The sequence below is a fragment of the Burkholderia territorii genome (assembly GCF_902833055.1).
Taxonomy (GTDB): domain Bacteria; phylum Pseudomonadota; class Gammaproteobacteria; order Burkholderiales; family Burkholderiaceae; genus Burkholderia; species Burkholderia territorii.
Genome location: NZ_CADFEJ010000023.1, coordinates 1 through 82,176, shown reverse-complemented (window position 1 = coordinate 82,176; position 82,176 = coordinate 1). Strand labels below are relative to the sequence as shown.

General features: G+C 64.9%; 67 protein-coding genes, 1 tRNA gene and 4 pseudogenes. 22 read left to right on the top strand and 50 right to left on the bottom strand.

Annotated elements, in window-relative coordinates; all coding sequences use genetic code 11:
• A partial coding sequence (locus tag HW466_RS27140) for a YadA-like family protein (RefSeq protein ID WP_176316116.1) occupies positions 1-834 on the top strand: 834 nt, incomplete at its 5' end.
• A gap of 174 nt (positions 835-1,008) precedes the next feature.
• Here HW466_RS27140 and HW466_RS27135 read toward each other — a convergent pair.
• Positions 1,009-1,512, bottom strand: coding sequence for a hypothetical protein (locus tag HW466_RS27135; RefSeq protein ID WP_151004630.1), 504 nt, complete (start codon positions 1,510-1,512; stop codon positions 1,009-1,011).
• A gap of 111 nt (positions 1,513-1,623) precedes the next feature.
• Between HW466_RS27135 and HW466_RS31995 the strand changes: the two are divergent.
• Positions 1,624-1,834: pseudogene (locus HW466_RS31995) on the top strand (IS5/IS1182 family transposase); the annotation flags it as partial.
• Positions 1,835-1,910: 76 nt separating this feature from the next.
• Here the strand turns inward: HW466_RS31995 and HW466_RS27130 are convergent.
• Positions 1,911-3,605: a YadA family autotransporter adhesin gene (locus HW466_RS27130; RefSeq protein ID WP_208456259.1), complete on the bottom strand. Its 1,695-nt coding sequence runs from the start codon at positions 3,603-3,605 to the stop codon at positions 1,911-1,913.
• A 353-nt stretch (positions 3,606-3,958) separates the two neighbouring features.
• A pseudogene (locus tag HW466_RS27125) lies at positions 3,959-4,107 on the bottom strand (IS3 family transposase); the annotation flags it as partial.
• Positions 4,108-4,489: 382 nt separating this feature from the next.
• Here HW466_RS27125 and HW466_RS27120 point away from each other — a divergent pair.
• A pseudogene (locus HW466_RS27120) lies at positions 4,490-5,295 on the top strand (IS5 family transposase).
• A gap of 331 nt (positions 5,296-5,626) precedes the next feature.
• Here the strand turns inward: HW466_RS27120 and HW466_RS32345 are convergent.
• On the bottom strand, positions 5,627-5,800 hold the full coding sequence (locus HW466_RS32345) for an H-NS family nucleoid-associated regulatory protein (RefSeq protein ID WP_425129834.1): 174 nt from the start codon (positions 5,798-5,800) through the stop codon (positions 5,627-5,629).
• Positions 5,801-6,414: 614 nt separating this feature from the next.
• Between HW466_RS32345 and HW466_RS27110 the strand changes: the two are divergent.
• Positions 6,415-6,898, top strand: a pseudogene (locus HW466_RS27110) (transposase); the annotation flags it as partial.
• A 528-nt stretch (positions 6,899-7,426) separates the two neighbouring features.
• Here HW466_RS27110 and HW466_RS32340 read toward each other — a convergent pair.
• Complete coding sequence (locus HW466_RS32340) at positions 7,427-9,307, bottom strand: S10 family peptidase (protein WP_151004624.1); 1,881 nt, start codon at positions 9,305-9,307, stop codon at positions 7,427-7,429.
• Positions 9,308-10,068: 761 nt separating this feature from the next.
• Here HW466_RS32340 and HW466_RS27100 point away from each other — a divergent pair.
• Together HW466_RS27100 and HW466_RS27095 are read left to right on the top strand one after the other, a co-directional pair.
• A complete protein-coding gene (locus HW466_RS27100; protein WP_151004622.1) occupies positions 10,069-11,910 on the top strand; it encodes a S10 family serine carboxypeptidase-like protein in 1,842 nt (613 codons plus the stop codon).
• Positions 11,907-12,332 carry a hypothetical protein gene (locus HW466_RS27095; RefSeq protein WP_060347988.1) on the top strand — a complete coding sequence of 142 codons (426 nt, stop codon included), beginning with the start codon at positions 11,907-11,909 and terminating at the stop codon, positions 12,330-12,332. Before HW466_RS27100 ends, HW466_RS27095 begins: the two co-directional genes overlap by 4 nt.
• Positions 12,333-12,908: 576 nt before the next feature.
• On the opposite strand, the gene HW466_RS27090 is transcribed toward HW466_RS27095, so the two are convergent.
• From HW466_RS27090 to fdnG, 7 genes are all read right to left on the bottom strand, one after another.
• Positions 12,909-13,004: transfer RNA gene (locus HW466_RS27090), tRNA-Sec, on the bottom strand.
• Positions 13,005-13,034: 30 nt separating this feature from the next.
• A complete protein-coding gene (gene selB / locus HW466_RS27085; RefSeq protein ID WP_174905767.1) occupies positions 13,035-14,960 on the bottom strand; it encodes a selenocysteine-specific translation elongation factor in 1,926 nt (641 codons plus the stop codon).
• A complete protein-coding gene (gene selA, locus HW466_RS27080) occupies positions 14,957-16,396 on the bottom strand; it encodes an L-seryl-tRNA(Sec) selenium transferase (protein WP_151005349.1) in 1,440 nt (479 codons plus the stop codon). The genes selB and selA overlap by 4 nt, the downstream gene beginning before the upstream one ends.
• A 76-nt stretch (positions 16,397-16,472) precedes the next feature.
• Entirely contained in the window at positions 16,473-17,408 is a 936-nt protein-coding gene (gene fdhE, locus HW466_RS27075; RefSeq protein WP_174905768.1) for a formate dehydrogenase accessory protein FdhE, read from the bottom strand.
• Between the two features lie 108 nt (positions 17,409-17,516).
• On the bottom strand, positions 17,517-18,143 hold the full coding sequence (locus HW466_RS27070; protein ID WP_059450831.1) for a formate dehydrogenase subunit gamma: 627 nt from the start codon (positions 18,141-18,143) through the stop codon (positions 17,517-17,519).
• On the bottom strand, positions 18,140-19,054 hold the full coding sequence (gene fdxH, locus HW466_RS27065; RefSeq protein ID WP_059450830.1) for a formate dehydrogenase subunit beta: 915 nt from the start codon (positions 19,052-19,054) through the stop codon (positions 18,140-18,142). The genes HW466_RS27070 and fdxH overlap by 4 nt, the downstream gene beginning before the upstream one ends.
• 10 nt (positions 19,055-19,064) lie before the next feature.
• On the bottom strand, positions 19,065-22,136 hold the full coding sequence (gene fdnG / locus HW466_RS27060) for a formate dehydrogenase-N subunit alpha (RefSeq protein ID WP_081053262.1): 3,072 nt from the start codon (positions 22,134-22,136) through the stop codon (positions 19,065-19,067).
• 140 nt (positions 22,137-22,276) lie between these two features.
• Between fdnG and HW466_RS27055 the strand changes: the two genes are divergently transcribed.
• From HW466_RS27055 to HW466_RS27045, 3 genes are all read left to right on the top strand, one after another.
• Positions 22,277-23,191, top strand: a complete 915-nt coding sequence (locus HW466_RS27055; RefSeq protein WP_151005351.1) for a YihY/virulence factor BrkB family protein — start codon at positions 22,277-22,279, stop codon at positions 23,189-23,191.
• Between the two features lie 428 nt (positions 23,192-23,619).
• On the top strand, positions 23,620-24,780 hold the full coding sequence (locus HW466_RS27050; RefSeq protein ID WP_060128319.1) for a porin: 1,161 nt from the start codon (positions 23,620-23,622) through the stop codon (positions 24,778-24,780).
• 483 nt (positions 24,781-25,263) lie between these two features.
• On the top strand, positions 25,264-25,737 hold the full coding sequence (locus HW466_RS27045; RefSeq protein ID WP_151005505.1) for a VOC family protein: 474 nt from the start codon (positions 25,264-25,266) through the stop codon (positions 25,735-25,737).
• 138 nt (positions 25,738-25,875) lie between these two features.
• Here HW466_RS27045 and HW466_RS27040 read toward each other — a convergent pair whose 3' ends face one another.
• Positions 25,876-26,676: an aminoglycoside adenylyltransferase family protein gene (locus HW466_RS27040; RefSeq protein WP_151005507.1), complete on the bottom strand. Its 801-nt coding sequence runs from the start codon at positions 26,674-26,676 to the stop codon at positions 25,876-25,878.
• Positions 26,677-26,935: 259 nt separating this feature from the next.
• The gene (locus HW466_RS27035; RefSeq protein WP_006492882.1) at positions 26,936-27,385 is read right to left on the bottom strand and encodes an HU family DNA-binding protein; all 450 of its coding nucleotides are present in this window, start codon (positions 27,383-27,385) and stop codon (positions 26,936-26,938) included.
• Between the two features lie 268 nt (positions 27,386-27,653).
• On the opposite strand from HW466_RS27035, the gene HW466_RS27030 reads away from it, so the two are divergent.
• Positions 27,654-28,772: an acyltransferase family protein gene (locus HW466_RS27030; RefSeq protein ID WP_059450823.1), complete on the top strand. Its 1,119-nt coding sequence runs from the start codon at positions 27,654-27,656 to the stop codon at positions 28,770-28,772.
• A 337-nt stretch (positions 28,773-29,109) separates the two neighbouring features.
• Here HW466_RS27030 and galU read toward each other — a convergent pair whose 3' ends face one another.
• Both galU and HW466_RS27020 read right to left on the bottom strand, forming a co-directional pair.
• Positions 29,110-29,997: a UTP--glucose-1-phosphate uridylyltransferase GalU gene (galU, locus tag HW466_RS27025; RefSeq protein ID WP_059450871.1), complete on the bottom strand. Its 888-nt coding sequence runs from the start codon at positions 29,995-29,997 to the stop codon at positions 29,110-29,112.
• A gap of 228 nt (positions 29,998-30,225) precedes the next feature.
• Positions 30,226-30,492 (bottom strand): hypothetical protein, encoded by a 267-nt coding sequence (locus tag HW466_RS27020; RefSeq protein WP_059506310.1) that lies wholly within the window; start codon positions 30,490-30,492, stop codon positions 30,226-30,228.
• A gap of 90 nt (positions 30,493-30,582) precedes the next feature.
• Between HW466_RS27020 and HW466_RS27015 the strand changes: the two genes are divergently transcribed.
• Positions 30,583-31,758 (top strand): acyltransferase family protein, encoded by a 1,176-nt coding sequence (locus HW466_RS27015; RefSeq protein ID WP_059792462.1) that lies wholly within the window; start codon positions 30,583-30,585, stop codon positions 31,756-31,758.
• A 425-nt stretch (positions 31,759-32,183) separates the two neighbouring features.
• On the opposite strand, the gene HW466_RS27010 is transcribed toward HW466_RS27015, so the two are convergent.
• The 3 genes from HW466_RS27010 to HW466_RS27000 all read right to left on the bottom strand — a co-directional run bounded on the left by HW466_RS27010 (position 32,184) and on the right by HW466_RS27000 (position 38,512).
• Entirely contained in the window at positions 32,184-34,649 is a 2,466-nt protein-coding gene (locus HW466_RS27010; protein WP_174905769.1) for a glycosyltransferase family 4 protein, read from the bottom strand.
• Complete coding sequence (locus HW466_RS27005; protein ID WP_060022976.1) at positions 34,646-36,112, bottom strand: flippase; 1,467 nt, start codon at positions 36,110-36,112, stop codon at positions 34,646-34,648. The genes HW466_RS27010 and HW466_RS27005 overlap by 4 nt, the downstream gene beginning before the upstream one ends.
• A gap of 207 nt (positions 36,113-36,319) precedes the next feature.
• Positions 36,320-38,512, bottom strand: coding sequence for an NHL repeat-containing protein (locus HW466_RS27000; protein WP_059543112.1), 2,193 nt, complete (start codon positions 38,510-38,512; stop codon positions 36,320-36,322).
• 493 nt (positions 38,513-39,005) lie between these two features.
• Between HW466_RS27000 and HW466_RS26995 the strand changes: the two genes are divergently transcribed.
• Genes HW466_RS26995 through HW466_RS26985 form a run of 3 tightly spaced genes read left to right on the top strand, consistent with a single transcriptional unit; the run spans position 39,006 to position 42,104 of the window.
• Complete coding sequence (locus HW466_RS26995) at positions 39,006-40,070, top strand: acyltransferase family protein (RefSeq protein ID WP_059506319.1); 1,065 nt, start codon at positions 39,006-39,008, stop codon at positions 40,068-40,070.
• A gap of 35 nt (positions 40,071-40,105) precedes the next feature.
• Complete coding sequence (gene gmd / locus HW466_RS26990; RefSeq protein ID WP_059450817.1) at positions 40,106-41,152, top strand: GDP-mannose 4,6-dehydratase; 1,047 nt, start codon at positions 40,106-40,108, stop codon at positions 41,150-41,152.
• Positions 41,139-42,104, top strand: coding sequence for an NAD-dependent epimerase/dehydratase family protein (locus tag HW466_RS26985; protein ID WP_059798726.1), 966 nt, complete (start codon positions 41,139-41,141; stop codon positions 42,102-42,104). Before gmd ends, HW466_RS26985 begins: the two co-directional genes overlap by 14 nt.
• A 99-nt stretch (positions 42,105-42,203) precedes the next feature.
• On the opposite strand, the gene HW466_RS26980 is transcribed toward HW466_RS26985, so the two are convergent.
• The 18 genes from HW466_RS26980 to leuC form a co-directional block, all read right to left on the bottom strand.
• A complete protein-coding gene (locus HW466_RS26980; RefSeq protein ID WP_059846644.1) occupies positions 42,204-43,394 on the bottom strand; it encodes an O-succinylhomoserine sulfhydrylase in 1,191 nt (396 codons plus the stop codon).
• Between the two features lie 257 nt (positions 43,395-43,651).
• Complete coding sequence (gene purF, locus HW466_RS26975) at positions 43,652-45,184, bottom strand: amidophosphoribosyltransferase (protein WP_059450814.1); 1,533 nt, start codon at positions 45,182-45,184, stop codon at positions 43,652-43,654.
• A 52-nt stretch (positions 45,185-45,236) separates the two neighbouring features.
• Entirely contained in the window at positions 45,237-45,731 is a 495-nt protein-coding gene (locus HW466_RS26970) for a CvpA family protein (protein ID WP_059450813.1), read from the bottom strand.
• Between the two features lie 6 nt (positions 45,732-45,737).
• Complete coding sequence (locus HW466_RS26965) at positions 45,738-46,583, bottom strand: SPOR domain-containing protein (RefSeq protein ID WP_059543108.1); 846 nt, start codon at positions 46,581-46,583, stop codon at positions 45,738-45,740.
• 29 nt (positions 46,584-46,612) lie between these two features.
• Positions 46,613-47,923 (bottom strand): bifunctional tetrahydrofolate synthase/dihydrofolate synthase, encoded by a 1,311-nt coding sequence (gene folC / locus HW466_RS26960; protein WP_151005527.1) that lies wholly within the window; start codon positions 47,921-47,923, stop codon positions 46,613-46,615.
• A gap of 100 nt (positions 47,924-48,023) precedes the next feature.
• A complete protein-coding gene (gene accD, locus HW466_RS26955) occupies positions 48,024-48,896 on the bottom strand; it encodes an acetyl-CoA carboxylase, carboxyltransferase subunit beta (RefSeq protein WP_059450810.1) in 873 nt (290 codons plus the stop codon).
• Positions 48,897-48,960: 64 nt separating this feature from the next.
• On the bottom strand, positions 48,961-49,779 hold the full coding sequence (gene trpA, locus HW466_RS26950; RefSeq protein ID WP_059506325.1) for a tryptophan synthase subunit alpha: 819 nt from the start codon (positions 49,777-49,779) through the stop codon (positions 48,961-48,963).
• Positions 49,780-49,820: 41 nt separating this feature from the next.
• Positions 49,821-50,672: a DNA-methyltransferase gene (locus tag HW466_RS26945; protein ID WP_059803990.1), complete on the bottom strand. Its 852-nt coding sequence runs from the start codon at positions 50,670-50,672 to the stop codon at positions 49,821-49,823.
• Positions 50,673-50,681: 9 nt separating this feature from the next.
• Positions 50,682-51,875, bottom strand: coding sequence for a tryptophan synthase subunit beta (trpB, locus tag HW466_RS26940; RefSeq protein ID WP_059450807.1), 1,194 nt, complete (start codon positions 51,873-51,875; stop codon positions 50,682-50,684).
• A 55-nt stretch (positions 51,876-51,930) separates the two neighbouring features.
• A complete protein-coding gene (locus HW466_RS26935) occupies positions 51,931-52,632 on the bottom strand; it encodes a phosphoribosylanthranilate isomerase (protein ID WP_151005529.1) in 702 nt (233 codons plus the stop codon).
• A complete protein-coding gene (truA, locus tag HW466_RS26930; RefSeq protein ID WP_170296697.1) occupies positions 52,629-53,441 on the bottom strand; it encodes a tRNA pseudouridine(38-40) synthase TruA in 813 nt (270 codons plus the stop codon). The genes HW466_RS26935 and truA overlap by 4 nt, the downstream gene beginning before the upstream one ends.
• Positions 53,441-55,483, bottom strand: a complete 2,043-nt coding sequence (locus tag HW466_RS26925; RefSeq protein ID WP_174905770.1) for a FimV/HubP family polar landmark protein — start codon at positions 55,481-55,483, stop codon at positions 53,441-53,443. Before HW466_RS26925 ends, truA begins: the two co-directional genes overlap by 1 nt.
• 508 nt (positions 55,484-55,991) lie before the next feature.
• Entirely contained in the window at positions 55,992-57,113 is a 1,122-nt protein-coding gene (gene asd / locus HW466_RS26920) for an aspartate-semialdehyde dehydrogenase (protein WP_059506333.1), read from the bottom strand.
• 82 nt (positions 57,114-57,195) lie between these two features.
• Positions 57,196-57,315, bottom strand: a complete 120-nt coding sequence (locus HW466_RS31985) for a hypothetical protein (RefSeq protein ID WP_006754086.1) — start codon at positions 57,313-57,315, stop codon at positions 57,196-57,198.
• Between the two features lie 120 nt (positions 57,316-57,435).
• On the bottom strand, positions 57,436-58,503 hold the full coding sequence (leuB, locus tag HW466_RS26910) for a 3-isopropylmalate dehydrogenase (protein WP_059450802.1): 1,068 nt from the start codon (positions 58,501-58,503) through the stop codon (positions 57,436-57,438).
• A 75-nt stretch (positions 58,504-58,578) separates the two neighbouring features.
• Positions 58,579-59,229, bottom strand: coding sequence for a 3-isopropylmalate dehydratase small subunit (leuD, locus tag HW466_RS26905; RefSeq protein ID WP_059506334.1), 651 nt, complete (start codon positions 59,227-59,229; stop codon positions 58,579-58,581).
• 65 nt (positions 59,230-59,294) lie between these two features.
• The gene (locus HW466_RS26900) at positions 59,295-59,441 is read right to left on the bottom strand and encodes an entericidin A/B family lipoprotein (RefSeq protein ID WP_059450800.1); all 147 of its coding nucleotides are present in this window, start codon (positions 59,439-59,441) and stop codon (positions 59,295-59,297) included.
• Between the two features lie 3 nt (positions 59,442-59,444).
• The gene (gene leuC / locus HW466_RS26895; RefSeq protein WP_059450799.1) at positions 59,445-60,854 is read right to left on the bottom strand and encodes a 3-isopropylmalate dehydratase large subunit; all 1,410 of its coding nucleotides are present in this window, start codon (positions 60,852-60,854) and stop codon (positions 59,445-59,447) included.
• Between the two features lie 273 nt (positions 60,855-61,127).
• Between leuC and HW466_RS26890 the strand changes: the two genes are divergently transcribed.
• Both HW466_RS26890 and HW466_RS26885 read left to right on the top strand, forming a co-directional pair.
• Positions 61,128-61,460: a cupin domain-containing protein gene (locus HW466_RS26890; RefSeq protein ID WP_059450798.1), complete on the top strand. Its 333-nt coding sequence runs from the start codon at positions 61,128-61,130 to the stop codon at positions 61,458-61,460.
• A gap of 127 nt (positions 61,461-61,587) precedes the next feature.
• On the top strand, positions 61,588-62,313 hold the full coding sequence (locus tag HW466_RS26885; RefSeq protein WP_059543143.1) for a glutathione S-transferase: 726 nt from the start codon (positions 61,588-61,590) through the stop codon (positions 62,311-62,313).
• Between the two features lie 182 nt (positions 62,314-62,495).
• Here the strand turns inward: HW466_RS26885 and HW466_RS26880 are convergent, their stop codons facing one another.
• From HW466_RS26880 to HW466_RS26860, 5 genes are all read right to left on the bottom strand, one after another.
• The gene (locus HW466_RS26880) at positions 62,496-64,013 is read right to left on the bottom strand and encodes an amino acid permease (protein WP_151004038.1); all 1,518 of its coding nucleotides are present in this window, start codon (positions 64,011-64,013) and stop codon (positions 62,496-62,498) included.
• Positions 64,014-64,151: 138 nt separating this feature from the next.
• The gene (locus HW466_RS26875) at positions 64,152-64,616 is read right to left on the bottom strand and encodes an Lrp/AsnC family transcriptional regulator (protein ID WP_059506336.1); all 465 of its coding nucleotides are present in this window, start codon (positions 64,614-64,616) and stop codon (positions 64,152-64,154) included.
• Positions 64,617-64,716: 100 nt separating this feature from the next.
• Positions 64,717-65,475 carry a dimethylarginine dimethylaminohydrolase family protein gene (locus HW466_RS26870; protein ID WP_151004036.1) on the bottom strand — a complete coding sequence of 253 codons (759 nt, stop codon included), beginning with the start codon at positions 65,473-65,475 and terminating at the stop codon, positions 64,717-64,719.
• 226 nt (positions 65,476-65,701) lie between these two features.
• Positions 65,702-66,955 carry a DUF1479 domain-containing protein gene (locus tag HW466_RS26865; protein ID WP_151004034.1) on the bottom strand — a complete coding sequence of 418 codons (1,254 nt, stop codon included), beginning with the start codon at positions 66,953-66,955 and terminating at the stop codon, positions 65,702-65,704.
• A gap of 112 nt (positions 66,956-67,067) precedes the next feature.
• Positions 67,068-67,457 (bottom strand): VOC family protein, encoded by a 390-nt coding sequence (locus tag HW466_RS26860; RefSeq protein WP_059450793.1) that lies wholly within the window; start codon positions 67,455-67,457, stop codon positions 67,068-67,070.
• A 71-nt stretch (positions 67,458-67,528) separates the two neighbouring features.
• Between HW466_RS26860 and HW466_RS26855 the strand changes: the two genes are divergently transcribed.
• Positions 67,529-68,497 carry a helix-turn-helix domain-containing protein gene (locus tag HW466_RS26855; RefSeq protein WP_151004032.1) on the top strand — a complete coding sequence of 323 codons (969 nt, stop codon included), beginning with the start codon at positions 67,529-67,531 and terminating at the stop codon, positions 68,495-68,497.
• A 90-nt stretch (positions 68,498-68,587) separates the two neighbouring features.
• On the opposite strand, the gene gltA is transcribed toward HW466_RS26855, so the two are convergent.
• From gltA to HW466_RS26820, 7 genes are all read right to left on the bottom strand, one after another.
• A complete protein-coding gene (gene gltA, locus HW466_RS26850) occupies positions 68,588-69,889 on the bottom strand; it encodes a citrate synthase (protein ID WP_059450791.1) in 1,302 nt (433 codons plus the stop codon).
• Between the two features lie 66 nt (positions 69,890-69,955).
• The gene (locus HW466_RS26845) at positions 69,956-70,228 is read right to left on the bottom strand and encodes an FAD assembly factor SdhE (RefSeq protein ID WP_059450790.1); all 273 of its coding nucleotides are present in this window, start codon (positions 70,226-70,228) and stop codon (positions 69,956-69,958) included.
• 8 nt (positions 70,229-70,236) lie between these two features.
• Positions 70,237-70,938 (bottom strand): succinate dehydrogenase iron-sulfur subunit, encoded by a 702-nt coding sequence (locus HW466_RS26840; protein WP_011658352.1) that lies wholly within the window; start codon positions 70,936-70,938, stop codon positions 70,237-70,239.
• Between the two features lie 21 nt (positions 70,939-70,959).
• Positions 70,960-72,735 carry a succinate dehydrogenase flavoprotein subunit gene (gene sdhA / locus HW466_RS26835; RefSeq protein WP_059450789.1) on the bottom strand — a complete coding sequence of 592 codons (1,776 nt, stop codon included), beginning with the start codon at positions 72,733-72,735 and terminating at the stop codon, positions 70,960-70,962.
• 3 nt (positions 72,736-72,738) lie between these two features.
• Positions 72,739-73,107: a succinate dehydrogenase, hydrophobic membrane anchor protein gene (sdhD, locus tag HW466_RS26830; protein ID WP_006399546.1), complete on the bottom strand. Its 369-nt coding sequence runs from the start codon at positions 73,105-73,107 to the stop codon at positions 72,739-72,741.
• Positions 73,108-73,111: 4 nt separating this feature from the next.
• Positions 73,112-73,528 (bottom strand): succinate dehydrogenase, cytochrome b556 subunit, encoded by a 417-nt coding sequence (gene sdhC / locus HW466_RS26825; protein ID WP_059450788.1) that lies wholly within the window; start codon positions 73,526-73,528, stop codon positions 73,112-73,114.
• A gap of 171 nt (positions 73,529-73,699) precedes the next feature.
• A complete protein-coding gene (locus HW466_RS26820; protein ID WP_059450787.1) occupies positions 73,700-74,524 on the bottom strand; it encodes a GntR family transcriptional regulator in 825 nt (274 codons plus the stop codon).
• A 288-nt stretch (positions 74,525-74,812) separates the two neighbouring features.
• Between HW466_RS26820 and HW466_RS26815 the strand changes: the two genes are divergently transcribed.
• From HW466_RS26815 to acnA, 5 genes are all read left to right on the top strand, one after another.
• A complete protein-coding gene (locus HW466_RS26815; RefSeq protein ID WP_006487742.1) occupies positions 74,813-75,799 on the top strand; it encodes a malate dehydrogenase in 987 nt (328 codons plus the stop codon).
• A 184-nt stretch (positions 75,800-75,983) separates the two neighbouring features.
• Positions 75,984-76,988, top strand: coding sequence for an HpcH/HpaI aldolase/citrate lyase family protein (locus HW466_RS26810; RefSeq protein ID WP_151004030.1), 1,005 nt, complete (start codon positions 75,984-75,986; stop codon positions 76,986-76,988).
• A gap of 223 nt (positions 76,989-77,211) precedes the next feature.
• A complete protein-coding gene (locus tag HW466_RS26805) occupies positions 77,212-77,721 on the top strand; it encodes a hypothetical protein (protein ID WP_059506345.1) in 510 nt (169 codons plus the stop codon).
• Positions 77,722-77,749: 28 nt separating this feature from the next.
• The gene (locus HW466_RS26800) at positions 77,750-79,201 is read left to right on the top strand and encodes a bifunctional 2-methylcitrate dehydratase/aconitate hydratase (protein ID WP_060260225.1); all 1,452 of its coding nucleotides are present in this window, start codon (positions 77,750-77,752) and stop codon (positions 79,199-79,201) included.
• Positions 79,202-79,248: 47 nt separating this feature from the next.
• The gene (gene acnA, locus HW466_RS26795; RefSeq protein ID WP_059450783.1) at positions 79,249-81,966 is read left to right on the top strand and encodes an aconitate hydratase AcnA; all 2,718 of its coding nucleotides are present in this window, start codon (positions 79,249-79,251) and stop codon (positions 81,964-81,966) included.
• Between the two features lie 88 nt (positions 81,967-82,054).
• Here the strand turns inward: acnA and HW466_RS26790 are convergent.
• Positions 82,055-82,176: transposase (locus HW466_RS26790; protein ID WP_166966332.1), on the bottom strand; the 122-nt coding region annotated here is incomplete at its 5' end.

Below are 82,176 nucleotides of genomic sequence, written 5' to 3'. Positions count from 1 at the left end.
TCGTCGCTGTCGACCGGCATCGGTTCGCTGTCCACCGGCCTGAGCTCGACCAACAGCTCGCTGACGTCGCTGTCCACGTCGACCTCGACGGCGATCAACTCGCTGTCGACGGGCCTCAGCTCGACGAACAGCAACCTCACGTCGCTGTCCACGTCGACGTCGACCGGCATCGGCTCGCTGTCGACCGGCCTGAGCTCGACGAACAGCACGGTGGCATCGCTGTCGACCGGCGTGACGAACATCAACAACTCGCTGAATTCGCTGTCAACGACGATCAACAACAACCAGATCCATTCCGCCAATACCAACGGTATCGCCGCCGACATGAATGGCACCGGCAGCGATGCGCCAAAGGTCACCGCCGGGTCGAACTCGGTCGCGATCGGCGCGAATTCGACGGACGGCGGACGCTCAAATGTCGTGAGCGTCGGCTCGCCCGGGGCTGAGCGCCAGATCACGAACGTTGCACCAGGAACGCAACCGACGGATGCCGTCAACCTTCAGCAGTTGAACTCCGGAATGAACAACACGCTGAATCAGGCAAACAACTATACAAACAGCCAGGTCCAAAGCCTTCAAAATAGTATCGATTCGGTGCGAAAGGATGCCGATGGTGGAGCAGCGGCCGCAATGGCGGTCGCGGGCCTACCTCAACCGACGCACCCGGGGATGAATATGGTGGCGCTGGCAGGGAGCGTCTATCGCGGTCAATCTGGCCAAGCACTGGGGCTTTCCCGGCTCTCGGAGGATGGCCACTGGGTATACAAGGGCGCAGTTACAACGAACACACGGGGCTCATACGGTGTCGTGGTAGGAGGGGGATATCAATGGTAGAAGACGCAAAGCATGGAAACTCTGTAACGACCACTTTCGTCGGATCGCCCCATTCCGATTTGAGCCTGCATCTCTGCCTCACGACATGGTGGTGGCGTCAAGTGCAATGCGTCCAGCTTGATCTTGTCCTTCGGGCCTGCCGGCAGATTTGCCGGCGCGCGCGAGCCGATGTCTTCAACGTCGCTTGATGCACTGCGGCGAGCGCGACGATTTTGCGCTCGATGTCGCACAGCAGTCGGCCGAGAATCGTGCGGGGCGCTTGAGCGCTGGGCCCAACCGCTTGTACTGCTTCGCGTGCGCGTAGCCTCCAGCGTGGCGGCGCAGTCGTTTGCCCTCGCGCTCGTACGTCTGCTTGAGCACATTTCCCGCGCGCTGGGCAAGTACCACGAGCTTCGCTCGCGCCACCTCCAGCAACCGGCTGTCGGAGGGGAACGCTACCGCCTTTTCTTGTACCGTCGTGTCGACAATGATCCGCTTGAACTCGTCGGGCGCGCCCGCATTCATATTCGCGGCCACCGCGATCGTCGCCGTCAGCAGTTCCTCAACCCCGGCTTCGCCAATCGCCAAACAAAATCGGCACGGGTTCGTCGGATCGCACGGCAGCCGCGGCTGAAAGTACTCCTCGCCGCAGGGGTACTGCCAGCAGTTGTTCTCGGCCCAGTGCTCGCACACGCCCATTTATGATCGCGCAAATGCTCGCCCCACGTGCGCTGAACTCGGGGCGCTTCACCACCAATCGCACTGTCGAGCTGACCGAACTGGTTGTACGTCGTGGCCACCCCTCGGGGTGGCCACCCACTGCATAGACGACGCTTGCTCTATGCCGATCGCGGCTACGCTTCCGAGTGGCATCGACATGCTTTGCGCAATCGCGATAGCGGGGTGGCGATTGCCAAGCGCCGTGCAAAGCACGGCAGCGGCCTTGGCAAATACCGCTGGTTCGTCACTGCATGACTTCAGTCGTTTCCGGATTCGTTTCGAGTGCCGGGCTGAGAATCATTGAGTGCTCCTCAAACTCGGCTGGCTGCTGATGCAGAAACACCTTGCAAACTCAGGAGTCTCTATGAAGCCGTCACCTAGAAGCCGTAGGTAGCGCCGACCGACGCACCGAGACGTCCACCCGATCCGGTAGAGTGAGCCATGTGCGCATTGATCAGCAGACGATCCGACAGCCACGCATTCGCACCGACGGCGAGTGCCGTCGCGCCGCCATACGTACCGGCAGCCACGGCCAATTGAATGTTGCCATTCGCGCGGGCATTGGGAATCAGCGACGACGCCGCCATCGCTTCGGCGCCGACCGCATCCAGACGTCGACTCAGACCGGAAACCTGCTGGTTCGTATAGGCATTGGCCTGATTGACCGCGCTCGACGAACCTTGCTGGATCGCCTCATTCATCTGGCCGACATTCACTGCATCGTTGGCGGCGACACCGGACGCCAGGCCGGAGATCCGCCGATCGCCTTCGGTACCCGTCACGTTAATTTGCGTGCCGCCCGTTTGTGCCCCGACAGTAATCGGCGCGCTCGTACCGCCGCCCTGTTGGACGATGCCGATCGTACCATTGGTGATCTGATTCGTCAGATTCGTCACGCTGCCCTGCACGCTCGCGATGTTCTGATTCGTCGCATAAAGCTGGCTGCCATTGACCGCGTCGTTGCTCATCGGACCCACTGCCCCGGCAGCAAGGTTGCGAACCCCGGCCAACGCGCCGCCGGGATTAAGCGTGACGCTGGTACTGCCGCCACCGTTCGTGCCACCACTACCCGATCCGTCCTGCGACGCATCATATTGCACGCTATTTTGCGCAATCGACAGGGCCTTGCTCGCCGTGCTTCGTACCGATGTCAACACAGCATCAAGACCGTTCAACGCCGCACCGACGTTGGTGTACGTGGCGCCCTGCACAACGTACGAGGGCATCGTGAAAACCCCGCTGGACGGGTTGAACGCAGCACCGCCACCGAGCGCGGCAGCGGTATTGGCGAACGCGCCATTGATGCCCCGAATCGTCAAATATAGTTGGCTACCGTTGATCGCATCCGTGGAGGTTGCGCTAATGCCCCCCGGCGCGACGTTCTGGATCTGGCGCTCGTTGCCGGCCGTCCCCACCGACAGAACCGACGTCGCGTTACCTGCCGCATTACCGCCGTAAGGGCCGACGGCGCCGGCGTGCGCCGTATCCGTGCTCGAACCCGCGCCGAGGGCGATATCGCCTGCGTTGTTGGCAGTAGCACCCGCTCCGATTGCCGTCGCGCCCGCAGCAACTGCCTGCGCATGCGCGCCAATCGCCGCTCCGTTGGTGCCCGAAGCTGTGGCGAAACCACCCAAGGCCGTGCTGCTGTCACCACCTGCGGTGCTATACGAGCCGACCGCAGTTGCGGCGGTTTGCTTCGTGCCGGAATTCAGCGCCGAAGCCTGATGCCCAATCGCGATCGAACTAGCGCCGGTGGCCGTCGCACCCGACTCGATCGCCAGCGTATCGTCACCGTTTGCCACGGCAGGATTGACTGTATTGTCGCCGATCGCAATCGCGCCGCCGACCGGATTCGACGCGCTTGCCCCCGCGCAGTTCTGTGCGACAGACGCATTCGTGCCCGATTGCACGCTACCACACGTGCCAATCGCAATGGCAGCGAAGCTCGATTGCGAACACGCGACGCCCACAGCCAGTGCAAGGATATTGAGCGCCAGCAGCTGAGCTTTCTTGGGCGCGACTGTGCTATTCCGAATGACAGCACCGGGGGAGGAGGAGAGATAGTTTTTCATGCCAGTATATCCAATCCATTGGATAATCATCCAAATCAAAAAATATTAAATTATCCAAAATGTTCTAGACGAAAAGCAAGGCTCGGGAAGTCAATTCATCCCGATGATCAGACTTTACAACAATCGTCGATCGATTTGGACAACCAAACATTAAATGACAATTACCAACAAATCAGAAAATCATTCCGAGACAGCTTCACAAAACTGATCGGCTTGCCGACCGATATCCCAGCCGGCCGAGGCGCAGCCGAATTTGGCGAACGCGTCGCGAATGCCGACACGGCGCTATAAACGAATACGAATTCACCGAAAGTGATGCAGCACCTGAGGCTGGCCCAATTTCCGTCCCGGGCTTAGCTGGAAAATTCCGGCTCTTCCGGGCGAGCCGGATCGGCCCGATCGGTGCACTGGCGGGCAGATTCCGCCGGCGTCGTCCACTGCAGCACAGAGCGAGGACGCGCCTCGTTTAGCACTCGCGCGAGACTTCGATTTTGCGGCTGGCGCAGGATGTATCGACGCCCACTCGATGTGTATCCCAAATGAGGCATTCTCCTCGGCCTAGGAAACGCATTTTCCCCTGCCTCGATTTGGCCATTTCGTGTTTGGAGTAGCCTCATCAATAAGCGGTGGAGACACGAACTGACGAGTTGGCAATGTTTCATCCGTATGAAACGCGTTCGGAAATTCCACACGCAAATCCCTGATCACGGAATCTAGCAAGCGAATGTCATTCCTAACAACCTCTTCCAATCGTTTGCGAGCAGACACCGGCAGATAAATTTGAACATAAATATTATTCGTCACCATATATTTAATCCATTATTTAATCGGCAAAAGAATGACTGCATTTTCTACGAGATCGGAACGATCGAGGCCGAGGAGATATGGGTAAGCCGATCATCGACGACGAATTGTGTACATTGATCGAGCCGTTACTGCCGCCACTCGAGCCGCGGTGCAAGAAGAACCCCGGCCGCTTGCCTGTTTCGAATCTCGCCGCGCTAACCGGCATCCTGCTCACTCTCAAGACGACACTGCGCTGACGCGACCTGCCCGCCGAAATCGGCCGCGGTTCGGGTGTGCCCCTTTGACGACGGCTCCGCGATTGGCCGGCTGCAGGCGTACGGGATCGCATTCACGAGTTGCTGCTCGCGAAGCTGCGAGCAGCAACTCGATCGATTTCTCGCGCGCCTCGGTCGACCCATCGGCGATTCGCGCAGTTGGCGCGGACCAAAAAACTGAGCCATACCCTACAGATCGAGAGCGACCCGGTACCAAGCAGCACATCATGACCGACGCCAACGGCAAGCCGCTGCCAAGCCTGGCTGGCGCGAGTGCTTCCGACGTCGCGCAATTGCTGCGTCTGATCGACGCGATTCCACCGATTCACGGATTACGCGTGATCGCAGCGACCGCGCATTGTCTACGCCGAGACTCCGAGCGACATCGACGAGCGTTGCGCGATCGCGCCGGTGATCGACTAGCGCAGTACCGAACAGGCAGTGGCCTTGGCAAATATCGCTGGGGCCTCGAACGCACGCGTGGCTGGCTGCATCACTTCCGTCGACTCCGCATTCGTTTCTAGCACCGTGCCGACACTCATGAAGCGTTCCTCGAACTCGACTGCTTATTGATCTGCTGGAATACCCTTCGGCGGGCCAACCAGTCTTTTTTTGCACCCGTCTCTTAGTCATTGAACACGGATGATGGAATTTTTCTGGTTCTCCTCCCATCCTTAAAATTCTTCTGCCCGCGACATCGTTGCTCTAACCATGTCCCTTTTTCCGATTCAGTTTTTGCGACTTTGCTCATTCATCACCTACGCCTACAGCGCATTTCTCGAGCCCATTGCCAACCACCTCACCACAAACTCTTTGGCAGCACAAATCAAACTACGCAAAAACAATCCAAAAATCCAGCCCTCGAAATTCCATCAAATTCCAAAAATACCATCACCCATTCAAGGCTGATCACACCCACAAAAATGAGACGGATTTACAATAACTCACAACATCGGAGGCTTATTTTTCACCCAGATCAACCTTCGAACCATCCGTCAGCTCAAATTGCCGCCGATCTTTACCGCGAATCCAATGAGGCTCACGGCCGCGACCACTCCATATTGCACCACTCACAGGATCAAAATATCGCGGTATGGCTTTCCGCTTCGTCCTGAACCGGAATAATTCTTCCATCGAGAACTCGAACTCTTGAATTGCCAGTACAACCTCCGCCAGCACTCTACCCCTTGAGCTTAACCTGTCCTCTGCAATTTGGGCTTCGAGCGACGCCTTTCTCTCGAGATACTCTGACAAATCATTCATAACGATTTATTAAAACTCTCGACTTCATTGAAAGTTTGACCAGGCATCAATAATTTCATCTCGCCATGCAATTATAAATTAAAGCGCAACAAAACAATTAAAACGGAGCCAGAGACAGACAACCAAAACCCTTAAAGGACATCCAGTCACTCTACCGACGAATAGGCAGCATACATCTGCAAATGGTTCGCAAGATCATTCGCCTAACATTCGTTAACAATAAAATCGCAAATTATTCGATTAAATATTGTATGAGAATCGCCCTAATCCCATAGGTGAAAATGAATTCAGCCAGCCCAGCGCAAACGGTTTCCCTGGCAGGCTGGTGGACTACAACTCGCCGGTGCGTGGTAGGTCCTTCCAAAAAGCTGCCACGTCGCCTTGGTCCGTGTCGACTTGATGCCGAACGTATTTGATGCAGGTGAAGCCAATGTCGTCTTCTCGCCGCTTTGGCCACGAGCGTACACATGCGCCTGACGTTGTCGGGGGGCTGGCCAAAAACTGGGCCACACCTTTCCGATCGAGCGCGACCCGGTACCACCAAAGCACCACATCATGCCCGACACCAACGGCAAGCCGCTCGCCGAGATCCTGAGCGGCGCGAATGCTTCCGACGTCATGCAATTGCGGCCTCTGCTCGACGCGATTCCGCCAATTCGCGGCTTGCGCGGCCATCCGCTGCAGCGGCCTCGCATCGTTTACGCCGATCGCGGATACGACTCCAAGCGTCATCCAAGATCGTTGCGTGATCGCGCTATCGAGCCGCTGATCGTCACGCGCCGTGCCGGCCGTGGCAGTGACTTTGGCAAATACCGTTGCGTCGTCGAGCGCGCGAATGCCTGGCTGGATCACGTGCGTCGCCTCCGCGTTCGTTTCGCGCACCGTGCCGACATTCACGGCGCGTCCGTCAAACCCAGCTGCCGCTTGATCTGCTGGAATACGCTGCGGCGCGCCAACGAGTCTCTTTGAAGCCGTCCCTGAGCCAGAGATGCAGAACAGGCTGGATCATTCGCCCACAAGGCGGCCGGACGGCAGGGAAATTCCTATGGCGCGGCAATCATGATGGTTTGCATACCGCGGGCCTCCCCTAAATGAAGCCAACTTGTCGGCGGAGAGGTATAGGGGAGTGGCGTGAAATCGACATCGCTCGGTCGCGGCCCTGTTCGCTGCGGCCGACGCCAGCCCGAGCGCGCGTCGGCAATGGCGCTTCCGGCTCTGTATGCTCGACATCGCAGAATTGCGGTTCAAGCACGTTGTCGTGATGAATATGAAACGGGCTTCGATCGTTCCGTCAAGGCTGTCCGGCGCCATCAAGGCAATCAGGCACCTTGACGAGCACTGCGTCGAACTCGAGATCTTGCAGTAGAAGCGGCAGGCAAGCCCACCGCCGCTCGCCTCCTTCGACGGGTGCTACGCGCTTGCCGCCCGGCGAGGCCCGAACCGGTCGTCAGTTCGAGTGGGCGGAGCCGGTCAAACCCCGCCCGATTCACACGCGTATCAGGACGCGCGACCCGGCTTCTGCAACCGCAGGATCCGCTGCATGGCGGCCCGATCCGAGCCGACCATCTGGAAGAAGTTCAGCAGATCGTTGCGCAGCGCGGTGCGCGAATCCGGGTCGAGATAGATCATGTGCCCGGACGGATATTCGTTGATCTGCAGATTCTGGCGCAGCGCGGGGTCGATCTGCATGTTCTGCAGGTCGAGTCGCGTCTGGTACCACGGCGTCACGTTGTCGTAATAACCGCTTGCCTGGAACACTTTCAGATCCGGGTTGATACCCATGATCGCGGCCAGATCGGTGACCGTGTTCAGATTGCCTCGGCCCTGCGACGTATTGCCGGTCGGATCCTGGTGCGTCCAGTCCCACGCCGCCGATACGTCGGTGATGCCGGTAAAGGCGGAATTCGACGTGTACTTCAGTTCCTGGTTCAGATAGATGTTCCAGGCGGCGATGTACACGCCGTTCGTCGCGCGATCGAACGCATCGTTGTTGATCAGGCTGATGTCGGCCGCGACGCCCAGGTCCGTCGTCGTAACACGACCGTCGTACGCGCCAATGCTGCGCCCCGGCACGAGGTTACGCTGAAAAGTGTCGGTGTCGACGAGCAGCTTCGCTTTTTGCACTAGCGTCTTGTCGATACCGATGTACTGCGCAACGCGTTGCACGGCAGCATCGCTCGGCGCCGGGAGACTGGACATCGCGTCGACAGCATCGAAATACGCCTGCGTTTTCTGTAGCAGCACGCTTGCGTTGGGCTGCGTCTCGAAGTACGTGATGATGTCCGTCCATTTCATCGACGAAGGGCCGCCCGCCGCCGCGAAAGCCGCATCGATACCGGCTGACAGGATCGGGTCGTAGCGTGTTGCCGTCACCGCCGCATTTGCGGCGATCGCGTCCTTCGTCAGCGCCGCGAAATCGCCGGACGCGAACTGCGCGGCTTCCGACATCACGCCCGCAAGCGTCGTCGACTGCGTCGGTGCGGTGAATTTCTTGTGGTACCACGCATCGGCAACGTAGGTGGGCAGCAATCCGATCGGATTCTCGCTCTGCCGGAAATCGAGAATCGACGATTGCAGCACGATCCCGTTCAGGTCGACGCCGTCCTTGTGCAGCGCATTCGCGAGCACGGCGGTACGCGGCGTGCCGTACGACTCGCCGTAGAGGAACTTCGGCGAATTCCAGCGCTGGTTCGCGGTCAAGTAGCGCTTGATGAACTGCTTCAGCGACGACGCGTCCTTGTCGACACCCCAGAAGTCCTTGTTCTTCGCAGGCGCGATCGCCGTCGAATAACCGGTACCGACCGGATTGATGAATACGAGATCGGTCTTGTCGAGCAGGCTGTCCGGGTTCGTCTCGATCGTATAGGGTGCCGGCGGCGTGAAATCGGGCATCGACGTCTTGATCCGCTTGGGCGCATACGAACCAAGTAGCAACCAGATCGCAGCCGATCCCGGGCCGCCGTTGTAGAAGAACGTGACCGGACGCGTGCTTGCGTCCTTGCCGTCCGCCGTGTACGCGACGTAGAAGATCTTCGCGTTCGGCTGCGAGCTGCTGGGATCGGTTGTCACGAGATGGCCGGCCGTTGCGGTGTACTGAATCGATTTCCCGTTGATGGTCACGACGTGATGCGTGATCGCGCCGTCCTCGTTGGTATCCGTGATCGAGTCGTCGGCCCGGTTACCGTAGGCGACGGGATCGAAATACGGTTTGTCCGCCGCGAGGGCGGGCTGGGACGCTTCGGCAGACGGACCGTCGTCGCCGCCGCCGCATGCGCTCAACAGCACGATGCTCAACCCGAGCACAACGGGCAAACGCCGGAGATGGCGGCCCGAGAGGAAAGACCCCGACTGCGCTTTATTTTCCGTGAATGCTTTCATAGTCATCCTGATTTTTTTGTTTACCGAAAAAAATAAACATGCAGCGTAACCCCAGTGAGTCAATGTCACGCCATATCGGAACGGACTCTAGAGAAGGAGTCCCGATTTCTCACAACGAATTGCGTAGGTTTTTGGCGTGAATTCGTGGCAGAGGTCAGATGTTTCTGTTCCGCATTTGTGTAATCCCCGCCCTCTTGCCACGTGCATAGCGTGTTACAGAAACAAAACAATTGCAACAGAAAGTTTGTCGAGCATCAATTTTATATATTTAGCTATAACTAAATCGCGATTATCGGAGATTAACTTAACCCGGATTACGTGACGAAAATTAACAGAATGGCGCTGAGCAGCGACGAACGACGCTCCAAAACGATGGAATCGCGCAGGGAAAATATTTTTATCTGCCAGCGATTATGATCGTGCCGGTGCATGAGCGAGCGCATCGAACCGAACGGCAGGCGGGAATCCGTCTCGGGTGCTCACCGGCAATTTTCGGCGTGGCCGAATGTGACGTCGGACGGAATTCGTGGAGGCCGCCTCTTGAAACTCGTGGCTAGATCGCAAAGACGTGCCTAAGCAAGCGGCTCGCCACATGTCCGCCGAATTGTTCGAGAGCGCATGTCAATCAGAGACGCATAAACCGATTGCGCCATTCATTCGTCAGGAATGTCTTTTGATGCTCTATACTCGCCTCCGGACAAGAAAATCCAAGTCCGCCCCGCATCAATTCTCGATACAACACGCAGTTAATTGGAGGATTTATGTATCACATAAAAAATACATTAACTATATTATTGATTAATGCGACAAGCCAATGGCGGTTGATCTTGAGCGGTCTGTACGTGAGCGTTGCACTCGCCGCGTGTGGGGGAGACGATTCCACTTCTACGGTTGCGAAAGACGATACTCATCCGACACCGGCACCGTTCCAGTGGCCCGCCGATCATGCAGTGGTCGATCCCAACCAGTACGCGGCTTGGCAGGATCCGAAGGCGATGAAAAGCGCCGCCTACCAAAATGGACCGAACGGCGGCCCGGGTATCGTCAATAGCGATGATATCGCCAACGCCGGCCTCGATTTGAAGGCGATCGACGAGACACCGGCCGTCAAGCATCACAGCATGATCGGTGCTGACGGGCAAACGATCGAATACTCGGCAACAGCCGGTCACCTTATCGCCTGGACGCCGAAGAGCGAAAGCAAGACGGCTGGCCCGGACGCTCAGGCGTCGATTTTTTACATGGCCTATACCCGCGACGATGTACCGCACAACCAGCGCCCGGTGATGTTTATCTTCAACGGCGGCCCGGGTGAACCGTCAATTTGGCTGCATTTAGGCTCATGGGCCCCGCATCGTCTGCTGGTCAACGCCCCCAGTCTACCAACCGGAACGGAAATGCCCGACCCGGATCGATTCCCCTTGATCGACAACCCGCAGACGCTCCTCGATCAGACCGATCTGGTCTTTATCGACCTGCCTGGCTCGGGGTATTCGGAGGCAATCGCGCCACATAAAAATAGCGATTTCTGGAATACCGATGCCGACGCTAAAGTGTTCCGGGATTTCATCACCGCGTATATCAATCGGAATAACCGTCAGAGTTCCCCAAAATATTTGATGGGTGAGTCATATAGCGGCATTCGCACCCCGATCGTGGCTGACTTGCTGGTGCAGGCTGGCACCAGCAACTACCTGCCGGACCCATCGAAGGCAACACCGCAGGTTCTGACCGGCGTTATCCTGCAATCACCGATTATGGATTATGGGTATCGATCGACATCGTCAGACCAAGCGGAAGGCTTCCTTCCAACACTCGGCATGGTGGTAGATTATTACGGGAAGGCAACTGCACGAAACGGGCAATCGAAGACCGATTACGCGACCTATCTACGAAATTTCGCTTCTGGCGATTACGCTCAAGGACTTCAGCAACAGATATTTTCTACAAATGTGGCGACAACACTCAGTGGTATTACAGGCCTACCGGAAAATTCATTAAGTCCAGATGGGCGAATCACGGACTTTTTATCGATTGGCAAAGTTATATATCCGAATAACGGACAGAATCCCCACTTCAATGCCTACGATGGCCGCATGAGCACGACCGATCCCATTAATTACGACATTAGCTTTTACGAAGATGCTGGATTTTATGGAAACATCAAACAGCTACTCCTAAGCGAATTCGGTTATCAAAACAAAGACCCCAAGCAGGTTTATGGTAGCGATATAGCGGCAGATTATTGGTGGAACGATTCCCCCATTCAGCATCGAGGCTCGCCCGCTCCTACCAGCGTGCCGGATTTGGTAGAGGCATTGACGTTGCAGCCTACCCTAAAAGCACTGGTCTTCCATGGCTATCATGACGGCGTCACGCCATTCTTTCAAACCGAATTGGACCTCGGGGCCGTGGGACTCTGGTCGCCAACCTCGCCCGTCCCGCGAGTAACCGTCAAAGAGTACGACGGTGGACATATGGCATATCTGACGGAGGCATCGCGCAGCGGCATGCGGTCGGATCTCCGATCGTTTTTGACGGCGAGTACCACATCGTCGTCAATGGCTGCGACGAGCATCACTTCGCAAGGAGTAGCACGATGAAACCACTTTTTGTTTGTCTGCTTGCAACAGCGAGCGGACTGGCCTTGGTTGGCACGCAATCAAGCCTCGCGAGCGATCGGTTTGTGATCGACGCTCCGGTCACCCTGTCAGGACACGCTCAGGGCTTCGTTCGCGTCGGAGAGAAATTTAGCCGGCCACCGATCGCGCCCGGCAGCGCACCGCCGGCGACGACGAAGAGCAACGTGGCCGACGCCATTACCACCGATCTCAAAGCGAAGTTCAAGGCTGCGGCTGACCCCGCCACTCACTTGCTCACCAAGGAGGGGGCGAACAAGAGCGGATGGGGGTGGGCCGTGGATCATTTCGACGAGATCGACACGGAAAGGAAAGGGGCGGTTCGCTATGAAGACGTGATCCGCTATCTGAATCGACGCCCTGTCGTCCCGCTATCGACGTCGTAAAACGCGCAGGCCGTATCGGGCGCTGATGAAGAAGATGCCCCATTCGTTACCGACAAGCGGGACGGTGGGGCAAAAAGCGAAGTGCATCCAAACTCGTCTGCATGTTCAATGTGCAGCTTCACAATGTTGCGTTGGCTTCCATTTTCTTCGGCCGGCCTCCGACAAGACAAAGACCAAACACCGCGACATTTCAATTTAGCGGGAAACCCGACGATTGAACTTGGCGGGGACACACTGCCGTGCACTCCGCCTTGCCTGTCACCCCATCGTCGCGGCTCTTCAAGGCGCGTCACCGTATCTTTGAACGCTTTGCCGGCACTGAACCTCACTGTCTTCGCTGCTGCGGTCGCAATCTCTGCCAAGGCCGGTATCGGCTGCTACGGCGTGAACGAGTGCTGCCTGTTCATGAGTCGAACTCGTTCGGAAAATCGGACGTCCACCCTCCCCGTACTTCGGAAGGAAATTGTGCGGAACATCAACGGTAGCCGCAAGCACGTCGTTACCCATAAATCGCTATGAAATCATCGGCCCCGTAGACGTTTACGGAAGAGTTCGGAATAGCCGGGAAGGCCAATGTGGCGGAAGGCAGCCAGAGTCGAACTGACCCGGGAGCGTCTGACGCCCCCAACCGGGTTTGAAGCCCGGCCGTACCACCGGATACGAATGCCTTCCGTGGGAGAAAACCAAAAGAACAACGAGCGCCTACGCCTGTACACCCACCCAACCGCTGTCAGGCCGCAGGAAGTGAAGATCGCGGTGGAAGCGAGTATACCCAACCCGATCGAAGAATTCGAGAATCTGGATCGCCCGCTTGCGGCCAAGCCCGGTCGCGTCCCGGAACGTCGCCGCATCGAGCCCGCCGCCGCGCGTCGGCGCGAGACGCGCGACCAGCCCGGCCAGCTCGCCAATGACATCCGCGTGATAGAACAGGTCGCGCACGACCTGATGCAGGTCGCCGCGTCGCGCGAGCTTGCGCAGCAGCGTGCGCACGACATCCTCCGCCGCGCCCGTATCGCGCGCCAGATCGCGGACCCACGGCGGATCGAAGCGCCCCGCGTGAATCAGCGGCAGCAGTTGCTGCGCCAGCGCTTCCTCGCGCGCATCGAAACTCACCGCATGCGACGGCAGATGCAGCCACGGCCCGCTTCGTGCAACGTCCCCGCCATCCACCAGCGCATCGACCAACGCGCGCCACAGCGCATCGCCGACGAGCGGCGCCGCCATGCGTCGCAGGCGTGCCGCATCGAGCCCCTGCTCGTCCGGCATGCGCTCATGATACGCGCGCAGCGTATCGATCGCCCGCGCCTGCAGCGCACGCCAGTGCGCTCGCGCGATCACCGTGCCTTCGTTCGATGCACGCTCGCGCTGGCCGATCGCCAGCGCGTCGTCCGGCAACGCGAGCGCGTCGGGCGCGAAACCCGTCAGGTGCGTGAGCATCGTGCGCGCGATACCGAGCGGTGCCTGCGCGAGCAGCGCATCGAGCCGCCCTTCGTCGAGCCACGCTGCCAATGCGTCAAGCCATGCGCGGCGCGCGGGCGTGCGGCGCTTGCGCGCGGGACCGAACGGATCGAGTACGCGCCCGCCGCCGACGGTACGTGTCGCCTGCGGATTGCGGACGATGAAGCGGTCGCCCGGCAGCGCGAACACGGGTTCGTCGAATACCAGTTGTACGCGCATCTTTTGGCCGGCCGCCAGCGTATCGCCGTCGAGCAGCGCGACGTGCGCGACGCGATGCAGCGTGCCGAGATGCACGTGCAGCGGTGCCCAGTGCGTCAGCGTGAGCCCCGCATCGGCCAGCAGCGTCAAATCGACGTCGAGACGCGGCGATGTCGCGACCAGCCGTGCATCCGCGACAGTATCGCCACGCTCGATGTCCGCCTTGTCGACGCCGGCAAGATTCAGCGCGCAGCGCTCGCCCGCGCGGCCCTCGCCGACCGGCCGGTTCTGCGCATGGATGCCGCGCACGCGCGCGGCGGCGCCCGTGCGCACGACCGCGAGCGTATCGCCGGTCGCCACGCGGCCCGCGAACGCAGTACCGGTCACGACGGTGCCCTGCCCGGCGAGCGTGAACACGCGATCGACCGCCAGCCGGAACAGCCCGTCGTCTCGGCGCGTACGCCACGCGAGCGCCGCATCGGCGAGATGACGCTTCAATGCGGCGACACCCGGATCGTCATCGCGCGTCGCGCAGGTTTCGAAGATCGGCGCGCCATCGAGCGTCGTGCCGTGCAGCCACGTGGCGATTTCGTCGCGCACGGCCGACAGGCGTGCGGTGTCGACGCGATCGCACTTCGTCAGCGCCACCGCGCCATGCGTGACGCCAAGCAGTTGCAGGATCGCGAGATGTTCGCGGGTCTGCGGCATCACGCCGTCGTCGGCGGCGATCACGAGCAGCGCGAAGTCGATGCCGCACGCGCCGGCCGCCATCGTGTGAATCAGCTTCTCGTGGCCCGGCACGTCGATCAGGCCAAGCACGTCGCCGTTCTCGAGCGGCGTATACGCATAGCCGAGCTCGATCGAGATGCCGCGCGCCTTCTCTTCCTTCAACCGGTCGGTGTCGACGCCCGTGAGCGCCCGCACGAGCGTCGTCTTGCCGTGATCGATGTGCCCCGCGGTACCGACGATCATGCAGCGGGCCCCGCGACCTGCACGCACTGCGCGACGAATGCCGCTTCATCCGCCGCCTCGAGGCAGCGCAGGTCGAGCCGAAGCGCATTGTCGGCGATGCGGCCGATCACCGGACGCGGCCATTCGCGCAGCTTCTTCTCGAGTTGCGCGAGCGCGCGCCCGCCGCGCTTGCCGTCCGGCGTGCGCACGACGAGCCCGGCGCTCGGCAATTGATCGACCGGCAGCGCGCCGCTGCCGATCTGGCTGAACATCGGCTCGACCTGCACGTCGAAACCGCCGCCGAGCGCGGCCTGCAACGCCGGACGCACACGCTCTGCCGCGTCGGCGATGTCGCGCTGGGGCCGCGTGAGCAGCCGCAACGTGGTGAGCCGCTCGCGCAGGAATTCCGGCGCCCGATAGAGCCGCAGCACGGGTTCGAGCGCGGCGAGCGTCAGCTTGCCGACGCGCAACGCGCGCTTGAGCGGGTGTTTCTTGATCTTCGCGACGAGCGCGCGATCGCCGACGATCAGGCCGGCCTGCGGGCCGCCGAGCAGCTTGTCGCCGCTGAACGTGACGAGGTTCGCACCGGCCGCGACGGTTTCCTGCACGGTCGTCTCGTGCGGCAGGCCCCATTGCGACAGGTCGGCAAGCGTGCCACTGCCGAGGTCGGCCACGACCGGCAGCCCATGCTCGCGCGCGAGCGGCGCGAGTTCGGCGAGCGTCACTTCCTTCGTGAAGCCGCTGATCGCGTAATTGCTGCAATGGACCTTCATCAGAATCGCAGTGCGCGGGCCGATCGCCTCCGCGTAATCGCGCAGATGGGTACGGTTGGTCGTGCCGACCTCGCGCAGCTTCGCGCCTGCACGACTCATGATGTCGGGAATGCGAAATGCCCCGCCGATCTCGACCAGCTCGCCGCGCGACACGATCACTTCGCGTTTCGGCGCGAGCGCGGACAACGTCAGCAACACGGCCGCCGCGTTGTTGTTGACGACGGTCGCGGCTTCCGCGCCGGTCAGTTCGCACAACAGATCGTCGATCAGGTCGTCGCGATCGCCGCGGCGGCCGGTGGCGAGATCGAATTCGAGGTTGACGGGCCGGGTGAGCGCGTCGACCACCGCGCTCACCGCGTCGTCGGGCAACAACGCGCGCCCGAGATTGGTGTGCAGCACGGTGCCCGTCAGGTTGAACACCGCGCGCACGGTGCCCGCGTTCTGGGCCGCCAGTGTGCGGGCAACCGCGGCAGCGATGCGCGGCTCGTCGAGCGGCTCGGCCGCCTGCGGATCCTGCTGGGCGGCGGTGCGCCAGCGTTCGAGTTCGGCACGCACCGCGTTCAGCACGCGGGTGCGGCCATAGTCGGCGAGCAGCGGCTGCAGCGGCGCCGACGTGAGCACGCGCTCCACCGACGGCGCGCGCGCGAGGACGGCATTCAGTTCATTCAAACCCGGGTCGGTCACGTAATGGTGGCTCCATTTCCTTGCGTGGCAGCGCAACCGGCACCGGCGCTCGCGCGCCCGCCCCGGCTGCCCGCCGTCATTCCGCTTCGCGCGACATGTCGGGCCACAGCAGCGGGTTCGGCGAACTGCGCTGGTAGCCGGCTTCGTTCATCAGCAGGTCGAGCGTGAGGCTCGCGAGATCGTCCGCCAGCGGTTCGAACTCGTAGTCCTTCTCCTGGTAGCCGATCTTGCGATAGGTCTTGCATTCGTCGCACGACTCGGCCTTGACGGCTTCGCTGCCGCCCTCGATCCCGTGGTAGGCGATGCCCTTGGTCGAGTCGCAGTGCGAACATTTCGTGCGCACCATGTGCCACTCGGTCGTGCACAGCCCGCACTGCAGGAAACGGTAGCCCTGGTACTGCCCGCCGACACGCACGACGCTCGCGACCGGATGCGTGCCGCACACGGGGCACAGCCCCGGCTGGTCGAGATACGGGACGTCGGACGGTGTGACGCGGCTCGCGAGATCGGTCCAGGCGACCTGCAGCGCGGCCATCAGGAACGGCGCGGTGGCCGGATCGACTTCGGCGAAGCGCAGCGCGAGGATCGCGTCGGCCTGCGCGTCGAGTTCGGCAGGTGCCATCAGGCGCAGCCGGTCGAGCAGCTTCGCGAGCGACGGATTGACGAGCCCGGCGCTTTCGACGCGGTCGAGCAGTTCATAGAGCACGGCGCGCCACTGCGGGTTGCGCTCGCCGTCGAGCGCCGGCACGAGCGGCATCGAATGCTGCTGCGCACGCGCGATCGCTTCGGGCGACGGCATCGGCAGGTTCAGCGCCTGCAGCGTCGCGTGCTGCGCATCGGCGACGGTAGCCATCAGCCGCAGATAGCCGCTGATCGGATTGAGATCGGCGAGCTTGCGCAACCGTGCGGCACGCGCGGCAAACACGGTGCCGCGCTCCGGCAGGCGAAAGCGCGGAATGGCCGAATGATCGAGCGTCGAGATCTCGGTCGGTTCGAGAATGCGTTGTGTCACGAAAATATCATCCAAAAAAACAAGCGCCGACGGATCGGCGCTTTCCAGGCGATTCCGGCGGTGGCGCGACGGTACGCGGCAATCTGCGTACCGCCACGCTCCAGTGCGTTACTTCACGCTTTCACGGAACCACTTCGGGTGATGCTTGCGGGCCCAGCCCAGCGTGACGGTGCCGCGCACCATCGCCCCGATCGAGCCTTTCACCCACAACGCCGCGTAAATGTGCACGATGATGCTCGCGATCAGCACGAAGGCCGCCACGGCATGCACGACAGCGGCCGCGCGAATCGCCCCGATCGGGAAGTAGAACGAGAAATAGCGTCGCCAGATCACGATCCCCGACAGCAGGAGCAACACCAGGCACGCCACCAACGTGAAGAATAGCAGCTTCTGTCCGGCGTTATAGCGACCGACAGGCGGCAGCTTGTCTTCCCGGTTGGCCAGCACGTCGTCGATCTGCTTCAGCCATTGCCGATCGTCCGCGTCAAGCGCGTTGTGGTGCCAGAAGCGCACCACGAGAATCGCGAACGACACGAACATCACGAGACCGACGAACGGATGCAGGATCCGCGTCCACTGGCCGCCGCCGAACAGCGCGGTGAGCCAGAACATCGACGGATGGAACAGCGCGAGCCCGGACAGCGCGAGCAACACGAACGTAATCGCCGTGATCCAGTGGTTCGTGCGCTCGTTCGGCGTGTAGCGGACGATCAGGTTGGGGTCGTCGTGCTTCATTTTGCGTCCTCCTTGATGCGTCGCGCCTCGTCGCGGGCGGCGGCTTCCTCGTCCTCGCTGACCTCGTTCGGACCGACCCGCGTGTAGTGGAAGAATCCGGCCAGCGCGGTCAGCGCGAGGCCGGCCACCGCGAGCGGTTTCGCGATGCCCTTCCAGAGCTTCACCATCGGGCTGATCGACGGATTGTCGGGCAGCCCGTGGTACAGCGACGGTTTGTCCGCGTGGTGCAGCACGTACATCACGTGCGTGCCGCCGACGCCCTGCGGGTCGTACAGCCCCGCATGCTCGAAGCCGCGCTCCTTCAGGTCCTCGATCCGCTCGGCCGCGTGCTGCTTCATGTCCTCCTTGGTGCCGAACACGATCGCGCCCGTCGGGCAGGTCTTCACGCAGGCCGGTTCCTGGCCGACCGCGACGCGGTCGGAACAGAGCGTGCACTTGTACGCGCGATGATCCTTCTTCGAGATCCGCGGAACGTTGAACGGGCAGCCGGTCACGCAATAGCCGCAACCGATGCAGTTCTCCTCGTGGAAGTCGACGATCCCGTTGTTGTACTGCACGATCGCGCCCGGCGACGGACACGCCTTCAGGCAGCCCGGATCCTCGCAGTGCATGCAGCCGTCCTTGCGGATCAGCCACTCGAGGTCGCCTGCCGGGTTCTCGTATTCGGAGAACCGCATGACCGTCCACGAGTGCTCGGTGAGGTCGGCCGGGTTGTCGTACACGCCGACGTTGGTGCCGACTTCGTCGCGCAGGTCGTTCCACTCCATGCATGCCGTCTGGCATGCCTTGCAGCCGATGCACTTCGATACGTCGATCAGCTTCGCGACGCTCCCGGTCACCGGTTCGCGCACCGTGGGCGGTGGCGTCGTGGTGGCCGAGACGCGCTTGATATCCAGCGATTGCAATGCCATCTCTTCCCCCTTACGCCTTTTCGACCTTCACCAGGAACGACTTGAATTCCGGTGTGTACGAGTTGCCGTCGCCTACGGACGGAGTCAGGGTATTGGCGAGATAGCCGGGCTTCGTCAGACCCTTGAAGCCCCAGTGCAACGGGACGCCGACCGTCTGGACCTTCTTGCCCTCGATCGTCAGCGGCTTGATCCGCTTCGTGACGAGCGCGACCGCGACGATGTAGCCGCGCTTGGACGACACCTTCACGCGATCGCCGTGCGCGACGCCGACTTCCTTCGCGAGATCTTCGCCGATCTCGACGAATTGCTCGGGCTGGATGATCGAATTCAGCCGCGCATGCTTGGTCCAGTAGTGGAAATGCTCGGTCAACCGGTACGTCGTCGCGACGTGCGGGAACTCCGACACCTTGCCGAACGACGCGCGGTCGTCCGGGAACACGCGGGCGGCCGGGTTGTTCAGTGCCTGCGGGTTGTCCGGATGCAGCGGGTTCGCCGCAAGCGGCGTCTCGAACGGCTCGTAGTGCTCGGGGAACGGACCTTCGTTCATTCCCGCACGCGCGAAGAAGCGCGCGACGCCTTCCGGGTTCATGATGAACGGCCCCATCCCGTTTTCGGGCGGCTCGTCGGCCTTGAAGTCGGGCACGTCGGCGCCCTTCCACGCGCTGCCGTTCCAGCCGATCAGCTTGCGGGTCGGGTCGAACGGCTTGCCGCTCACGTCGCACGATGCGCGGTTGTACAGGATCCGCCGGTTGGCCGGCCACGCCCACGCCCAGTTCAGCGTCTGGCCGATGCCGGTCGGGTCCGAGTTGTCGCGCCGGCCCATCTGGTTGCCGGCCTGCGTCCATGCGCCGCAGAAGATCCAGCAGCCGCTCGCGGTCGTGCCGTCGTCCTTCAGTTGCGCGAACGCGGCGAGCTGCTCGCCCTTCTTCACGAGCACCTTGGTCGGATCCTTCGGGTCGGGCAGATCGGCGAGCGCACGGCCGTTGAACTCCATCGCGAGCTCTTCGGGCGTCGGGCTTTCCGGGTTCGCGTACGGCCACGTGAGGTTCACGATCGGATCCGGATACTTGCCGCCGTCCTTCTGATACATCTTGCGCATGCGCAGGAACAGCCCCGACATGATCTCGAGGTCGCTCCTGGCCTCGCCCGGCGGCTCCGCGCCCTTCCAGTGCCATTGCAGCACGCGGCTCGAACTGACGAGCGAACCGTTTTCTTCCGCGAAGCACGTGGTCGGCAGACGGAACACCTCGGTCTGGATCTTCGACGCATCGACGTCGTTGTAGTCGCCGTGATGCTTCCAGAACTCGGACGTCTCGGTGGCGAGCGGATCCATGATCACGAGCCATTTCAGCTTCGCGAGGCCCGCCGCCGTCTTCACCTTCGACGGCGCCGCCGCGAGCGGATTGAAGCCCTGGCAGATGTAGCCGTTCATCTTGCCGGCATTCATCAGCTCGATCGCCTGCAGCAGGTCGTACTGCTTGTCGAGCTTCGGCAGGTAGTCGTAGGCCCAGTTGTTCTCGGCGGTCGCCGCATCGCCCCACCACGCCTTCATGAAGCTGACGTGGAACGCCTTGTAGTTCTTCCAGTAGCTCAGCTGGTTCGGCCGCAGCGGCTGCTGCGCGCGCTTCTTGATGTAGCCGTCGAAATCCTGCTCGGCCTGCATCGGCAGCGTCATGTAGCCCGGCAGCAGGTTCGACATCAGCCCCAGATCGGTCAGGCCCTGGATGTTCGAGTGGCCGCGCAGCGCGTTCATCCCGCCGCCCGCGATGCCGATGTTGCCGAGCAGCAGCTGCACCATCGCGCCGGTGCGGATGATCTGCGCGCCGATCGAGTGGTGGGTCCAGCCGAGCGCGTACAGCACCGTGCCGGCGCGGCCGGGAACGGCCGTCGTCGCGAGCATTTCGCACACCTTCAGGAATTTCTCCTTCGGCGTGCCGCACGTTTGCTGGACCATGTCCGGCGTATAGCGTGCGTAGTGCTGCTTCAGCAGGTTGTACACGCAGCGCGGATGCTGCAGCGTCGGGTCGACCTTCACGAAGCCGTCGTCGCCGCGTTCGTAGTCCCAGCTCGATTTGTCCGGGTACGCGTGCTTCTCCGCGTCGTAGCCGGAATAGATGCCGTCGTTGAACGCGAAATCCTCGCGCACGATGAAAGTGAAGTCCGTGTAGTTCTTCACGTACTCATGCTGGATCTTGTCGTTCGTCAGCAGATAGTTGATCACACCGCCCAGGAAGACGATGTCGGTGCCGGTGCGGATCGGCGCGTAGTAGTCGGCCACCGAGGCCGTGCGCGTGAAGCGCGGGTCGACGACGATCAGCCGCGCCTTGCGGTGCGCCTTCGCCTCCGTTACCCACTTGAAACCGCACGGATGGGCTTCGGCTGCATTGCCGCCCATCACGAGAATCACGTCCGCGTTCTTGATGTCGACCCAATGGTTCGTCATCGCTCCACGGCCAAACGTCGGGGCAAGACCTGCCACCGTCGGGCCATGTCAGACACGCGCCTGATTGTCGAATGCGAGCATCCCCAGACTGCGGATGGTCTTGTGGGTCAGGTAGCCGACCTCGTTGCTGCCCGCCGACGCGGCCAGCATGCCGGTGGTCAGCCAGCGGTTGACCTTCGCGCCGTCTTCGGCCGTCTCGACGAAGTTCGCGTCGCGGTCGGCCTTCATCAGCTTCGCGATCCGGTCGAGCGCGTCGTTCCACGAGATCGGTTCCCACTTGTCCGAGCCGGGCGCCCGGTATTCGGGACGCGTCAGGCGGTTCGGGCTGTGGATGAAGTCGATCAGGCTCGCGCCCTTCGGGCACAGCGTGCCGCGATTGACGGGATGGTCTGGATCGCCTTCGATATGGATGATGCTCGACTGCGCGTTCTTCGCGCCATCCCCGAGGCTATACATGAGGATGCCGCAACCCACCGAGCAATAGGGGCAGGTGTTGCGCGTTTCGACTGTGCGCGCCAGCTTGTACTGTCGGACCTCGGCGAGCGCTTCCGTCGGAGAAAAGCCCATCAGGGCAAGACTCGATCCGGCAAGCGACGTGGCCGTCACCTTCAGGAACTGGCGCCGGGACATTTGTAGCATGATGGTCTCGGCGTTTTTGTGGGGTGAGGTGAAACTGAAAGGATTATAGACAGTTCACGCAACTATGATCGAATCCTCGGATCAATACTGATTTGTCTGATCCTCCGATGTCAGTGCGTTCAACGCCCAACCGAACCGTCATGAAACGACAGATCACCTCCGAAGCCACTCGTCTCGCGCAACAGCAGGCCAACTGGGCACTCACTGCATTCAAGCGCTTCTCGTCCGACCGCTGCTCGGCGATGGCCGCGAGCATCGCGTTCTTCTCCGCGTTCTCGCTCGCGCCGACGCTCGTGATGGTGATCGCCGTGGCCGGCTGGTTCTACGGCGACGACGCCGCACGCGGCCAGGTGTTCGAGCAGGCGCATCAGTTGATCGGCGACGACGCGGCCGCCAGCATCCAGACGATCGTGCAGAACGCGCACCGCGCGGGCGAGCGCGGCGGAATCGCGACGCTGATCTCGTTCGCCGCGCTCGCGCTGGGCGCATCGGCGACGTTCGCGTCGCTGAACACCGCGCTGAGCGTGATCTGGCCGAGCACGGAAAGCCGCTGGTCGAGCATGCTCGGGCTCGTGCGCGTGCGGCTGATTTCGTTCGGGCTCGTGCTCGGCGTCGCATTCCTGTTGATCGTGTCGCTCGTGCTCGATACCGCGATCACGTTCATCGGCACCTGGCTGCTCGGCGATTCGCCGTACGTCGCGATCACCAACGTGCTGCAGTTCTTCGTCGGCATCGCGGTGCTCGCCGGCGCGTTCGCCGCGCTGATGAAGTTCCTGCCCGATGCGCGCGTCGCGTGGCGCGATGCGTTGATCGGCGGGATTGTCTCCGCGATCCTGTTCTCGGGCGGCAAGAAGCTGTTCGCGCTGTATCTCGCCCGCGCGGGCACGGCCAGCGCATTCGGCGCGGCCGGATCGTTCGCGGTCCTGCTGATGTGGCTGTACTTCTCGGCGGCCGTGCTGCTGCTCGGTGCGGAATTCGCCGCCGCGCGCGGCGATGCGCATCGGCGCACCGGCAATGCCGCGGCCGCGCCGCCCGATCGCGCAAGCAGCGACTGACTGCCGACGCACGCCCTGCGCCGCCGACGCGCCACGCGCGAGGCGGCGCTAACTACGCGACCGCCTGTGTTTTCGCAACCGTCCTGCCCGCGAGGCATTCCCGATCGTTGATGCGTTCTTTGCACCGGCACGCGATGCGCGCTGCAACGGCAAACGTTTGCTTGCCTCGATTTCCGCGCGCGAACCCGCAAAACACCCGCTTCCTCTGCCAGATGCACCGGTTGCTGCAACAATCGCAGCGCAGCAATTGTCAACTATTTCAAAAAGAGGAACAGTTCTTGATGTCCTTGATATATATGGACTTTTTCCTGCCGTTACCTTTTCGCGACACTTTATTTTTTAAGCTTTCTTGCATGTATGGCACTGAGCTATTCTCCAATCCGCAACAAATAACGAATGACGATTCATTTGCGTGGAGATACTCAACGATGAAGAAACTCGCACTCTCGACCCTCTCGCTCGCCCTGCTGGGCGCCGCTGGCGCTGCTCACGCTCAGTCGAGCGTCACGCTGTACGGCGTGATCGATACGTCGATCGCATGGGTTCACGGCAACAACGGCCAAGCCAACAACTCGTGGCAAATGCTGTCGGGCAACCTGCAGGGCAGCCGTTGGGGCCTGAAAGGCGCTGAAGACCTCGGCGGTGGCCTGAAGGCGATCTTCCAGTTGGAAAACGGTTTCGATCCGGGCACGGGCCACCTGGGCCAAGGCAATCGCATGTTCGGTCGTCAGGCATACGTCGGCCTCGAAAGCGCCCAGTACGGTACGCTGACGCTTGGCCGCCAGTACGACCCGCTGGTCGACCTGGTCCAGGCAGTCACGGCTGACAACTACTTCGGCAGCGTGATGGCAACGCCGGGCGACGTCGACAACAACGACAACTCGCTGCGCGTCAGCAACGCAATCAAGTACACGTCGCCGGTCTGGGCAGGCTTCCAGGTCGAAGGCATGTACGCGCTCGGCGGTGTCGCAGGCAAGACGGGTTCGGGCCAGACGTGGTCGGTCGCGGCTGCCTACAACAACGGCCCGGTCGGCGTTGCAGCAGGCTACTTCTACGCAGCGAACCCGTCGCCGACGACGACGCTCGGCCGCACCACCTGGACGTCGACGACGTCCGACGCGATCTTCGACGGCCCGATCAACTCGGGTTACGCAACGGCGAAGTCGATCGCCATCGCGCAAGTCGCTGGCCAGTACGCACTCGGCCCGGTGACGTTCGGCCTCGGCTACAGCAACGCACAGTACAAGCCGGACGCGTTCTCGGGCTTCACGTCGACGGAGAAGTACAACACGGGCCGTGCGTTCGTGACGTACCAGGTCACGCCGCCGCTGCTGCTGGGCCTCGGCTACTCGTACACGAAGGCGAGCGGCGACACGGACGCGAAGTACCATCAGGTCGGCATCGGCGCGGACTACTCGCTGTCGAAGCGCACGGACGTCTATCTGGTTGGCGCATACCAGCACGCGAGCGGCACGCAGCGCGTCGACGCCACCACGACGCAAACCGCACAAGCGTCGATCGCTTCGTACGGCTTCGCCGGCAAGAGCTCGGCCGAGATGGTCGCAGTCGGCATTCGCCACAAGTTCTAAGAAGTACGTTTCCGGCATGCATGGCGTCTCCGACGCCATGTCGCCGAACTGCAAAACCAGTCACCGGTTTCGGCCGTGGCTGGTTTTTTTTCGTCCGCTGCCGGCAGCGGCCGGGCGAACGGCGATCGCGTCGCGGGCCTGCGGTAAGGCAACGGGCCGGGAGCGGCTCCAGGACCGCCTGTCGTGCGCCGGATGCCCGTCCAGAGGCATCGAGACATCCCTCGCTGTCCGACGGCTACGACGGCTACATACGGCACGATCCCGTTCACGCCGTCGCGCGAACCGCTCACTCCATGTCAGCCTGACGCGCGACAACGAGATCCCTCATCGCAATGGACGCCTGACCGTCCACATCGCCGATTTCGATACCGCGACACGAAGCACTATGCTTCGACGTGTCGATTTCGACGGCCTTCGTCCGTCGTATCGATGGCGGCACGCAGATTGCCGCGCCCCTCACCGACATCCGACAGGAGACGCTCCATGACGATTCAGAAGATCACGCCGTTCCTCTGGTACGCGACCGAAGCCGAAGAAGCCGCGGCCTTCTATGCGGGCATTTTCCCGAACTCGCGCGTCGTGCGCGTCACGGCGATCGCCGGCACGGACGGCACCCGCATGGTCGAATTCGAGCTGTTCGGGCAGCCGTTCATCGCGATGAGCCACCCGCGCACCGAAACCTTCAACCACGCGATCTCGCTGATGATCAGCTGCGCCGACCAGGCGGAACTCGACCGCTACTGGAGCGCGCTGCTCGACAACGGCGGCACGGCCGACGGCTGCGGCTGGCTGCGTGACCGCTTCGGTGTCTCGTGGCAGATCGTGCCCGACGCGCTGATCCCGATGATGACCGATCGCGACGAGGTGAAGGCGGCGCGCGTGGCCGCGGCCATGATGCAGATGACGAAGTTCGACGTCGCCGCGCTGGAGGCCGCCTACGCGGGCACGGCGGGCTGACGAGGCGCGGGCGTGGCGGCTGCCTTCGGCCGGCATCGGCACGCTCGTGGAGCGCGCAAGAGACGCGCATGACGGCGACCGTCGACGGGATTGCATCACGCCGCGACGCAATCGCGCGCGGCGGCCGGTCTCTCGCTGCTATGCCGGCAACATGGCTTCGACGATCCGTCGCACGTCACGCACGAATGCGACAACCGGTCTGCCCGACAACAGCGTGCCGGCCCCGTCACCGTCGCCGTGCAGATACACGGCACGTGCAGCCGACAAGACGGGCCGGTACGTGTCGGGCAGGCGCTCCAGCGCCCATGCCGCGGCGACATCCTTCGGCGCGATCCTGCCGGTCGCGGCGCTGTACCAGACGCGTGCGAGCGCGAGCACGACGTTGCATTCGTCGCCGCGCCAGTCCGGCTCCGCGTCCCACTGCGCAACCGTCGCGCGGAGCGCGGCGATGAAATCGCGTGCGGGCACCGCGTCGAACCATGCGGCCGCGCGCGGCCCGCGCAGCGCAACGTCGTGCTGCCGAACCTTCGTCAGCAGAATCGCGAGATCGTGATCGACGCACGCCGGTTCGACGATACCCGCGCGCAGATCGCGGCGCAGCCATTCGCCGAATTGCAGTTCGCGCCGGGCCGGATGACGCCACGGCACCACGTCGTCGCGCACGAGCACGGTGACTTCCAGCGCGCGCATGCGTGCATCGCACTGCGGCGGCGCGGACACGTCGAGCAAATCGAGCATCAGCGCACGCCGCACCGCGTCGCCCGGCGAGGCGGCCACCGTCACCAGCAGGTCGATGTCGCTGCGCGGCTTCAGCCCGCCGTCGAGCGCCGAGCCGAACAGATGCACCGCCTGAAGCGTCACGCCGAGATGCCGGTCGAGCAAGGCGCAAGCAGCCGTCACCTGGTCGGCGATCCCGGCGGGAACGCTCGTCGCGTTCATGATTCGAGCTCCGCGCGACCTGCGCGCCGCATGCGGCGATGGCCAGCCGCGCGCCGGCACGAACACGCCGATTCGGTCATCGGCGCAAGCGGCCCGCAGTACGCGATACGCGTCACGTCGTGCCGTATTCGCGCCGCGCGATACCGGCGCGTACGCGCCATTTGCGCGGCGCAATAAAAATCCCCGCACGCTTTCGCGTACGGGGATCGTCGGACATCGCAACGGCCGCCGACATGCATTCGGCGACCGTCACGCTGCATTACGCAGCCGCGTCCTTCAGCTTCTTCAGCGCACGTGCCTTCACGCGCACGCTGGCCGGCTTCGCCGGGAACCAGCGCTCTTCGCCCGTGAACGGATCCTTGCCGAAGCGCTTCTTCTTCGCCGGCACGACTTGTGCCGTGATCTTCAGCAGACCCGGCAGCGTGAATTCGCCTGCGCCCTTCTTGTGAACCGAGCCCAGCACGACGTTCTCGAGTGCGGCGAGGACCGCCTTGACCGCCTTCACTTCGACAGCTGCGCGCTCAGCGATGTGCGTTGCGAGCGATGCCTTCGTGAACTTGTCCTTCAGCGGCGTCGGAGCAGCCGGTGCTGCCTTCGCGACAGCCTTCTTGGCCACTACTTTCTTCGCGGGCGCAGCCTTTTTGGCAGCCACTTTCTTGGTCGCCGGTGCGGCAGCCTTCTTGGCCACCTTTTTTGCGGAAGTCGCCATGTTTCTCCTACCAGGTGTGGTCGTTGGATACACGAAGCGTGCAACGCGCGCGCTTCAACGCCGGATTCTACAAGCGCCTCGACGCTTCGTGCAGTACTTTTATGCGTTTTCGCGGGGTTTCCCGCAGGTTTTGTTGCGCGCGACCGACTTCGACGGCGCGCCGGCATCGAAAAACGCCTTCACGTATACGTCCAAACGCACCGGATCGCGAATTACGTTCGATATTTGCGCACCTATACTGACCTCGCTCAGTGCCCCGGATGCCTTCATGCGCGAAGTCAGATACGTCAAAGGACTCGACGGCCTGCGAGCCATCGCCGTCATCCTCGTTTTCCTGTCCCACAAAGGCCACGTCCTCGCTGTCGACGTCGGCAAGCTCGGTGTGTGGACGTTCTTCTTCATCAGCGGATTCCTGATCGTCGGCGAACTGCATCGCAACCGTCAGGCGATCGAATGCGGCACGATGACGCGCCGCCATGCGCTGGCGCTGTTCCTCGCGAAGCGCGCGCTGCGGATTTTTCCCGTCTATTACCTGCTGCTCGCCGCGCTCGCGATCGCGCACGCGCTGTTCTACCAGCGCGGCGTCAATCTCGGGCTCGCGTGGCACGCGACGTTCCTGTCGAATTACTGGATCGGCGTCGTGAAGGACGGCTGGCCGGGCTCCACGTCGCACTTCTGGAGCCTCGCGGTTGAACAGCAGTTCTATCTGATTGCGCCGCTCACGCTGCTCGCGGTGCCGGCCGCCCGCCACGTCGCGCTCGGCGTCGCGGCCGTCGTGCTGTGCGCGTTCGCGCATCTCGCGCTCTACGCGCTCGATGCATCGCCGGTGCTGATCTACGCGTTTTCCCCGTGGAATTTCGCGCTGATCGCGCTGGGCGGCGTCGGTGCGATGGCGCTCGCCGATCGCGGCCAGAGCGTCGTCCGCCGCATTCCGCCCGGCTGGCTCGGCGCCGCCGGCGTCGTGTTCTTCCTCGCGCTGCCCGCGTTCACGATGCTGCCGGACATCGTGACGGGGCTCGTTGATCTCGGCTTGTCCGCGTCGCTCGGCGCGCTGATGCTGTGGATCGTCACCGAGCCTGACCATCCGGCCGTGGCACTGCTCGACTGGGCGCCGCTCGTCTATCTCGGCACGATCAGCTACGGCTTCTACCTGTTCCACAACCTGATTCCGGCACGTTTCGGCGAGATGCCCGCGCTGTTCGCGCACGTGCCGATGCCCGGAATCGTCCGGGAAGTGCTGCCCGAAGTGCTGCAGTTCGCGCTCGCCGTGCTGCTCGCGCACCTGTCGTGGCGCTATCTGGAAAGGCGCCTGCTCGATCTCAAGAAGCCGATCGCCGCGATGCTCGCCCGGTACTTCGTCACGCGGCCGAGCACGTCGCCGCGCTGAGCGCGATACCGGCGCGAACGCGACGCAGCCAGGCGGCAGCCGTCGCTCATCGGCACGTACACGACCGGCGCGCCGGCAATGGTTTCATCGCCGCGACGTCAGGTGTCCGGCATCCGGCGCACCGCTCAACGCACGACGCGCCAGAACCGGCATCGCCGTCCGGCGGCATACCGGAATCTTCGCGCAATCACCCGCACGAATCCGCCCGCAACCGGCACCGCCGCTCACCCGACGCCGCCCGCCCGCGCGTCGTCCACACGCAAAAAAGCCCCGACGCACGAGGCAGCCGGGGCCAACGGAACAACCACCACCTGAAACAATGGAGCAGCGCGGCTGCTTACGCGACGGCAGCCAGCGCGGGCAGGCAGGTACGCAGGTACGCCTCGAATTCGCGGCTCACTTCCGGATGCTGGAGTGCGAGCTCGACGGTCGCCTTGAGGTAGCCGATCTTGCTGCCGCAATCGAAACGCGTGCCGTAGTAGCGATACGCGAGCACCTGTTCGTTCGCGAGCAGCGTCTGGATCGCGTCGGTGAGCTGCAGCTCGCCGCCGGCGCCCGGCTTGAGCTTGCGCAGGTGATCGAAGATCGTCGGCATGAACACGTAGCGGCCCACCACGCCGAGGTTCGACGGCGCGTCTTCCGGCGCCGGCTTCTCGATGATGCCCGACAGCTTGATGATGTCCTCTTCCCACTCGCGGCCTTCGACGACGCCGTACGAGCGGCTGTCCTCGCGCGGAATCGTCTCGACCCCGATCACCGAGCTGTGATAGTGGTCGAACACGTCGACGAGCTGCTTGAGCACCGGCTGCTCGCCGTGCAGCAGGTCGTCGGCGAGAATCACCGCGAACGGCTCGCCGTGCACAAGCTTTTCCGCGCACAGCACCGCGTGGCCGAGGCCGAGCGCCTCCGGCTGGCGCACGTAGAAGCAGTTCACGTGGCTCGGCTTGATGCCGCGCACGAGCTCGAGCAGCTTTTCCTTGCCGCGCGCCTCGAGCTCGGCCTCGATCTCGTAGGACTTGTCGAAGTGATCCTCGATCGCGCGCTTGCTACGCCCCGTCACGAAGATCATCTCGGTGATACCGGCGTTGATCGCTTCCTCGACCGCGTACTGGATCAGCGGCTTGTCGACGACGGGCAGCATTTCCTTCGGGCTCGCCTTCGTTGCCGGGAGGAACCGCGTGCCGAGACCGGCAACGGGGAACACGGCCTTGGTGACTTTCAACATGTTCGCATCCTGATTGCGTTGACTGCGCCGCATCGCTGCGCGACCCGGCGCGATTGTTTTTCGAACGGCATATCGAGAACCGGCGGCACGGCCAATTCCACTCCGCTCATTTTCGATATGGACCTATTGCCCATGTTTCCAGAAAACGGATAATCCGTGAATCCGGTCGATATTGCCGAACCCGGCATCCGGACATAAACAAATTACCGATTTCCCGGATACAAATTCTTACGAATCGAATTCCTCGATATACGGGACGCCGCCCCGCTCGAGCCCCGGGCGAATCGGCTCGTTCTTCAGCGCCTCGCGGTATGCCGACAGCACGGCCATGACCAGCAGTACTGCCGCGCTCGCGATCCAATGCATGTCCATCTTGCCGCTCCTTGCATCAATCAACTGGAGCTTCAAACTATCAGAAAAAAATCGGCAAATAATTGTGGCGGCGGCGAAACCGCTTTCAGACCTGAATAACACCACCATCTGAAACGACATCATTTACCGCCGGGATTTTTTTATTCATTCGATCGAATTCTTGCGCATTACGATTGGACCATCCCCTTCATCCGTCGCAAGGAATCGAATCGCATGCAAGCTTTCAGCGGATCGTCTTTGGCCGCGCCGCCCGTCGCCGACCACAAGGAACACGTGATCGACGCGATGCGCGGCTTCGCGGCGCTGCTCGTCGCCTATTTCCACTGCCGTCAGGTCGTCTGGGTCGGCATGCAGAGCTTCCATCATGCTTACGGTCATGCACTCAGCCCGAGCGTGATCGCCGGCTACCTGACCTTCCCGTTCGCCTGGGGCTCCGCCGGCGTGCCGATCTTCTTCGTGATCAGCGGTTACTGCATTCACCGCAACGCGGCGCTCAAGCTGGCGGCCAACCCCGCGTATCGGCTCGATGCGCCCAACTTCTGGGCGCGCCGCTTCGCCCGCATCTATCCGGTGCTGCTCGCCGCGCTGCTGTTCACGCTTGCGATGGACGCGGTGAGCCTGCAGATCGCGCCGGTCAGCCACAAGATCCGCGATGTCGGCGTCACCGCGTTCCTCGTGAACCTGTTCTCGCTGCAGGGCGTCGCCGGCTATACGTACGGATCGAACGGCGCGTTGTGGACACTGTCGCTCGAAGTGCAGTTCTATGCGATCTACCCGCTGCTGTTCGCGCTGCGCCGGCGCATCGGCATGCCGGCCATCGTGGCGGCCGTCGCGCTCGTCAACGTCGCGTCGGCGTGGCTGCTCGAACGGCACGACCTGCAGTTCTTCACGTCGTACTGGCTGTCCTGGACGGTCGGCGCATGGATCGCCGACGTGCGCGCGCAACCGGCGCGCGGCACCGCCGCCGTGCCGTCGCGCGCGTGGTACCTCGCGGCCGCCGCGCTGCTGGCCGCGGGCTGCGGCGCGTTCCATTTCGGCCAGTACGGCGCGTTCCAGCTGTGGGCCGCCGGCTTCGCGTGCTTCCTGTACCGCGCGCTCGCCTGCCCGCCGCGCCCGACGCCGCTCCTGCGCGTGCTCGGGTGGTTCGGCGACTTCAGCTACTCGCTGTATCTGATCCACCTGCCGCTGTTCGTCTGCCTCGGCTCGGTGCTGTTCCACTCCGAACTGCAACTGTCGATCTGGCCGTCGGTTGCATTCATGGCCGCCGCGATTCCGGTCGCTTACCTGTTCTACCGGCTGTTCGAACGCCCGGCGATGATGTGGTCGGCCAGCCTGAAGCCGACGCGCGCGCCCCGCGTCGTCGCACCGGCCCCGGAACAGGCTGCCTGAACGCACCGTTACGGCACGCCCGGCCCCCGCGCGAGCTCAAGTCGTGCGGGGGCATTTTCATGGGCGCCATGCGTGTGCGGGATGCGTTTGCGCGTCGGGAAGGCGGGTTTGGCGAATCGCAGTTCGCACGCCGTCCGGGCGGCTGCCCGATCGTCGAATCGCCCCGCCGCCTGCCGGCTGCACGGTACGACCTCACGGCGCCGCTCACGGGATTCCGTGAAGTGTTTCCGGGCCAAATGGCAATGCTGCCCGGCAGGCCCATGCGCCAATGCATCGGCAGCAGCTCACCTCCGCCGCTCCGCGCCTGACGGCCGCCATGCTCCCGCCCGCCCAAACGCAGAACCCTCATGCAGCATGTCGCCGCATGAGGGTTCGCTTCCCGGCGCATGGCGTCGCATCGCGCCGACGCACCGCATCTGCCGCCTCTACCGCTTCTTCGCCTTCGCGGCCTTCGCCGTATCCGCGAGGATCTTCTCGACCCGCTCCACATAAGTCTCGGTGCCGAACCGGCGCACCGCGGTCGCCCGCCCGCTCGCGACGAGCCGTTCGCGCAGCGCGGCGTCGCGCTGCAGCGTGGCCAGTGCGTCGGCCAGCGCGGCTGCGTTGCCCGGCTCGCACAGCAGCCCGTTTTCGCCGTCCTCGATGATCTCGACGACCCCGCCCGCGCGGGCGGCGACCACCGGCCGCCGCGCAAGCATGCCTTCGACGATCACGCGCCCGAACGGCTCCGGCGTGATCGACGTGTGCGCAACCACGTCGACCGCCTTCATGCACGCGGCCACGTCGCGCTGGAATCCCAGAAAGTGCACGCGGTCGTTCATTCCATGACGCGCGACGATCTCGTGCAGCTGCGCCGCGTATTCGTCCTCGCCGAACAGCGGCGCGCCGACCAGCACGACGTGCATGTCGGGATGGCGAGCCGCGGCCTCCAGCAGCAGATGCTGCCCCTTCCAGTGCGCGAGGCGACTGAACGAGCCGACGAGCCACGCGTGCTCGGGTAACCCGAAGCGCGCGCGCAGCGCGGCCTGGCTGGCCGTGTCCAGCGCATCGAACGGTTCGGCCGAAATGCCGTTGAACACGACGTCGACGTGCTGCGGCGTGAAGCCCGTCAACGCACGGAATGCCTGCGCGGACGCGTCGGAGTTTGCGATCACGCGCGTGACGCCGAACCGTGCGCAGTACTTGATCGCCATCAGCTGCTTGCTGCCGAAATGGTCGCCGCTGACGATGTCGCGCAGGTGCCAGACCACCGGCTTGCGCGCGAGCCGCCCGGCCAGCGCCGCGACGACCATCGCGCGCTGCGTGTTCGCGTAGATCACCTCGGCGCGGCGTGCGCGCCGTGCAACGTCGCGCACGAGCGAGAACAGCTGCTTCAACGCACCGGCCGACACGCCGCCCTGCTTGCGTACGCCGGCGAGCGCGCCCTGGTCGAGCACGTCGACGCGCGCGCCGATCTCATCGAGCGCCGCGCGGAAGGGCCCGTCGTCGAACAGCACCACGTCGGCGTTCGCGCGCATGTGCTTCATGATTTCCAGCAACGACAGCTCCGCGCCGCCGAGCACGCCGCTCTGGTCGAGCACGAGCGTCGCCGGGCCGCGCGCGGGCGGCATCGGTGCGACGGCCGTGCCGCGCTGCGCGGTCGCGCCGGGCAGCGCGGCCTCCACGTAGTCGAGAAAGCGCCGCCGGAACGTTTCTGCGGAAAAGCGCTCCGCGTTCGCGCGGCACGCCTGCGGCGTGAAGCGCTGCGGCGCGCGTTCGAAATCGTCGACCGCCGCGACGATCGCGTGCGGCGTCTGTTCGTCGAAGAACAGCCCGGTCGGATTCGCGTGTGCGCGCGGTTCGAGCACCGTCTCGAGCGCACCGCCCTTGCCGTATGCGATCACGGGCGTGCCGCATGCCTGCGCCTCGACCACCGAGATGCCGAAATCCTCCTCGGCCGCGAACACGAACGCCTTCGCACGCCGCATCCGGTCGTGCAGCACCGCGAACGGCTGATAGCCCATGATCTCGACGTTCGGGCCGGCCTTCGCGCGGATCTTCTGCATCTCCGGGCCGTCGCCGATCACGACGAGCTTGCGCTCCGGCGTGCGCGAGAACGCTTCGACGATCAGGTCGATCTTCTTGTACGGCACCATCCGCGACGCGGTCAGGTAGAAATCGTCCTTCGCTTCGTTCAGCGAAAAGCCGTCGACGTCGACTGGCGGGAAAATCACCGCCGCGTCGCGGTGATACACCTTGCGGATGCGTCGCGCGATGAACGCCGAATTCGCGACGAAGCCGTCCACCGCATTCGCGGTGCGCGTGTCCCAGTTGCGGATGTAATGCAGGATCATCCGCGCGAGCAGCGACTTCGGCCCGTGCGTGAGGTTCGACTGTTCCAGATACTGATGCTGGAGGTCCCACGCGTAGCGGATCGGCGAATGCACGTAGCTGATGTGCATCTGGTCCGGCCCGGTCAGCACGCCCTTCGCGACCGCGTGGCTGCTGGAGATCACCAGATCGTAGTCGGACACGTCGAGCTGCTCGATCGCGAGCGGCATCAACGGCAGGTAGCTGCGGTACTTGGTGCGCGCAAACGGCAGCTTCTGGATGAACGAGGTCGTCACCGGCTTGCCGCGCACGAACGTGCGATCGTCGAGGAAATCGACGAGGCTGAACAGGTCCGCATCGGGAAAGCACGCGACGATCTGTTCGAGCACGCGCTCGGCGCCGGCGTACGTGACGAGCCAGTCGTGGACGATCGCCACGCGCAGCGGACGCGATGCATCGCGTGCGCCCGCGTGCGCGCGCGGTTCGGTCCGGCGCAGCGCGGCGGTGTCGCCGGCTTCGGCCGCGGCGGCACCGGCCGTGGCGAGATTCAGGATGGCGTGTTCCGCCAGATCGCGATTCATACGGTTTTCCTCGCATTGAGACGGACGAACAGGTCGCGCGCGAGTGCGCGCAGGGCCGGCGTCATCGTGAGCGACCACGCAAGATTCAGCACCAGCACGACCGCGCAGAGGCCGATCGACTCGCCGAGCCCCGGCCACGCTTGCGCGAGAAACAGGCTCGCGAGCAGGAAGGCGAGATGCGCGAGCATGTCGAGCACGATCGCGCGCATCCGGATCGCCGACAGGTAAAGCAGCACGCCGTAATCGACCAGCGCGCGGGCCGCGACGACCACCGCCGCGCCGATCAGCCCGAAGTGATGGATGCCGAGCCACAGGCCACCGACGAAGAACGGCATCTCGACGAGCCCGGCGAACGCCGCCCGGGCCGGATTGACCTGCGACTGGATCAGGATCCGTGTGACGCTCGCCTGCCCGACGAGCCATACGCTGATCACCAGCACGCGCCCGACCGGCGCCGAATGCGCGGCGAGATCGGCGCCGACCCACAGCGTGAGGAACGGCGCGAGCGCGAAGATCGCGATGATGCCGACCGGCGTGAACACGCCGTTCAGGAATTCGAGCGACTGGCGCGCGAGCGTATCGGCATGCTCGCGGCCAACCGCCGACAGCCGCGGAAACAGCGTGCGCACCAGCGCGTTCGGCAGCATGTTCAGCCGCGTGACGAGGTTCTGCGGAACCGTGTAATAGGTGACGAACTTCGCGCCCATGCCCGCGCCGAGCATCACGCGATCGAGCGTGTCGGCGATCATGCTGGTCGTGCTCGCGATCAGCATCCAGCCGCCGAAATTGAACAGCCCTTTCGCGGTGCCCCACTGCGGCGGATCGATGCGCCGGATGGCGAGCACCCTGATGCTCGCGTGACCGAGCATCACCGCCGCGATCAGCCGCGCGACGACGGCCGCGGCCAGCACCGTCTGCAGGTTCGGCGCGATCCACCATGCGGCGCCGAGCGGCAGCAACTGGAACAGGAACGTGCCGATCGTCTGGTTCGTGTTGAACACGCCGAACCGTTCGGCGCCGTTGATCGCGCCGGCGAACACCCACGACACGTTCGCGAGCGGAATCGCGAGCGCGAGCCACGGCAATGCGAGATACACCTCGTGCTGCATCGCCGCCGACACCTTCGTGAAATACGCGGTGTAGACGAACGCACCGAAATAGATCAGCAGCCCGCCAACGATGCCCGTGCCGAGGTTCAGCCAGAACGCGCTCCAGAAGACGCGCGCGCTCTCGTCCGCGTTGCCGCTCGCGAGCGCCTTCGAGATGTGGTTTTGCGCGGCCATGCTCATCCCGAGATCGAGAATCCCGAAATAGCCGATCAGCGTCCATACGAGGCTGACGACGCCGTAGCGTTCGACGCCCAGCGCGTGAATGTACGCGGGCACCGTCACCAGCGACACGAAGGTCGGCAGGATCAGGCCGATGAAGTTGATCGAAACGTTCTTGAGTATGCCTTTGTCCATGCTTGTGCCCATGGGCCTGTTCCCGCCGATGACGGGCTTGCGAACGTGCGTTGCCGGTCGTGATGCCGCGCCGGGGAAGCGACGACCGATGCCGCAATACGGCGGGCAACGCACGTTCCCTTGATTAAAAAACGTTCGCCGGGCTGGCCTCCGGAACGGCACGTCCCTGGCTGAAACGGGCCTGCGGCGCCGGCGACGTGCCACCCGTCACGGTTTCCAGCGATACATCAGCACCTTGCCGCGTGCGTCTTCCTCGACGAACACCAGGTATTCGCCGTTCTCGCGCCGGAACGCGCTGATGCCGAACGGCACGTCGACCCAGCCCGACGCCTTGCCGACCTCCGCGCCCGGGCTCATCACGCCGACTTCCTTGCCGGTTTCCTTGTCGTACACGTGGATCTTGCCGACCGGCTCCACCGTGAAGATGTAGCGGCCCTCGACCGTGATGCCGATCAGGTCGAGGATCGGCTTCGCGTCGAGCTGCCAGGGCAACGCGACCGTGTAGCGCACCACCGGCGAGCCGGTCGACCATTTGTCGAAGCGCACCAGCACGCGGCCGACTTCCTTGTTGATGCCCGGCTGCGGCGGCGCGTCGGCCGTGTAGCCCGTCACGTAAAGCGTGTCCGTCTGCGGCTCGTAGATCGCGCGACGCAGCTGCGTGAACGGCTGCGGCATCGGATAGGTCGTGACCTTGTCGTACGAGTAGATCGGGTTGCCGGCCTTGTCGATGCCGCCGTAAGCGAAGCGGTGAATGCCGCGCACGTCGCTCGTGCGCCAGATGTCGCCCTTCGTGTCGACCCACCAGCCCCAGCCGCCCGCCTTTGCCTTGCTCGTCGTGTTGGTCGTGAATTCGTCCTCGTCGAGCCGGCCGTTGCCGTTCGTGTCGCGCCAGATCCAGTCGCCGCCGGGCGGCTTGTTCGGCACCTTGTCGACCGGCCGCGCGCGGCCCGCGATCAGGCCCGACGGAATCGCGACCTCGCCGTCGCGCTTCGCGTCGAAGCGATAGATCTTCAGGTGGTCGGCGTACATGTCGGTCAGGTACAGGAACGTGCGGCCGTCGATGCGCCGCGCGAACGGCATGCCGGGATACTGGTCCGTGTGGAACACGGGATCGTCCGGATACTTGAAGCGGTTCGACAGGAAGCCGACATATTTCCAGTCCTGGCCGGGCGGTTTCGACAGATCGAGCTCGAAGCGCTTGTTGCCCGTGTACACGCTGTTCGGCCGCGCCGGATCGAGCCACGCGCCGTCGACGAACAGCAGCCCCTGCACCTGCCAGCGCAGCTTGCCGTCCGGCGCATAGCTCTCGAGCACCGCGCCGAGCCCCGCGCCGATCGTGTCGTGACGCGGCCCGATGCCGTTCATCGACACATAGACGTTGCCCGCGCGATCGACGCCCACGCCGGTCAGCCCGTTGAAGCGCTGCGGCCCCGGGCGGCCCGGCACCGGGCCAGCGAAGATGCCGCCGCGCTCGCCGAGCGTGCCCGACGGCGCATAACCCTTGCCGCCTTTCGAGAAGATCAGCACCTGTTGCCGAGGCCCGTTGTCCGCCACCAGCACGCGCCCTTTCGCGTCGACCGCCACGTCCACTGCGTCGGTGCCGTCGGGCAGCGCGGGCGCGTCGTCGAGCTTGCGGCCGTCCGGGCGCACGTGCACGAGATGCGCGGGCCCGCCGATCGTATCGGTGAGCAGCCACAGCGTGCCGTCGCCGGCCAGCGCGATGCGGCCTGGCTCGTGCGCGCTCCACGTGGCCTTCTTCTGCATCGTCTCGGCGTCATAGACGTCGACCGCGTCATGCGACGGATTCGTCGCGAACAGCGTCTTGTCGTCGGCCGCGAGGCCGCCGACTTCCGCTTTCGCGTCGCCCACTTCCGAGCGGGCCGGAGCCGGCACCTCGTTGACCATCATGAAGCTGGCCGCCATTCGCGCGCGCCCGGCATCGGCGCGCCCGCCGGGCGCGACCTGCGGCGCCGCGCGGAACGGCGCCGGCTGCTTCATGTCGCCGATCGTGCGGCGCGAAATGCCGAACCACTGCTTGCCCTTGTCCGGCCAGATGCCCGGCGACTGCAGATGGCCGCGCTCGTTGCCGACGCCGATCGCGACGTACACATACTTGCTGTTCACCGCCACGGCGTTGCCGCCGAGGTTGCCCCAGCCGTGCGTGCCGCCCGCGAAGCCGAGCATCTTTCCGTCCTGGTAGACGCTCGCCTCGGCGCCGCTCTCGTCCCACGGCGCATTCGTGTACACCTTGCCGTCGGGCGTCACCGCGATCGCGCGAATATCGATCTGCGTCCAGCTGCCGTCGCCATAGCCGAACGTGTTGCCGATCCACGATGTGGTCGCGGGCAACACGGTTTCAGCCGGGGCGGCGCTCGCGGACAGCACCGCGCATACCGTCATGCCAACCAGAATCAGACGTCGCAATGCGCTCTCCAGACTCGATGCGAAAGCGACCGGCGCCGCGGGCACGCGGCCTGCGCTGATGACCTGTCGCTAAATGGGTTTCAAACGTCGCGATGCAGGTTACAAGCAAAAATAATCACAAGAAATTTGGAAATATTTGGGGATGTTTCCGCGAGAAATATTGAACCGGAACAGCGGAAATTTGACGCGTGGAAGCGGCAATATCGACCGCCCTTCATTCGACGCCGCGTAGAAAATGCCGCCTTGGCCCGCCCTGCGGCGCGCATGGCCTGCAAACCTTTCATGTCGTGATTGAAACGGCCGGCATTCGAATGCTTTCAGCCGAATAAATGACATGCGTTTTTTTGCCGATTTCTTTTCCCTAGAATCGATTTCGATTCAATATTTCATTTAAACGCATGCATTACGTTCACGCATCGGATGCGCGGCGCAGCACGGCATCGGCCGCGCGTCGCGAAGGAGCGGCGCGATGACGGGCATCTCGCGCACCGCCGACCTCGCCCCGCCGCAACACGGCCGCATCGTGCAGCTCGACGGACTGCGCGCGATCGCGGTCGGCGCCGTGTTCCTGCAACACGCGCTGAAGGCGCCGCTATGGATGGGCGTCGATCTGTTCTTCGTGCTGAGCGGCCTGCTGATCACCGGCATCCTGCTCGATCGCAAGGCGCGCGGACAGTCATACTTCAGTCACTTCTACGCACGCCGCGTGCGCCGCATCCTGCCGCCGTACGTGCTGCTGCTGATCGTGTCGACGCTGCTGTTCGGCGCGAGCTGGCTGCCGCACTGGCCGTGGTTCGCGTTCTTCTCGACCAACATCGGGCTGTCGCTCGGCAGCATCGGTCACGACAGCCTGAACGTGCTGTGGTCGCTCGCCGTCGAGGAACAGTTCTACATCTTCTGGCCGTTCGTCGTGCTCTGGTGTTCCGAGCGCGCGCTGCTGTGGATCGCCGCCGCGCTGATCGTCGCGGCGCCCGTGCTGCGCGCGATCGCGACGCCGTGGTTCGATTCGTTCTGGCCGATCTACTACCTGACGCCGTTCCGGATGGACCTGCTCGCCGCGGGCGCATTGCTCGCGATCGTGCTGCGCCGCGACCGCCGCGCGCTGGAGCCGTTCTATCCGCTCGCGATCGCCGGCGCGCTCGTGTCGCTCGCGATCCTCGGCTGGCTGCACCTGTCGTTCCCGCGTTTCCGCGCGGCGAACACGCCGCTGTCGAACGCCGCGCTTTACAGCATCTCGCTGCTGCTTTGCACGTCGATCGTCGTGATCGCACTGCGCGGACGCGGCCTCGTGCAGCGCGTGCTGACGAACCCGCTGCTCGTGTACGTCGGCACCGTCAGCTACACCGTCTACCTGATTCACCTGAGCGTGCTGTACGCGCTGTGGCCGCTGCACCTGAACCGCTTCGTCACGGCCGCGCTCGCCCTCGCCATCACGCTCGCGTACGCCACCGTGAGCTGGTACGGCTTCGAGCGGCGCCTGACGCGCGGGCCCGCACGCGCGACGGTGCCCGCCGCCGCGCGCACGACCGCCTGATTTTCTCAATCCATCGATTCGACCAGGACATTGCCATGAGCCAAAACCGCAAGAAGGCCATCATCACGGGGATCACCGGGCAGGACGGCGCCTACCTGACCAAGCTGCTGCTCGACAAGGGCTACGAAGTCACGGGCACCTACCGCCGCACCAGCTCGGTGAACTTCTGGCGTATTGCCGAGCTCGGCGTCGACACGCATCCGAACCTGTCGCTCGTCGAGCACGACCTGACGGATGCCGGCTCCAGCCTGCGGCTGCTCGAACGCACGCAGCCCGACGAGCTGTACAACCTGGCCGCGCAGAGCTTCGTCGGCGTGTCGTTCGACCAGCCGGCGACGACCGCCGAAGTCACGGGCATCGGCCCGCTGAACCTGCTCGAGGCGATCCGCGTGGTGAGCCCGAAGACGCGTTTCTACCAGGCATCGACGTCCGAGATGTTCGGCAAGGTGCAGGCGATTCCGCAAACGGAAACGACCGCGTTCTACCCGCGCAGCCCGTACGGCGTCGCGAAGCTGTACGCGCACTGGATGACCGTGAACTACCGCGAGTCCTACGGCCTGTTCGGCTGCAGCGGCATTCTGTTCAACCATGAATCGCCGCTGCGCGGCCGCGAGTTCGTCACGCGCAAGATCACCGACACCGTCGCGAAGATCAAGCTGGGCAAGGCGGGCAAGCTCGAGCTCGGCAACCTCGACGCCAAGCGCGACTGGGGCTTCGCGCTCGAATACGTCGAAGGGATGTGGGGGATGCTGCAGGTCGACGAGCCCGACACCTACGTGCTCGCGACCAACCGCACCGAGACCGTGCGCGACTTCGTGCAGATGGCGTTCGCGGCCGCCGGCTATCAGATCGAATGGACCGGCAAGGGCGAACAGGAGCGCGGCCTCGATGCGTCGAACGGCAACGTGCTCGTCGAAGTGAACCCGAAGTTCTACCGCCCTGCCGAAGTCGACCTGCTGATCGGCTGCGCGGACAAGGCAAAATCCAAGCTCGGCTGGGCGCCGAAAACGACGCTCGAGCAGCTTTGCCAGATGATGGTGGAAGCGGACCTGACGCGGAACAGTCACCATGACACGTACTGATGCCGGGCGCTCGTCGCGTCGCGCATTCGTCACGGGCTTGACGGGCTTCACCGGCCGCTACATGGCGCAACGCCTCGAGGCGGCCGGCTACGACGTGTGGGGCACCGTGGCGCCCGGCGCGGCGCGGCCGGACGATCCGGCACTCGCGAACTGCACGCTGGTGCCGGTCGACCTCCTCGACGCACAGGCGATGCGCGCGGCGGCCGCCGACGCGCGGCCCGACGCGGTCGTGCATCTGGCCGCGCGTGCGCACGTCGCGCAAGACGAGCCGTCGCAGACTTACGCGGTCAACATCGTCGGCACGCGCAACCTGCTGGCCGCGCTCGCGGGCCTCGAGCGCCGCCCGTCGGCCGTGCTGCTCGCCAGCAGCGCGAACATCTACGGCAATTCGACGGCCGGCGTGCTCGACGAGACCGTCGCCCCCGCTCCCGCGAACGACTATGCGGTCAGCAAGCTGGCGATGGAATACGCGGCGAAGCTGTGGGCCGACCGGCTACCGATCGTGATCGCGCGGCCGTTCAACTACACCGGCGTCGGCCAGGACGATGCGTATCTGCTGCCGAAGCTCGTGTCGCACTATGCGCGTAATGCGCCGCGCATCTCGCTCGGCAATCTCGACGTGAGCCGCGATTTCTCCGACGTGCGCGACGTGACGGCCGCCTATCTGAAACTGCTCGAAGCCGCGCCGGCCGGCGAGACGTTCAACGTCTGCTCGGAACGCGCGTATTCGCTGAAGGAAGTGCTGGCGATGTTGTCGCGGATCGCCGGCTACGTGATCGACGTGACGATCGATCCGCGTTTCGTGCGGCACAACGAGGTGAAAAGCCTGAGCGGGTCGCGCGACAAGCTGCGGCGCGCGGTGGGCGAACTGCCCGTGACGCCGCTCGACGACACGCTGCGCTGGATGATGGAAGCGATGCGCGATGCGCAGCCGCCCGCGCAGGCGAGCTGATTCCGTCGACGCGCACGGCGCCGGCCAAATGAAAACGGGCCGCTCGATCTGATCGAGCGGCCCGTCGTCATGTCGGCCGTGCAATCGATGCCGCCGCGCTCAGCCCTCGAGGCCGCGCGCGAGATCGTTGCGCAGGTCGCCGGCGTTTTCCAGGCCGACCGCGAGGCGGATCAGCCCTTCGGTGATCCCCGCCGCCGCACGCGCTTCCGGCGTGATGCGAGCATGCGTCGTCGTCGCCGGATGCGTGATCGTCGTGCGCGTGTCGCCGAGGTTGCCGGTGATCGAAATCAGCTTCGTGCCGTCGATCACGCGCCACGCATTCGCGCGCTGCTGCTCCGGCGTGTCGCCCTTCAGTTCGAACGATACGATCGCACCGCCCGCCTTCTGCTGGCGCTTCGCGAGTTCGTGCTGCGGATGCGATTCGAGGCCCGGATAGTACACGCGCGCGACGGCCGGATGCGAATCGAGCCAGCGCGCGATTTCCAGCGCATTCGCCGACTGTTTCTCGACGCGCAGCGACAGCGTCTCCATTCCCTTCAACAGCACCCACGCGTTGAATGCCGACAGCGTCGGGCCCGCGCTGCGCACGAACGGGAACACCTTGCCCATGATGAATTCCTTCGAGCCGACCAGCGCGCCGCCGAGCACACGCCCCTGCCCGTCGAGGAACTTCGTCGCCGAATGCATCACGACATCGGCGCCGAGCTTCAGCGGCTGCTGCAGCACCGGGCTGCAGAAACAGTTGTCGACGACGAACAGCGCGTTCGCGGCCTTCGCGATCTTGCCGATCGCCTCGATGTCGGCGAGTTCGGTCAGCGGGTTCGACGGCGTTTCGAGGAAGAACATCTTCGTTTCGGGCCGCACCGCTTCCTGCCATGCGTTCAGGTCGGTCGGATCGACGAAGGTCGTCGTGATGCCGAACTTGCTGAAGATCTGCGAGAACATCCCGAGCGTCGAGCCGAACAGGCTGCGCGAGCTGACGAGGTGATCGCCCGCCTGCAGCGCGGCCATCACGACCGACATGATCGCCGCCATGCCCGACGCCGTCGCGATGCAGGCCTCGCCGCCTTCGAGCGCGGCGAGACGATCCTGGAACATGGTGACGGTCGGGTTCGTGAAGCGCGAATAGGTGAAATAGTCTTCCGAATTCGCGAAGCGCTCGGCAGCCTCGGCCGCGCTCGTGAAGCAGAAGCTCGACGTGAGGAACAGCGCTTCCGAATGCTCGTTGAAGTTGCTGCGCTGCGTGCCCGCGCGCACGGCGAGCGTGTCGAAGTTGAGGGAGTCGTCCATGTTCCGTTTTCCGTATTCGAGGGTCGCGCCGCGGGTCATGCATCGGGCGCGAACCCAGCCACAAATCAGGCCAAAACAAAAAGCCCGCTATGCGTCGGCATCAGCGGGCTTCGGTGCGGTACGACAGCGATCGACTCGGGCCGGCTGCCGCCGGCCTTCGCTTTAGCTGTTTTGGGAAGTCGCCCCGCGTCCGCAAGCTGAATCAAATCGACGCAAGGCCACATCCTATCACGCTTCATCCGAAGCGTGCGCCGGTGTCACTCGACCGACAGCTGCAGGTTCATCTGCGAACGGGCGGCATCGCCAGCCGTGTCGCGATCGGCCTGCGACGCCGGTGCGAGACGCGCGCGCTCGATCGCATCGAGGTACTCGGGCGTCACGGCACCGGTGATGTAGTTGCCGTCGAAGCACGACGCCTCGAAGCGCTCGAGCTTCGGGTTGATGTCGCGCACCGCGCGGCGCAGGTCGTCGACGTCCTGATAGATCAGGTAGTCGGCGCCGATGATCTTCGCGACTTCTTCGTCGCTGCGGCCATGCGCAACCAGCTCGCCGCGCGTCGGCATGTCGATGCCATACACGTTCGGGAACTTCACCGGCGGCGCCGCCGACGCGAAGATCACCGACTTCGCGCCCGCATCGCGCGCCATCTGCACGATCTCGTGCGAGGTCGTGCCGCGCACGATCGAGTCGTCGACGATCAGCACGTGCTTGTCCTTGAACTCGATGCTCATCGCATTGAGCTTCTGGCGCACCGACTTCTTGCGTACGGCCTGGCCCGGCATGATGAAGGTGCGGCCGACGTAGCGGTTCTTGAAGAAGCCTTCGCGATACTCGACGCCGAGCTTCGCGGCGACCTGCATCGCGGCCGGACGCGACGAATCGGGAATCGGCATCACGACGTCGATCGGCACGTTCGGCAGCTCGCGCTTGATCTTCTCGGCGAGGTAGTCGCCCATGCGCAGGCGCACGTTGTAGACGGGCACGCCGTCGAGGCACGAATCCGGACGCGCGAGATACACGTACTCGAACATGCACGGATTCAGCGTCGGGTGCTCGGCGCACTGCTGGCTATGGAAGTTGCCGGCCTTGTCGATGAAGATCGCTTCGCCCGGCTGCACGTCGCGCACGAATTCGAAGCCGATGCCTTCGACCGCCACCGATTCCGACGCGACCATCCATTCGGTGCCGTTTTCGGTCTCGAGCTTGCCGATGCAGAGCGGGCGGATGCCGAACGGATCGCGGAACGCGAGCAGGCCGTAGCCGGCGATCAGCGACACGATCGCGTACGAACCCTGCAGGCGGCGATGCACGCCCGCGACCGCCTTGAACACCGCGGCCGGATCGAGCTCGAGGCCCGTCGTCGACAGTTGCAGCTCGTGCGCGAACACGTTGAGCAGCACTTCGCTGTCGGAATTGGTGTTGATGTGCCGGCGATCGATCCGGAACATCTCGTCCTTCAGCTGTTCCCAGTTCGTCAGGTTGCCGTTGTGCGCGAGGATGATCCCGAACGGCGCGTTCACGTAGAACGGCTGCGCCTCGGCTTCGCTCGACGCCGAGCCGGCCGTCGGATAACGGACCTGGCCGATGCCGAAGGTGCCGGGCAGGCTACGCATGTTGCGCGTGCGGAACACGTCGCGCACCATGCCGTTGGCCTTGTACATGTGGAAATTGCTGCCGTCCGCCGTCGCGATGCCCGCTGCGTCCTGACCGCGATGCTGCAGCAGCAGCAGGCTGTCATAGATCAGCTGATTGACCGGGGATTGGGAGATAACGCCTACGATGCCGCACATGGCATGTCCTTCAAGATGACAAAATCGGTTCCGTCCTGCCCGGTGCGCGCCGTCACACGCGCACGTACTGGGCCATGCCGTCGGGCAGGAGCTGCTTCAGCTCGTGCACGCCCTGCTCGGCGAAGGGACGCAATAGCGCATTGCGCCAGAAATCCTGTTTGGGCAATTCGGTCAGCCCGGCCGCCGCGACCAGCAGCACCACCAGCACGCAGCCGCGCACGAGCCCGAACATCATGCCCAGCGAGCGATCGACCCCGCCGAGGCCCGTCGCCTGCGCGATCCGCGACAACAGCGCATTCGCGACTCCGGCGACGAACACGACGCCAATCACGATCAGCGCGAACGCGAGCACCCACTGTGTCAGCGCGCCGCCCGGCCAGTTAGCGGGGATATACGGCACGACCAGTCCGACATAGCGGGCCGCGATCACGATCGCCGCGATCCAGCCGATCAGCCCGAAAATCTCCGAGACGAAACCGCGCCATGCGCCACGCAGCGCAGACAACGCGATTACCGCCAATACAGCGTAGTCGAAAGCCGTCAGCATCGCACGTTACTGCGTGAGTCCGGCTTCGCGCACCTTCGCGATCGCGGCGGACGCCGCCGCGCGATCCGCGAACGGGCCGGCACGCAGCAGTGTAGCCGTGCTGCCGTCAGCCTGCTTGCGATGCTCGACATATGCGGGCACCCCCGCCGATTTCAACTTGGTGGCCCATTGGCGGGCCGTCGCGTCGTCCTTGAACGAACCGAGCTGCACCGCGAAGCGCGCACCAGCCGACGACGGCGCCGACGATGCGTCGCCGCTGTCGGCGGCGTCGGCGTTCGCGACCGCCGCGGGTGCCGGCTTCGGCGCAGCGGGCTTCGGCGCCGGTGCGGCCGTGGCCGGCTTCGCCGCGGGCTTCGGCGGCGCCACGCTCGCCGTGGTCGTCGAGGTCGAAGTCGTGGAATCGGGCTTCGCGGCCGGCTTGGCCGCATCCTTGGCGGCGGGCACGGCCGCCACGGCGACATCGGATGCCGGCGGCTCGTCGTGCGCGACGCCCGCCTGCACGTCGGACGCGTCGTCGTCGCGCGGCGCGACCGCCTGATGCGCGGGCCGATTCGGGATGTCGATCGCGATGTCGTCCGTCACGGGCTTCGGATGCGAATCGAGCACCATCGGCAGCACGATCACCGCCGCGACGACGAGCGCGATCGCACCGACGAGACGCCGGCGGGCGCGTTGCTTTTCTGGAAGGGTCGGATCGAGGAGCAGTGCGTCCGATTCCGGACGCTCGGTGCGGCGCGTGCGTCGCTCGACGCGTTCAGTGCGCTCCGTGCGCACGTTCCGGGAGGTCCCGGTACGACCGCCGCGCCGCGGGGGCGCGTCGTCGTCTTTCTTGCCGAACGAGAAAATTCCCATGAATGGCTGAGTCCGAAACTGCCCGTCAGTCAGTGTTGCTGCGATTTCCGGTAGGCCATCACACCTGCCACCGTATGGAAACTGCCGAAAACCACGATTCTATCATTCTCGGATGCTCTTTTTAGTGCATCGCGAAACGCTTCGGCGGGCGATGCGAACCGCGTCACGCTCGAATCGGCCGAGTCCTCGACCCCGACCTTGCGCAGCGCGGCTTCGAGCTGCTCGGCGCTCGCCGCGCGCGGCAGCGGCAGGTCGGTCACGCACCAGTGATCGATCTCGCCCTTCAGATGCCGCAACACGCCGTCGATGTCCTTGTCGTGCATCGCGCCGAACACCGCGTACGTGTACGGGAAGAAGCCCATGTTGCCGAGGTTCTGCTCGAGCACGGCCGCCGCATGCGGGTTGTGCGCGACGTCCAGCACGATCGCCGGCTTGCCGGGCAGCACCTGGAAGCGGCCCGGCAGCTCGACGTTGGCGAGCCCGAGCCGGATGTCCTGCGCGGACACGGGCAGCACCGGGCGCAGCGCCTCGAGCGCGGCGAGCGCAGCCGACGCATTGATCAGCTGGTTCGCGCCGCGCAACGCCGGGTACGCGAGCGCCGGATAGCGCTTGTCGCGGCCGAGATAGCTCCATTGCTGGCGCTCCGCGCCCGGCTGCGCTTCGTAGCGGAAATCGCGACCAACCAGCCACAGGTCGGCGCCGATCGCTTCCGCATGTTCGACCAGCGTGTTCGGCACCGCGGGATCGCCGCAGATCGCCGGCTTGCCCGCGCGGAAGATCCCGGCCTTCTCGAACGCGATCTTCTCGCGCGTGTCGCCAAGGTATTCGGTGTGGTCGATGTCGATGCTCGTGACGATCGCGCAATCGGCATCGATCACGTTGACCGCATCGAGCCGGCCGCCGAGGCCGACTTCGAGGATCACCGCGTCGAGTCCGCGCGACGCGAACAGGTGCAGGATCGCGAGCGTCGTGAATTCGAAGTACGTGAGCGACACCGGCTCGGGCAGCGACGTGCGCGCTGCCTCGACGGCTTCGAAGTGCGGCAGCAGCTCGGCGTCGCTCACCTGCTGGCCGTTCACGCGCGCGCGCTCGCTGAATTCGAGCAGGTGCGGCGACGTGTGGCACCCGACCTTGTAGCCCGCGTGCACGAGGATCGCCTCGAGGAACGCGCAGGTCGAACCCTTGCCGTTCGTGCCGCCGACCGTGATCACGGGGCACGCGAATTCGAGTTGCAACGCTGCCTTGACCTGCCCGATGCGGGCAAGGCCCATGTCGATGCCGACCGGGTGCGCGCGTTCGAGATGCGAAAGCCACGCGTCGAGAGTAGGAAAAGTGCTCATCGGATCAAATCTGAATCGGTACCGCCACTACGCCAAAAAACGAAACGCGCCGCCCGGCGGTTGAGCCGGGCGACGCGCGCAGTTCACAACGCCGCGCCAATCAGGCCAGCGCGTCGGCCGGCTGTCGCTGCAGCAGCGCGAGCAGTTGCGCGATCTCGTCGCGCATCTTGCGACGATCGACGATCATGTCGATCGCGCCCGTCTTCAGCAGGAATTCCGCGCGCTGGAAGCCTTCCGGCAGCTTCTCGCGAACCGTCTGCTCGATCACGCGCGGGCCGGCAAAGCCGATCAGCGCCTTCGGCTCGGCGATCACGACGTCGCCGAGGAACGCGAAGCTCGCCGACACGCCGCCCATCGTCGGGTCGGTCAGCACCGAGATGAACGGCAGCTTGGCCTCGGCCAGCTTGGTCAGCATCGCGGTGGTCTTGGCCATCTGCATCAGCGACAGCAGGCTTTCCTGCATCCGCGCGCCGCCCGACGCCGTGAAGCAGATGAACGGCACCTGCTGCTCCAGCGCGTTCTGCGCGCCGCGCACGAAGCGCTCGCCGACGACCGAGCCCATCGAGCCGCCCATGAACGAGAACTCGAAGCAGGCCGCGACGACAGGCAGCGTGTGGATCGCGCCGCCCATCACGACCATCGCGTCGGTCTCGCCCGTTTCGTCCATCGCTTCCTTCAGACGATCGGGGTACTTGCGGCTGTCCTTGAACTTCAGCGAATCGACCGGCACGATTTCCTGGCCGATCTCGTAGCGGCCTTCCGGATCGAGCAACCCGTCGAGCCGCTCGCGCGCACCGATGCGCATGTGGTGGTCGCACTTCGGGCACACATGGAGATTCGCGTCCACGTCGTTGCGGTACAGCACGGCCTCGCAGGACGGGCACTTGACCCACAGGCCTTCCGGAATGCCCTTGCGGCTTTTCGGGTCGGTCTGCTTGATCTTCGGCGGCAACAGTTTGTCGAGCCAGCTCATCGTATGGTTTCCTGTTCCGTGGCGGGGCGGGCCGACCGGCCCGTTCCCGCTTCCTGTGTTGTGTTTATCGCGCCGTCTGGCCGGCGCCGTCCAGGGCGGCGCGCAGCTCGGCGATGAAAGTCTTCAGCGCGGCGGCCGCACCGTCCGGCGCGGCGCTCTCGAGCAGCTGCACCAGGCGGCTGCCGATCACGACGGCGTCCGACACTTCGGCCACGGCGCGCGCCGTTTCGGCGTCGCGGATGCCGAAGCCGACGCCCACCGGAACCGGCACGCGCGACTTGATGGCCGGGATTTTACCCGCAATGCTCGAAACATCCAGATTTCCCGCACCGGTCACGCCCTTGAGCGACACGTAGTACACGTAGCCGCTCGCGATCTTGCCCACGTCGGCAATGCGTTCGTCGGTCGACGTCGGCGCGAGCAGGAAGATCGGATCGATCTGCGCGGCACGCATTTTCTCGGCGAACACACCGGCTTCCTCCGGCGGATAGTCGACGACGAGCACGCCGTCGACGCCGGCCGCCTGCGCTTCGGTTGCGAACGTGTCGACGCCCATCCGTTCGATCGGATTCGCATAACCCATCAGCACGACGGGGGTTTTCTGGTCGGTCTCGCGAAAGCGCTTCACGTCGGCGAGCACGCTCTTGAGCGTGACGCCGCGCGCGAGCGCGCGCTCCGACGAGCGCTGGATCACCGGTCCGTCGGCCATCGGGTCCGAGAACGGCACGCCGAGCTCGATGACGTCGGCGCCGCCTTCGGCGAGCGCGTGCATGAATTCGACGGTCTTCGCGGGATCGGGGTCGCCGGCCGTGATGAACGGGATCAGGCCCTTGCGGCCTTGTTCGGCGAGTGCGGCGAAGGTCTGCTGAATACGGGAAGACATGGCATTTTTCCTGGATGCATTCGGCGATGCGGCGGCGCGACTCACGCGCACGCCGGCGCCGCGAGCGCGCTCACGCGCTCGTGCGCGATCGCACAATAGCTTTCGTTGATCTCGTAGCCGACGAAGTCGCGCCCCTGCCGTGCGCAGGCCACCGCGGTCGTGCCGCTGCCCATGAACGGATCGAGCACGCGGCCGCCCGGCGGGCAGCTTGCGAGCACCATCCGCTCGATGATTTCCAGCGGCTTCTGGGTCGGATGATCGACGCGCTCCGCGTGCTGCCGATGCAGGCGCGAGACCGACCAGACGTCCTTCGGGTTGTAGCCCATCTCCAGCCACTTGCTGCCTTCGAACAGCTTGCGCGAGCGGGCCTTCTTCGTGTCGGCGTCGTACGGGATGCGGACCGGATCGAGATCGAAGTAATACGCCTTGGAAACCGCGAAAAAGCCGATGTTGTCGTGCACCGACGTGAAACGGCGCGTCGTGCCGCCCATGCTCGGCACGCGCCGGTCCCAGATGATCTCGTTGACCATCGTGAGCTTCGTCTTCAGGAAGCTGAAGATTTCCGGCGCGTACTGCCACGTGCAGAAGATGTACATCGACCCGCTCGGCTTGAGCTTCGGAATCGCGAGTTCGAGCCACTCGCGCGTCCACGCGAGAAAGTCGTCGCCCGAGCGTTTGTCCGAGTCGTTGCCGTAGTCCTTGCCGAGCCCGTACGGCGGATCGGCGACGATCAGGTCGATCGACGCATCCGGCAGGCGCGCGGCTTCGGACATGAAATCGCGGTTGTGCAGTTCGATCCCGGACGGCAGCGCGCACGGCACGGCGGCGGCAGGCTGCACCGCCTCCGCTTCGCTCGCGGCGCCGCCGCCCGGTTGTTCGATCAGGTCACGCATCGGTCGGGGTCAGAGCGCGATGCCCGATCGCTCGGCGACCGTGTGCATGTCCTTGTCGCCGCGGCCCGACAGGTTGACGAGCAGGATCTTGTCCTTCGGCAACGTCGGCGCGAGCTTCACGCCATACGCGATCGCGTGGCTCGACTCGAGCGCCGGGATGATCCCTTCGATCCGGCAGCAGTCGTGGAACGCCTTCAGCGCCTCTTCGTCGGTGATCGGCACGTACTGCGCGCGGCCGCTGTCCTTCAGCCACGCGTGCTCGGGGCCGACGCCCGGATAGTCGAGGCCGGCCGACACCGAATGCGTCTCGATGATCTGGCCGTTTTCGTCCTGCAGCAGGTACGTGCGATTGCCGTGCAGCACGCCGGGGCTGCCGGCGATCAGCGACGCCGCGTGATGGCCGGTGTCGAGGCCGTCGCCGGCCGCTTCGACGCCGATCAGCTGCACCGAGGTGTCGTCGATGTACGGATAGAAGATGCCCATCGCGTTCGAGCCGCCGCCGACACACGCGATCACCGCGTCCGGCTGCCGGCCGGCGAGTTCCGGCATCTGCACCTTGCACTCGTCGCCGATCACGCGCTGGAAGTCGCGCACCATCGCCGGATACGGGTGCGGGCCCGCGACCGTGCCGATGATGTAGAACGTGCTTTCGATGTTCGTGACCCAGTCGCGCATCGCTTCGTTCAGCGCATCCTTCAGCGTGCGCGAACCCGATTCGACCGGCACGACCGTCGCACCGAGCAACTTCATCCGGTAGACGTTCGCGGCCTGGCGGCGCACGTCCTCGGCGCCCATGTAGACGATGCACTCCATCCCGAAGCGCGCGCAGATCGTCGCCGTCGCGACGCCGTGCTGGCCGGCGCCCGTCTCGGCGATCACGCGCTTCTTGCCCATCCGCTTCGCGAGCAGCGCCTGACCGATCACGTTGTTGATCTTGTGCGCGCCGGTATGGTTCAGGTCTTCGCGCTTCAGGTAGATCTGCGCGCCGCCGAGCATCTCGCTCCAGCGCTGCGCGTGATAGATCGGCGACGGACGGCCGACGAAATACTTCAGCTCGCGCTCGTATTCGGCGACGAAATCGGGGTCGTTGCGGAATTTTTCATACGCCGCGCGCAGTTCGTCCAGCGCGTGAATCAGCGTTTCGGCGACGAATACGCCGCCATACGGGCCGAAGTGGCCGCGATCATCAGGAAGGTTGTACATGGTGTCACTCTCGATCGGTCGGCGCGCTCCGTTATCGGGGCCGCACCGGCTTGCATCACCCGGCGTCCGCTTCGCGCACCGCGCGTACGAACGCCGCCATCCGGGCGTGATCCTTCACGCCCTTCGCGCCCTCCACTTCGATGCCGCTCGAGACATCGACAGCAAACGGGCGCAACTGGCGGATCGCATCACCGACGTTTTGCGCGTTCAAGCCACCACTCAAAACGGCCCGATGCGCGAGCTCTGCGGGAATAAGTGACCAATCGAAGACCTTGCCGCTACCACCGTAGTCCGGCACCAGGGTGTCGAACAGGAGGCCGCGCGCTTTCGAATAATGAAGAGCCGATTCTACCAAATCGGCCGGCTGCGTCGAGGGGCCGACACGCACCGCGCGCAACCACGGCAGGCCTGCCGCGCGGCCGAGCGCATCGCACTGCTCGGGCGTCTCGTCGCCGTGGAACTGCAGCACGGTGAGCGGCACGTCGCGCACGACCGCGTCGATCTCGGCTTCGGTCGCGTTCACGAACAGCCCGACCACCGACATGAACGGCGGCGCGAGGCGCGCAAGCTCGGCCGCCTGCGCGATCGACACCGCGCGCGGGCTCTTCGGATAGAACACGAGGCCGATCGCGTCGGCGCCGAGCGCGGCGGCGTGCTGCACGTCCTCGGGGCGCGACAGGCCGCACAGCTTGATGCGCGTGCGCGGCGCGAGGCCGGCCGCGGCGGGAGTCGAAGAAGACACGGCGTGATCCGTCATGGTTGTGGGTCCAGGTCGGCCCAGACGCTGCTCCACGGCACGCTGCCGAGCTGCGCGGGCGGGACGGCGAATTCCGCCGGGTAGCCGACATGGGCGAGGTACAGCCCGTCGGCCATGAACGTCGGCGCGGCGAGATTGCGGTCGCGCCCGGCCAGCACGTCGGCCAGCCAGTCCGCCGGATAGCGGCCGCGCCCGACCGCGACGAGGCAGCCCATCAGGTTGCGCACCATGTGGTGCAGGAATGCATTCGCGCGGAAGCGGAAATGAATGAAGTGCCCTGCACGCCGCACGTCGATCTGGTACAGGTGTTTGACCGGCGTCTTCGACTGGCATTCCGACGACCGGAACGACGAGAAATCGTGCTCGCCGATCAGGTGCGCGGCGGCGGCGCGCATCGCGTCGTCGTCGAGCGGCGTGTGGATCCAGCCGGCACGGCCGGCCAGCATCGGCGAGCGCACGGGATGCACGTACAGCGCATAGTAGTAGGTGCGTTCGAACGCAGAGAAACGCGCGTGGAACGTGTCCGGCATCGGCTTCGCCCACTGCACCGACACGGTCGGCGGCAGGAATGCGTTGGTGCCGCGCACCCACGAGAAATCCGCGCGGTCGAGCTCCGTGTCGAAGTGCACGACCTGCCCGAGCCCGTGCACGCCCGTATCGGTGCGCCCCGCGACCGTCGTATGCAGCGGCACGCACGCAAATTCGCCGAGCGCGCGCTCGAGCGCGTCCTGCACGGTCTTGCCGTGCGGCTGCGTCTGCCAGCCGCAGAATGCGGCGCCGTCGTACTGAATCCCCAGCGCGATCCGCATCACGCCTCTTCCGCCAGTTTCGCAAGCAGCGCCCGCGCATCGTCGCGCGTCGCGGCGTCGTTTGCATCGACGACTTCCTGCAGCAGCGTGCGTGCGCCGGACAGGTCGCCCAACTCGACATACTCTGATGCGAGGTCCAGCTTGTTGCGGGCGATGCGGGCCAGCTCTTCCGGCGTCAGCGCGGGCAGCTCGGCGCCCGGCGCGGACGGCAGGTCGAGATCGAAATCCAGCTTCAACGCGCCGAACTGCGCGCCGCCGAGCGGCGGCAGCGGCGACGGCGCGGACGTGCTGCCCGCGTGTGACGCCGGCATTGCCGAATCCGGATCCCAGTCGAACTCGTCTTCCTGGTCGACCGAATGACCGGGAACCGAATCGTTCGCACCAACAGGCGGGGGCGATTCGGGTTGACCGTTAGTTGCGATTCGCTCGCTTTCGGCATGCGCGTCCCGAGCGGCCGGCTCCTCCGCCGTACGCGGCGGCAGCGGCATGTCGAGGCTGTTCAGCGCGCTGATCGCGTTCTGCATCAGCGCCGCGTGCTGGGCATCGTTCGCCGCCGGCGCGGCGGGTGCCTCGATCGGCTCACCGGGGGGCGTCTCGCCGACCGGCTTCGCGTCCTGCGGGGCCGACTCCGCGACGAGCGGCAATGCGGGCGCAGCCGGCGCTTCCTTGTAATCGTCCTGCGTCGTTGCCGCTTCCGGCGACGAAGGCACGTCGACATCGCGCGTTTCAGCCACCTCTGCGGCTACCGCGGCGGCCGAAACGAGCGTCACGTCGGCGGCCGCGTCGCGGGCGAGCGGCGTCTCGGGAAGAACGGGCGCCACAGGTTCGACGGGCGTCGACGATGAGCCGGCGTCACCGCTTGCCGCCCCGCCGGGTTGCGCGGCGGCCGTCTCGGCAGCGCGCCCTTTGCGGCGCTTGCGCCACGCGAATCCGGCCGCGAGAACGACCACGGCCGCGCCGGCCGCTGCGACCGGACGCCAGTCGATTTGTTCGGAACCACGCGTGGGCGGCGCCGCCGTCACCGGCACGGCCGGCTGCGCGGGCGCCGATGCCGGTTGCGCCGCACTGGCCGCCGCGTCGCTCGCGACAGGCGACGATGCGGCAGCAGACGCGTTTTCGTTCGCGGCCGCGCGCGGGGCAGCCGGCGCAGGTGCGACGTTGCTCGTCGCGGCCGGCTTGCCGATTCCGTGTTTCTGCAGCTCCATCAGCACGCGGTTCTTCAGCGCGAGCAGTTGCTGCAGACTCGACGGCCGCGGCTGCGATGCGGCCGCGACGGGTGCCGCCGCGGACGGTTCGTGCATGCCTTGGCCTTGGCCCTGACCACCCTGCACGGGCGGGACGGCGGCTTCGCTCGCGGACGACGGTGTCGCCGGCTGAATCGCGCCGCTCCATACGTGTGGGCCGCTTGCACCGGCCGCAGGCGCGGGCGGCTGAGCCGGTTCCACCGTCGACGCGCCGTGCGCGGCGGACGCACTAGTCGAAGCCGACGCGCCTGCCGCGACTGCCGCCGCGACGCTCGCGCCGCTGACCGGCGCGGTATGTGCTGCCGGTGCGGCCGGCGCCGTTTGCACGGCCGACACCGGATGCGGCGCGGACGCGCCATGCTGCGCAGTCGCGACCGTACCCGACGCGGCGGCCACCGCGGACGCTGCCGACGCACCTGATGCGCCTGATGCACCGCCCGCCGACAGCGCGGCGCCCGTCGCGTCGAGCGCGGGCACCGTCAGCGTCGCGCCGACTTTCAGGCGGCTCGGGTCGCGTTTCATGAACGCCTGCGGATTGGCGTCGAACAGCGCGCGTCCGGCGCGCGCGAGCACGGCCGGATCGTGCGACTGCGTAGCCGCCTTCGCGAGATCGTTCAGCGACTGGCCCGGCTGGACCGTCACCGTGAGCGGCGCGGGACCGCCTGCTGCGGAAGCCGGCAGTTCGACGGCGCCGGCCGCCCAGGCCGACGCGGCCGCGCCGAGTGCCAGGATCGCCAGCGCGCCATGCACGCCACGCGACAGACGGGACTGACGCGGAAACAAGGAAATTCGGGACATCGTAGGCTCTATCGCCGCGCGCGGGCGCGGCTCGGATTCGCGTAGGGAAGCGTCAATAAAGTCGCCGCAGAAATGCAAAAGCGTCGCGCAGAACGCGACGCTTTCAGCGACTCTGCGCGTCGTAACCTCGTAGTTTACTTCACGCGATCGGGTTCCGGCCGAATTCGTCGCCGGTGGATGCGGCGGTCCATGCCCGGGCATCGGCGCGATCGCTACCGGCCCCAACCACCGGCGCACCGATTGCACGCCGCCGCGCCGAGCCTCACCATCAATCACCCACGGCTGCTTTATCAAAACGGGATCATCAAACGATGAAAATTGTGGCGACCGCATCGTTCCGAACGAATGCATCTCCGTACAGCTCGCGTCGCACCTCCGTGGGGAGCGGTTCGGCGTTGTGCCCGCATGCCGCGGCGCCAACCCACGCAAAAACGCCTGCCGCCCCGCGAAGGGCTGGCAGGCGTTTCGCATCGCGCGCCGGCGACGCACGCGCGGCGCAATCCGATCCTTACTTGTCGAGCAGGATGCGCAGCATGCGGCGCAGCGGCTCGGCCGCGCCCCACAGCAGCTGGTCGCCGACCGTGAACGCCGACAGGTATTCGCCGCCCATCGCGAGCTTGCGCAGGCGACCGACCGGCACCGTCAGCGTGCCGGTGATCTTCGCCGGCGACAGGTCGCGCATCGACGCTTCGCGCTCGTTCGGCACGACCTTCACCCAGTCGTTGGCCGACGCGAGGATGCCGTTGATTTCGTCGAGCGGGACGTCCTTCTTCAGCTTGATCGTCAGCGCCTGCGAGTGGCAGCGCATCGCGCCGATCCGCACGCACAGCCCGTCGACCGGGATCGAACCCGGCTGGCCCATGGCCGGCTTGCCGAGGATCTTGTTGGTTTCCGCGCCGCCCTTCCATTCTTCCTTCGACATCCCGTTGCCGAGATCCTTGTCGATCCACGGAATCAGCGAGCCCGCGAGCGGCACGCCGAACTGGCTCGTCGGCATTGCATCGCTGTTCATCGTCGCCAGCACGCGGCGATCGATGTCGAGAATCGCGGATGCCGGATCGGCGAGCTGCTCCTGCACCGAGCCGTGCAGCGCGCCCATCTGCGACAGCAGCTCACGCATGTTCTGCGCGCCCGCGCCCGATGCGGCCTGATAGGTCATCGCCGTCATCCAGTCGACGAGGTTCTCGCGGAACAGGCCGCCGAGCGCCATCAGCATCAGGCTGACCGTGCAGTTGCCGCCGACGAAGTTCTTCGTGCCCTTGACGAGCGCGTCCTTGATCACGTCGAGGTTGACCGGATCGAGGATGATGACCGCATCGTCCTGCATCCGCAGCGACGAGGCCGCGTCGATCCAGTAGCCGTTCCAGCCGGCCGCGCGCAGCTTCGGGAACACGTCGTTCGTGTAATCGCCGCCCTGGCACGTGATGATCACGTCGCACTTCTTGAGCTCGTCGACGTTGGTCGCGTCCTTGAGCGTAGTCTCGTTTTTCGCGAACGACGGTGCTTTCCCGCCCGTATTGCTGGTGCTGAAAAACACCGGTTCGATCAGGTCGAAATCGCCTTCTTCCTGCATGCGCTGCATCAGCACGCTGCCGACCATGCCGCGCCAACCTACGAGACCTACGTTCATGACTAACCCTTTGAATGGAGCTTCCCCGCCATTTCCGCCCCCGGCGTGACCGCGCGGGGAAACAGGCGGGCACGACGGACGATCAGCGTTTAATGATCGTTTTCGTGGTAATGGTTTTCGTGATGACGATGGCGCGCGTACCCGCACGGGCAATGTTGCCGTGGAGTTTCAGGACCGGGGAGATCAGGGAAATCAGCGCCATCGTTCGAGTCTACACAAAGCCGGTGGGCCGCACAACGGCCAACCACGCGCGAACCGGCCGATTTCGCGGCCCGTTCGCGCCCTTTCTACGATTCACTACACGGATTGCTTGCCGCGCGCGTTACAGCGCGGCGACCACCGCGTCGCCCATCGCCGCCGTGCCGACCTGCGTGCAACCCGGCGTCGCGATGTCGCCCGTGCGATAGCCTTGTTCGAGCACCGTTTTCACCGCGCGCTCGATGCGATCGGCCTGCTCCGCGCGATTCAGCGAGTAGCGCAGCAGCATCGCGGCCGACAGGATCGTCGCCAGCGGGTTCGCGATGCCCTTGCCCGCGATGTCCGGCGCCGAACCGTGCGACGGCTCGTACAGACCCTTGTTGTTCTTGTCGAGCGACGCCGACGGCAACATGCCGATCGAGCCCGTCAGCATCGATGCTTCATCCGACAGGATGTCGCCGAACATGTTGCCGGTCACGATCACGTCGAATTGCTTCGGCGCCTTCGCGAGCTGCATCGCCGCGTTGTCGACGTACATGTGCGACAGTTCGACGTCCGCATATTCCTTCGACACGTCGATCATGATGTCGCGCCAGAATTGCGACGTTTCGAGCACGTTCGACTTGTCGACCGACAGCAGCTTCTTCGCGCGCTTTCGCGCGGCCTGGAACGCGACGTGCGCGATGCGGCGCACTTCCGGCTCCGAATAGCGCATCGTGTCGAAACCCTCGCGCTCGCCGGCGAACGGGCCGTCGGGCGCCGCGCGCACGCCGCGCGGCTGGCCGAAGTAGATGTCGCCGTTCAGTTCGCGCACGATCAGGATGTCGAGGCCCGCGACGAGCTCCGGCTTCAGCGGCGATGCGTCGACGAGTTGCGGATAGCAGATCGCCGGGCGGAAGTTCGCGAACAGCTCGAGATGCTTGCGCAGCCCGAGGATCGCCTGCTCGGGGCGCAGCGCGCGCTCGAGCGAGTCGTACTTCCAGTCACCGACCGAGCCGAACAGGATCGCGTCGGCTTCCTTCGCGAGCTTCAGCGTCGCGTCCGGCAGCGGATGACCGCTCGCCTCGTAGCCCGCGCCGCCGACCGGCGCCTGTTCGAGTTCGAACTTCTCGTCGAGGGCGTTCAGCACCTTGACCGCTTCGTTGACGATTTCCGGACCGATGCCGTCGCCGGGCAGCACTGCAATCTTCATGCGTTGTTCCTGACTGGATGAGTGTAGGTGGCAGGCCGGCGGGCGCACGTCATGCGCGCCCGCCCGGAGGCAATCTCAGCCGACCAGCTTGTTGTTGAGCCACGGCTGCTTCGCGAGCCGCTCGGCTTCGAACTGGCGGATCTTGTCCGCGTGACGCAGCGTGAGGCCGATGTCGTCGAAACCGTTCAGCAGGCAATACTTGCGGAACGCCGTGATGTCGAACGCATACTCGCGGCCGTCGGGCGTACGCACGACCTGCGCGTCGAGATCGATCGTCAGCTGATAGCCGTTGAACGCATACGTGTCGTTGAACAGGTGATCGACCTGCTGCTCGGTCAGCACGATCGGCAGCAGCCCGTTCTTGTAGCAGTTGTTGAAGAAGATGTCGGCGAAGCTCGGCGCGATGATCGCGCGGAAGCCGTACTGCTGCAGCGCCCACGGCGCGTGCTCGCGCGAGCTGCCGCAGCCGAAGTTCTTGCGTGCGAGCAGCACCGATGCGCCCTGGTAGCGCGGCTGGTTCAGCACGAAATCCGGGTTCAGCGGGCGCTTCGAGTTGTCCTGGCCCGGCTCGCCGTGGTCGAGGTAACGCCATTCGTCGAACGCGTTCGGGCCGAAGCCCGTGCGCTTGATCGACTTCAGGAACTGCTTCGGGATGATCGCGTCGGTGTCGACGTTCTCGCGATCGAGCGGCGCCACGACGCCGGTATGCACATTGAATTTTTCCATGATCCGTCTATCCGGTTGAAGGGCCGGCATTCAGCCGGCGCACATCGACAAATTCTCGGCGGATGTCACTCCGCGGCGCGCTGCAGCGCGTTGCCGGCGGCATTGACGTCCTGGCCGAAGCCTCGGACGGTATTGCAGCCCGCGAGGCCGAAGCCCAGCCCCGCGAGCGCCAGCGCGGCAACCAGCCGCGCGATGAGCTTCGATGCCGTCACGCGTTACCCCAGCTTGCGAATGTCGACGAAATGGCCTTCGATCGCCGCCGCCGCCGCCATCGCGGGGCTCACCAGGTGCGTGCGGCCGCCCGCGCCCTGCCGGCCTTCGAAGTTGCGGTTCGACGTCGACGCGCAGCGCTCGCCCGGCTCGAGCCGGTCGGCGTTCATCGCGAGGCACATCGAGCAGCCCGGCTCGCGCCATTCGAAGCCTGCATCGGTGAACACCTTGTCGAGGCCTTCGCGCTCGGCCTGCGCCTTCACGAGGCCCGAACCCGGCACGACCATCGCGAGACGCACGTTCGCCGCGATGCGGCGATTCAGCTTCTTCACGACATACGCGGCCGCGCGGATGTCCTCGATGCGCGCGTTCGTGCACGAGCCGATGAAGATCTTGTCGACCTTGATCGACTCGATCGGCGTGTTCGGCTCGAGCGCCATGTACGCCAGCGCGCGCTCCATCGCGTCGCGCTTGACCGGATCCTTCTCGCGCTCGGGATCGGGCACGCGGCCGTCGATCGACGTGACCATTTCCGGCGACGTGCCCCACGTGACCTGCGGGACGATCTCGGCCGCGTTCAGCTCGACGACGCGGTCGAACTGCGCGCCTTCGTCGGACTTGAATTCGCGCCAGTACTCAACGGCCTGATCCCATTCCGCGCCGGTCGGCACGAACGGACGGCCCTTCAGGTAATCGATCGTCGTGTCGTCGACGGCGACCATGCCCGCGCGCGCACCGGCTTCGATCGCCATGTTGCAGACGGTCATCCGACCTTCCATCGTCAGCGCGCGAATCGTCGAGCCGCCGAATTCGATCGCGTAGCCCGTGCCGCCGGCCGTGCCGATCTTGCCGATGATCGCGAGCACGATGTCCTTCGCGGTGCAGCCGCGCGGCAGCGCACCCTCGACCTTCACGAGCATGTTCTTGCTCTTTTTCTGCAGCAAGGTTTGCGTCGCGAGCACGTGCTCGACTTCCGACGTGCCGATGCCGTGCGCGAGCGCGCCGAACGCGCCGTGCGTCGACGTGTGCGAATCGCCGCAGACGATCGTCATGCCCGGCAGCGTCGCGCCCTGCTCCGGCCCGATGATGTGCACGATGCCCTGGCGCACGTCGTTCATCTTGAACTGCGTGATGCCGAACGCGTCGCAGTTCGCGTCGAGCGTGTCGACCTGCAGCTTCGAGACCGGATCGGCGATGCCGTGGCTGCGATCGGTGGTCGGGACGTTGTGGTCCGACACGGCCAGGTTCGCGCTGATGCGCCACACCGGGCGGTGCGCGACGTTCAGCCCTTCGAACGCCTGCGGGCTCGTGACTTCGTGCAGCAGCTGACGGTCGATGTAGAGCAATGCCGTGCCGTCGTCCTCGGTGTGGACGACGTGGGTATTCCACAGTTTGTCGTAGAGAGTCTGTGCCATGGGTATGCGGGGTCGTTGTGACTACAAGCCTTGCGGATGCGGTCGATTATGCCACGCAGAACGCGCCACGGCGCAGGCCCGAAGCGAAAAAACCCATTAAAAACAGTGGTTTGGCTGGTAGTGCCAATACCTGTATCGGCATTACCAGCCAAACGGCTGCATCGGCCATCTCGATGCCCGTCGCTCGCGGTGTTCGCGTCGACGCGCATTCCGGCATACGATGAAACGGCGTACGTCCGCACGCCCCCACGGTCCGACCCGGAGCCCACGACGATGAAACTCGGCATCAACGAATCGCTCGCCCGCCTCGACGATGAAGGCACGCTGTTCACGACGCTGTTTCGCCACGGCACGCTCGACGTCGAACTGTACCGGCCGCGCGGCGAGGACCTGCAGACGCCGCATACGCGCGACGAGGTCTACGTGATCGCCGCCGGCACGTCCCGCTTCGTCGTCGACGGGCGCGAATGCAGCGTCGCGGCGGGCGACGTGGCGTTCGTTCCCGCCTTCGCGTCGCACCGCTTCGTCGGCTTTTCCGACGACTTTTCAACCTGGGTGTTCTTCTACGGCCCCGAAGGCGGCGAACGCGACGCGCGCGACGCATGACATGCGGCCAGCATCGCGCTTGCCGCGCGATCTCCTAGACTGTCTATTCGCAACGGGCGGCGCGGCCGCCCTTCCCGCCATCACGATGCGCGCATGGCCCGGCGCATCGACCGGACAGGAGCACCGCATGCGATACGAACTCTATTACTGGCCCGAGATTCAGGGCCGCGGCGAATATGTGCGACTCGCGCTCGAGGCGGCAGAGGCCGACTATGTCGACGTCGCGCGCGAATCGGGGCGCGGCATGGGCGTGTCGGCAATGATGCGGCTGATGGACAGCAAGAAAGCCGAATGCGTGCCGTTCGCGCCGCCGTTCCTGAAGGCCGGCGACGTGCTCGTCGGACAGACCGCGAACATCCTGCTGTTTCTCGGCGCGCGCCTCGGGCTCGCGCCCGACGACGAAGCCGGGCGGCTGTGGGTTCATCAGCTTCAGTTGACCGTCGCCGATTTCGTCACCGAGATCCACGACACGCATCACCCGATCGGCAGCGGCCTGTACTACGAGGATCAGAAAGCCGAGGCGGCCGAGCGCTCGGCCGATTTCCTCGCGCACCGCCTGCCGAAGTTCCTCGGCTACTTCGATCGCGTACTCGAGCAGAATCCGCACAAGGGCGGCTACATCGCCGGCGGCGCGCTCAGTTATGCGGACCTGTCGATATTTCAGCTGATCGAAGGGTTGCGCTATGCGTTCCCGAAGGCGATGAAGCGCGCGGAGCGCAAGGTCGCGGGACTCGTCGGCCTGCACGACCGCGTTGCCCGGCATCCGCCCGTCGCACGCTATCTGGAGTCGGCGCGCCGCATCCCGTTCAACGACATGGGAATCTTCCGGCACTACCCGGAACTGGACAAGTAGCGCAGGCCGCCGCGTCAATCGCCGTAGCGGTAGCGGCTGCACAACCGCGCGCAGTTCGATGTTGTGTGCCGGACGCGGAATCGATCGGGAAGCGCGCGGCGCGCCGGGGGCCCTGCCCGTCACGCTACGCGAACGCGACGGTATCCCGGCCCGAGGCCGCACGCACGCCGTGCGCCGGCCGGCTACCGCTCGCGCGCGTGCCCCGTTTCGTCGGCCGGGTGCATCAGCCACGGCCCGATCTCCATCTCCTCGTATCGCACGAGCCGGCTCTTGCGCACGCGGCGATACCCCCACCAGATCGCGACGAACAGCGGGATCCAGACATAGATCGACAGCACTTCCATCCAGTCGATGCGCGCGGCGAAGAACGCCTGGTAATCCTGCCCGAGCGAGATCACGATGCAGATCGCGATCGCGAACAGCGGCCCGAACGGAAACCACTTCGCGCGATACGGCAATTGGTCGAGCCGGTAGCCCTGCTTCAGAAAGCCCTTGCGGAACCGGTAGTGGCAGACCGCGATGCCGAGCCACGCGATGAAGCCGGTGATGCCGACCGTATTGAGCAGCCACAGATAGACGCTCTGGTTGTTCGTCAGCGACGTGAGGAAGCACAACCCGCCGACCGCCATCGTCGCGTAAAGTGCGTTGCGCGGCACGCCGCTCGGCGAAAGCGTCGCGAACATCGCGGGCGCACGGCCTTCCGCCGCGAGGTTGTACAGCATCCGCGTGGCTGCATACGTGCCGGAGTTGCCGGCCGACAGCACGGCCGTCAGGATCACGAGGTTCATCGCGCCCGCGGCGAGCGGAAAGCCCGCATGGCTGAACACGAGCGTAAACGGGCTCACGCCGATGTCGGTCACGTCGCTCTTCAGCAGGTTCGGATCGGTGTACGGCACCAGCAAGCCGATCACGAAGATCGCGAGCACGTAGAACAGCATGATCCGCCAGAAGATCTGCTTCACCGCGCGCGGGATCGTCTTGCGCGGGTTTTCCGATTCGCCGGCCGTGATCCCGACCAGCTCGGTCCCGAGAAACGAGAAGCCCGCGATCAGCGCGACGCTCATCATCGCGTGCATGCCGCCGACGAACGGCGCATCGCCGGTCCTGAAGTTGCGCAAGCCAACCGGATGCCCGTTGCCGAGCAGGCCGGCCGCGATCAGCAACCCCGCCGCGATGAACGCGATCACGGTGACGACCTTGATCAGCGAGAACCAGTATTCGGATTCGCCGAAGCCGCGCACCGAGAGCGTGTTCAGCAGGAAGATCAGCACCAGGAACCCCACGCCCCACCACACGCCCGGCACGGCCGGAAACCAGTAGCGCATCACGATCTGCCCGGCGACGAGCTCGATCGCGATCGTCACCGCCCAGCTGTACCAGTAGGTCCAGCCGAGCGCGACGCCGAAGCCTTCGTCGACGTACTTCTCGCCGTAGATCGCGAACGAGCCCGACACCGGCATCAGCGCGGCCATCTCGCCGAGCCCCGTGACGACGAAGTAGACCATCAGCCCGATCGCGATATACGCGGCGATCGCGCCGCCCGGCCCCGCCTGCGCGACCGACGCACCCGACGCGACGAACAACCCCGTGCCGATCGAGCCGCCGATCGCGATCATCGCGATGTGGCGGCTCTGCAGCCGGCGTTTCAGCGCCGTCCCGGACGGCGCGGCCGTCTCCACTGCCGTTTGCAAAGCATCCATATTGTTCACCTTGAATGGATTCGGGCCGCGTCGATTGATTCGGAATACCAATCGATTAGCCCGGTTATTCGCGTCGAAACCGGTTCTGCCCGCCGAGCCGCGCATCCGATGCCGGCGGCCCGGACGCGCACGGTCGCGTCAGACGACGCTGCGCTTGATCGCCTGCAGCTCGGCCGTCGTCACGATCTTCTCGATGCGAAAGCGCGGGCTTTCCAGCCACACGTTCGCGATCCGCCGGTATTCGTCGAGGTCCTCGCACGCGAGCCGCACGAGAAAATCGAACGTGCCGCTGACGAGCCAGCAGTCGAGCACCGCCGGGTTGTTCCGCATCTCGTCCTCGAACGGCGCCTGCGAACGCCCATGGTCGGCCAGCACGATCTGCGCGATCACGACGATCGGCTTGGTCGCGCGCGGCGCGTTGATCACCGCGCGATAGCCCGCAATCACGCCGAGGGCCTCGAGCCGCTCCACGCGCGCCTGACACGGACGCGGCGTGAGGTTCACGAGCTCCGACAGCTTCCGGTACGAAATGCGTCCGTCGGTGCGCAGGATGTCGAGGATCCGGAGGTCGATCTTGTCGAGCTGCATTTTCTTGTCGGTCATCCGCGTTCGCTCCGGTCGGGTCGTGGCTGGTGCGCGGAGCGTCTCCTCCAGTTCCGCGCGGGGCCACATTATCCGGCCGAAGCGGCCGCGCGCCAATCGGCTAGAAGCGCAGCGACAGGCAGGTCAGGCCGCCATCCATCTTGCGGAACTCGCTCGTGTCGATCACGTGAAGCGGCAGCCCGAGCGACTGAATCGCGTCGTGCACCCGCGGATAGCCGGCCGGTGTGATCAGCGTGCCGTTCACGCGCAGCGTGTTGCCCGCGTATTCGTCGGCAGCCGAGATGGCGATCCGGCGATATTCTGCGAATGCCGGATGCGCGGCCAGCGCCTCGGTCACGAGCAGCGTGTCGTCGCCGAGCGCATTGACGACCGACTTCAGGTGCAGGCCCGCGCCGACCGGCACCGCGACGACCGAATAGCCGAAGCGCGACACCAGCGACTCGAACTCGGCAATGCCCTCGGCATCGGTGCGGCTCGTCAGGCCGATGTAGAAGCGCTTGCCGACCAGCATCACGTCGCCGCCGTCGAGACGGCCGGTTTGCATCGGCAGCAGGTCGCGATGCGCGCCGAGCGCCGCTTCGATATGCGCCGTCTCGCCGCGCCGTGCAAGCGCGCCCGGGCGCGTGATCACCGCGAATTCGGGCGTGACGACGGCGACGTCCTCGACGAAGTGCGAATCGGGGAACGCGTCCAGCGGCGGCAGTTCGGTCAGTTCGACACCGAGGCCGCGCAGCGCATCGCAGTACGCGTCGAATTGCGTGAGCGTCTTGTCGTAATCGGGCGCGCCGAGCGCGGCGGTGGTGAGACCCGCGCCGCAGGACGGCGCGGGACGGCGAACGATCGCTTGCGTGAATTGCATCGACTCCTCCATGGTCACGCTGCCCCGTGCGTCACACGGGGGAGCTGCGTTGTGTTCGGACCATTATCGGAAGCCAAATTGCGCAATTTGCGTCGAATTCTGGCGTTCCCGCAGCCGATCGCGTCGAATTGCAGGCGGGACGCAGCGGATTCGGCAGAAGGCCGGCGTGCGCGACGCAAATGCGCGGTACACAGATGCCGAACCGGCCAAGGCGCCGCTGCGACGGTCAGGCAGCCACGGGCACGAATCCCATTTGCGCGCGCCCCAGCGCGGTGAGATCGCTTTCGCCCCCTCGTCCGTCGAAATCGACCTCGAAATGGTCGGCCGGAAAATCGGGCGGGCTGTCGCCACGCAGGAACGCGGGCCGCTGGCGCTGCAGGTACGCATCGTTCTTCGCGCAACCGGGCGCGGCCGCGATGTACATCACGTTGCTGTCGCCGGTGCCGCGATGCGCATCCTCGACCGCGTGCACGACGTCGCCATGCCAGAACACCGCATCGCCCGGCTCCATGTGCGGAATCGGCACCAGCGCGTCGAGCAGCAACGCATGCCATTCGGGCAGGATCGACAACGCGCGACCCGGGCGCGCGCCGCACAGGTCGTCGTCGGCGACGTCGTCCTGCAGCGCGCGCAGCACGACGTACGCCATCGCATTGGCGATCGGGATCAGCTGCAGCGTGCCGTCGCCTGGCCCTTGCGGCGTCAGCGCGGTCCAGCCCTGAAACGTGCGGAACATCGAGCACACGGCCGGCGACGGAATTTCCTCGACGTGGGGGCGGAACGCGGCGTCGAATGGATCGTAATCGCGCCAGCGGCCGGCGAGCACGTGGCGATACACCTGTCGGAAATTCGCGCCGAGCCAGCGTTCGACCGAGCCGCCGTCGACGTGCGGCGACAGCCCGAGCGACGTCGATCCCGGCGGCCGGCGGCGGATCCGGTCCGCGTACACGGGCACCTGGTCGGGATCGAAATGCGTGCGCGTGCCGTCCGCATGACGCCACAGGCGATTCAGGAACACGCGTGCCTGCGTGAGGGCCGGCGACTGGCGCGCGGCCACCTGCGGCCTCGACCAGTAGACGCCGTAGATCTGCGGCTTGCCCGACGCGAGGTTGCCGAAGTAGCGGTCCTCGGCACGCGCATGCAGCCGCTCGGCGAAGCGGTTCGCGTCCAGATAGGCGCCGATTTCGTCGTTCCAGTCGCGCGCCTGCTGCGCGTCGAACACGCCGCGAATCACCGCCGCGCCGTGCGTGCGAATCGCGGCGACCGCCTGCGGATCGACGCTGCCATTCGCGATATCCGCGAAGCGCAGCACCGGAATCACGTCGCGACCATGCGCGTGCGCGCGACGGATCGCGTCGACCTGCCGCGCGATATCTCCCTCCAGCTCGCGGAAAGTGGCCGCATAACCGGGCAGGTCGGCGCGCAGCGCCCTTTTCGCCGTGCGGATGGCGCCCGGCAGATCGTCAATCGTCAGGTGCATCGTCGTCTCCTCGCTGAATCGTGTGTCATGGTGAGCATTCAGCGTACGGCCGCCGCATTGCCGTCATCGACACTATCCGGTCAACTATCGATACAATCCTGACAACCACTCGCTACTCGCGACGATGGCAGACCACGCACAGCTTGTTGCCGTCGGGATCGCGGAAATACGCGCCGTAGTAGTCGGGGTGATAGTGCGGCCGCAGGCCCGGCGGCCCGTCGCAGGTGCCGCCGTGTTGCAGCGCGAGCGCATGACAGCGGTCGACCTGCGCGCGCGTGTGCGCGTCGAACGCGAGCGTGTGGCCGTTACCCGGTTCGGGCGCGCGGCCGTCGAGGGGCCTGCCGAAGAAGAACAACGGCCGGTCGGTATCGGCCGGCATCCAGCCCGACCAGCCATCCGGCTCGCTGAACTTCAGATGCAGCCCGAGTTCCGCGAGCAGCGGCGCGTAGAAGTCGTACGCGCGCGCGGTGTCGCTGACGCCTACGCAAACATGTGAAAACATGGCATCGCTCCGTCGTGACGATCGACCACGATCATGCCACGGCGCGTTGCCCCGCTCGCCCGGAGGTCGCGATGAAACCGCAATACGAGCATGTGACGTTCGCCCCCGGCTGTTCGATTCGCGTGTACCACCGTCAGCTCGCGCACATTCCGTTCGAATGGCATCGACATCCCGAGTACGAACTGACGCTGACGCTGAACAGCCGGGGCCGGCGCTTCGTCGGCGATCATGTCGCCCACTACGCGGACGACGACCTGGTGCTCGTCCCGCCCAACCTGCCGCACACGTGGTCGTCGAATGCGCGCATCGATCGCGATGCGCCGGAAGTCGCGCTCGTCGTCTGGTTCGACGGCGACTGGGCCCGGCGCATTGCCGACTGCTGTCCCGAGTACGCGCCGCTGCGCTCGCTGCTGCGTCGCGCGGCGCCCGGCCTCGCGTTCGATGCCGAGACGGCCCGCGCGATGCGCGCACGCTTGCCGCAATTGCTCGACTCATCGCCGCGCGTTCGTCTCGCGGCCGCACTCGACACGCTCGCCGATCTCGCCGAAGCCGGGGGCGAACCGCTCGCCACCGCGCAGGCCTATGGCCAGCCCGACGCAGCGGCAACATCGCCTGCGTCGGCGGCGCCCGAAGCCGAGCGCCTCGACCGCGTGCTCGACGCGATCGACCGGCACTTCCACGAGCCGCTGCGCATCGACGCGCTCGCCGCCGTCGCGCACATGTCCGAACGCACGCTGCAGCGGCTGTTCATGCGGCACCTCGGCGAAAGCGTCGGCCGCTACGTGCAGCGGCTGCGGCTTGCGCATGCGTGCCGCCATCTGGTCGGCACCGACTGGCCGATCGCGACGGTCGCCGCGCGCTGCGGCATTCCGAACGCCGCGAACTTCAACCGCCAGTTCCTTGCCGCGCGCGGGATGACGCCCGGCGCATACCGGCAGTTCTTCGCGCGGCACGGTCACGCTCCCGATGCCGGCACGCCGCCACCGCTCGACACGCGGCCGCCATCGCTGGAACGCCGTGCCGTTCGGCCGCGCAAATGAAAACACCCCGGCGGGATGACCCACCGGGGTGTCGAGGCGTTGCGATTACCGGACGCGAGCGGCCTTGCGGCCGTTCGCGCCACGCGCGACTCAACGTTCGTTGAGCGGCTTCGCTTCGCGCGGCGTGTCGCCGATGAACAGCTGACGCGGACGGCCGATCTTCTGTTCCGGATCCGCGATCATTTCGTTCCACTGTGCGATCCAGCCGACCGTACGTGCCATCGCGAAGATACACGTGAACATCGACGTCGGGATGCCCAGCGCGCGCTGGACGATACCCGAGTAGAAGTCGACGTTCGGGTACAGCTTGCGCGACACGAAGTATTCGTCTTCCAGCGCGATCTTCTCGAGCTGCATCGCGAGCTTGAACAGCGGGTCGTCGTGCAGGCCGAGTTCGTTCAGCACTTCGTAGCACGTTTCGCGCATCAGCTTCGCACGCGGGTCGTAGTTCTTGTACACGCGGTGACCGAAGCCCATCAGCTTCACGCCCGAATTCTTGTCCTTCACCTGCTTGATGAATTCGGGGATGTTGTCCGGCGAACCGATCTGCTCGAGCATGTTCAGCGCGGCTTCGTTCGCACCGCCGTGCGCCGGGCCCCACAGACATGCGATACCGGCTGCGATACACGCGAACGGGTTCGCGCCCGACGAGCCGGCCAGGCGGACCGTCGACGTCGATGCGTTTTGCTCGTGGTCGGCGTGCAGGATCAGGATACGGTCGAGTGCGCGGACGAGCACGTCGTTGACCTTGTACTCTTCGCACGGGTTCGAGAACATCATGTGCATGAAGTTCGCGCTGTACGACAGCGAGTTCTTCGGATACACGAACGGCTGGCCGATGCTGTACTTGTATGCCATCGCGACGAGCGTCGGCAGCTTCGCGATCATGCGGATCGCCGACACTTCGCGGTGACGCGGATCGTTGATGTCGAGCGAGTCGTGGTAGAACGCGGACAGCGCGCCGACCGCGGCGACGAGGATCGCCATCGGGTGCGCGTCACGGCGGAAGCCACGGAAGAAGAAGTGCATCTGCTCGTGCACCATCGTGTGCTTCGTGACCGTGTCGACGAATTCCTTCTTCTGCGCCGCGTTGGGCAGCTCGCCCTTCAGCAGCAGGTAGCAGGACTCGAGGAAGTCGGCATTCTGCGCGAGGTTGTCGATCGGGTAACCGCGGTACAGGAGTTCGCCCTTGTCGCCGTCGATGTACGTGATCGCCGAATTACACGAAGCCGTCGACATGAAGCCCGGGTCGTAAGTGAACTTGCCGGTCTGGCCGTACAGCTTGCGGATGTCGATCACGTCCGGGCCCATCGTGCCCTTGTAGATCGGCATTTCGACGCTCGGCGAGTTGTCGCTGAACGATAGCGTGGCTTTAACATCAGACGGAGTCATGGCACATCCTCAATCGAAATAAAGAAACGGGATTCGATAACGGGCGCAGCGCGTTACACCTTGGCGTTACACGTTGCGCAGCATCTCCAACAGCCGGTGAACGTCCGGGCTGTCTAGGTCGCCCTCTGGTTCCTTGCGCGCGAGGAGCAAGTCCATCAGGTCGTTGTCGCTCAGATCGAGCAGGCGCGACAACGCGCCTACGTCTGCATCGGTGAGGTCATGCTCGTATCTGCTGAAGAAACGCTCGAACACGATATCGTTCTCCAGCAGACCCCGCCGCGCGCGCCAGCGAAGGCGCGCGCGGCGGTGCGGGTCGGATTGATGCGAATCGTCGCTCATCACGAACTTTAAACCGCGCGACGGACCATCAGTTCCTTGATCTTGCCGATCGCCTTCGTCGGGTTCAGGCCCTTCGGGCAAACGTCGACGCAGTTCATGATCGTGTGGCAACGGAACAGACGGTACGGGTCTTCCAGGTTGTCGAGACGCTCGCCGGTAGCGGTGTCGCGGCTATCCGCGATGAAGCGGTAAGCCTGCAGCAGGCCGGCCGGGCCGACGAACTTGTCCGGGTTCCACCAGAAGCTCGGGCACGACGTCGAGCAGCTCGCGCACAGAATGCACTCGTACACGCCGTCGAGCTCGTCGCGCTCCTCCGGCGACTGGAGACGTTCCTTCTCCGGCGGCGGCGCGTCGTTGATCAGGTACGGCTTGATCGAGTGATACTGGTTGAAGAAGTGCGTCATGTCGACGATCAGGTCGCGCACGACGGGCAGGCCCGGCAGCGGACGCAGCACGATCTTCTGCGGCAGGTCGTTCAGGTTCGTCAGGCACGCGAGACCGTTCTTGCCGTTGATGTTCATCGCGTCGGAACCGCACACGCCTTCACGGCACGAGCGGCGGAACGACAGCGTCTCGTCCACGGCCTTCAGCTTGACCAGTGCGTCGAGCAGCATGCGCTCATGCTGGATCTCGAGCTCGTACGTCTGCATGCGCGGCGCCGCGTCCTTGTCCGGATCGTAGCGGTAGACTTCAAAAATGCGTTTTGCCATTTCGGATTCCTTTGACTCGGCTTAGAACGTGCGCGGCTTCGGCGGCACGGAGTCGACCGTCAGCGGCTTCATTTGAACCGGCTTGTAGTCGAGGCGATCGCCTTCGCTGTACCACAGCGTGTGGCGCAGCCAGTTGTCGTCGTCGCGGTGTTCGTAATCGCTGTGCGCGTGCGCGCCGCGGCTTTCCTTGCGCGCTTCCGCCGACACCATCGTCGCGCGGGCGACTTCGATCAGGTTCTCCAGCTCGAGCGCTTCGACGCGCGCGGTGTTGAACACCTTCGACTTGTCCTTCAGGTGGATGTTTTCCACGCGCGCCTTCAGGCCGGCCATCTGGTCGACGCCTTCCTTCAGCAGCGCCGACGTGCGGAACACGCCTGCATGCTTCTGCATCGTCGCGCGGATGTCGTTCGCGACGTCCTGCGTGTACTCGCCCGACGTCGACTTGTCGAGCTTGTTCAGGCGCGCCAGCGAGAACTCGCCCGCATCGGCCGGCAGCGGCTTGTGTTCCTTCTGGTTCTTCACGTGCTCGACGATGTGATTGCCGGCCGCACGGCCGAACACCACGAGGTCCAGCAGCGAGTTCGTGCCGAGGCGGTTCGCGCCGTGCACGGACACGCACGAGCACTCGCCCACTGCGTAGAAGCCGTTGACCGGTTCCTTGTGGTCGCGCGACGTGCCGACGACCTGACCGTGAATGTTGGTCGGGATGCCGCCCATCTGGTAGTGGATCGTCGGGACGACCGGGATCGGCTCCTTGATGCAGTCGACGTTCGCGAACTTCAGCGCGATTTCGCGGATCGACGGCAGACGCTTCATGATCGTCTCGGCGCCGATGTGCGACAGGTCGAGCAGCACGTGATCCTTGTTCGGACCGACGCCACGGCCTTCCTTGATTTCCTGGTCCATCGAACGCGACACGAAGTCACGCGGCGCCAGGTCCTTCAGCGTCGGTGCATAGCGCTCCATGAAGCGCTCGCCGTTCGAGTTGCGCAGGATGCCGCCTTCGCCACGCACGCCTTCGGTGATCAGCACGCCCGCGCCGGCCACGCCGGTCGGGTGGAACTGCCAGAACTCCATGTCCTGCAGCGCGATGCCCGAGCGCGCGGCCATGCCGAGGCCGTCGCCGGTGTTGATGAACGCGTTGGTCGATGCCGCGAAGATCCGGCCGGCGCCGCCCGTCGCGAACAGCGTCGTCTTGCCTTCCATGATGTAGACGTCGCCCGTCTCCATCTCGAGGGCCGTCACGCCGAGCACGTCGCCGTCGGCGTCGCGGATCAGGTCGAGCGCCATCCATTCGACGAAGAACTGCGTCTTCGCTTCGACGTTCTGCTGGTACAGCGTGTGCAGCAGCGCGTGACCGGTACGGTCGGCGGCCGCGCAAGCGCGCTGGACGGGCTTCTCGCCGTAGTTCGCGGTGTGGCCGCCGAACGGACGCTGGTAGATCGTGCCGTCCGCGTTACGGTCGAACGGCATGCCGAAGTGCTCCAGCTCGTACACGACGTTCGGTGCTTCGCGGCACATGAACTCGATCGCGTCCTGGTCGCCGAGCCAGTCGGAACCCTTGATCGTGTCGTAGAAGTGGAAATGCCAGTTGTCTTCGCTCATGTTGCCGAGCGACGCGCCGATGCCGCCCTGTGCGGCCACCGTGTGCGAACGGGTCGGGAACACCTTCGACAGCACGCCGACCGACAGGCCCGCGCGCGACAGTTGCAGCGCTGCGCGCAAGCCCGAGCCGCCCGCGCCGACGATCACCACGTCGAACTTGCGGCGCGGCAGGGAAGTTTTGATTGCAGCCATTCTTTACACTCTCCAGAGAATCTGCGCGGCGTAGCCCGCACATGCGAGCAGCCAGACGATGGTCAGCGATTGCAGCAGCAGGCGCACACCGACGGGCTTCACGTAGTCCATCCAGATGTCGCGCACGCCGACCCATGCGTGGTAGAAGAGGGAGAGCAGCGTCACGAAGGTCGCGAGCTTCATCCATTGCGCGGAGAAGATCGATGCCCAGCCTTCGTACGAGAAGTCATGCGCGCCGAAGAACAGCACGAGCAGAATGACCGTGTAGACCGCCATGATCGTGGCGGTGACGCGCTGCGCGAGCCAGTCGCGCAGGCCGTAGTGAGCGCCGACGACGAGGCGCTTCGAGCCGATTCGGTTGTTGGCTGCCATTTTCTTAGAATGCTCCGAACAGTTTGAGTGCCATGGCGATCGTCAGCGCGATCGAGACGACGAAGACGACGACGGCCGTCCGCTTGCCGCCTTCCTTCGAGACGGCGTCGTGGTTGACGTCCATCAGCAGGTGGCGAATGCCGGCGCAGAAATGGTGGAGGAACGCCCAGGACAACGCGAGGACGATCAGCTTGACGACGATGTTGGAGAGGAAAGCCTTGAAGACTTCGAAGCTGAGCTCGGAGGTGAGGCTCTGATCGAAGAGGAACAGCAGGAACGGCAGGAACAGGAACAGCAGCGCGCCGCTGATACGATGGAGAATCGACAATATCGCCGCCAGGGGCATGCGATATTTCAACGTGATGTCGCCGATTCCGATGTTCCGGTATTCCGGCCTCGGCTTTCTTACTGCGTCAGTCATGCTAGACCCCTACTATGTTGTCACACTAATCCGCGATTTTAGCGCCTTTTTATATCGCGCTGCAGCGAAAGTCTGCTCTGGATCATTACGCGAACGGGAATAAAGGCGGCCCGAAACGTGCTACGCGAGCGTGGGAAACGCGCATGCACGCATGCCTGTGCCGATACGTCGTCAGCTCAGGTCATTGTGATAGTAATACCCGGTCGTGACATACCATCCGCGCCGCACTTCCACCGGCCGGTCTCCGTATGTATAGGACACGCGCTCGACCGACAGCAAAGGGAAACCCGCCGGCACGTGCAGCAGGTCGGCCACCGCCGGCTCCGCCGCCACCGCGCGGATCTTCTCCGTCGCGCGGATCATCCGCGTGCCGAATTCCGTCTCGAACATCGCGTAGAGCGGCCCCTTGTACTCGCTCAGCCGCTCGAACGTGAGCCCGCGGAACATCGCGCCCGGCAGCCAGATCTCGTCGAGCACCGTCGCTTCGTTCTCGAACTCCAGCAGGCGGCGCACCTGCACGACCGGGTCGGCCGGCTTCAGGTCGAGCTGCCGCGCGATCTCGGCCGGCGCACGCAGGCGCCGGCATTCGAGCAGGCGGCTCACGTGCGGGTGCTCGGCACCGTCGTCGGCGAGCAGCCGCAGAAAGCGGAACTGCGCGCGATCTTCGTTGTGCGTTGCAACAAAAGTACCCTTGCCCTGGCGCCGGACCACGAGGTTTTCGGCGGCCAGTTCGTCGATCGCCTTGCGAACGGTGCCCTGGCTGACCTTGTAACGGGCCGCGAGCTCCACTTCGCTCGGAATGATCTCGCCCGGCTTCCATTCGCCGGATTCCAGGCTTTGCGTGATCAACGACTTGATCTGCTGGTATAACGGACTGAAGGTGGGCGACGGCGACGCGGCAGGCGCCGGCACGGAATCGGCCGCGCCCGGCTGCCCTGGGCCGCCTGCGCCGGTCGGATTCGCGTTGTTCGCCTGGTTCGATGTCATGGCGCGCATTTCATCACAAACCGCGCTTTTCCGTCCACTCAAATTCCGCAAAACATCTGTCTTATATAAGACATATGATACCGTTTGACTTTGGGCCCGCCGGCTCCTACACTCCGGGGCGAGCAAGGGTTCGCGGGTGCAAAACGCGTCCCCGGCTACGTGCCACGGCCGTCTCCAGGTTCACCGCGTCTGCCTTTCGCGAGTCCTCCGCCCTGCTTCAATGCAACGCTTCGCGTAACGCGCATAGAATGGCGTTTTGCCTAGCGTCCACCGCTTCACCCGTCCTGGAGATTTTCAATGGCTAAGCCCGCAAAGCGCGTTGCCGTCACCGGCGCCGCAGGTCAAATCGCTTACTCCCTGCTGTTCCGCATCGCGAACGGCGACCTGCTCGGCAAGGACCAGCCGGTCATCCTGCAACTGCTCGACCTCCCGCAAGCCCAAGCCGCCGTCAAAGGCGTCGTGATGGAACTCGACGATTGCGCGTTCCCGCTGCTCGCGGGCGTCGTGATCACCGACGATCCGAAGGTTGCATTCAAGGATGCAGACGTCGCGCTGCTGGTCGGTGCACGTCCGCGCTCGAAGGGCATGGAGCGCAAGGACCTGCTGTCGGCGAACGCCGAGATCTTCACGGTCCAGGGCGCCGCGCTGAACGAAGTCGCGAGCCGCGACGTGAAGGTGCTGGTCGTCGGCAACCCGGCGAACACCAACGCGTACATCGCGATGAAGTCGGCACCGGATCTGCCGAAGAAGAACTTCACGGCGATGCTGCGCCTCGACCACAACCGCGCGCTGTCGCAGCTCGCGGCGAAGTCGGGCAAGCCGGTCGCATCGATCGAGAAGCTCGCCGTGTGGGGCAACCACTCGCCGACGATGTACCCCGACTTCCGCTTCGCGACCGCCGAAGGCGAGTCGCTGCTGAAGCTGATCAACGACGACGTGTGGAACCGCGACACGTTCATCCCGACCGTCGGCAAGCGCGGCGCGGCGATCATCGAAGCGCGCGGCCTGTCGTCGGCAGCGTCGGCAGCGAACGCGGCGATCGACCACGTGCGTGACTGGGTCCTCGGCACGAACGGCAAGTGGGTCACGATGGGCATCCCGTCGGACGGCTCGTACGGCATCCCCGAAGACATCATCTACGGCGTGCCCGTCACGTGCGAAAACGGCGAATACAAGCGCGTCGAAGGCCTCGAGATCGACGCATTCTCGCGCGAGAAGATGGACGGCACGCTGGCCGAACTGCTCGAAGAGCGCGACGGCGTCGCTCACCTGCTGAAGAACTAAGCAGGCTGCATGGCCGGGCCGCCTCCGGGCGGTCCGGTCACGGCATGGGCGGCGGGCCTGCAGCCGGCCCCGCCGCCCGATCCGATCCGGGCACGTTTTGCCGCTCGACGCGCCCCGCGCGCCGGCCCAGAATGCGCCCGAATCCGATTTTCTCCACGTTGCCCGCTTCCTTGACGTAGAAGAGATGTCCGCGCTCACTCCTGCACAAGTGCTGTACGACGGGGCGTCCCCGCCCGCGATCCTGCCATGCTGCGATCACTACGCGGGCAGCGAGAAGCTGATGCGCAAGTCGCTCGCGCTCCAGGCCGAACTCGGCCCGGTGTTCGACATCACGCTCGACTGCGAGGACGGCGCGTCCGTCGGCCAGGAAGCCGCGCACGCGCAGCTCGTCGCCGACATCCTCGGCAGCGCCGAAAACCGCTTCGGGCGGGTCGGCGTCCGCATCCACGACTTTTCCCATCCCCACTGGCGCGACGACGTGCGCATCGTGCTGCGCGCCGCGCGCGCACCGGCCTACGTCACGCTCCCGAAAATCGCCAACGCCGCCGACGCGGCCGAAATGATCGCGTTCATCGAAGGCACGCGCCGCGAGCTCGGCCTCGCGCAGCCGATTCCGGTCGACGTGCTGGTCGAGACGCACGGCGCGCTCGCGCAGGCGGCCGCGCTCGCCGCGCTGCCGCTGGTCGGCACGCTCAGCTTCGGGCTGATGGACTTCGTGTCCGCGCATCACGGCGCGATTCCCGATACGGCGATGCGCTCGCCCGGCCAGTTCGACCACCCGCTCGTGCGCCGCGCGAAGCTGGAAATCGCGGCGGCTTGCCACGCGCACGGCAAGACGCCGTCGCACAACGTGACGACGGAAGTGCGCGACATGGGCGTCGTCGCCGGCGACGCACGCCGCGCGCGCGACGAGTTCGCGTTCACGCGGATGTGGAGCATCCATCCCGCGCAGATTCGCCCGATCGTCGACGCGTTCGCGCCGCGCACCGACGAAGTCGCGCTCGCCGCCGAGATCCTGCTGGCCGCACAGGCCGCCGACTGGGGCCCGACGCGCCACGGCGATACACTGCACGACCGCGCGAGCTACCGCTATTACTGGTCGGTGCTGCGCCGCGCACGGGCGACCGGCCAGCCGGTGCCGGCCGAGGCCGCGCCGCTGTTCGGCCCGGCCGCCGGAGACGCGCGGTGAGCGCGCGCCGACACACGCATTTCATCGAATCACCGGAGCGTGAACCCGAGACAGGTTTGCGAAACGACAAAAAACGTAACGGAGCCCGAAAACCTGAAATATGCGCGGCCAAATAGGTGAAAATAGCGGCCGCTGCGCGCTTCCGGGGCGCGTGCAGTTTCAAACCGGCCGACGGTGTTTGCCGCCGGCCCTTGTCAACTGATTATCGAAAGGTTCTGACTCCATGAAGAAACTCCTGATCGCTACCGCCATCGGCGCGTTGTCCGCCACGATGCTGGTGTCGGCTCCGAGCGCGTTCGCCCAGGGTACGGCAACGACCGCGAAGAAGGCGGCCAAGCGCCCGGCGCCGGCCAAGCGCATCATCCCGCGCAGCAAGAAGGCGCAGGCGCGCGCAGCGGCCAAGGTCGATCCGGTGCCGGACGGCGCGGTCAAGTGGTCGTGCAAGGACGGCCTGTCGTTCGACCTGGCCGGCGACATGAAGCGTGACCAGGTCGTCACGGTTCACTGGGCGAAGAAGAACTACAAGCTGCCGCGTCAGGCCACGACGACGGGCGCCGACACGTTCTACGATCCGGCCGCTGGCTTCAAGCTGGTCGTGATCCCGAGCAAGGCGATGCTGTTCAGCGACGCCAACGGCGGCGAGCGTCTCGCCGACGAATGCGTGACGCCGGAAATGGCGCAAGGCACGCCGGCTCCGACGCAATCGAACGAGTTGAAGCCGGCAACGAACTAAGCGCGTCTTCACGCTCCCAGGGCCCTCGATGTCCGCCTCGGTCTCCAACGTCCGCCCCGCTCCGGATACGGTACTCGTCGATATCGTCGACTACGTGCTGAACACCGGAATCGACAGCGCGCTCGCGCTGGAGACGGCGCGTCATTGCCTGATCGACACGCTCGGATGCGGACTCGAGGCGCTGTCCTACCCTGCCTGCACCAAGCTGCTCGGCCCGGTCGTGCCCGGCACGATCGTGCCGAACGGCGCGAAGGTGCCCGGCACGTCCTTCCAGCTCGATCCGGTCAAGGCCGCTTTCGACATCGGCGCGATGATCCGGTGGCTGGACTTCAACGATACCTGGCTCGCCGCCGAATGGGGCCATCCGTCCGACAACCTCGGCGGCATCCTGGCGACGGCCGACTGGCTGTCCCGCACGGCCGTCGCAGCCGGCAGGCGGCCGCTTGCCATGCGCGACGTGCTCGTCGCGATGATCCAGGCGCACGAGATCCAGGGCTGCCTCGCGCTCGAGAATTCGTTCAACGCGGTCGGCCTCGACCACGTGCTGCTCGTCAAGGTCGCGTCGACGGCCGTCGTCGGCCGCCTGCTCGGCCTCACGCGCGACGAGCTGATCAACGCGGTATCCAACGCATTCGTCGACGGCCACGCGCTGCGCACGTACCGCCACGCGCCGAACACCGGCTCGCGCAAGTCGTGGGCGGCCGGCGACGCCACATCCCGCGCGGTGCGCCTCGCGCTGATCGCGAAAACGGGTGAAATGGGCTACCCGTCGGCGCTCACCGCGAAAACCTGGGGCTTCTACGATGTGCTGTTCGACGGCCAGCCGTTCCGCTTCCAGCGCCCGTACGGCACGTACGTGATGGAGAACGTGCTGTTCAAGATCGCGTTCCCCGCGGAATTTCACGCGCAGACGGCCGCCGAAGCCGCGCTGCAGCTGCACGCGCAACTGGCCGCGGCGGGCCGCACGACCGACGACATCAGCCGGATCACGATCCGCACGCACGCGGCCGCGATCCGCATCATCGACAAGCAGGGGCCGCTCGCCAATCCGGCCGACCGCGACCACTGCATCCAGTACATGGTGGCCGTGCCGCTGCTGTTCGGCCGGCTGAGCGCGGCCGATTACGAAGACGCGGTCGCCGCCGATCCGCGCATCGACGCACTGCGCGCGAAAACCGTGTGCGTCGAGGATCCGCAGTTCACGAAGGATTACCATGACCCGGCCAGACGATCGATCGCGAACGCGCTGACGATCGAATTCGCGGACGGGTCGAAACTCGCCGAAGTGGCGGTCGAATACCCGATCGGCCATCGGCGACGCCGTGCGGAGGGCATCCCGCTGCTGGTCGAGAAGTTCAGGACCAACCTCGCCCGCCGCTTCCCGGCAAAGCAGCAACAAGCGATTCTCGACGTGTCGCTGGACCAGGCAAAGCTCGAAGCGATGCCGGTCGATGAGTACGTCGACTTGTATGTGATATAGCCGTACAGCACTGTTTGTTTCCTAGCCTTAAACCCAGGAAAATCACCATGGCCCACAATCTCCACAAGACCCTCAAGGAATTCGACAGCGGTTCCGGCAAAGGCAAGTTCTACTCGCTGCCGCAGCTCGGCAAGGAACTGAAGACGAAGATCGAACGCCTTCCGGTGTCGATCCGTATCGTGCTCGAGTCCGTGCTGCGCAACTACGACGGCAAGAAGATCACCGAGGAACACATCGAGCAGCTCGCGAACTGGAAGCCGACCGCGAAGCGTGTCGACGAGATTCCGTTCGTGGTGTCGCGCGTCGTGCTGCAGGACTTCACGGGCGTGCCGCTGCTCGCCGACATCGCGGCCATGCGTGGTGTGGCGGAGCGCTCGGGCAAGAACCCGAAGAAGATCGAGCCGCTGGTGCCGGTGGATCTCGTCGTCGACCACTCGGTCCAGATCGACTACTTCCGCCAGAAGGACGCGCTCGACCTGAACATGAAGCTGGAATTCCAGCGCAACAACGAGCGCTATCAGTTCATGAAGTGGGGCATGCAGGCGTTCGATACGTTCAAGGTCGTGCCGCCGGGCGTCGGCATCGTCCACCAGGTGAACCTCGAGTATCTCGCGCGCGGCGTCCACAAGAAGGCGGATGGCGGTGACACCGTGTACTACCCGGACACGCTCGTCGGCACGGACAGCCACACGACGATGATCAACGGCATCGGCGTGGTCGGCTGGGGCGTGGGCGGCATCGAGGCGGAAGCCGGCATGCTCGGCCAGCCGGTGTACTTCCTGACGCCGGACGTCGTCGGCGTCGAGCTGAAGGGTAAGCTGCGCGAAGGCGTGACGGCCACCGACCTGGTGCTGACGATCACCGAAATGCTGCGCAAGGAGAAGGTCGTCGGCAAGTTCGTCGAGTTCTTCGGCGAAGGCACGAAGTCGCTGTCGCTGCCGGATCGCGCAACGATCGGCAACATGGCGCCGGAATACGGCGCGACGATGGGCTTCTTCCCGGTCGACGAAAAGACCATCGAATACTTCGAAGGCACGGGCCGCACGAAGGCGGAAATCGCCGCGTTCGAGAACTACTTCAAGGCACAGAATCTGTTCGGCATTCCGAAGGCCGGCGACATCGACTACACGAAGACGGTGACGCTCGATCTCGCAACGGTCGCGCCGTCGCTGGCCGGCCCGAAGCGCCCGCAGGATCGCATCGAGATCGGCAACGTGAAGTCGACGTTCACCGAGCTGTTCTCGAAGCCGGTCGCGGAAAACGGCTTCGCGAAGAAGGCGGAAGACCTGAACGCGCAGTACACGACGAGCAATGGCGTCGACGTGAAGAACGGCGACGTGCTGATCGCCGCGATCACGTCGTGCACGAACACGTCGAACCCGAGCGTGCTGCTGGCCGCCGGCCTGCTCGCGAAGAAGGCCGTCGAAGCCGGCCTGACCGTCGCGCCGCACATCAAGACGTCGCTTGCGCCGGGATCGCGCATCGTCACCGAATACCTGACGAAGACGGGCCTGCTGCCCTACCTCGCAAAACTCGGTTTCGAAGTGGCCGCCTACGGCTGCACGACCTGTATCGGCAACGCGGGCGACCTGACGCCGGAGCTGAACGAAGCGATCACGAAGAACGACATCGTCGCGGCCGCGGTGCTGTCGGGCAACCGCAACTTCGAAGCGCGCATTCACCCGAACATCCGCGCGAACTTCCTCGCGTCGCCGCCGCTGGTCGTCGCCTACGCGATCGCCGGCAACATCACGCGCGACCTGATGACCGAGCCGGTCGGCAAGGGCAAGGACGGCTACGACATCTACCTCGGCGACATCTGGCCGACCAGCGAGGAAATCCACGCGCTGCTCAAGTTCGCGCTCGATCCGAAGAAGTTCGAGGACAACTACTCGAAGCTGACCAAGAAGGGCGACCTCTGGAGCAAGATCGAGGGCGAAACGGGCCAGGTCTACGACTGGCCGAAGTCGACCTACATCGCCGAGCCGCCGTTCTTCGGCAACGACTTCTCGATGGAGCCGGCCGCTTCGATCCCGACGGTCAAGGGCGCGCGCGCACTGGGCATCTTCGGTGACTCGGTCACGACCGACCACATCAGCCCGGCAGGCTCGATCAAGGAAGACTCGCCGGCAGGCAAGTGGCTGAAGGAAAACGGCGTGCAGAAGGCCGACTTCAACAGCTACGGCTCGCGCCGCGGCAACCACGACGTGATGATGCGCGGCACGTTCGCGAACGTGCGGATCAAGAACCTGATGATCCCGGCGAAGGCAGACGGCACGCGTGTCGAAGGCGGCCTGACGATTCATCAGCCGAGCGGCGAACAGCTGTCGATCTACGATGCGGCGATGAAGTATGTCGACGCCGGCACGCCGACCGTCGTGTTCGCGGGCGAAGAGTACGGCACGGGCTCGTCGCGCGACTGGGCCGCGAAGGGCACGCAACTGCTCGGCGTGAAGGCCGTGATCGCACGCAGCTTCGAGCGGATCCACCGCTCGAACCTGGTCGGCATGGGCGTGCTGCCGCTGCAGTTCAAGGGCGCGGACAGCGTCCAGTCGCTCGGCATCACCGGCGAGGAGACCTACGACATCGAAGGCCTCGGCGACGACTTCAAGCCGCAGCAGGACGTCACGCTGGTGATCCACCGCAAGAACGGCGAAACGACCCGCGTGCCGGTGCTGCTGCGCATCGATACGCCGATCGAAGTCGACTACTACAAGCACGGCGGGATCCTGCCGTTCGTGCTGCGCTCGCTGCTCGCAGCGTAAGCGCCCTGCTTTTGCAGGTGCCGCAGCCGCCTCGCGGGCGGTTGCGGCCGATTTGGAAGCCCGGCCTCGTGTCGGGCTTTTTTTAGGTTCATCGAGGATTACCGGGGAACGCGGCGCGGATTTTGAGGAAGAAGTATTCCTCGTCGCGGTACCCGTAGGCCCGACGCTTGATGACCTTAATGGTGTTGTTGATGCCTTCGACGACGCTGG

Coding starts and splice junctions, on each gene's coding strand:
- HW466_RS27135 (WP_151004630.1), bottom strand. CDS start 1,512: ATGGGCGTGTGCGAGCACTGGGCCGAGAACAACTGCTGGCAGTACCCC.
- HW466_RS27130 (WP_208456259.1), bottom strand. CDS start 3,605: ATGAAAAACTATCTCTCCTCCTCCCCCGGTGCTGTCATTCGGAATAGC.
- HW466_RS32345 (WP_425129834.1), bottom strand. CDS start 5,800: ATGGAAGAATTATTCCGGTTCAGGACGAAGCGGAAAGCCATACCGCGA.
- HW466_RS32340 (WP_151004624.1), bottom strand. CDS start 9,307: ATGAAAGCATTCACGGAAAATAAAGCGCAGTCGGGGTCTTTCCTCTCG.
- HW466_RS27100 (WP_151004622.1), top strand. CDS start 10,069: ATGTATCACATAAAAAATACATTAACTATATTATTGATTAATGCGACA.
- HW466_RS27095 (WP_060347988.1), top strand. CDS start 11,907: ATGAAACCACTTTTTGTTTGTCTGCTTGCAACAGCGAGCGGACTGGCC.
- selB (WP_174905767.1), bottom strand. CDS start 14,960: ATGATCGTCGGTACCGCGGGGCACATCGATCACGGCAAGACGACGCTC.
- HW466_RS27070 (WP_059450831.1), bottom strand. CDS start 18,143: ATGAAGCACGACGACCCCAACCTGATCGTCCGCTACACGCCGAACGAG.
- fdxH (WP_059450830.1), bottom strand. CDS start 19,054: ATGGCATTGCAATCGCTGGATATCAAGCGCGTCTCGGCCACCACGACG.
- HW466_RS27055 (WP_151005351.1), top strand. CDS start 22,277: ATGAAACGACAGATCACCTCCGAAGCCACTCGTCTCGCGCAACAGCAG.
- HW466_RS27050 (WP_060128319.1), top strand. CDS start 23,620: ATGAAGAAACTCGCACTCTCGACCCTCTCGCTCGCCCTGCTGGGCGCC.
- HW466_RS27045 (WP_151005505.1), top strand. CDS start 25,264: ATGACGATTCAGAAGATCACGCCGTTCCTCTGGTACGCGACCGAAGCC.
- HW466_RS27040 (WP_151005507.1), bottom strand. CDS start 26,676: ATGAACGCGACGAGCGTTCCCGCCGGGATCGCCGACCAGGTGACGGCT.
- HW466_RS27035 (WP_006492882.1), bottom strand. CDS start 27,385: ATGGCGACTTCCGCAAAAAAGGTGGCCAAGAAGGCTGCCGCACCGGCG.
- HW466_RS27030 (WP_059450823.1), top strand. CDS start 27,654: ATGCGCGAAGTCAGATACGTCAAAGGACTCGACGGCCTGCGAGCCATC.
- galU (WP_059450871.1), bottom strand. CDS start 29,997: ATGTTGAAAGTCACCAAGGCCGTGTTCCCCGTTGCCGGTCTCGGCACG.
- HW466_RS27020 (WP_059506310.1), bottom strand. CDS start 30,492: ATGATGTCGTTTCAGATGGTGGTGTTATTCAGGTCTGAAAGCGGTTTC.
- HW466_RS27015 (WP_059792462.1), top strand. CDS start 30,583: ATGCAAGCTTTCAGCGGATCGTCTTTGGCCGCGCCGCCCGTCGCCGAC.
- HW466_RS27010 (WP_174905769.1), bottom strand. CDS start 34,649: ATGAATCGCGATCTGGCGGAACACGCCATCCTGAATCTCGCCACGGCC.
- HW466_RS27005 (WP_060022976.1), bottom strand. CDS start 36,112: ATGGACAAAGGCATACTCAAGAACGTTTCGATCAACTTCATCGGCCTG.
- HW466_RS27000 (WP_059543112.1), bottom strand. CDS start 38,512: ATGACGGTATGCGCGGTGCTGTCCGCGAGCGCCGCCCCGGCTGAAACC.
- HW466_RS26995 (WP_059506319.1), top strand. CDS start 39,006: ATGACGGGCATCTCGCGCACCGCCGACCTCGCCCCGCCGCAACACGGC.
- gmd (WP_059450817.1), top strand. CDS start 40,106: ATGAGCCAAAACCGCAAGAAGGCCATCATCACGGGGATCACCGGGCAG.
- HW466_RS26985 (WP_059798726.1), top strand. CDS start 41,139: ATGACACGTACTGATGCCGGGCGCTCGTCGCGTCGCGCATTCGTCACG.
- HW466_RS26980 (WP_059846644.1), bottom strand. CDS start 43,394: ATGGACGACTCCCTCAACTTCGACACGCTCGCCGTGCGCGCGGGCACG.
- purF (WP_059450814.1), bottom strand. CDS start 45,184: ATGTGCGGCATCGTAGGCGTTATCTCCCAATCCCCGGTCAATCAGCTG.
- HW466_RS26970 (WP_059450813.1), bottom strand. CDS start 45,731: ATGCTGACGGCTTTCGACTACGCTGTATTGGCGGTAATCGCGTTGTCT.
- HW466_RS26965 (WP_059543108.1), bottom strand. CDS start 46,583: ATGGGAATTTTCTCGTTCGGCAAGAAAGACGACGACGCGCCCCCGCGG.
- folC (WP_151005527.1), bottom strand. CDS start 47,923: ATGAGCACTTTTCCTACTCTCGACGCGTGGCTTTCGCATCTCGAACGC.
- accD (WP_059450810.1), bottom strand. CDS start 48,896: ATGAGCTGGCTCGACAAACTGTTGCCGCCGAAGATCAAGCAGACCGAC.
- trpA (WP_059506325.1), bottom strand. CDS start 49,779: ATGTCTTCCCGTATTCAGCAGACCTTCGCCGCACTCGCCGAACAAGGC.
- HW466_RS26945 (WP_059803990.1), bottom strand. CDS start 50,672: ATGCGTGACCTGATCGAACAACCGGGCGGCGGCGCCGCGAGCGAAGCG.
- trpB (WP_059450807.1), bottom strand. CDS start 51,875: ATGTACAACCTTCCTGATGATCGCGGCCACTTCGGCCCGTATGGCGGC.
- HW466_RS26935 (WP_151005529.1), bottom strand. CDS start 52,632: ATGACGGATCACGCCGTGTCTTCTTCGACTCCCGCCGCGGCCGGCCTC.
- truA (WP_170296697.1), bottom strand. CDS start 53,441: ATGCGGATCGCGCTGGGGATTCAGTACGACGGCGCCGCATTCTGCGGC.
- HW466_RS26925 (WP_174905770.1), bottom strand. CDS start 55,483: ATGTCCCGAATTTCCTTGTTTCCGCGTCAGTCCCGTCTGTCGCGTGGC.
- asd (WP_059506333.1), bottom strand. CDS start 57,113: ATGAACGTAGGTCTCGTAGGTTGGCGCGGCATGGTCGGCAGCGTGCTG.
- HW466_RS31985 (WP_006754086.1), bottom strand. CDS start 57,315: ATGGCGCTGATTTCCCTGATCTCCCCGGTCCTGAAACTCCACGGCAAC.
- leuB (WP_059450802.1), bottom strand. CDS start 58,503: ATGAAGATTGCAGTGCTGCCCGGCGACGGCATCGGTCCGGAAATCGTC.
- leuD (WP_059506334.1), bottom strand. CDS start 59,229: ATGGAAAAATTCAATGTGCATACCGGCGTCGTGGCGCCGCTCGATCGC.
- leuC (WP_059450799.1), bottom strand. CDS start 60,854: ATGGCACAGACTCTCTACGACAAACTGTGGAATACCCACGTCGTCCAC.
- HW466_RS26890 (WP_059450798.1), top strand. CDS start 61,128: ATGAAACTCGGCATCAACGAATCGCTCGCCCGCCTCGACGATGAAGGC.
- HW466_RS26885 (WP_059543143.1), top strand. CDS start 61,588: ATGCGATACGAACTCTATTACTGGCCCGAGATTCAGGGCCGCGGCGAA.
- HW466_RS26880 (WP_151004038.1), bottom strand. CDS start 64,013: ATGGATGCTTTGCAAACGGCAGTGGAGACGGCCGCGCCGTCCGGGACG.
- HW466_RS26875 (WP_059506336.1), bottom strand. CDS start 64,616: ATGACCGACAAGAAAATGCAGCTCGACAAGATCGACCTCCGGATCCTC.
- HW466_RS26870 (WP_151004036.1), bottom strand. CDS start 65,475: ATGCAATTCACGCAAGCGATCGTTCGCCGTCCCGCGCCGTCCTGCGGC.
- HW466_RS26865 (WP_151004034.1), bottom strand. CDS start 66,955: ATGCACCTGACGATTGACGATCTGCCGGGCGCCATCCGCACGGCGAAA.
- HW466_RS26860 (WP_059450793.1), bottom strand. CDS start 67,457: ATGTTTTCACATGTTTGCGTAGGCGTCAGCGACACCGCGCGCGCGTAC.
- HW466_RS26855 (WP_151004032.1), top strand. CDS start 67,529: ATGAAACCGCAATACGAGCATGTGACGTTCGCCCCCGGCTGTTCGATT.
- gltA (WP_059450791.1), bottom strand. CDS start 69,889: ATGACTCCGTCTGATGTTAAAGCCACGCTATCGTTCAGCGACAACTCG.
- HW466_RS26845 (WP_059450790.1), bottom strand. CDS start 70,228: ATGAGCGACGATTCGCATCAATCCGACCCGCACCGCCGCGCGCGCCTT.
- HW466_RS26840 (WP_011658352.1), bottom strand. CDS start 70,938: ATGGCAAAACGCATTTTTGAAGTCTACCGCTACGATCCGGACAAGGAC.
- sdhA (WP_059450789.1), bottom strand. CDS start 72,735: ATGGCTGCAATCAAAACTTCCCTGCCGCGCCGCAAGTTCGACGTGGTG.
- sdhD (WP_006399546.1), bottom strand. CDS start 73,107: ATGGCAGCCAACAACCGAATCGGCTCGAAGCGCCTCGTCGTCGGCGCT.
- sdhC (WP_059450788.1), bottom strand. CDS start 73,528: ATGACTGACGCAGTAAGAAAGCCGAGGCCGGAATACCGGAACATCGGA.
- HW466_RS26820 (WP_059450787.1), bottom strand. CDS start 74,524: ATGCGCGCCATGACATCGAACCAGGCGAACAACGCGAATCCGACCGGC.
- HW466_RS26815 (WP_006487742.1), top strand. CDS start 74,813: ATGGCTAAGCCCGCAAAGCGCGTTGCCGTCACCGGCGCCGCAGGTCAA.
- HW466_RS26810 (WP_151004030.1), top strand. CDS start 75,984: ATGTCCGCGCTCACTCCTGCACAAGTGCTGTACGACGGGGCGTCCCCG.
- HW466_RS26805 (WP_059506345.1), top strand. CDS start 77,212: ATGAAGAAACTCCTGATCGCTACCGCCATCGGCGCGTTGTCCGCCACG.
- HW466_RS26800 (WP_060260225.1), top strand. CDS start 77,750: ATGTCCGCCTCGGTCTCCAACGTCCGCCCCGCTCCGGATACGGTACTC.
- acnA (WP_059450783.1), top strand. CDS start 79,249: ATGGCCCACAATCTCCACAAGACCCTCAAGGAATTCGACAGCGGTTCC.